Here is a 113,873-nt window from a genome sequence, read left to right as displayed (position 1 = left end):
CGCGGCGTCGCTGATGAACGTCGTCACACACGGCCGCTGTAACGGCTATCTCGATCAGCGGAAAGACGAGACCGAACCCGACGAGGAAGCGGTCGACTGTACGGCGAAACTCTGGTTCGAACTCGGCTATATGTCCGATCCCGAGCCGGAGGCAACAGAGTCAGACGCCGAACAGTCCGCCGAGAGCGTCACGACAGGTGAGGGTGTCCCAGCCGAGGGGTCGCCAACGGGCACGGATGGCACGGTCGACACCGATCAGCAGTAATCCGGCTCGTCTCACTCCGCCTGCGTGTTAATCGACGCGTTCGGCCGGCACGCCGACGACCGTCGCGCCCGGTTCGACGTCTCGAGTAACGACCGAGCCAGCGCCGACGGCGGCGTCTTCCCCGATCGTAATATCGCCGAGCAGCGTCGCGTTCGTCCCGATCGTGACACCGGGTTCGACGGTTGGATGCCGTTTGACCGGCTTATTCGTGTCTCCCCCGAGCGTGACGCCGTGATACATGTGGACGTCGTCGCCCACCTCGGCCGTTTCGCCGATGACGACACCCATACCGTGATCGATCGTCACGCGACGGCCGATCGTTGCGCCGGGGTGGATCTCGACGCCCGTGAGCGTGCGGACGACGTGTGCGAGCAGCCGTGCGAGCAGCCGAAAGCCCCGGTTCCAGAGCCAGTGGATTCCCCTGTGGGCCCAGACCGCGTGTAAGCCGGGATAGGCAAGGATGACCTCGAGACACCCCGTTGCGGCGGGGTCGCGCTCGCACATCGTCCGGGCGTCTTCATAGATGCGTCCGAACATATCAGAAGCTCTCAGAAACGGTAGTGGCGCGATACTGGCCGGATCGTCCCGCCGAATGAGTCGACGCACGGCAGCACCGGGCCACAGCGTGACGCGGTCGTTTACTGTCGGTACACGCGGTGTGGCCGGTGGATACCATGTCCGCATCTAGCGGCGCAGGCCGTGTAAAAAGATTCGTTTCTCGCCCCAGCCGCCGCGCTCACGTCTTATTTCCCACGGGCCAGTCGTTGGCCGATCCGGTCCGGCAGCCCTGCATCCGCGACAGCCGCCTGGACCGCCTCGATATCGTACGCGACGCGGTGTGTGTCGACGGTCATCGCCTCGAGGTCGACCACCGCATAGCCCGCTCGTGGATCACCATCCCGCGGTTGGCCGACGCTGCCCGGATTGACGACGATTCCTTCGGCGTACTGTTCGACGCCCTGCACGTGGGTGTGGCCCAGCACCAGTACGTCTTCCTCCTCGAGCAGCCGTGGCGAAAATTCCGACGGTCGGGTGTATCGTGTGTACCGCTTCGGATCGTCCGGATGCCCGTGGACGACCTTGATCCGGCCGTCGCAGGCGCGCCGTTCGACAGACAGCGACTCGAGCCACGCGAGCTGGTCGTCATCGAGTTGTTCGCTGGCGTGTTCGACCCCCGCTCGAGCCATCCGGCTGAAGCCGCTTGCATCCCCCTCGACGACTGCAGCGTCGTGGTTACCCATCACCGTCGGCACCTCCCGCTCGCGGAGTTCGTCGACACACGCTGCCGGCCACGGGTTGTAGCCGACGACGTCGCCCGCACAGCAGAGTTCGCCGACGGCGGGCATCTCCTCGAGGACCGCCTCGAGGGCGACCCGGTTGCCGTGGATATCGGAGACGAGTCCGACTTTCATACACCACTGTATGTGCCGCGGGATGTTGTAGGTTATCCAGCGACATGCTCGAACGCTGTCGCAGGCGGGTGTGGATATTGTATCCGACGTGATGGCGCACGCTGTGCCACGGGGAGCAGTTAGCGAGCCGTGGCTCGAAGCCGTGCGAGGGATGAGTGAGTGAACAACGTGAACGAGCGAATCGGTTGGGGAGGACGTGGGTTTCCCTGTTGTAAGCGTGAGCAGACTGTTCGCTCTCTCCTCAACACCCCTGATCCGGCATAGCGATCCGCTGTGAATCCGCTTCTGGTCGATTCCGATGGCCCTCGTCTCGACTAGTTGCCGTTCTCGAGTGCCGTCTCGAAGCCGTCGTCGGTCCGGGCGATGCCGGCCGCACAGACGGCGTGTTCGAACTCGCAGTCGAACGCCTCACTCGCCGCGGCCTTGGCGCTGTCGGCCTCGAAGTCGAACGCCTCGGGGGCGTTCTTCTCGTAGGTCGCGACCAGCGTCGGCTCCTCGACGGTCTCGACGAGCAGCGCGTCCTTGCGAACCGTCCCGATCATAGCCTCACCGTCGTCGCCGATCGTTGCGGCGATCCGTGGCGTGTCGTAATCGTCCTTCTCGTAATCCAGCGCCAGCAGGCTCTCGGCCAGCGCGTCGCGGGCAGGGTAGCCGAGTTCGAGTTTCTCCGCGATCGGATCGACGTGCGAGCCGTTGCCGAAGGCAGCCGTCTCGCCCGTCGGGGTGTCGACGACGCGCAGGCAGTTGTAGGAGACGTAGGGGTTGTCCGTCTCCGGCGCGTCGTCGGTGGGACCGACGGTGAGCGCATCCTCTCGAGCGGTGAGCTCACGGTTCGGGAACGAGCGTGACGAGACGCGGTAGGCGCCGACCTCGGGGCCGACGACGACAAATCGTCCAACGTACATACGCGAATGTGCACAGCCGCGAGGAAAATGTGTGTCGATTTGTGCATCATCGTCGCTATCCTGACGTGACCCGGGACGAGAATTTATATACGATGGGGCGGCCAACGGGCGTGTGACGTCCGAACGGGAGTGTCTCGAGTCGTTGCGCGAAGCGGCAGCGCGACTCGGCGAGTCGCCGACGAAAGCACAGTACGAGGAGTTGGGGTTGACGCCTGCGTCTGCGACGATTATGAAGACACTGGGTGGCTGGAACGCGGCAAAAGAGCGTGCTGGATTAGAAACGTTCGATCGGGGCGCAACGGGTAATCATTCTATCCAACCGAAACCGGATTGGGTTGACATTCCTGATGACACCGATTGGGCGGATCTTACAGGTCAACAGCGTTGGTATTATAAAAATCGAGACGCCCGAATCGAGCGAAAGGACCGGCGCCGAAAAGAAATTCGCCAGTGGCTCTACACGTACAAAGAGCTCCATTGTGAGTGTTCCCAGTGTGGCGAGGGCAGGCCACCGTGTCTCGACTTTCATCATCCTGACGAGAAGGAAAACGGTATCGCGACAATGGTCGTTAACGGTCACTCGAAGACAAGCATACGAGAAGAAATCGACCGGTGCATCGTCCTTTGTGCAAACTGTCACCGTATCGAACACGCCGACCCGCCTGATTGCGATTCGACGCCATTCCAACCCGATAGTCATATATAGGGTCACCACCAACAATTCGATGCAGCCTCAGTCCCCTGGGGTAGCGGCCAATCCTGAAGCCTTCTGGGGGCTTCGACACAGGTTCGAATCCTGTGGGGACTATTCCTTCGACTTTTCGACTCGAGAACAGTCTACACTCAGTCTTCGCTTTTCCAGTGGAAACGAAGGGGGTTATTCGACTGAACGGATCGCAGAACGTTGATCAAAGACTCGAGTGAAACTCGCGCCGATCGAATTGTCAAAGAATGGTGACAAATAAGATACTGACAGCGAACTCGCACTCGAGGACGTTTCTCTCAGACAGTCACCGCCGTTCGTAGACACCCTCGCGCTCGAGGTCGCCCCGCTTTCGCAACACAGTGGGCGTTCGACACATCCCCGGTGCGCCGGTGACCTGTGGGACGGTGCAGTTGTTACAGCTTTCACAGAGCACGCGGGTTTCGTCGGGGGCGTCCTCGAGCAGCCGCGCACCGAGACGAGGTTCGGCGTAGAACGGACGGGCCATGCCGACCATATCGCAGGCCGGTTCCTTGGTGTCGGCCTCGCCCAGCAGTCGATCCATCTGACCGCGTTCGCGAATCCCGCCCTCGGCGAGCACTGGGATCGAAACCTGCTCGCGGACCCGTCGACAGAACGCTTCGTTCCACGCGGGATCAAAATCGTACTGTAGCGACTGGATTCGGTTTGCGGCGGCGACGAGTTTCCTGCGCGCTGTCCCACCGAACGCCGCGTCGTACGCGTCGTGTAACCCCTCGTTTTTCCAGGCCCGGTCGGGATACGCTCCGCGAACGATGCTCATATCCCAGACGACTGACGTCTGGACGGGGACAACCGCGTCGTAGCCGATTTTCTCGAGTCGGCGAGCGAGTTCGACGCCGTCCTCGAGCGAGAGTTTCCGCTGGACGATGGGTGAGGACGGTGCGGGCGTTTCTGCTGGCACTTTGGTGATCAGCGGCACGTCCCCAGCCCGCTCGCGGATCTCGTCGTGGACGACCGCGAGAAACTCGAGTCGGGCCTCGGGTGAGCCGCCGAACTCGTCGTTCCGGCGATTATAAAACGGCGAGCAGAACTGCTGGACGATGCCCATGTTCGCGCCCGCCAGATGGATGCCGTCGTAGCCCGCGTCAGCCGCGTACGCTGCCGATCGGCCGAAATCGGCCGCGAGCTCGTACACTTCGTCGGTCGAGAGGACGTGGGGATCGTACGACAGAAAGCCGAGACGATCCAGCGCTCGCAACTGCCACGGCGGTTCGGAGACGGCGAGTTGCTCGAGGTCCGGCTGCTCTCGTCGATACTCGGCGTGCCAGGTTTCCATGCTTCGGAGGCCGCCGTGCTCGAGTTGGACGACGATCCGGCTGCCGTGGTCGTGAATCCGGTCGGTCAGCCGCGACAGTCGTTCGACGAAATCGGGGTCGTGCACGCGGGTCATCCCCGGGGCGGCACAGCCGCCGTCACCGCGGACGATCGTCGCACCCTGACAGATGAGGCCGACGCCCGACTCGGCGGCGGGTTCGAGGTCGTCGAGCAGCGTGTCGACGGCGTCGGGACCGTTGCCGGCACACTCGAGCAGTGGCGCACGATAGAGCCGGTTCGGTATCGTCACGCCGCCGATATCGAGTGAGTCCTCGAGGGTGGCCATGCAGGCCGTATCACGGGATCGTACAAGAGCGTGCCGTCGACTGCCAGCCAGTGGCGCGTCAGTAGGCCTTTCCGTTTCCCCATTGTGCAAGCGTCTATGGCTCCGATACGACGGCTCGTACTTGACGTGTTGAAACCACACGATCCAAACGTTGTCACCTTCACGACGCAACTCGGCGAACTCGATGGGATCGACGCGGCCACCGCGACGGTCATCGAAGTCGACGAGAACGTCAAGACCTTGCGTGTCACCCTCGAGGGAAGCGAACTCGATCTCGAGGCGGTCCGCGCCGAAATCGAGGACCTGAGCGCGTCGGTTCACTCGATCGATCAGGTCGCCTGTGGCTCGCGAACGGTCGACGACCCGTTGTTGGGTAGCTGACGATGGGCAGCCGACGTGCCCGACTTCGTCGCGTCCTCGGCAAGGACGACGTTCGGTCGATCTCTCGGCGATATTTCATCGCCAACGGCTTCGACGGCACGCTCACGAGTATCGGCGTCGTCGTCGGCGCGTACCTCTCCGGGATCGGTGATGGGGTCACGACGATCATGATCGGTCTCGGTGCGGCCGTTGGCCTCGGAACCTCGGGCGTCTGGAGCGTCTGGGAGATCGAGCGCGCGGAGGCACTGGCCGAGCAGGAACGACTCGAGCGAGCGATGCTCACCGAACTCGAGGACACACGCGTCCAGCGCGAACACCGGGCTGCCCAGATCGTCCACGCTGTCGCCAGCGCAACCGGGCCGATCCTCGCTATCCTCGTGACCCTCTCGCCGCTGGCGCTCGAGGGCGTCGTCTTCACGATGTTACAGGCCGTTCTGGCGTCGATCTGTGTCGGCATCGCGATCCTGGCAACGTTCGGCGTCTACCTCGCCTCGATCTCGAAACAGCGATGGTACGTCGCCGCCGCTCGGATGGGACTGGCGGGAATCGTCGTCGCCGCGATCAACGTCATCCTGCCGGGATAGTGCGGGCTCGAGGGAGGTGCAACTTAGGGTGGGAGGACGACCGCACGACCCTCGATCTCGTTGTGCTCGAGACGTTCGGCAACCGTGTTGATCTCACCGAGGTCGTGGCGTTCGGTGTGAAGTTCGACGTCGCCGCGGTCGACGAGCGCGACGATTTCCTGGAGTTCGGCGTACTTGCCGACCAGCGTGCCACGGAAGGCGAACTCGCCGTTGACCAGTGCCTGGCTGGGTTCGTGGATGTGGCCGCCGTAGCCGACGATGTGGTGGTCGCCGCCGGCGGCGACGATCTCGGGTGCCAGCGCGGTCGTCTCGTCCCTGCCGACGAAGTCGACGACCTGCTGGGCGCCCTCGTCGTCGGTTAGATTCGCGATGACGTCGGTGACGTCCTCCTCGGCGGAATTGATCGTGTGCTGGGCGCCGAGGTCCGCGGCCAACTCGAGTGCCTCGTCTTTGATGTCGGCAGCGACGATGGTCGCGGCGCTCATCGCGTCGAGACACTGGAGGCCGATGTGGCCGAGACCGCCGACGCCGATGACGACGCAGGTATCGCCGGGATTCAGTTCGCGGACCGCCTTCTTCGTGGCGTGATAAGCCGTAATTCCCGCGTCAGCGTGGGGTGCGATCTCAGTTGGGTCGACGCCGTCGGGCAGCGGGATGACCGCGCGCTCGTTGGTCTGGAGGTACTCGGCGAAGCCGCCGTCGGTAGTAAGACCGTTGAACGCGCTGTTTTCGCAGTACATGTCCTCGCCAAGCCGGCAGGGCCGACAGATGCCACAGGTCTGGATCGGGTGACAGACGACCGGATCGCCTTCCTCGACCAGCGTTACCTCGTCGCCCGTTTCGGCGACAATACCGGCGTTCTCGTGACCCAGCGTCATCGGCAGGTCCTGTGGTGCGTACTCTTGCCACATTCCCTCGATGATGTGGTTGTCAGTCTGACACCACCCCGCACCTTTGACCTCGATCAATACGTCGTCGGATCGCTCGAGGGTGGGTCGATCGATCTCGTCGAGCGAGAGCGCGTCGCTCATGTCGTCCGTGTACTCGTGGAGACGGGCTGCTTGCATGGTACCAAGCCACAATTCGCTGTACTCCAAGAAAACGTTCCCCCCGTGTGTCGCTGTCCGCGAACGTTTGGAAGTTGATACAGAACTGTCCACATGCTAATTTTGCCGACGCAGACTCGTGTGATAGTATAATTCACCTCGATCTGAATAAGGCTAATGGTCTATGGTAACAATACTCATACTACCATGTATCAACATGATGGTGAGGAGATCTTCGTTATCGACGGTCACGTGCATCTGTGGGATGCCACGGAGGACAACATCAAACACGACGGTGGGGAAGAGTTCATCCAGTGTTTCTACGACTATCACACGACGTTTACACCTGAGGCACGCCAGTGGGACATAGACGAGTATCGCCGGTACGGTGCCGACCGCATGGTCGAGGACCTGTTCAGTAACGCCGCCACTGACATGGCGATCTTTCAGCCGACGTATCTCACGGACTTCTACACAGAGGGGTTCAACACGACCGAACAGAACGCCGAACTTGCGACCGAATATCCCGAGCGATTCGTCCTCAACGGGACGTTCGATCCACGTGACGGTGAGGACGGCCTCGAGTACCTCGAGGAACTCCACGAGAAGTACGAGATTCCCGGCGTTAAACTCTATACCGCCGAGTGGCGAGACGACTCGAAAGGGTGGCGACTCGACGACGAGGATGCCTTCGAGTTCTTAGAGAAGTGTCAAGAGCTCGGCATCGAAAATATTCACGCCCACAAGGGACCGACAATTCGACCCCTCAATCGTGATGCGTTCGACGTGAAAGACGTTGACGATGCAGCCTCGTCGTTCCCAGAACTCAATTTCATCGTCGAACACGTCGGTCTCCCGCGACTCGACGACTTCTGCTGGATCGCCGCCCAAGAGAACAACGTCTACGGTGGCCTCGCGGTCGCCGCGCCGTTCGCCCAGAACCGGCCGGGGAAGTTCTCCGAGATCATGTCTGAACTCCTCTGGTGGCTGGGCGAGGATCGCGTCCTTTTCGGCTCGGATTATGCGCTGTGGAATCCTGACTGGCTCGTCGAGGAAGTCCTCGAGGCCGAACTCACCCAGGAACACCGCGCGGAGTACGGCGTCGAGTGGGACATCGAGACGAAAAAGAAGGTGATGGGCGAGAATATCGCCGAGCTCTACGATATCGACATCGAGGCGAAACGTCGGGCGTTCCAGGACGACGAGATCAGCCAACAGTTCGGTCTCGAGGACCACTACGCGAGCGGAGAACCCGCAGCGGCGGACGATTAATGAGCGAACGGATGCCAGACGGCCCGACTCGAGCGGCCGTCCGCGACCGACTGGACCGCGTGACCGATCCGGAACTCGATCGGTCGATCGTCGACCTCGAGTATATCGATTCGATCGAGATCGACGGTGAACACGTCAGTGTCGCGTTCACGCTGCCGACGGCCTGGTGTTCGCCGGCGTTCGCCTGGATGATGGCGGTCGACGCCCGCGACGAGGTCGAGTCGCTGCCGGCGGTCGAGACCGCTCGGATCACGCTCGCAGAACACATGCACGAGACGGAGATCAACCGCGGTGTTAATGAACGGCTGTCCTTCGCCGAGGCGTTTCCAGACGCTGACGGCGATGTCGAGGCCGTCCGTGCGGAACTCGACGAGAAGGCACGGATCGCACGGCAGTACGACGCGGTCGAGACGCTGCTCGAGGCCGGCCTCGACGCCGAGACGATCGTCGATCTCCGACTTCGAGATTTCGAGGCGGCCGATATCGGGCCCAACACGGCTCAATCGGGCAGTGCCGGGGCAGCGATCGACGACGAGACGGTCGCCATCTATGCCGCTGACCGCTCGTTTGCCGTTTCAGTTCCCGCAGCGCCGCTCGAGCGCTATCTCGAGAAAGCCCGCGAGACGGCCGTCGTCTCGGAGTCCGACGAGAAACTGTTCCGAACACCTGAGGGAGAGCCGATCGACCCTGAGTCGTTCGACCTCGTCCACCAGCGCGGGCGACTCGCGCAGGTCAACATGTCGAGTCAGGGCGGGATCTGTGACGGGCTTCGAGAAGCGAGAGAGAGTCGACTCGAGAAGACTGCCGACGACTGAGGACGGGAGTGGACGGCGACCCCTACTTTTCGACCTCGAGCAAGGCGACTCGCTCGCGGACCAGCGCAGCCAGCGACGCGTCGGTCGCCTCGCGTTCGGCGTCGGTGATCTCGAAGAACGAACACAGCGTCGCCTCGTCTCGTGACTCGAGTGTCGGCTCGGTTCTGACGACGGCATCCAGTTCCACAAGTGTCTCGAGGGCGGCCGTCTCGTCGTCGCTGTCCTCGCCAGCGACCAGAATCACAGCACGGTGCCTGCCTTTGTCGACGCCCATCTCGAGGGCGCGGTCGATCTGACGGCGGCCGGCGGCGTACAGCAGGATCTCGACCGCGCGATCCCGGGCGACGTTCTCGCCGCGGGCAATGGCGCGGTCGGCCAGCGAAACGGCGCGCTCGAGGTGGTTCGGACCGGCGACGTAGCGCGAATCAAATGCCTGAACCGTCACGTCGTGGCGCTCACCGATCTCGCCCAGTTGGGCGACGAACACGTCGATGTCGTCGATCTCGAGTACGCATTCGAGGAGTTCCATTAGAAATCACCCAGACTTGACTGGCTGTTGTCGGTGTCGGTTCCACTCGATTCCGGTTCGGTGTCACGCCTCGAGTCGGCTCTCCCGCCACCGTCGGCCGACGTCGTTGGCTCGACGTCTTCCATCGAGGGGTCTTCTCGGCCGGCGTTCTCGAGGATGGTTTCGGCCGTCTTCACCCCCTTGAGCGCGTTCAGCACGACCCCCTTGTCCGCGCTCCGGAGGTCGGCTGGCTCCTCGATGCCGACCTCGTAGAGCCGGCGGGCGCGCTTGCGACCGACGCCGCCGACCGAGACGAGTTCGAGCAGTTCCTCGCCGACGCCGTGTTCGACGCGTGCGCGCGCCTCGCGGACGGCGACGGTCCACTCGCTGTCGATCTCGCGTGCCAGTGATTCGGCCGCCCCGAGCAGCCACTCGGCGGTGTCGACTTTCCCGCGGAGGTCGCCGGGGCCGATCTGGTACCGTTCGGTGAGTCGATCCTCGTCGTCTTCGCTGGCCCAGTCTGCGAGCAGTTTGCCCGTCTTGAGCGCAGCCAGCCAGTCCTCGAAACGGTTGTCTTCGTACTCGCTTGGCGTGTCACCGAGCAGTTCGACCTCGCGCTCGTAGAACAGTTCGCCGAACGTGTCGTCCTCGCCCGATCGCAAGTAGAGTTCGTACATATCGGGCGTCCGTGAGACGAGCTGGTACAGCCCCAGCGCGGTCGGGCGCTCGTCGGCGTCCTCGAGGCCATGGACGATTTCGGCGGCGCTCATCGGGTCGAGATACAGTCGGGAGACGGTGTGGCCGAGGGTAGTCGCCTCGAGCCGTTCGTCGGTCTGTGTGGACTGCTGTGCAGCGAGGTCGGCTGCGGAGGTGAACGCGCCCGCCGCATCGCCCTCGTCGTCGCTCTCGCCGCCGTCTCGTTCGATGAAGTCGTTGGACTCGAGGTACTGTAAGACCGTGTCAGTCACCGTCTCGAGTCGGCCTGCCTCGGTCGACTGACTTGCATAAAGCGTCGCCTCGAGGAACTCGAGGAGTTCCTCGCGCGTGCGGGCGAAGCCGGAAGCGATGGTCGCGAGCACGTGGGTTCGCAGGGCTGGCTCGGCGGCGAGTTTCGAGCGAACCGCCTCGGGCTCGGCCCAGATGTAGCGGTCGAACAATTCTTGGCTATCCTCGTGGCTTTTGGCGAGCAAGACGGCCTCGCCGTAGGGGTCGAGCCCCGGCCGGCCCGCCCGCCCCATCATCTGGTGGACCTCGAGGACGTCGAGCGGGGCCATCCCGCCCGCGCTAGGGTCGAACCGCCGCCAGTCGCGGACGATGACGCGGCGGGCGGGCGTGTTGACGCCGGCGGCAAGCGTCGGCGTCGCCGAAATGACCTTCAACAGCCGGTCGCGGAAGGCGTCCTCGACGAGGGTTCGCTGGGTGCTCGAGAGGCCGGCGTGGTGAAACGCCGCGCCGCGTTCGACGCAGTCGGCCAACTCCGTGCTGGTTTCGGTGTCGCTGTCCTCGCGGATCTCCTCGGCTAACTCGGCCAGTTCAGCGCGCTCGTCGTCGGTGAGTTGACGGGTCGAGACCTGGCCCAGCCGGCGCGCGGCGGCTTCGGCGTTGCGCCGGGAGTTGACGAAGACGAGCGAGGAGCCGCCTTCCTCGAGGATGTCCCGGACGAGCGCAGCCTCTTGCTTTTCGCTCCCTTCGACAGGCACCTCACGTGTCGAGCCGTCGTCGAAGTTGAGGGCGTTGCCGTAGTGGACGCCCATCTGCAGGTCGATCGGTCGCCAGTCGGTGTCGACCAGTGCGGCGTCGAGCCAGTTGGCGATCTCGTCGGCGTTGCCGACTGTCGCCGAGAGGGCGACGACCTGCATCCCGGGATTGAGTCGCCGGAGTTTGGCGAGCGTGACCTCGAGCGTCGGTCCCCGATTGCGGTCGTCGATGAGGTGGACCTCGTCGCTGACGACGCAGGTGAGATCCGAGAGCCAGTCAGCGCCGTTTCGCACGAGCGAGTCGACTTTCTCGCTGGTCGCGACGATGATATCCTTCGTGGCGAGCCACTCGCTGGTCGACTCGTAGTTGCCCGTCGTGACGCCGACGGTGACGCCGAACTCCTCGTAAGCCTCGAACTCGGCCTTTTTTTCGCTGGCGAGCGCTCGCAGGGGAACGATGTAAAGTGCTTTTCCACCGCGTTCGATCGCCGACAGCATCGAGAGGGCGGCGATCATCGTCTTCCCGCTGGCGGTGGGGACGGCGGCGACGAGGCTGTCGCCGTCGGTCGCGCCGGCCTCGACCGCCTCGGCCTGTGGCGGGTAGAGCTCCTCGATGCCCTCGCGCTGGAAGTGGTCGATGGCACCGGGTGGGAGCCCCGACAGCTCCTCGAGATTCATTATCCGTCTTTGGCGCGTCCCCCGGTTTAAAGTATCGTCTCGAGAAGCGCACACCCTGCATCCGCCCGCCGATAGACCGATAGGGGTCGCGACTGAACACGGCCGTATGGCCCCCGATCACGTCCTCGTCCCAACCCTTGGCCGGCCCCGAGAGGACGAGGCGCTTGCCTACGCGCTCGAGACGTTTCCCGACGCGGACGTAACGCTGCTGGCCGTCGTGACACCGCTTGACGCCCCGTTGAGCGAGGGCGGAGTGCTCGAGCGAGACGAGGACCGTCTCGAGCAGACACACCAGCGCGCGACCGCATTGCTCGAGTCGGTCGCCGACGATGCGGCGGGCGAGCGAGTTCGGGTCGACGTCCTCGAGGGACGTCCCGGAACCATCGTTCCGCAGTATGCAAGCGATGAAGCCGTCGACCACGTGGTTATGCACGGACACGGAACGACGACACCCGGATTCGTCCGGCGGTTTCTCGGCCGCGGCGTCGCTACGACCATCGTCGAACGCACCGACGAGCCGGTGACGGTTCTCGAGTGAGGAGCCGTATCAGCCGCCGATAACCGCATCGAACAGCTGGTAGAGTCCGTAGCCGACGGCGATCGAACTGCCGAGTGTCAACAGCCAGAACGTGATCGTAAACCCGATTTTACGCCGTGAGACGCCCGCCGAGCCGGCTGCCAGCCCGCCGCCGATCACTCCCGAGAGAATGATGTTGTTCAGCGAGATGGGAATCCCGAGTGCGATCGCCAGCTGGGCGATAATGAAGCCCGGAACGAGCGCCGCGATCGATCGTCGAGCGCCAAGTTGGGCGTACTCTCGAGAGGTCGCCTGCAACAGCCGTGGGGCACCCATCCACGCCCCAGCGAGGATGCCGGCCGCACCCAGCGCGAGCAGTGTGATGCCCGGCAGGCCGAGTTCGATTCGAAACAGGTTCTCGAGCGGGCCGGTTGCGAGCCCGACCTGTGAGCCGCCCGAAGAGAAGGCAACGATGCCGCCGAGGACGAGCAGGAACGACCGAATCCCGCCGTCGACGTCGACGAGCACGCGTTTTCGAACCCAGTAGAAAGCGAGCGCACCGACTGCGATCGTCACGAGCGCGGTGCCGAGGTTTGCGCCCGCGACGAGCGTTGGGCCACCGCCGAACTGACGGGCGACGAAGCTCGCGAGACTGCCCTGATCGGCCGTCGGATCGGGGATGACGCCGAGCCGGATGTTCGCGACGATCGCGCCGACGATGCCTGCAAGTAGCGGCACGCCGAGCGATTCGGGGATGTCATCGCGCCGTAGGGTGACCGCGGTTGCGTACGCCAGTCCGCCGGACATAAACGGCACGAGCAGCCAGAACGTTCCGAGTCGCTGGTAGGTCGCCATCGCCGGATCACCGCCCAGCGAGAGGCCGACGCCGACCATCGCGCCCGTCGTCGCGAACGCCGCAGGGATCGGATACCGCGTATAAATGCCGATGGCCATGAATGTCGCCGCCGTCAGCAGCCCCGCCGTGGCCGCAAGCGGCGTAATCGTCACGCCATCGATGAGGTCGGCACCGACCGTCTCGGAGATACTTCCGCCCTGCATGAGCGGCCCCTGCAGCCGCGAGCAGGCCGATGACGAACGCGGCCTGCATCGTTGAGATTGCGTTTGCGCCGATCGCGGGGGCAAACGGCGGCGAGTTACTGTTCGCTCCGAGCACCCACGCCATAAACAGGCACGTGATGACCGCAGCCCCGACGAGTACCACGAACGACAGTGCAACCATTCCGTCCTCCATCGTTCGGCGACTGTCGGGAAAAACGTTCACATCAAGGCACTCGATTGCTATCGTAGCCACTGAACGTCACTGTACACCGCATCGCACGACGGCTGTGCGATGCATGTGTACATCGGTTCAGTTGTTACTATACCCGACGGGCCCTCGAGTCCCGTCAGGGCTTTATCGACGACTGCCGAACGACCGAGCATGCAGATCGAATACGACGAGGACACCTGTATCGGGATGTTCCAGTGTGTCGCCGAGTGGAGCGAGTTTGAGAAGGACAAATCGGAAGGGAAGGCAGTCCTGAACGATTCGGAGGAGACCGAAGATGGCGTCTTCGTCCGCGAGATACCCGAAGACGCGGAACTCGACGCGAAGTTCGCCGCGCGAACGTGTCCCGTCGACGCGATCAAAATCTACGACGACGACGGCGAACAGTTGATTCCGTAAGGTTGGTCGTCGTCGGATCGCCGGTGGCCAAGTGCAACGGTTGGCTTTTCAGCGTCCGCCGAACAGAGCGCCGTCGGAGCGGTCGGTGCTTACGCGATTTTCTCGTACTGATCCGCGAGCTTCTCTGCGGCCTCGCCGAGTTGGTTGCGCTCGAGTTCGGTGAGATCCCACTCGACGACCTCTTCGACACCGTTCGACCCCAGCTTGACGGGGACGCCGAAGGCGGTGTCTTCGTGGCCGTACTCGCCCTCGAGGACGACACTGCCGGGGAGTACTTCGCCCGTATCGCGGAGGATGGCTTCGACCATGTGCCCGACGCCGGTCGCTGGCCCCCACTGGGTTGCACCTTTCTTCTCGATGACGTTCATCGCGGAGGTCTGTAGCTCGGAGAGCAGGTCATCTTTCTCCTCGTCGGTGAACTCGAGGTCCTGTCCGTTGACTCGGACTTTCGAGAAGACGGGGACCTGCGCGTCGCCGTGTTCGCCGAGGATGGTCGCCTCGACGTTCTGGACGGGGACGTCGTAGCGCTGGGAGATGACGTACCGGAAGCGTGCGGAGTCGAGTCGGCCACCGAAGCCAATTACGTTCTCGCGTGCGCGATCACCCGCTTCGTAGAGGTGGCGGTTGAGCAAGTCGACGGGGTTCGATGTCGTCACCGTCACGAAGTCGTCGTTGTACTCGGCCAGCGAGGAGCCGATGTCCTCCATGATCGGGGCGTTGTCCTCGGCCAGATCGATCCGTGTCTGGCCCGGCTGGCGTGGGATGCCGGCCGTGATGACGACGACGTCCGAGCCCTCGGTCGCCTCGTAGCCACCCTGTCGGACCGTCGTGTTCGAGTCGTAGGCTGCGCCGTGGTTCGTGTCCGCAGCCTGCCCGATCGTCGTGTCTTCCTGATCCGGAATGTCGACGAAGACGAGTTCGTCCGCGATGCCCCGAAGCGCGATGTTGTAGCCCGCAGCGGCACCGACCGTGCCAGCCGCGCCGACTACGCTAACTTTCGTCATATCACCTAAACCTCAGCCGTCCTACGCGTTAAATCCGTCGGAATGACACACACTCGCACGGCCTTGCCACCGGGTGCCAGTGGTCGACTCGAGACCGACTCGAGACCGAATCGGTGATACGCATCGGCCGCACGACCACACGTATGCGCGTCAGCGTTATTGGCGGCGGCGAGATTTCCGACGAACAGGCAGCCCGCGCCGAGGCCGTCGGCCGCGAACTCGCGTCTCGAGGCCATACGGTCGTCTGCGGCGGCCGCGGTGGGACGATGGAAGCCGTCTGTCGCGGTGCCAAAGCCGAAGGCGGCACGACGATTGGTATCCTCCCAAGCGAGCGCCACGAGCAGGCGAACGACTACGTCGACATCCCGATCGCGACCGGGCTGGGCCACGCCCGGAACGCACTCGTCCCGCTGAACGGCGATGCGGTCATCGCGCTCGCCGGCGGCGTCGGCACGCTCTCGGAACTGGGCTTTGCCGGCATCTACGACCGACCCGTCGTCGGCCTCGAGATCCACGACGTTCCGGCGCTTGAGGACGTACTCGAGACCGTCGCAACGCCCGAGGCAGCCGTCGACGCGGTCGAAACCGCACTCGAGGGTGAGCGCTGAGACGGATTTCGACCTTCGCAGCTTTTTCCATGGTCCACCGTCTCTAGACGGGTATGAGCGACTTCGATAAGGAAGCCGAGCGCGAGAAACTTCGGGAGAAGTACGAACGCGACAAACAGGAGCGGCAGGCGACCCAGCGGATGAGCGACTTGCTGCTCAAGGGCGCGACGATGACGAACTCCCACTGTGGCACCTGCGGTGATCCACTCTTCCAGCAGGACGGCACCACCTTCTGTCCGAGCTGTCACGGGAACCCCGACGCCGTTCGCGGGACCGACCTCGAGGCCCAGCCGGCCGAGGAGACGGACGACCAACCGGCGGCCACGGAAGCGCCTGCTCGAAGCGACGACCGCGAGCCAGCAGCCGAGTCCGATGTCGCCGAGGACGAAACAGCCGCCAGCGACCGTGATGGCGACGACCAGCCACAACGGCCCACCGAGCCGACGGCGAACGACCGCCGCGCTCGAGCGACCAACTCGCCCTCCAACGCCGACCCAACGAGTGGCGCGACGGGCCGGGACGAGGACGCATCGCCCGCCGAGGCCCAGCCACAGACTGAGCAGACCACCGCAGCGCCCGCAACGGAAGACATGCGATCCGCACGCCGCCCGCCAGCCGCCTCGCCGTCCGCCGGCGGCGACCTCGAGGCCGCCCACGCCTCGCTCGTGCAGGCCTTAGAGAAGTTCGCGGCCGAGGCGGCCGCCACAGACGACCCTCGATACGCCAAAGAGTGTCTCGAGGCTGCCCGCGAGGCGAGCGAGACGCTCGAGACGATTCGATGAACGCACTCGAGAACCCGTCGCCGGTCAGCCGGTGTAGTCGCTCCCGATAACCTCTCGCATCCGTTCGGCTGTTACCTTTCCGACGCCGTCGGCGGCCTGTAACTCGTCTTCGCTGGCGATCATCACCGCCTCGACGGTGCCGAACTCCTCGAGCAGCGACCGGGCCGTGACGGGGCCGATTTCGGCAATCGAGGAGACGACGTACTCCTGTTGTTCGCCGATCGTCTTGGACTGTTTCTCGCCGTGAACCGACACCTCGCGGTCAGCCGTCTCCTGCTCGCGGCCAGCGACCACGGCGAGCAGTTCTTTCGTCTCGTCTTCGCCCTCAGTCCGGAGCACGCTCGCACCGAAATCGACGGCGAGACTCGAGAGCGCGCCCCGAATCGCGTTCGGGTGGATGTCCCGCTGTTCGTAGAGACCGTCGCCTTCGACGACCACGATGGGCCGCGAGTAGTGTCTGGCCATCGCGCCGACCTGCTCGAAGACGGAGCGATCGCCGTCGACCAGCGAGTCGACGAAGTCGGCGACGGACTTGCGCTCGACGACGACCCGATCCGACAGGACGTAGTCGCCGACAGCGAGCGTCTCGAGGCGGATCTCGATCCGTTCTCGCTTCGAGAGCTCGCGTGCGATGGTGGCGTCCATCTCACGCTGGTCGGCGACGATCTCGATCAGGTCGCCCTCGGCGTGGGGCTCGTGGGTCTCGACTGCTACGTCATCATCGTCGTCGCCGTCGTTCTCATCAGACGGTTCCCCCGCGAAATCCGTCAGTCCGGGCTGTGTCTCAACCCCCTCGCTTCCACTGGAACAGTCGCCGACTGCGTCGGGGTTGCCCCCGTTCCCAGCTACTTTCACTTCGCTCTCGTCGTCGAAGTCCGTCAGCGCCTGCTGGGAGTCGTCGAGTTCTTTCTCGAGGTCGGATGCAACCCCTTTCAGGTCGCGCAGTTCGGACTCCATCTCCTTTTCGCGGCGCTGGGAGATCCAGAAGTAGGCCTCGTCGCGGGTATCCTCGGCCATGAGGACGACGACGCGGCCCTCGGACTGGCGACCCGTTCGTCCCTTGCGCTGGATCGACCGGATCGCCGTGGGGACGGGTTCATAAAAGAGGACGAGATCGACTTCGGGAACGTCGAGCCCTTCCTCGGCGACCGACGTCGAGACGAGTACCTCGAACTCGGCAGCCCGGAACTCGTCGAGCACTGCCTGTTGCTCTTTTTGCGTCATCCCATCGGACCCTTCGCGGTCGCCCTGTCCGACGAACCGTTTGGCGTCGAAGCTCTCGCTCAAAAACTCCGTCAGCGCCTCCGCGGTGTCACGAGACTCCGTGAAGATGATGACGCGCTCGCCACCCTCGAGGCCCAACGTCTCGGCCAGCAGCATTCGCGTCTTCCGGTATTTGGGATGCAGTTGGTCGAACGACTCCGCTTTCCGCATCGCCTCGCGGACGCGCGGGTCGGAGACCATCCGCTGGCTGGCCTTCGACGCGCCCGACGAGCGGGCCTGATTGCGCTGGCGGTCGAAGTACCGCCGCACCGCCTCGACGCTTTGGGTTTCGACGAGCGTGACGGCCTGTCGGAGCTTCATCACCTCCGCGTGGATTGACATCCCTTTGAACCCCTCTGACTGATCGTTGTTGATCAGCCCTTGTAGTTCGGCTCGCATCCGATTGAGGTCCTTCTGTGACTGGTCGGGTTGGGTCGAGCTTGCGACACCCAGCTCTTTCAATTTCTCGAGGCGGTCTGTGATCACTTCGTTGAGCGTATCCCGGATCTCGAGGACCTCCTCGGGGAGGTCGATGCGCTCCCACTCGACGTCGGTGTTGTGAGTAAACTTCGAGACGTCGGCGTCGTCTTCGGTCATCACTTCGACCTCCCGGAGGCCGAGGTTCTCACAGACCTCGAGGATGGCTTCCTCGTCGCCGCCGGGCGAGGCGCTCATTCCCGTCACGAGCGGGTCGTCGGCGTCGGCGTGGTAGCGCTCGGCGATGTAGTTGTAGGCGTAGTCGCCGGTCGCGCGGTGACACTCGTCGAAAGTGATGTGGCTGACGTCGGCCAGCGAGAGCCGACTGCCGACGAGGTCGTTTTCGATCACTTGCGGGGTCGCCATCACGACCGTTGCGTCGGTCCACAACTCGCCACGGTCATCCGGGCTGACGTCGCCGGTGAAGACGACGATCTCCTCGTCGGGAATCCGAAGGGCGTCGCGATAAAAGTCGGCGTGTTGCTGGACGAGGGGTTTGGTTGGCGCGAGCATCAGCGACTTCCCGCCGACCTCGTCGAGTCTGCGGGCGGTAACGAGCAGACTGACGGTCGTTTTGCCGAGCCCGGTTGGGAGACAAACGAGTGTGTGGTCGTTCGCCGCCGTGCCGGCGAGTTTCAACTGGTAGAGGCGTCGCTCGAGGAAGTTCGGCTCGAGCAGCGGATGCTCGATCGCGGGGATGTCCTCGTCCGTCGTAGCCATTGTCAGTGGTTCATCGCCGTCGTGAATAAGGGTTCTCGTACCGAGGTGAAAGTGATACTGTCGGACAGCAGTCAGTGAGATGTCGGTCGCGAATTCGCGACCGATCGCCGAATCGTGCTGTGCGACAGTATGGTCCGAGGCCACTGATCCGGCCGGCACCGCTGCGCGTACGGATTGCTGTCCCGATCGCCAGCACAGGTCGGCAAGCGGCGGGACGTGACTCCAGTACCCCGTATCACGCCGGCCACTCGAGGCCGTCGAACTCGGTGTCGCCACAGCCGTGATGAGAGAGTTCGACGTATGTGCGGTCCCGATTCGATGGGTCGTCGATCGTCTCGTGGGTAACCGCTTCGGTGACCAGATACATCGAAACTGACCGCAACTCCTCGTCGTGGTCGTCGGCCCACTGCGCACAGAGGTGGGCGGCCAGCAAGGCGGGAACGTCGTTGCTTGACCCACCGTTGCGGACGCTGTTCATATAAAATCGCTCGCGGTAGGTCCCGTGTTGCTGTTGTAACTCGTCGTAGGGTCGGTCGACCGTGAGCGCACGCTCGTTGTAGATGTCGAACTGCTCGCCACTTACCGTCTGGGCGGGGAAGACGTAGTACCGATCCGTCGTTCGTGGGTCCGGCCCGGCGAAGACGCTCCAGCCGATCGGCTGGTCGATCCCTACACTCGAGGCGACCGTTTCGACCTGTGTGACGCCGGTTGTCTCGTCCATCGTCTCGATGAGCGTCCCCTCGACTCGCTCTTCCATCGTTCGCTCGCTGTCGTCTGCGAGAGCGACCGGCACGAGAGTGAGCAACAACACGCCCGCGACGAACAGGATCGTGACGACGATGGTCGTCACCGCGGCGGTGTACGTGTGTGCGCGGGCGGCCTGCACGCGGTCACCCCCGATGCGAGCCGTCGGCACCCGTCTCGCACACTGCTCGAGTCGAGCCGACAGCCCACGCAGCCACGTGCCATCGAGACCGATTCGCCGCGTCACAGTCGCGAGATCAGTCCAGAACTGTCCCTGCAAGAACAGCAAGACGCCCGCGAGGGCGACGTAGGGGAACGCACCGATGCGAACCGTCAGCGCAAACGCCAGATGGCCGCCGACGAACAGCCCGGCCAGCAGCATCCGTGGTCGCCCACGCAGGGCGACCAGCAGCCACGACCCGACGAGCATGTAGAACCAGAGCAAGCCACCGTACTCGAGCAGCGTCGGAAAGCCGCGGACGACGTCGCCGAGCAGGAACGTCATCTCGTCGAGGCCAAACACCAGTGGGGCTGCGTCGCCGCTGGTCCAGACGTCGGACTGGGATTTGATCAGCCCGTTCGAGAAGTACATGAATATCATCTGGCTCAGAATCAGCACGCTGGCGGCGTTCGCGACGGACGGTCGAGGGGTGCGGTCAGCATGAACGGCGTCGACGGACCAGCGCTCGCCAAGCGGGAGGAAGATCGCCCAGAACAACAGGAGCCGAAACAGCGTGTCGGCGTAGCTCAACACGAACGGGTTGTGGTGGTCCAGCGAGACGACGAACAGAAACGAGAGCACGGTCGCCACTCGCGTCTTGTAGCCGACGATCAACTGGAGCGCGACCAGCGCCTGCAGGACGAATAGCGCCGCGATAACCGTCGAACTCGTCGTCAGATAATAGACCGAAATCGCATACTCCGGGGTGGCCTCCATCGCGAGCGAGCGGGGAACGACGCCGTCGTCGGTATAAAAGTACGAGAAGTTCCGAGATCGGAGGGCCAGATCGGCGACGATGAGTATGCCGACGAGGACCCGGAAGACGGCCAGCGTTCGGGTGTCGATTCGAACACGCCGCTCGAGAGCGCGTCGGAGCCGGTGGCCCGACTCGAGGAGGGCGGACTGTGCGGGGAGACGCATCTGCCACCGTGTCTGTACAGAACTGACATATGTGTTGCCATTAGCGTCTTGCCCCCGTCGTGGATGTCCCCTCGGCAGACGGACTCTTATCCAGCAGTAGCAACACGGGCCACACTCCCGTCGTCGCTGGCAGCAGCACTATCCGCACTCGAGCCGTACGACTCGTATGGTCGCCGACACGACTCGAGCCAGCCGTCGCCTGCCCGACCGTGGCGACCTCGTTCAGGTCGCCGCGTTCGTCGTCGCCATCAACGTCATCGGTGGACTCCCCGGCCTCCTCTCTTCGCCCGACAGCGCGTGGTTCCGAGGCCTCGAGAAACCGTGGTTTTACCCGCCCGAACTCGCGTTTCCAATCGTCTGGACGGCGCTCTTTACGCTGTTGGGGATCGCACTGTGGCTGGGCTGGCGCAGCGACGGCCCCGGTCGCCGACTCGCGCTCGGACTGTTCGCGGTTCAGATGGCGTTCAACGTCGCGTGGACGCCGGCGTTCTTCACGCTCGAGGCACTGGGCGTCGCGTTCGGCATCATCGTCGTCCTCTGGCTGTTGATCGTCGCCACGATCGCCGCTTTCGTTCGCGTCGATCGCCGTGGGGCGGCGCTGCTCGTGCCGTATCTGGCGTGGGTGACGTTCGCCGCGGTGCTCAATTACGAACTCTGGCGGCTGAACGGGTGAGGCCTCACAGGAACTCGAGGGCGAGCCAGGCCAGCACCCCGGCATAAATGGGGATCGTCAGGTTGTCGTCGACGATGTAGTCTCCGATGCGGAGTTTGATGCCGTCGGCGACGGTCGCACCGAGCGCCGCCGCGACGACGGCCAGCGGCGTCTCGTAGAGAAACGGCGTGGCGATGAGCGCCGAGACGACGAACATCGTGACCAGCACTTTCGGGCCTTTGATGAATTTGAGGCTGTCGTCGGAGACGGCCCCACTGATCGGGTCGCCGAGTGCGAGCATCAACATCGCCGGCAGCGCGATTTCGGGCGGAAAGACGAGGACGGCAATCGTCATGCTGAGCATGTAATAGCCGTAGCCCGCGAACTGGTCCTGTTCGTACTCTCGAGTGAGTTTGTCGTACAGCACCCACTCGAGGCCGACACGAAGGCGGAGGAACTCGAGGCCGATCACACCCAGCGAGAGGACGATCATCAGGACGCCGAATCGTGTCCACGTCAGCCCGAACTCGAGGGTGTTCGCGAGGAGATAGAGTGCAACCAGCCCCGAGCCGCTGGCGTGGACCAGCCGTCGCTTCAGTTCGTCGGCCATCACCGGATGTCTCGAAGGTGGTGACCTTCAGTCCGTCGGTTTCCCAATATGTCGTTGTCGGGGCAGGTGCGCTATCGGCGGTCAATCCTTCCAACAGTCCCTCTCACTCCTCGAGCGGTTCGACGACGATACCGCCGTAACTCGAGGCGGTCACGCGACAGCCCTCGTAGGCAAAGGTGACCTCGATAGCCGTCTCTCGAGTCGAGAGCAGCAGGTCGGCGAGCGCTTCGGGGTTGATCGTCTCGAACAGCGGTGGCATGGACAGCGGGTCACAGTTCGTGACGGTGCCCACGGCCTCGACGATCGTGACAACGAGGGTTTTCGGGTCGCCGTCGAACTGGGCGTGAAACGTCCCCGTCGTGGGATCGAAGCCGACGGAATCTTCGCCGAACGCGGGGGACGAGCTGGAGTCGGGGTGGGCCGTGTCGGTCATTGGCCTGACTACACGAGACGTTGTAGTAAGGGGGAACGCTGACCAGTCAGCGTGCATCCGCGCCGGACTTCTCGAAGAGGTGCCGGAAGACGGTTCGCTGGGCTTTGCGAAGGTGCTGGTTGAACGTCTGGCGCGTGACGCCGAACCGGTCTGCCAGCTCGTCGCCGGTACTGGTCCGTGGTGTGTCGAAGTAGCCGCCGAAGTAAGCCGAATCGAGCACCGCGAGCTGTCGCTCGGTGAGCGCGTCGGCGACGACATCGTACAGCAGGTGTGGCGAGTAGACGAGTTCCTCGGACACCAGTTCGACCTCGGGGTGGAACTCCCGAATCCCGTCTGCGGCCAGCCGCGGGTCGACGTCACCGGGTAGCTCGCCGAGGAACCGGACTTCCTCCGGCGTGACGATGACGGCTCGAGCGCGGCCGCCGAGGGCCGGAAACACGTGGGACACCGTCGTCGATTCCGCGTGGGCTTCGATGCGGCTGTAGCCGTCGATCGAACTGAGCAACCGCGCGTCGAGATAGTGTGGAACCTCTTCGACGGCGGTGACGAACTCGCTCGCGGGAAGATCATCCGTTCCCATGTACTGGACGGTCGTCCCATCCGGCAGCGAGACGACGGAGTCGACCTCGATCCGCGTTTCGTCGCCGTCGCCACGAAGGGTGGGCGGAACCGCCGACCGATTCGTACAGAACTCGAGCAGGCGCACATGGTCGCTGGTCAACCGCTCTTCGCGTCGTTTCAACGCTGTCACGTCCTCGAACGAGACGACGACGTACTCGACCGTGCCCTCGTCGTCTAGGGTGGGTGACGAACTGCTCGAGAGCCACCGTTCGGAGCCGTCGGACAGTTCGATCCAGTGTTCGAACCCATACACAGGCTCCCCCGTTTCGAAGACGCGTATGACAGGGTTTTCGTCCGCGGGGATCGGCGTTCCGTCGTCCCGGTAGAGATTCCAGTCGGCGATATCGCACGTCCCGCTGGTAAGCACGTCGCACGTGAGAGAGAGCGTCTCCGCTGCCCGCTCGTTCGCGAAGGTGATCACTCCAGTCGAATCGACGACGACGGTACTGATCGGGCTCACGTCGAACATGCGCCGCGTGAGGTCTTCGGGTGGCGTGTGTTGGTCGTCTCTACTGACCCCTTTCTGTGGCTCCGTTGGCTCCGTCATGCATGACCTACACGTTCACAGTCTCGACAGGCCCGCTCGAGCCAGTCGACGCGCTCGCAATTCATGTCGCCGGTAGGCAGCCACCGGATAAATGTGTTACACAGGTTTCAAATCGGAACGGTCGCGGCTGCTCGAGGACAGTCCGAGCCGACTCGAGCCGTCACGCCCTTCTCGTCGACCGGCGACGCGACTCCGGGAAGATGCGCTCCGGGAGATAGGCAGCGACGGTCCAGTTCGGGGCGTTGACGACCTGATTGAGTTTGAGGTCGACGGCCGCCGAGCACAGCATGTAGGCCTCGGTTCGGGAGAGGCCGCGCTCGTCGTGTAGGTGGTCGATCATCTGCCGGATGGCCTGCCGGCTCGCGTCCATGAGGTCGTCCGCAATGCCCGTCGTTCCGTACATCGGCTCGCCCCGCCCAGTCGAGGTGAACGGCCCAGTGGTTTCGAACTGCGGTCCGCCGATCGAGCGATCCGATCGCACCTCGAACCGGCAGGTGACAGTGATCGGCGCTTCGATGCCGGTGCCACAGACCTCGCCGTCACCCTGAGCGGCGTGGCCGTCGCCGATGCTGAACAGCCCGCCGTCGACTGCGACGGGGAGAGACAGCGTCGAGCCCGCCGTGAGCTGTTTGATGTCCAGATTCCCGCCGACCGACCGCGGTGGGAACGTGCTGTGTGCACCGCCTTCGGCGGGCGCAACGCCGACCACGCCGGGGAACGGATCGATCGGGATCTCGATTCCGTCGACGAAGTGAGCGATGCCGTCCTCGAGGTTCCAGACGTGTAGTGCCGGCTCTAGGAACTCGTCGGCCAGCAACCCGAGTTCCATCTCTCCCGGCAGCACCAGCGTGTACCCCTGCCCCTCGTGGTCGATCTCGAGCAACTCGATCCGAAGCAGGTCGCCCGGCTGTGCGCCCTCGATCGCGATTGGGCCGGTCAGCGGGTGGACGGGATCGATATCGAGCGTGGCGAGGTCCGCAACCGTCGCGTCGGGGCCGAGTTGTCCGTTCGTGGCGTCTCGGCACTCGAAGCGGACGACGTCGCCCGGTTCGACCGTACACACCGGCTCGAGTCCGTTATCCCACACGCTGTGAACCGCGCCGTCGTCGGCACGCACCCGGTGATCAACCGTGTCGTTGTCGCTCGACATTCGAACGCAGTAGACGTCACACCAGCATAAAACAGTCTCGCCGAAACCGATCCTCAGGTAGTGCTACAGCTCCTCGAACTCGAGGTCGCCTTCGCGGATCGCCGACAGCGTCTCCGCCAGCTCGTCGACCGGAATCCGCTTCTGGTCGGTTGTGTCTCGCTCGCGAACCGTGACGGTGGTCTCGTCGGCCTCGACGGTCTCGTAGTCGATCGTCACACAGAACGGCGTGCCGACCTCGTCCTGGCGACGGTAGCGCCGGCCGATGTTGCCCGAGTCGTCGTAGGTGACCGACAGCCCGGCCTCGCGCAGGTCGTCGACGATCTCGCCGGCCTGGGTCTCGAGGGCGTCGTCGCTTTGCAGCGGGAAGACGCCGACGAACGTCGGGGCGACTTCGGGCTCGAGCTCGAGGTAGGTTCGCTCTTCGCCGTCGACCTCGTCTTCCTGATAGGCGTGGTGGAGGACGGTGTAGACGAGTCGGTCCACACCGAAGGAGGGCTCGACGACGTGGGGGATGATGTGCTCGCCGGATTCGGTCTGTTCTTCGACCGCGAAGCCAGTCTTCTCGACGGGAATCTCGTGGGTCTCGCCCTCGAGTTCGAATTCGACTGTTTCACCCTCGAAGGCGGCCCGGTCGCGGGCCGCGAGGGCCTCGAGTTCTTCCACGACTGCCCCTGCGTCGCCGCCGAACTCGGGACCGAGATAGCTCATATCGGGGTCGACGGTGGCGCGCTCGACCGTTTTGGGCTCGTCGTACTGCTTGAACACGGTAAAGCGGTCGCCGGAGTGCTCGCTGTGTTTCGAGAGGTCGTAGTCGCCACGGTAGGCGAAGCCGGCCATCTCGATCCAGTTACCATCAATTTCGCTCTCGGCGTCCCAGCAGTCGCTCGCGTAGTGGGCGCGCTCGCCCGAGAGGTGCTGGCGGAAGCGGAACCGGTCCATATCGACGCCGACGGCCTCGTACCACGGCTTGGCGACGCCGAGGAAGTAGGCGACCCACGGGCTGGCGATCACGTCGTTGTCGACGGCCTCGCCGATCGTCGTCTCGATCTCGTCGCCGTCCTCGTCGTTCTGCTCGGTTGCCGGGTAGAGTGTCACCTCGACGTCTTCGACCGCCGAAAGGTCGGGTTCGTCCTCCTCCGGATCGATGAAGTACTCGAGTTCGGCCTGCGTGAACTCGCGGGTGCGGATGATCGACCGTCGTGGGCTGATCTCGTTGCGGTAGGCGCGGCCGATCTGGGTGACGCCGAATGGAAGCTGGTTGCGGGCGTACTCCTTGAGCCGGGGGAACTCGACGAAGATGCCCTGTGCTGTCTCCGGACGGAGATAGCCCGGCTGGGAGTCACCGGGGCCGATGTTCGTCGCGAACATGAGGTTGAAGTCCTCGACGGCGACGCCCGCGAGGCCGGCACCGCAGTCGGGACAGACGAGTTCGTACTCGGCGATGACCTCTTCGACTTCGGGAATCTCGAGGCTCTCTGCGTCCTCGTACATCGTGTTGTCTTCGACGAGGTGGTCCGCGCGGCTGCTCGTCCCACACTCGGGACACTCGATCAGCATGTCGTCGAAGCCCTCGAGGTGACCCGAGGCTTCGAAGACGGGTTCGGGCATGATCGTCGGCGCGTCGATCTCCATGTTGCCCTCGGCGAGTGCAAAGCGGTCGCGCCAGGCGTCTTCGACGTTGCCCTTCAGGGCCGCTCCCTGCGGGCCGAAGGTGTAGAAACCGCCGACGCTACCGTAAGAACCCGACGACTGGAAGAAGTAGCCGCGGCGTTTGGCCAGTTCGACGAGCTTCTCGCTCGTCTGGTCGACTGTCGATTCGTTCGTCTCCGTCTGTTGGTGTTCACTCATACAAAGCCTCCAGTAGATCGATGTCTCGGACGATACCGACGAGTTGTTCGCCGGTGACCATTGGGATCTGTTCGATGTCGTTGCTGATCATGCGCTGTGCGGCCTCCTGAACGGTCGTCCGTGCCGAGACCGTCACCACGTCGTCGGTCATGAACTCGCTGACGGGACCGGTCGGAAGCTCGATGTCCCGCGTCGGGAGATAGCGGCTGCCGATGGCTTTGATGCCCTCCCAAGACCACTCCGAGTCCTGATCCGGGAAGTTGTCGCCCGTCGACTCCTCGCCCTCGACGATGCGAGCGACGTCGATGATGTCGACCTCGGTGAGAACGCCGCTCATCCGCCCGTCGTCGGACAGCGCGATCGTGTACGGCACGTTCGCGTAGTAGAGTTCCCGCTCGGCAACCGGCAGCGGTGCGCCCTCGTAGGTCGTGTTCACGTTCTCGCTTGCGAGGGCTTCAACGCCCTCCTCGGTCTCCTGATCGCCCGTCGCGATGGCGTGGACCACGTCGGTCACCGTGACGATCCCTTCGAACTCGCCGTCGACGACCGGGACGCGCCGTGCGTCTGCTTCGACCATCGTCCGCGCGACGTCCTCGAGCGACGTCTCGGCCGTCGTCGTCGGCACGTCCTCCATCAGCATGACGAGCTGGTCCTCGTCGGGCTGTTCGATCAGAGCATCCCGAGAGACCAGCCCTCGGTACTCCAGGCCGTCGTCGGTCGGTTTAACGACCGGAACGGAGGAAAACGACTGCTCTTGGAGGTACTCGAGGACGTCCGATCGAGTGCCCGGCAGTTCGACGGTAACCACGTCCTCGCGCGGCGTCATCGCGTCGGCTACGTTCATATCCCCACGGTACGGCCAAAATGAGTATAAACCCAATGTTTCGTATGTCCACGGTCACCCGGGCTGAACGCATTGGCTCACTGAACAGTCTGATTCGACGAGTTTATATGTGGGTGGGTGTCACTCTCATACATGGTGACAAACTCCCACACCATGACGTCCGACACCATCGTCGGTTCGATCGACTCGAGCGACTCGAGTGACGAATACGTCATCGCCGACATCTCGGCCGACGGGGCGTGGCTGTCGATGCAGGCGGACGATGCGCCGACGCTTCCAGCGTGGCGATGAGTGTGGGGTGGAGGCAGGGAATAGCGATTGATTTTCAGCTCGTGTGTCGAGGCCAGCCGATCAGAAGAGCCCGATGCCGAGCGCATATGGCCACTCGAGTGCGCTGACTGCGAGCACCACGAGCGTGCCGGCGAACAGACCGACGTTTTTCATAAACGCCGTGAGTTCGCTCTGTTGCTGGTCGTCGGGAACGGCCCAGAAGTCGTGCATCAGCGGCGTCGTGACGAGCAGGAAGCCGGCGAGCGCGCCCGCCGCAATCGCCGGAAAGAGCCCGAGCACGATTCCGAGCCCGCCAAAGACGAGGACGACTCCAGAGAGCAGTACCGAGAGCGTCGGCGCTGGGACGCCTTTCATTTCAGCGTACCCGGCGGTGGTCTCGAGGTCGAGGAAGTGATTCAGACCCATGACGGCGATGATCCCGCCGAACAGCACGCGTGCGATGAGGAACAGTTCGTCCGCGAAGGGACCATCGAGCGTCTGGAGCGGAAGCGTTTCGATTACTGGTAACATTCTGTAACCAGATAAAAGAACGGCACTGCAATAACCGTTCTTGGACATCAGTTTCCCCTGATAACGGCCGTGTCACCGCCGATTCTGCACGATTTATCAGTGTTCAATTTCCCGGTTGACCGCACCGTTTAATAGATGGGTGTTGACTTGTCACACGATGGTCGGCCCGCAGCCATCCCACGACACCGATGTCGACGACGAGTTCGGCCTCGAGAGCGAGGACTCGCGATATACGGTCACGACGTTCCTCTCGGCGCTCGTCCCGACGGCGCTCGCTCGGCGTGCCATCGCGATCTCACTCGAGACTGAGCAAGCCGTCTACGAACCCGACGAGTCCGTCGAGTTCACTGTCGAGTTCACAAACCGGCTTCCTGTCCCCGTCGCGGTTCCGACACCCCGACAGCGCCGCTGGGGATGGACGGTCGACGGCGACCTCGAGGCCAGCGACGAACGCCGCTTTACCCGTGATCGCCCCTCGACGTTCCGGTTCGGCGGCGGCGAGCGCAAGCGAGTCACGGTCACGTGGAACGGCCGCCTCGAGCGCGTTGAGGAGGGGGTACACGAGTCGGTCGTTCCCGAACCCGGCGAGTACGAGATTCGGGCGTTCATTGCGACCCGTGAAACGCGCCACCAGCCGAGCGACGCCGCGACGATCCGGATCGGCCGCGACACCGACTGACGTGACTCGTTATCACCGCTCTCGTCGTGTGACTGCCAGCAGTAATCGTTTAGGACAGTGTGTCGTAGTATCACACATGTCGCTCGAGCACGTCTTCGACCAACTTCCCGACCCGAGCTCCCACGCGTTTCCCGACTATTCGCTGCCCCGCGGGGAGCCGGTGGTACCGATCGCCGTCACGCGCGACGAACTCTCGACCGTCCTCGAACTGTACGAGACGTTCCAGATCGTCGATCCGACCGGGCTGGACTCGAATCCGTTTCTCGAGGCGGCGACGACGTACATGCAACAGACGTTCGGGATGCCACGGTACCGCCCGGACGAACAGCTTCAGGACGATATCGCGGCGTTACTCAACGACTTCTCGGACGATCTCAGCGGGGACTCGATGGGCGTCGTCGACGCCACACCAGCCCACCACCGGACGCTGTATTTCTTCCTGATTAGCTGTCGCGGCTATCACGCCGCGCCACACATCCGATTCCAGCCCGACGAAGCGGCAGTCGAAACGCTGTACGAACTCTACCAGCGAGTGACCGAACAGGACGTCTATCTCAAACATCCAGCGTCGGTGCTCGAGGATATTTGAGACGGTCTGTTGTAACGAGTTCCCCGCCGATCACCAGCGTCGGGATCGGTAATCGGCGGTCAGTGACGACAGCAGTCCGTATAACAGGGGTATTCAAAAGTGAACAAGAGAGACGGGACACGAACGGTGGGCATGGAATCGACCCCTTACCCGGTGAGGAACCCACCCGGTGGAATGCGCGTCGTCGGACGGCCGTCCTCGTCCGTCGACTGGTCGTCGCCGAACTGTGGGGAGTGGGCGACCGTTCGTCGTGCCTTTGCGAGTCGGTGCGTGCCTGCCGCGACTGCTGCAAGGATCTTACTCATGCAAGAGTAAATAGAAACGTCGAGTACATAAGTATTTTCGAGATGAAAGATCGTGTTGTTCAGCCGGTGAGAGCCACAGGTTCGCTAAGAGATCAAACAACCGTCCCAAACCATATTACGTCGATATGTGGCCGATCGTTCGAAACGAATCCTACGGTCCTCGAGGACACACAACAAACATACAAAATCAGATAGTTCGGTGGCGGGCCGACATCGTATCGCTACCGATGGAGGTGACACGCTGCGAAGTGTGTCCCCGATCCGTCCGCTGACTCGAGGTCGTAGGCCGGCCGTTCGCGAGCACAGATGCTCTGTTCGGCGAACGACTCGAGCAGCAGATCAGTCGCCTCTTCCCAGCCGTCGTGTTCGTCGTCCGACCCGTCCTCGTGGTCGGTATCCGTCGCGATCACGTTGATCGCGTCTTCGACGATTTCGCCCGCGTCCCCACGTGGGAGGTCGCCGTCGAAGAACTCCTGGCGAATCTCGGCGGCTGCCATCGGCTCGAACGTCCGCCGTTTGACCGCCCGCATGAACGCTCGAGTGTGTGCCCACTCCTCGTCCGTGAGCTCGTACGCCTCGGGCGCGATCAGCCGCGGACATCGGGTCCGAAACCGACAGCCCGACGGCGGGTTCTGCGGGCTCGGAACCTCGCCCTCGAGCACCCCGCGAACGCCCGACTCCCGCGGATCTGGGACGGGGATCGACTCGAGCAACGCCTTCGTGTACGGATGCTGTGGGTTCTCGAATAGTTCCTCTTTCTCGGCGATTTCGACGATGTGGCCGAGATACATCACCGCGACGCGGTCGGAAATGTGGCGAATTACGGAGAGGTCGTGGGCGATGAAGAGATAGGTGAGGCCGAACTCGTCCTGCAGGTCCTCCATCGTGTTCATCACCTGCGCCTGAATCGAGACGTCGAGTGCGGAGACGGGTTCGTCACAGACGACGAAGTCTGGGTCGACCGACAGCGCCCGGGCGAGGTTGATCCGCTGGCGTTGCCCGCCGGAGAAGGCGTGGGGGTAGCGGTTGTAGTGGCGCGGATCGAGCCCGACTTTCTCGAGTAACTCCTTTGCCCGTGCCTCGCGGCCTTCGTCGTCGAACATGTCGTGGGCGAGCATCGGCTCCTCGATGATCTGTCCGACCTTCATGCGGGGATCGAGCGACGACTGGGGGTCCTGAAAGATCATCTGGATCTCCGAGCGCTTCTGCCGGAGTTCCTCGCCGCTTAGCTCGGCTAAGTCGTCGTTTTTGAACGTGATCGTCCCGTCGGTCGGATCGAGCAGTCGGAGCAGCGTCCGCCCGAGCGTGCTCTTCCCACAGCCGGACTCGCCAACGAGCCCCAGCGTCTCGCCCATTGTGATCTCGAGGGAGACGTCGTCGACTGCTTTCACCTGGTCGACGCCAAAGCTCACTGGCGGGAACTGATCGGTCTCGAGGCTGATGCCCGCGAACAGCCCCGACTCGGACGCGAAATATTTCGACAGCCCATCGACCTCGAGCAACGTCTCCCCGTGGGGGATCTCGGTCTCGCCGAAGCCGATGGGGTCGTCGGGGGTGCTCATCGTGACTCACCCCCGTCCGTCGAGGCGTGTCCACCCCCGGCGGCTGATCCCCGCTCAGCTTCCGTCTCTCCGCCGCTCGGCTTGGCGTCCGCGCCATCCTCGAGGGGTACGCTCTCGTCGTAGCCCACATCGAAGACATCGTGTTTCACGCAGGCTGCTCGATGTGGGTGGCCGTCGGCACGATCGACCTCTCGCGCCTCTGGGTGCACACGCGTACAGACCTCGCGTGCGTCGGGACAGCGAGGATGGAACCGACAGCCGGAGGGTGGGTTGATCGCTTCGGGCATCACGCCCTCGATGGGTGTGAGCTCCTCGACGGTCCGGTCGGGCCGGGGCATCGAGTTGAGGAGGGCCTTGGTGTACGGATGGTTCGTCTCGTAGAACAGCTCGTCGACGGGAGCCTGTTCGACGATCTCGCCGAGGTACATCACGTTCACGCGATCACAGATTTCAGCGACGACGCCCATGTCGTGGGTGACCCAAATGAAACTCGTGTCGTAGCGCTCCTGTAAGTCGTCGACGAGATCTAAGATCTGCCCTTCGACGGTGACGTCGAGTGCTGTCGTCGGCTCGTCGGCGATGATCAGGTTCGGCTCACAGGCCAGCGCCATCGCGATGAGCACGCGCTGGCGCATCCCGCCCGAGAACTGGTGTGGGTACTCCTCGTACCGTTGTTCAGGGTCGGGAATGCCGACCTCACGGAGCATTCGGATCGCCTCGGCTTTCGCTGTCGAACTCGAGAGATCCCGGTTGAGTTCGATGAACTCCCGAAGCTGACCGCCCACCGTGAACACGGGGTTCAGCGACTCCATCGGGTCCTGAAAGATCACGGCGATCTCTCGGCCCCGAATCCGTTCGCGCATCGCTGCCTCCGAGAGCATGTCGGGGTGTTTCCGGAGGTCGCCGTCGGGACCCTCCTCGAGGTCGAAGATCGTCGTCCCCTTGTACTCGATCGTGCCGCCGACGATCTCGCCGGGACTCTCGACGAGGCGCAACAGGCTCATCGAGGCGACCGATTTGCCCGCGCCCGACTCGCCGACGAGGCCGACGATTTCGCCCTCGTAGACCTCGAAGGAGATGCCGTCGACGGCGCGGACGGTGCCGGTCTCTGTGAAGAACTGTGTCTTGAGGTTCTCGACGCGAAGGAGTGGATCGGAGCTCATGGGTTACTCTTTGATTCGTGGGTCAAGCGCGTCCTGTAGCCCGTCGCCGAACAGGTTGAAGCCCATAATGGTCACGAGGATTGCCAGCCCGGGCCAGATCGACAGCCAGATGTTCGAGTGCATGTATCGCCCGTGGGCGATGCGCAGCATCTCGCCCCAGTCGGGCGTCGGCGGCTGGGCCCCGTAGCCCAGAAACGAGAGGCCGGCGACGATCAGGATCGTCACGCCGATCTGCAACGTTGCGTACACCATCACGGGTGCGAAGCTGTTCGGGATAACGTGTCTGCGGATGATGTTTCGATCTTTGACGCCGGCGGCGCGGGCCGCCTCGATGTAGTCCATCTCCCGAACCGACAGCACGCGACTGCGGATGATCCGGGCGAACACGGGAATGAAGGTCAGCCCCACCCCGACCACGGCAAAGCGGATGTCGGGGCTGCCACCGCTGATGAAGACGATGAAGACGATGATCAGGACGAGCGGCGGGATCGCGTACAGTGTCTCGACGGCCCGCATCAACACGTCGTCGATCCGGCCGCCGTAGTAGCCGGCGACGGAGCCGATGATCGTCCCGCCGATCAGCCCGATCGCGGTCGAAAAGATCCCGACGCTGACCGATACCTGCGAGCCGTAGATGACACGGGTGAAGTAATCACGGCCCTGTGGGTCGGTCCCGAGCGGACTCGAGAGCGTGCCTCCGTCGAGAAACGCCGGCGGCTGGTTCGGATTGCCCTCGCCCGGTGGCGGCATCCGCGTCGGATGGTCGAAGATCGGGAGCGCCTCGGCCGCGGCGTAATCCGACACGGCACCGAACGTCAGCCGCGAGAGGTTGCTGTCGACGGCGGCGAAGGCCGCGATGAAAAGGACGATCGCAACGATGTAGAACCCGATTCGGGCCGTCGCGTCGCGTCTGACTTTCGCGAGGGTGTATCGCCAGCCGACACGCGTTTCGACCGCCTCGTCAGCCGTGTCACCTTCTGCGTGTGCGCCCGGCTCTTGGTCCTCGAGTTGTGATTCAGTTGTCGCCATCGTGGTACTCACCTCCGGTCATACTCACTCACGATCACCGTAGGTCACTCGCGGATCGATGTACGCATAGGAGATGTCCGTGATGACGACGCCGATCACGAAGATCGCCCCGAGCACCATCGTAATCCCCATCACGAGCTGGTAGTCCAGTTGCTGAATGGCCTCGATGAACAGCCGGCCCATCCCGTTGATCGCGAAGACGGTCTCGATCAACACCGCACCACCCAGCGCCGTCGAGAGGTTGAGCCCGACGATCGTGATAATGGGGAGCTGTGCCGACCGGAACGCGTGCTTGCGGAGGATCGTCCGTTCGGGCACGCCGTAGGCACGGGCGAGTGTGACGTACTCCTGTTGTAACGACTCGATCATCTGCGTTCGCTCGACCCGCATCAGCGTCGCCATCTGGAGCGTGCCGAGTGCGATCATCGGCAGGATCAGGTGTCTGATCGACTCGATCCAGTGTTCGATGTAGCCGCTGTGACCCGCCGCCTCGGGCGGCTGCCACGGGTACACCAGCCCGGCCGAGGGCAGGACACCGAGTTGGACCGCGAAGACGATGATCAGCATGATGCCGATCCAGAACGACGGCGTGCTGACGCCGACGAGCGCGACGATCCGCGAAACGTGGTCGGCTGGCTTGTTCCGTCGCTTCGCGGCGAGCACGCCCAGCGGGATCGCCGTCGCGAGCGCGAAGACGTACGCCGACAGCACCAACAACAGCGTCGGGCCGGCCCGCTCGAGCATGAGGTCGGCGACCGGGCGGCGACGGTGGATACTGTAGCCCAGATCGCCCTGAACGAGCCCGGTCATGTAGTTCCAGTAGCGGACGTGGACCGGCTGGTCGAGCCCGTAGCGTGCCTCGATCGTCCTGATGAGTTCTTCGTCGACTTCCTGCCCTTGTAGCATGAGCCGGACGGGATCGCCCGGAGCCAGATTCGCCAGCGCGAACGTGATGATGGAGATCCCGATCAAGACGGGGATCGCCTGCAGCAGCCGGAAGATCGTGTATCTGAATAGTCCCATTCGTTTGCCGGGTGGGTTCAGTTCAGGTGTCGGAGGCGTTACCCGTCCTCGAGACTGACGGTGGTCTCGTCGGAGACGAGCCGCGGGTTGTACGACACCGATGGGTGGGGCTCGAGACCCTGCACGTAGTCTTGCGCCGCGATCGTGTTGTGTTCGGAGTAGGCGGCGATCACCGGCACCTCCTCGACGATTTCGTCGACGATGTCGATGTACAGCTCGCGACGTTCGTCCTGATCGACGCTCTCACGGGCTGCCATGATGTCGTCGTGGAAGTCGTCGCTGCCCTCGTAGAAGTGTCCCTGTGCGATTCCTTCGTTGTCCTCGTGGAACAGGTTGTAGAGGTAGACGTCCGGGTCCGGGCCGCCGGTCCAGCCGAGGATGTACATTTCGTAGTCGTCCGCATCGCCGGTGACGTAGGTCTCGCCAAGCGTCGCAAAGTCGAGGCTCTGGACCTCCGCGTCGTAGCCGAGTTCGTCCAGTCGGGACGCGATCTGTTCGCCGAGTGCGATCCGGACGTCGTCCGGGGGGACGATGATCGTCGGGTTCCAGTCGTCGGGTGCGGCCCCATCGAGCAACTCCTGTGCCAACTCGGGATCGTATCCGGGGGATGTCTCTGCCCACTCGTCGGTGGGAAACTCCCAGCCCAGTTCGTCCACGATCGGCGGAATCGGTGACTCGAGTGCGGTTGCACTCTCGCCCAGATTCTGTTCGACGAAGTCGTCCAGCGAGAACGCGTGTGCGATGCCACGGCGGACGTCCGGATCGGTCGTTCCGCCGTCGTTGCAGTTGAACGCGACGTACATGTACGACGGACTCTCTGCCCGGTAGACCTCGATGCCGTCTTCGCCCTCGAGTTGGTCCCAGTCTTCCGGCGGGACGGTTGCGATCGCGTCCGTATCGCCCGCGAGGATCTGCGACACCCGGCCGGCGTCGTCTTCGGCCGCCTCGAACCGGACCGACTCGAGTTCGGGCTGGGGATCGCCCCAGTAGTCGTCCCAACGCTCGATCTCGACGTACTCGTCGGAGGCCCAGTCCACGAACGTAAACGGTCCCGACCCCACCGGATCGGTGTTGTACGCGTCGGTGTCTTCCTGTCTGACCGACGCGTTGACGACCGCTACGGCGAGTTGAATCTCGGTAAACGCGCCGTAGGGATGCTCGAGGTCGATCTGGACCGTCCCCTCGTCGACGGGTTCGGTGTTCTCGACGTCGATCATCTGGTAAGTCGGCATGTTCTGTGTCTCCTCTTCGACCGGCGCGGTTAGCGAGTGGACGACGTCCTCGGCGGTGACGGGGTCGCCGTTGTGGAACTCAGCACCGTCGACGAGTTCGACGATGTAGCGTTCGCCGTCGCGTTCCTCCTCGGGTTCGCCGGCCGCGAGCTTGGGCTGGAGCTCCAGATCGAAGTCGTACTCGTACAACCCGTTGTAGACGAGGTTGTTGATCTGGGCGCTGTAGGCGTCGAAGGCGACGACCGGGTCGAAGTCACCGTCCGGGCTCACTTCCTGCGTATACAGCAGGCCGTCCCCGGTGCCGTTGTCCCCACCAATACAGCCAGCAACCACGGCTGCACTGACCGCTGCACCTGTTGTGAGAACCCGCCGTCGCGTGGCGGTGAACTGATCGTGTACCATCTTGCTGAGGGACACGTTCCATGCATATTGGTAGCAGGGAACTACACCACACAAGAAGCTGTTACTGTGCCCGTATCTGTACAGTTTCGTCCACCGTTGTACGCCGCCACGGCCAGTGATGCCGTCCGGAACGGGGGGGATCAAGCCGGCGGGCCGAAGACCGGAGCGATTTTTGTTCTGGCCCCAGTGATAATACGTATGAACTACAGGGCGGTCGAGACGGATGCCGAGTATATCGCCCGCCTCGAGACGGGTGCCGACTGGCGGGCCGAGATCGAGTCGCTTGCAAACGACATCGACGCCGACGCGGCCTGGTTTAGCGCCCTCGGTGCGGTCCAGGACGCCGAAGTCTGGTTTTACGACCAAAAAGACTGTGAGTACTATCCGATCGAGTTCGACGAGCCACTCGAGGTCGCCAGTTGTGTTGGCAACGTTTCCCTGCTCGATGGCGACCGATTCGCACACACCCACGCCGTCCTCTCGGACGCCGAGGGTACCGCCGTCGCGGGCCACCTGAACGAGGCGACAGTCTGGGCTGGTGAGGTCTACATGCGCGTCTTTGAGGAGGAGTTAGTGCGCGAACACGACGAGACCACCGACCTCGACCTCTGGCTCTGATATGCGCGAGGAAGATACCCGATACTTCCAGCGCCTTGAGGACCAGTTAGACGAGGCGTTCGACGTCGCCGAGCGGGCCAAACAACGCGGCGGCGACCCGGAACCGGAAGTCGAAATTCCGGTCGCCAAGGACATGGCCGACCGCGTCGAGAACATCCTCGGCATCGACGGCGTCGCCGAGCGAGTGCGTGAACTCGAGGGACAGATGTCCCGTGAGGAGGCTGCCCTCGAACTCGCAGAAGACTTCGCCGAAGGCAGAGTTGGTGATTACGAGACGAAAGCAGGGAAGATCGAAGGCGCGGTTCGAACGGCAGTCGCGCTCCTGACCGAGGGTGTCGTCGCCGCCCCCATCGAAGGGATCGACCGGGTCGAACTCCTCCAGAACGACGACGGCACCGAGTTCGTCAACGTCTACTATGCCGGGCCGATCCGTTCGGCGGGTGGGACAGCACAGGCACTCTCCGTCCTTGTGGCCGACTACACGCGCGCGCTCGTCGGTGTCGAACAGTACAACGCCAGACAGGACGAGATCGAACGTTACGCCGAAGAGATCGCTCTCTACGACAAGGAAACCGGGCTCCAGTATACGCCGAAAGCGAAGGAGGCCAAGTTCATCGCGAAGAACCTCCCGATCATGCTCGACGGGGAGGCCACCGGCGACGAAGAGGTCTCGGGTTTCCGTGATTTAGAGCGCGTCGACACCAACAGCGCCCGTGGTGGGATGTGTCTCGTCCTCGGGGAGGGGATCGCGCTCAAAGCCCCCAAGATCCAGCGTTACACCCGAAACCTCGATGAGGTCGACTGGCCGTGGCTTCAGGATTTAATCGACGGCAACTACACTGCCGACGGCGGCGCTGCAGACGAGGAAGACGCCGATGCGGGCGACGGCGACGACGAGTCGGACGAGAGCGACGACGACGCCGAGTCGGCGGACGACGACAGTGACACCGAGTCGGACGGCCCGCCACGAGCCGAGCCGTCGGCGAAGTTCCTTCGCGACCTGATCGCCGGCCGGCCCGTGTTCTCCCATCCAAGCGCCAAGGGCGGCTTTCGACTCCGGTACGGCCGGGCGCGTAACCACGGCTTTGCGACCGGCGGCATCCACCCCGCGACGATGCATCTGGTCGACGACTTCCTCGCGACGGGAACACAGATCAAGACCGAACGCCCCGGCAAAGCCCACGGGATCATCCCCGTCGACAGCATCGACGGCCCCACGGTCAAACTGGCAAACGGCGACGTCCGCCGGATCGACGATCCCGAAGAGGCCCTCGAGATCAGAAACGGCGTCGAGAAGATCTTAGACACCGGCGAGTATCTGGTCAACTACGGCGAGTTCGTCGAGAACAACCATCCGCTCGCTCCCGCCTCCTACGTCTCCGAGTGGTGGATTCAGGACATGGACGCCGCGGGTGCAGACATACAGGCACTCGAGGACGACCCCCGAATCGACCTCGAGTTCCCCGAGGCCGAGCAGGCCCTCGAGTGGGCGATGGCGTACGACGCTCCGCTCCATCCCCAGTACACCTATCTCTGGCACGATCTCTCGGTCGATCACTACTGCGACCTCGCCGACGCCGTTGCCGACGGCCGAGTCGAGGATGATGCCGACGACGACGGCACGCTCGTCCTCGAGTACACGGCGTCGACTCGAGACGCTCTCGAGGCGCTCATCATCGAACACCGCCAGCGCGAAGACGCGGGGCGGATCGAGATCGACGACTGGCGACCGTTCGCCCGCACACTGGGGTGTGAGCCCCGACAAGCGGTCACTGACGGGGCGACACTCGACCCCGAGGGGCACGAACAGGCGTCGACGATCGAACTCGAGCGCACCTGGAGCAGCGACGACCTCTCCGAGCGCGCTCGCACGTGGGGCCACGAGGCCGAGGGCGACAACGCCATCGAGGCGGTCAACGAGGTTGCCCCCTTCAAGGTCCGCGAACGCGCGCCGACACGGATCGGCAACCGAATGGGTCGGCCCGAGAAATCCGAACGGCGCGATCTGAGCCCGCCGGTCCACACGCTGTTTCCCATCGGCGAAGCCGGCGGCGCACAGCGCAACGTCGCCAACGCGGCCAAACACACCGAGACGATGTCGGACACGCCCGGCGTCGTCGAGGTTCAGATCGGTCGCCAACGCTGTCCGAACTGCGAGACAGAGACGTTCAAGAACCGCTGTCCTGACTGTAACACCCGGACGACTCCCGACTATCGCTGTCCCGACTGCGACCAGCGAATCGAACCCGACGAAGCCGGCCGCGTCGAGTGTGGCCGGTGTGACCGCGAGGCCACCTGTGTCGAATCTCGCGAGGTCGATATTCACGAGGAGTATCGCAACGCCTTAGAGTCGGTTGGCGAACGCGAGAACGCCTTCGAGATCCTCAAAGGCGTCAAGGGACTCTCCTCCGCGAATAAAATCCCCGAGCCCATCGAGAAAGGGGTCCTCCGCGCGAAACACGACGTGAGCTCGTTCAAAGACGGCACCATCCGCTACGACATGACCGACCTGCCCGTCACGTCGGTTCGGGCCAGCGAACTCGATATCGACGTCGGCCAGCTGCAGGCACTTGGCTACGAAGAAGACATCCACGGCGACCCACTGACCCACGAGGACCAGCTGGTCGAACTCAAAGTCCAGGATATCGTCCTCTCGGATGGTGCAGCCGAGTTCATGCTGCAGACTGCCGCCTTCATCGACGATCTGCTCGAGCAGTACTACGGCCTCGAGCGGTTCTACGAGTTCGAGGACCGACAGGACCTCGTCGGCGAGTTGGTGTTCGGAATGGCACCGCACACGAGCGCGGCAACTGTCGGACGAGTGATTGGTTTTACGACCGCAGCCGTCGGCTACGCACATCCGTACTTTCACGCCGCCAAGCGACGCAACTGCTTCCATCCCGAGACAAAAGTCTGGTATCAGGACGAAGCCGACGAGTGGCATCACGAACCGATCGAGACGCTCGTCGAAACCCGGTTAACTGATCCCGAACAGGACGACTTCGGAACGCTCGTTCAGGAACTCGATGGGAACGTCACCGTTCCGTCGATTGATGATGCCGGGAGCCTTTCACGAAAGCCGGTTGAAGCGGTCTCAAAACATCCAGCACCGGACCATCTCGTTCGCTACGAGACGCGAAGTGGCCGCGAAATCACGCTCACTCCTGATCACGACGTCCACGTCTACGAAGATGGGGAACTCCGGTCGAAACGGGCGTCTGAACTCACGACGGCGGATCACGCGGTCGTCCCCGAACACCTCGACATCGTCGATACAGACACCGAACCGCACACCTTTGACCTTCTCGAGGAATTCCTCGATATCGACACTGTCGACAGCTCTCGGCTGATGATCAAAGGACTCGAGAAGGACCGACTGTACGAACGCTTCGAGGAGACGATCAGCCCCGAGTGGGACGGGACGTTCTATCCGCTTACGAGCACGGCCGACTACTTCGGACTGAGCAAGAAAACGTTCAGTAACTATCTGTATCGGGAGAGTTTCCCTGCTGATCTGTTGCTCGACCTGTTCGACTCTCGCGAGGCCTTCCTCGAGTTCGTTCCGGACGACGTCAGTCTTGGGATGCGACACGACCGGACCGAAATCGATCGACACGTTACACTCAACGAACGCGTTGGAACGTTGCTTGGCTACTACGCTGCCGAAGGATTCGCCCGAGCACAAGCGACGCCGAAAGGCACGATTCATCAAACGACGATCTGTGGCACCGAAGCCGAGGCTCGCGAGTTCTACGTCGATGTGCTTCGGGACGAGTTCGGTGTCGAACCGTACCACGAAAACGACGCCAAAGTAACCGCTTCGGGGCGACTTCTCCGTGCGTTCTTCGATTCGGTGCTCGAGGCGGGAATCTTTGCCGAGACCAAACGTGTTCCACAGCCACTGTTCGATGCAGCCGACGAGGTTATCGCTGCCTATCTTCGAGGCTATTTCAGCGGCGACGGCGGTGTCGATGCAAACGCGCTGTTGGTCTCAGCAACCACAGTCAGTAGCGAACTCAAAGAAGACCTCCTCGCATTACTGAGCCGGCTCGGAATCTGTGGCCGGGTTACGATCACCGACCCGGTTCCCCTCTGTGAGAAGTTCCCGGAATTCTATGAAATCGACGATCCGTCGATGACTGCGACATCGTACGTCCTCGAGATATCGTCCGAGGACGCGATGCAGTTCGCTGAGACTGTGGGCTTTCACTTGTCTCGAAAAGACAGTCGATTGCAGTCACACGTCGAGAATATCGTGCCAACGGGTCGTCGCGTCTTTGATGGCGGCGACGACGCGTATCTCGTTGAATCGATTTCGTCGGTCGAATATGTCGAATCGACTGTCGACTCAGTGTACTGTCTCACCGTTTCCGAGACACACTCGCTTGTCGCGAACAACATGTCCCAAAAGCAATGTGACGGCGACGAAGACTGCGTCATGTTGCTGCTTGACGGATTGCTTAACTTTAGCAAATCGTTCTTGCCAGATCAGCGTGGGGGGAAGATGGACGCTCCCCTCGTCATGTCCTCGCGAATCGATCCCTCCGAGATCGACGACGAGGCCCACAACATGGACATCGTCTCGCAGTATCCCCGTGAGTTCTATCTGGCGACCCGCGAGCAGGCCGATCCCGAATCAGTCGAGATCCAGATCGGCGAGGACACCCTCGGCACCGACGGCGAGTACACCGGTTTCGAGCACACTCACGACACCACCGACATCGCGATGGGGCCCGACCTCTCCGCCTACAAGACACTGGGCTCGATGATGGACAAGATGGACGCCCAGCTCGAGCTCTCGCGCAAACTCGAGTCGGTCGACGAGACTGACGTTGCCGAACGGGTTATCGAAGGCCACTTCCTGCCGGATCTGATCGGCAACCTCCGTGCCTTTTCGCGACAGGAAACCCGCTGTCTCGACTGTGGCGAGAAGTTCCGGCGGATGCCGTTGACTGGCGATTGTCGCGAATGCGGTGGTCGGGTCAACCTCACCGTCCACGAGGGCTCGGTGAACAAGTACATGCAGACGGCGATTCAGGTCGCCGACGAGTACGACTGCCGCGATTACACGAAACAGCGCCTCGAGGTCTTAGAACGCTCGCTCGAGAGCATCTTCGAAAATGACAAGAACAAGCAGTCGGGCATCGAAGATTTCATGTAGCTTGTCTCGAGGGCACGCCTTCGAGAGACTGCAGCGCTCGTGATCGGGTGGGCCGTTCGACTCTGCGGCCCTCGTGTAGTTCGGCGGCGTGTCCCTCCGGAGGGCCGTAAGAACCACGTTGGTCGACGCTCACCCCGGCCAGACGCCGATCTCGTGACCGGATCAGTCGTCTGGACTCCGTTCGGTCAGTGCCGGAAACTCGAGACACCAGCCCCCTCAGTCACTGGCTCGAGTCAACCCCGGAATCTGTCCTTTTGGATACTGTATCTGCGGCGTGTGTCGATGATCCGGGAGCCATTCGCGGAGACTCTGGTTGAACCGTTTTGGGCGTTCCCGTGGGGTCCAGTGGCCACAGTTGCCCACCAGATCCAGTTCGGCGTCGGGCAGTCGCTTCGCGGCGCGGATCGACCATTCGACGGGGACGAGCGGGTCGTCTCTGCCGTGGACGAGCAGCGTTGGGACGGTCAGTGACTCGAGGTCGTCGACGAAGTTCGTCGCGACGCGGCCGTTGAACGAGAGCTCGTTGCGCTGGAACTGCTTGAACGCCTGAATCGATCCCGGTTCCATGAGCTTTGTCCTGACGTCTTCGACGAACGGCTCGGGCAGTTCGCTGGCGTCGGCGACGAGACTGTCGAGGACCATGCGAACGCTCTCACTCGAGACGCTACAGGCGATCTTTCCGAACTCTGTGATGCCGGGGATCTGGCCGAGCAGCTTCCAGGGGAGCGCACTCGGAAGGCGGCCGCCGAGGCCGTAGCTGTCCACGAGCGCCAACTGCTCGACGCGGTCGGGATGTCTGAGTGCGTAGCCGAGCGTTGCCCCGCCACCCATCGAGATGCCAGCCAGCGAGACGCGCTCGTAGGGGAGCGTCTCGAGAAAGCCCTCGAGAACGTCGACGTACGTCTCGAGGGTGTGAGAGACACTGCCCGTGCTGTTGCCGTACTCCGGCCAGTCGATTCCGTATACCTGGTAGTCCTCGGCGAGAGCATCGATGGTGTGTCGCCACGAGACCGTTGCGTCGTCGATTCCGGCACCGTGACAGAGGACGACCGGCGGGCCGCTCGTTCCTGCCCGTCGGTAGGCGATCCGGCAGTTGCCGACGGTAGCGACACCGGTTCCGGTCATCCGTGGGTCACGCCATCACCGTGATGGCCAACCGATACTGCGTCGGCGAGTTGCTGGCGACTGGTATGACTATCCGTAGAGGGGGTTGAAGGACGCAGATGTGCCGATCGTCCGACACTCTCGTCGGCCATGCCACCGTTGGTAACCGACTGGGACCCCGCTCGGACTGATTCGAGACAACGCGGTTCGACTGGGAGCGTCCCGGCAGACGCGCCAGTGGTACGACCAACTATCACGACCACTTCTCTGGACGGGGGATGTATATTGTTTTCTATTACCGTGGGATAGATTGTCATGTATTCGACGAGATCTCTCGTCCGTGGACCCTCCTCGAGTATTCTATATCGCGTTCAGTAGTTTATCACTATAGCAGTCGACCTTTCTGTCTCCTGTCCCGCCTTTATGATCTGTCGGGGTGTCGGTCTAGCTATGGCCACAGAACGACCACGCCTCGGATTCGGAACGGACGTCTACACCGAAAACGGGGACAAAATCGGCCAGATCCGTGGCTTCGACGAAGAGGGATTTTACATCACGCTTCGCGACGGCTTCGAGGGAATGAGCATCGAACACGTCCGCTCGGGACACGAGTTCGGTGAGGCCCACCTGATGTGGCGCTGTCTCGAATGTGGCGAGATGGAGCCGCTCGATCACGACTTGCCAGACACCTGCCCATCCTGTGGTGCCGGCCGGGAGGAACTGTACTACTGGACCGAAGACTAGGTCGAAACCCGTTTTTATCGCGCTCGAGTCGGTACAGCCACTAGCCATGGAGATCGTCGTGTTCGGAGCCGGCAGCCTCGGGAGTCTCATCGGCGGCGTACTCGCGTCCGCCCCGTCCAACGAAGTCACGCTCGTCGCGCGCGCCCCTCACGCCAGCGCCGTCGGCGAGACGGGACTCGAGGTGCGCGGGGAACTCGAGGCCACGATCAACCCGACCGCCACGACCGATGGGCGAGGGCTCGAGGCCGACCTCGCGATTGTGACGGTCAAAGCGTTCGACACCGCTGCGGCCGCCGAGACGCTTGCGACAGGGTCGTACGACATCGTCCTTTCCGTACAAAACGGGATGGGCAACGAGGAGACGCTCGCTGACGCGCTCGCGTGTCCAGTCCTCGCCGGAACCGCCTCCTACGGGGCGATCTTACAAGAACCCGGCGTCGTCGAGTGCACTGGCATCGGCGATGTCGTGCTCGGTGCCCGAGCGGGCGGTCGCTCGGAGCTTGCGGATCGAATCGGTGACCTGTTCGCTGCGGCCGGCCTCGAGACGACCGTCGCCACCGATATGCCCCGTCGACTTTGGGAAAAACTCGCGGTTAACGCCGGGATCAACGCCGTGACGGCGCTGACGAATACCGAAAACGGCGCCGTCCTCGAGCCGCCGGCAGACACCCTCGCACGGGCAGCGGCCCGCGAGACCGCACGAGTCGCACGGTCGTGTGACGTCTCACTTTCGACTCGAGCGGCCGTCGCCAGCATGGAGTCCGTCGCGACCGACACGGCCACGAACACGTCCTCGATGCGCCAAGACGTCCTCACGGAACGCCGCACCGAGATCGACGCGATCAACGGCTACGTGGTCGACCGGGCCGTCCAGCAGGGTCTCGAGGTCCCGACGAACCGGATTCTCACGACGCTGGTGCGAACGTGGGAACGCGGGGTCGGCGTGCGCTGACTCGCTTTCGAACACGCCGACCCAGCCGTGCGCGACGCTGCTGGTCGATGTGATAAACAACAGTATCGGGGCTCGAAAACGTTAGAACGGAGCTTCGGGGCCTTCGTCCGCTTCGCCGTCGTCGTCGACGGTCTCGCCGGGGAACGATGGGCTCATGCCACCCATATCGCTGCCGCCCTCAGCGCCGGTGTGTGCGTGGACTTTCTCGATCTCGGGGATTTCTTTGACCATGCGGCTCTTGATCGCCTGAATCGTCATCGGCGAGATCCCACAGCCACTGCAGGCGCCACCGAGTGCGATACTGACCTCACCGGTCTCGCGGTTGAGATCCTGAATCGCCGCGCTGCCGCCGTGCATCTGAATCTGCGGGAAGTTTCGACGCAGGAAGTTCGCGACGCGCTCCTCGAGGTCGTCCCCGTCGTTCTGGGTCTCGGTACTCATAGGCCACCCTTGGGTGTGCGCACCCCTAAACCTTCCGTCATCCGCAATCGCTCGTCAACGGCGATGTCGGCCTGTGGCACCTGTCGTTAGTTAAATCCGAAGATCCGCTCGAGTTCGGTTTCGATCTCCGAAACGTGGCGCTCGAGGACCTGTTCGAACCGGTCTTCCTCGACGAGGACGCCTGTAAGCCGCCCGTACGGTTCGTCGGGAAGCTCGATCCGGAACGTTCCATCCCCTTCGTAGAACGGCTCGCTCTCGTTCAACACCTGCTGGTCGATCGCGTGGACGAGCTCGGAGTCGTACTGTTCGTTCATGCGGTTGAACGCGTTCTTGTACGCCTGCTGGAGTTCGGGGAAGTAGTTCGCGTACTTGTCTTCGAACTGCTCGGGATCGAAATCGGCCATACTCGAGTAGAGGTGAAGCGACGACAAAAGTCGGACGATCGGTCCGTCTCGGCGGTGATGACAGTGCGCTGATTCGGTATGGGGTGCCTACATACCGACGATGCGTACGCAAGCGGAACCGACACTCCGTCACGGGCTTCACAGAGAGTTACATGTCCCCCGATCATCCCCCCATTCCACGCGACAAGCTCCCTCCCGGATGGGGGCCTGCTGACTGCTGTGACGACCAGTTCGTCTATCGTCATCGCCAGCCAGCCATCGAACTCGTCGCCGATCGGACGTCTGCCGACCGGTCCCATCCCGGACTCGGACTCGGTCGCTGTTGGGAACTTCGCTATCGCTACGCCCTCACTGACTGGACGATCACTGAAGCGATCGGTCGGGTCTCGACTCGACGGGCCGCCGTCACGGGCATCCTCGAGTGTATGCATCGCATTCATGACTCCATTGACGAGCCAGCCGATCACGGTGAGGTTCGTGACGTTCTCGAGCGAGTGCGATTCTCCGATGTTATCCCGGACGACCTCACCCCGAAGGGCTGATGCGGGCTACGTCCCGACCACGGGCAGCGTCGGTGACGGGCGGGCAGTACCCACAGCAGACCGTCTGCCCCGTCTCGAGCCACGTGACCGACCGGCCGGTCAAGACACTGTTGGGGCGGTAAACGGGAGATTACGCATTTGTGAGATCGACGACATCGAGTCTCGCGACCGTCTCGTCATTCCTCGAGTTGCGTTGGGGAAGCGACCACGTTCAGCAGAATCGCCACGAAACACTCACTTTGTAAACCATATAGTGCGATACTAAATCAGTGCTATGACGACTGGCGGAGTGCTTATACTCCATCAGCAGAATAGATACTCGGACGCGACAGCCTCGAAATGGTCCTATGACAGCTCAGATCCCCTTTGCTATCGACTTCCATGTGCATTCGGATGACTCGTATGACGGCCACGAACCGATCGAACTCATCTTAGAACACGCGGCAGACATCGGCCTCGACGGCGTCGTCATCACCGACCACGACGAGATCAGTGAGTCACTCCGTGCTGCTGAACTCGCCCCGGAGTACGGACTGGTCGGCATTCCGGGAGTCGAAGTCTCGACCCGCCACGGCCATCTGCTGGCAATTGGTGTCGAACAACGACCAGATCCAGGGCAGCCGTTCATGGACACCGTCGAAACCGTCCGCGAACTGGGCGGAATCGCTATCGTTCCCCATCCCTTCCAGCGCAGCCGCCACGGCGTCCGCAAACGTCATATCAAAGACGCCGACGCGATCGAGACGTACAACTCGATGGTCTTCACTGGCTACCGAAATCGTCGTGCCCGGACGTTCGCCCGGCGACGTGGCTATCCGGAAATCGGCGCGAGCGACGCTCACTATCTCCCGAACGTCGGCAAAGCCTACACCGAAATCCTCGTTAGTCCCGATACTTCGAATCCGACGAAAGCCGCTATCGACGGCGACGACCTCGTCGAAGCGATCCTCGAGGGACGCACCCTGATCCGGGGGAAACGCACGCCGATCCACAAGAGCACGATTCAGTACACCAAAGGGGCTGTCCGAAAGTCGGCGTATCTGCTCACCTCGCGTGCGCCGCTGGTGCCGACGGTGCCGGCGTCGATGGACCGCTCAGGATAGCTGCTCGCCGACGATCGCGTTTGCCCGTTCGAGAAACGCGTCTTCGTCTCCTTTCGGAACCGTTGCCCCGGCAGCCACGTCGTGGCCGCCGCCATCGCCGCCGACAGCTCTCGAGGCCTCGCCGACGACGACGGAGAGGTCGAGGCCGTTTCGGACGAGACTGTGGGTGCCACGGGCCGAGACCTTGACGTGCTCGTCGTCTTTGTCGGCGAAGGCGATGATCGGCTTCGAGCGACTGATCCCCTGATTCCCCATCGCCATCCCCGCGACGATGCCGACGATCGTCTCGCGGATGCGATCGCCCGCGTGGAACCACTGAAGGTGATCTTCGTGGGTGACGCCCTCTTGCGTGACCAGATCGATTCCTTCGGAGAGGTTACGCCGGTGATCGCGCAGGAGCTTTCGGGCCCGCTCGAGCGCCTCTCCTCGATCACCGAGACAGACGCCGAGACCGACATCGGCGCGTTCGTAACGCGCGGTCGCGTTGAGCAGCGTCGAGAACTCGCTTGCATCCCGGAGTTCGGTGCCGACGGGTTCGTCGGGCAGGACGTACGCTGTGCTGACGAGCCCGTCGATCTTCGTCGCCGGAACGCCACTCGAGACGGCTCGTCTAACAAGCGCGCTGGCGACGGTCTGTTTCTCGTCGTTCGTGAGACTCGCCCAGCGTCGCCACTCGCCGTCGCGTTTCAACTCGAGGTCGAGGCCGTCGAGAAAGCGCAACGCGCCGTTTTGGTCGTTCGAGATGCCGGGAATGTGGACATCGGTGGCGTACTCGAGCAGTTTCGGCAGGGGCCGGGTCTGTTTGCCGTACAGTGCGAGGTCCTTGCCGGTCTCGAGGACGCCGGCGTCGACGCCCTCGGCGACGATCTTCGCGTTCGCACCGTGGAGTTCGCCGCCGGAGGCCTGCATGTCACCGACGGCACCGACGACGGCCAGCGCGGCGAGATCGCGGTTGTCCGCGCGGGCAGCAGTAGTTGTTCCGCCGTCGGTCGCGATCGACTCGTCCGGCGGCAGGTCTGCGACTGCGGCGAGTGCGCGCGCGAGGACGTAGCTCGCGCCGGCGCCGGAAAGTTCGGACGCGCCGTTGATGCCGAACAGCAGCGGGTTGAGGTGGTAGTCGGTGTCGACGCGGACCGACTCGCCGTCGTCGTCGATCGTCGCCGGCTGGTGGTGGTCCGCGATCACCGGGGTGAACGCGTTGTCGGCTTCGTACTCGCTGATGATATCGAGTTGGCCGCTCCCGAAGTCGGTAAAGAGGACGGTGTCGTACTCGGTCGCCGCGATCGCCGCGATCGCGTCTGCGTCGAGTTGTTTCTCGAAGACCGTCTCGAAGGGAATCCGTGCCCGCTCGAGCGCCTGTGTGGCGATCGCGGCGCTGGTCAGTCCGTCGGCATCGATGTGTGAGGCTAACAGGACGCGGTCGGCTTCAGCGAGCCGCCTTGCACAGCGCGTTGCACACTCCTCGAGTTCGGGAATCGGCCCAGCCATCGAGCTACCGTTGGGCCGGCTTGGCTCATAAAGTTGCGGTCTAGATCGTCGTGGCGTCTGTGGTTCGGTCGGACTCGAACGCCAGTCAGGCGGCGACGAGGATGAGGAGTTCCAGCGGCGCTTCGCGAGCGAGCAACAGGACGACGTTGTTCGTCACGAGCACGACGTAGAGGAGGACGACGACGACCACGAACCGGACGTCGAGCGGGTCCGAAAGCACGTGACCGATGCCGATTACGAGCCCGGCATAGCAGACGGCCGCGAGAACGACACCGGGGAGGCCGAACAGGCCGTAGAAGAAGACGGTGACGGGATTGAGTTCGGTTGCGTACGGGACCAGAAAGAACAGCGTTGCAGCAACCGTGTCGATACTCCAGAGGACGAAAAACGCCCGTCGGAGTCCGACCGACGCCGGCGGATCGAGTTTCCGTGAGAGCGACGTTGCGACTGCCATCTTATAGTCGCTATACAGGCTCGAGCGAGCGTGAGGACTAAGCTTGCGAGTGCTGGTTTGTGTGTAAATAACAGTCGCGCTGTTACGGACTCGAGCACGAACCGCCGGTTGCGTTTGCTCTATTCGCGAGTCGCCTCGAGCGTCTCGCGTGCGAGTGCCTCGAAGGTGGCATCCGCGGGGACGACGTCGATGTCGATCCCCAGCGCGGCGGCGGTGTCGGCCGTCGGCTTGCCGATGACGCCGACCATCACGTCCTCGAGTCCGGCGAGCGCCTCCTCGCGCACACCACGGGCGGCGGCGGCCTCGAGGAAGTGCTCGACGGTCAGCGACGACGTAAAGCAGGCGGCGTCGAGTTCGCCGGCGGCGGCCAACTCGGCCGACTCACCGCTGCCTTCGGGCCGGACCAGTCGATAGAGGATCGTCTCGTGGATGTACGCACCCGCATCCTCGAGGCCCTCGAGCAAGACCGCGCTGCCGTGGTCGCTGCGGGCGACCTCGATGCGTGCGCCGTCGACGTCGTCCTCGAGGGTCGCGACGAGGCCGCTCGAGGTGTACTTCTCGGGGACGATATCGACGGTGTAGCCCTCCTCGCGGAGCGCGTCGGCGGTCGCGGGACCGATCGCACAGACGGTGGCATCGCCGGGTTCCCAGCCGGCCGCGGAGACGAGTTCCGCGCCGGTTTTGCTCGTGAGGATCACGTAGTCGGCGTCGGTCCGCGGCGTCGCGTCGGTTTCCTCGACGGCCAACATCGGGTCGGCGACGGGCGACGCGCCCACGCCCTCGAGCAGGGCGACGGCGTCGGTGAGGCGGTCGTCATCCGGGCGAAAGACGGCGACGGTGGGTGTGTCACTCATGACGTTCGTACTAGCTCTCCTCGCGTGTGTCGCCGTAGTCGTTCCGAAGGAACTCGACGACCGACTCGCGGGTGCCGGCGACGTCGCCGATCACGGTCACGGCCGGCGGCGAGATGTCTTCGGCGTCACGGACGTCGACGATGGTCTCGAGGGTGCCCGTCGCAACCTGTTGGCCCGGCCACGTGCCGCGTTCGATCAGTGCGACCGGCGTCTCGGGGGCCATCCCGGCCTCGAGTAGCGCCGTCGTGTAGTCTGGCAACCGACCGACGCCCATCAGGACGACGATGGTGCCGCCGGTGGCGGCCAGCGCATCCCAGTCGACGCTCGACTCGTCTTTGGTCGGGTCCTCGTGGCCGGTGACGAACGAGACTGAAGAGGCGTGATCGCGGTGGGTGACCGGAATGCCAGCGACCGCGGGCGCGGCGATGGCCGACGTGACGGCGGGGACGACCTCGAACGGGATGTCGTGGGCAGCCAGATACTCGGCTTCCTCGCCGCCGCGGCCGAAGACGAACGAGTCGCCGCCTTTGAGCCGGACGACCGACTTCCCCTCGCGGGCGAGTTCGACGAGTCGCTCGTTGATCTCCGACTGGGGCGTGCGTTCGCCGCCGGCGCGCTTGCCGACGTCCTCGCGCCGGGCTTCGGGCAGGCGCTCGATGATCTTCGGGCCGGGGAGTTTGTCGTGGAGGACGACGTCGGCTGCCTCGAGCAGCCGCGTTGCCTTTACGGTCAGCAGGTCGGGGTCGCCGGGACCGCTTCCGACGAGGTAGACGGTTCCGGGTTCGGGAGCGATGCCGTTAGTGGCGTCCGTCGCTGGCATCTACGTCCCCTCCGGTGCGTCCTCGTCGTCGCTCTCATCACGAGCTTGGTCGATCAGTTCCGCCGCGCCGCGATCCGCCAGATCCCGGGCGAACTCGCGGGCCGCTTCGGCGTGGTTCTCGACGGGCAGGTCCCGGCTGCCGGTCACGGACTCTTTGCCGTCTTGATCGAAGACGTTCACGGTCGCGCGGACATACTCGCCTTGCAGGATCGCGTAGATGCCGACCGGCGCGATACAGCCGCCACCCAGTTCTGCGAGGATGGTTCGTTCGACCGTCGTCTCGACGCGACTGCGCGGGTGGTCGATCACGGATTGGATCTCGCGGGCCGTCTCGCCGTCGGTCGCCGTCACTGCGAGCGCACCCTGTCCCGGCGCGGGGACGAACGTCGATGTCGGGAGTTCATAGGCGTCGACGTAGTGGTCGAAGCCGCTGCGCTCGAGGCCGGCCTGTGCGAGCACGATGGCGTCGTACTCGACGTCGACCTCGCGGCCGAGCGCCTGCTTTTCGAGTTCCGAAAGGCCGTCGAACCAGTCGTCGACGGTCTGGTCGAACTCGGGTTCGAAGTCATCGTCACCAGTGTTGCCCTTGCGCTCTTTGTCTGCCTCCGATCGCTTCTGGTGTTCGGCCTGCAGTGTGGGCGCGAGCAACTTTTCGAGGCGCGTGTCGACGTTCCCCCGCAGTGGCTCGACCTCGAGGTCGGGACGCGCCGAGAGGAGTTGTGCGCGTCGGCGGAGACTCGAGGTGCCGACGGTCGCGCCCTCGGGCAGGTCCTCGAGCGTCGCGCCGTCGGGTGTGATGAGTAGGTCACCCGGCGGTCCTCGCTCGGGAACCCCTGCGGTCACCAGCTCTTCGGGCTGTTCGGTCGGCATGTCCTTCATCGAGTGGATCGCCCCGTCGAGGTCGCCCTCGAGGACGCGTTCGTCGAGTTCGCGGACGAACGCCCCCGTCTTGCCCAGTCGGTGGATTAGCTCGTCTCTGATCTGATCGCCCGTGGTGTCGACGGTCACGAGTTCGACCTCGTAGCGCCGATCCTCGAGGGCCGCCTGCACCAGCGAGGCCTGTCGCCGGGCGAGTGTGGACCCCCGTGTCGCCAATCGCAACGATCCGCGTGTTCTCATAGCCACCAGTCGGCGCTTGGGGTATGAAAAGCGCACGCTTGTCGGACGCCAGCCGCTCCCCACTCTCAAGAACATATTCGACCGTGAGTTTATGTGGGTCACCTCGGTACGTTTGGGCGGATGAGCGAGACTCTCTACGAGCGACTCGGCGGACAGGACGCGATCGAAGCGGTCGTCGACGAATTCTACGACCGTGTCGTCGCGGACGACCAGGTCGCCCACTACTTCGACGACGTCGATATGCAGCGCCAGCGGGCCCACCAGACCCAGTTCATCAGCGCCGTCGCGGGCGGGCCGGTCGAGTATACGGGTGCTGACATGGAAGCCGCACACGACGACCTCGGAATCACGAAATCTGATTTCGACGCGATTGCAACCCACCTCGAGGCGGCGCTCGAGCAGTTCGATGTCGATGTCGACGACCGCGAGGCAGTCCTCACAGCCATCAGCGAGTACGAGGACGCGATCGTCACGGCGACGGCCTGATCGACGGCAACACGGTGAGCGAGTCGCTGAGCCGGTGGCACAGCGCCGGCTGTCTCGGGCGTACTCGCGCCGACGCGCCGGACCCGAGGTCTTTTGATCCCGTCCCCGGTATCACAACCCAATGACTGCAGTTACGCTCGGCCCCGAAGGAACGTACTCACACCGGGCCGCCACCGCCATCGCAAACGGCGACGAGATCGCCTTCCGGCAGTCGGTGACGGCCATCGTCGACGCGGTCGCCGGCGGCGAGTACGACCGTGGCGTGATCCCGATCGAAAACAGCATCGAAGGCAGTGTCACGGAGAGCCTCGATGCGCTCTCGGAGTACGACGTTGCCGTCGTCCGCGAGATCGTGACGCCGATTCGACACGCCTTGCTCGCCCAGGGGTCGGAGTTCGACACGATCGCCAGCCACTCCCAGGCGCTGGCACAGTGTCGCTCCTATCTCGACCGTGAGTATCCCGACGCCACCCTCGAGGCCGTCGCGAGCACGGCACAGGGCGTCGAGTTCGCCCGCGACGACCCCTCGATCGCCGGTATCGGCCATCCCGACAACGGCGGCGACGGCCTCGAGGTGCTGGCCGAGGACATTCAGGATCAGGATTCGAATGCGACCCGGTTTTTCGCGCTTGCCCCCGCCGAGGAGCGCTCGAAAGGCGGCGGCAAGTCCACGCTCGTCGTCTACCCGAACGCGAACTATCCCGGCCTGTTGCTCGAACTACTCGAGCCCTTTGCCGACCGCGACATCAATCTGACGCGGGTCGAATCCCGCCCCAGCGGCCAGCGACTGGGTGATTACATCTTCCACATCGACATTGAGGCCGGCCTCTACGAGGCGCGGACGAAAGAAGCGATCGAGGACGTAGCGGCGTTGGCCGAGAAGGGCTGGGTTCGGCGACTGGGATCGTACGACACCGAACACGTCGTCGGGTAGGACTCGAGGACCAAGCCAGCGAGGAGACCACAAACTGTTTTTCTCCGTCTCGCTGGAGTACGACCATGCCACTCACCGCAGGCGACGACGCCCCGACCGTGACCGCACCAACCCAAGACGGCGAGGCAGTAACGCTCGAGTTCGACGAGCCCACAGTCGTCTACTTCTACCCGAAAGACGACACCCCCGGCTGTACGATCGAGGCGAACCAGTTCCAGCGCGAGCGCGAGACCTACCGAGAGGCCGGCGTCGACGTCTACGGCGTCTCGACCGACGATGTCGACTCCCACCAGTCGTTCTGCGAGCAGGAGGGCCTCGAGTTCGACCTGCTGGCCGACCCCGACGCCGAGATCGCTGGCGCGTTCGACGTCGACCTGCGGGACAGCGGCGTGACCACGCGGACGACGTTTGTCCTCGCCGACGGCGAGGTGCAGGCCGTCTACGAGAACGTCGACCCGGACGGCCACGCACGGGACGTGCTGCTCGACGCGCTCGACGATGGGGTGGTGACACTGCCGGAATAGCGCACTCGAGTTCGAGCCGTCTTCTGACCTCGAGTGCCGGGCAGAATTTATCCCGCTCGAGGGCGTAGATTCGGATATGCGAGGAAACCCGTTCGATGAGATCGAGGAGATGCTCGACCGAGTGAGCAAGCAGGTCGAGTCGGGGATGACCAGCGGCGGGCTACAGGTCCCTGGCTCCGTCCCGGTCAACGTCGTCGATACCGACGAGGAGTACGTCGTCACGGCCGATCTGCCGGGCTACGAGACCGCCGACATCGAGCTGACGCTCTCGGAGGGGACCCTTCACCTCGACGCCGACCGCGGAGCGGACTTCACACACGAAGACGACCACTACCTCCGACGCGAGCGGACTCGAACGTCGGTGAGTCGTCGGATTCGACTGCCGGAGCCGGTCGATGAGGAGTCGGTCACGGCAGGCCACGAAAACGGCGTGTTGACGGTCCGACTCCCGAAAGTCACGAGCGGCGAGTCCTCTCGAGAGATCGATATCGAGTGAAAAGGGAACGACGGCGACTGTGCGGCGACCGTTCGCAGTGAACGACTATCGGCTGTCGAAACCACCTACTGGCGCAGATGTCGTTCGATCGCGGTCGCTGCATCCCTGAACGCCGCGATATCCATACTGCCGGTCGTCAGGAGCACGCCGACGTCACCGACGAGTTTTCTGACGACGAACCCGTCGTCGTGGACCCGGATGGTAAACGAGTACGGGCCGAGTTCGATGCTGCCGTCGGACCCCGAGAGCGCGCTGCGGACGGGCGCTTCCACGAACCCGACGGACTCGAGGTCGACCAGCGGTGATTTGGCGCGGCGAGCGTCTTCGTGCGACTCGTAGATGTCTTGTCTGACGTAGAGGACGTCGAACGTCGTCGGCGTGAAGTAGATGACGCTGCGAAGCTCGTCGCCGAGTCCGGTTCGAGCGATACTGACGAGTTCGTCGGCCAGTGCGGTCGAGATGTCGGTGGTGAATCGTTCCTGACTCATCGCACCGTATAGGTCGCCATAGTGGTCAAGTATTTCGGCTACACAGGACCTGAAACGCCGATATGTCCGGATTTGTGTGCTGTTCGAAGTACACTCGAGTCGTGTGCATCGACGGATAACTATAGTAGCCACTGAAAGTCAATGCACACCGCATCGCACGACGGCTGTGCGATGCGTGTGTCAATCGTTTCAGTTGTTACTATAGCAGGTGTGCGAACGGCGGTGGTTCGCCGCCGTCCCGACCTGTATTACGGCCTCGAGGCGAGGTACGCGCCTCGCAGTCATTATAAGGAGCGAGTTCGGACATCTATACAGCAATGAGTGACGCGGGATACGACCATGCAGCGGTCGAACGACGCTGGCAGGAGGCGTGGGACGACGAAGACGCCTATCGGACGTCCGATGACGTCGACGATCCGACGTACGTCCTCGGAATGTACCCGTACCCGTCGGGTAAACTCCACATGGGCCACGTCCGAAACTACACGATCACGGACGCCTACGCCCGTTACCGACGGATGACCGGTGACGAGGTTCTCCACCCGATGGGATGGGACGCGTTCGGCCTCCCCGCCGAAAACGCGGCCAAAGAGCGCGACACCAACCCGCGCGACTGGACGTTCGACTGCATCGACACGATGCGCGACCAGATGGAGGCCATGGGCTTTGGCTACGACTGGGAGCGCGAGATTGCGACCTGTACGCCGGAGTACTACCAGTGGAACCAGTGGCTCTTCTCTCGGTTCCACGACGAAGGGCTCGTCGAGCGCCGGGACGCCGAAGTCAACTGGTGTCCCGAGTGTGAGACCGTGCTGGCCGATGAACAGGTCGAAGGCGAAGCCGAACTCTGCTGGCGCTGTGACACTCCCGTCGAACAGCGCGAACTCGAGCAGTGGTTCTTGAAGATCACCGAGTACGCGGACGAGTTGCTCGAGTCGATCGACGACTTAGCGGGGTGGCCGAACTCGGTGCGCCAGATGCAACGCAACTGGATCGGTCGCCAGTACGGGGCGGAACTGGATTTCGAAGTCGAAGGATATGGTCCCGTCGAGGCCTTCACGACCCGCGTCGACACGATCTTCGGGGCGACGTTCTTCGCGCTCGCGCCCGACCACCCGATCAGCGAGGAACTCGCCGAAGAGGACGACGCCGTTCACGAGTTCATCGAACACGAGGCCGATCCCGAGGGAGACGAACCCAACGGCGTCGAGACGGGCCTGACCGCGACGAACCCGGTCACGGGCGAGGAGATCCCGGTCTACGTCGCCGACTTCGTCCTCTCTGACGTCGGGACGGGCGCGCTGATGGCTGTTCCCGGTCACGACGAACGCGACCACGCCTTCGCCGAGAAGATGGGCGTCGACATCGAACCCGTTATCGCCCCCAGCGAAGACGAGGTGCCGGACGTCAGCGAGGAGGCGTTCACCGACGACGGCGTGCTCGTCAACTCCGGCGAGTACAGCGGCCTCGACAGCGAAACAGCCCGCGAGCGCCTGACGGCGGATATCGACAGTGCCGAGGAAGCAACCCAGTATCAGCTTCGTGACTGGGGGATCTCCCGCCAGCGCTACTGGGGGACGCCGATCCCGGTCATCCACTGCGACGACTGTGGCCCCGTGATGGTGCCCGACGAGGACCTGCCGGTCGAGTTACCCGAGTTCATCAACACGACTGGGAACCCACTCGACGCCGCCGACGAGTGGAAGGCAACGACGTGTCCGGACTGTGGCGGCGAGGCGACCCGCGAGACCGACACGATGGACACGTTCGTCGACTCCTCGTGGTACTTCCTGCGGTACGTCTCGCCGGACCTCGAGGACGCTCCCTTCGACTTGGAGCGGGCCAACGACTGGATGCCGGTCGACCAGTACGTCGGCGGCATCGAACACGCCGTGATGCACCTGCTGTACTCGCGCTTTTTCACGAAGGTCATCGCCGACAACGAAGGACTCGAGCACCGCGAGCCGTTTACGAATCTGTTGGCTCAGGGGATGGTCCAACTCGAGGGTGAGAAGATGTCCAAATCGAAAGGCAACGTCGTCTCGCCCCAGCGGATCGTCGAAGAGTACGGCGCGGACACCGCGCGGCTGTTCATGATGCAGGCCGCCCAGCCCGAGCGTGACTTCGACTGGAGCGAGGAGGGCGTTCGCTCGACGTACGCCTTCCTCACGCGGCTGCAGGGGATGGTCGAGGACTACACTACGAACGAACCCGACGGCGACGCCGACGCGATCGCCAGCTACGTCGACGCGGAGATCGACGCGACGATCGCGATCGCCACCGACGAGTACGACGACCTGACGTTCAACCGGGCGCTGCGGGAAACGCAGGATCTGGTGCGGACGCTGCGCCAGTATGCGGACTACACCGAGCCCCACGCCGAGACGTACGAGCGCGGGCTGGCGGCCGTCGTTCGACTGCTCGCCCCCGTCGCCCCGCATCTGGCCGAGGAGCTTCACGATGCGCTCGGTAACGATGGCTTCGTCGTCGACGCCGAGTGGCCGACCGCGAACGTCGATTACGACTACGTCTCGAAACGCCGTCAGCTGGTCGAGAACACGCGCGAGGACGTCCGCCAGATCATCGACGTCGCCGGCATCGACGATCCGCAGGCGATCGACGTCGTCATCGCCCCCGACTGGAAGTACGATGCCTTGGAGATCGCCATCGAGAGCGACGCACCCAACCTGATCGGCGAACTCATGGGCGAGTCACACATCCGCGAACAGGGCGATGCCGCCGCCAGCTACGGGCAGGACCTGCAGGCCGAACGCGAAGCGCTGTCGATGACGCTCGAGCCCGACGACGAACACGACGCCCTCGAAGCTGCCGCATGGCTGATCGAACGCGAGTTCGACGCGCCGGTGTCGGTCGTTCGCGCTGACGCTGTCGACGACAGCGTCCTCAAAAACGCCGAACCCGGTCGGCCAGCGATCGAGATCGACGACTGAGAGACGCTGCGGGCACGAGTGACAGCGGTCCGATTCGCTGGCCGACCGCTGTGCTTTCGACTGTTCGGGAGTATGCCGACGAAACCATCTCCGATTCTGACAGACGGCTGTCCGATTTATGTCGCTGTCCGTCGTGTCGTCCGATACGGCCACGTGGCTCTCGCTCGAGGATGACTGATCAGCATACCCGACAGACGCGGCAACGGTCGCGAACGCGCGCGCGTACGGACCCGTTTCACTGGACGTTCGGCGACGGATCGTCGCCGACGGCACCCCACATCGCGTCGATGACGTGGCGTGACGGCCTGTTCGTCAACTGGCCGGTCGACCCCGACGCGCTTCGACCGCACGTGCCTGACGAGTTGACACTCGAGACGCGAAACGGCGACGCCTGGATGAGCGTGCTCTCGTTCGTGCTCACGGACGTCGGAATCCGTGGAACGCCGCCGGCCCTCCGGACGGCGGTCGCCGAACTCAACGTCCGGACGTACGTCCGCTATCGCGGCGATCCCGGTCTGTTCTTTTTCAGTATCGATGTCGGAAGTCCGTTGATCGCCGCCGCAGTGGGTCGAACGATCCGATTGCCGGTCTATCACGCCCATATGCGGGTCAGCACCGACGGCGAGACTGTCTCGTTCTCGAGTACGCGCGGCCAGACCGGGACTGGCGTCCGCCCACGCTTTCACGTCGAGCGAACGCCCGCACGGTTTTCAGCGACGTATCGCCCCGACGGTGCCGTGTTTAGGCCGGAGTCAGGGACGCTCGCCCACTGGCTCACCGAGCGACGGCGCTTTTACGCCGCCGAACGCAGGGGTGTCCTGTCCGGCGAAATCGCACACGAGCGCTGGCCGCTACAGCCCGCCGATGTGACGGTCGAGGAAAACACGATGCTCGAGGCAATCGACCTCCCGGAGCCGACCGGTGAACCCGTCGCGTACTACTGTGGTGAGCTTCCGATGACGGGTTCGATTCCGCGTTGGATTCGAGACGCGTAATGATGGCGCTATTGCGGACGTCTGCAGACTACCGCTCGGTGTCGATCAGACCGAAGTCGTAGCCGGCGCCGTCAGCGTGGGCGTTCTCGTAGACGACATGGGCTGCGGCGACGTCCTGAATCGCCAGCCCGGTCGAGTCGAAGACGGTGACGCCCGTCTCGTCGGTTCGGCCGTCTTTCGCGCCGACGACGAGTTCGCCGATCTCGCCGTGGATGTCGTCGTCAGTCAACACGCCTTCGTGGTAGGGGACGTTGATCTCGCCGGAGTGAGTACACTGCTCGTGGTCGTCGATGACGATCCGCGCCGCCTGCAACAGTTCGTCGGCGAGTTCGTGTTTGCCTTCCGCGTCGGCACCGATGGCGTTGACGTGGGTGTGCTCGCCGACGTCCTCGAGGCCGACAATCGGGTCTTCGACCGGCGTCACCGTCGAAAGCACGTCGCAGTGGCCAGCCTCCGAAATCGAGCCGGCGCGGACGTCGAATGCGTCGCCGAACGCCTCGACGAATCGCTCGACGCGGTCCTCGTCGAGGTCGGAGACGACGACCTCCTCGATCGGGCGGACTTCGCTGATGGCCTCGAGTTGCGTGTACGACTGGACGCCTGCGCCGACGATGCCGAGCGTCGTGGCGTCCTCAACGGCCAGATAGTCGGTGGCGACGGCTGCCGCTGCGCCGGTGCGTTTCATCGTGAGCATCGTCCCGTCCATGATGGCCAGCGGGAACGCGGTCTCCGGATCGGAGTAGATCATCGTCCCCAGTACGGTCGGCAGGTCATACTCGGCGGGGTTGTCCGGGTGGACGTTGACCCATTTCAGCCCGGCGGCGTCCCACTCGTCGGTCGCTAAATACGCTGGCATCGACCGGAAATCGCCGTTGTACTGGGGCAGATCAATATAGGATTTCGCGGGCATCTGTGTGTCACCGCGTTCGAACGCCCCGAAGGCCTGTTCGACCGCGTCGATGACGTCTGCAAGCGCGGCGTGTTCGTCAACATCACTGCTGTCCAAGAGAAGCGTCTGCATGGTGGCGAATATTGCGAGTGACTACTTAGATGGATCGAATATCATCACTTTCGACAGCGATGCCTCCACGTGTGTAGAACGATGACACTCGAAGCGCGTCGAATCACGAACAAAACAATCGGTCGCCGCGGTCGGTGACTCGAGTGCAGGAGCGGACTCAAGTCGGAAGCGACGACGAACCGCGACGTGGGCCGACTCGATTGGCGCTCGAGCGGTAGTACGGGGCTCCCACCGCAAGGGCCGGGTGCCGGTCCCGCAGGGGAGCTGAGAGGCTTTCTGGGTTCGGCGAGCGAGTTACGTCGTTCCCCGCTCGAATAGTCGAGATCTTTCGAATCCCGCTTACATCATGCCGCCCATGCCGCCGCCCATACCGCCCATGCCGCCGCCCATGCCACCGCCCGGTGGCATCTCTTCGTCATCGTCGTCGTCAGCAACCGCGAGGTCGCCGGCGGCGATGACGTCGTCGATACGGAGCAGCATGACTGCGGCTTCCGTGGCGGATTCGATGGCTTGGGTCTTCACGCGAAGCGGCTCGTAGACGCCTTCCTCGGCCATGTCGATCGTGTCGCCGGTGTAGGCATCGAGACCGGACGTGGTCTCGCCACCGTCGTGGTCGGCGCGCAGTTCGACCAGCGAGTCGATGGGGTCGAGTCCCGCGTTCTCTGCGAGGGTGCGTGGGATGACCTCGAGGGCGTCTGCGAAGGCCTCGACGGCGAGCTGTTCGCGGCCACCGACGGAGTCGGCGTAGTCACGCAGGGCGAGCGAGAGCTCGACTTCGGGTGCGCCGCCGCCGGCGACGACCTTGCCGTCCTCGAGGGTCGTGCGGACGACGCCGAGGGAGTCTTCGATCGCACGGTCGACTTCGTCGATGACGTGTTCGGTGCCACCGCGGAGGATGAGGGTGACGGCCTTTGCGTCTTCGACGTCCTCGACGAAGATGCGCTGGTCGCCGGCGATCTCCTTCTGGGCGACACTGCCGGCGAAGCCGAGGTCGTCCTCGGTGAGGTCGTCGACGCTCGAGACGGGCGTTGCGCCGGTTGCACGGGCGAGCTGACCCTGATCGCTGGATTTGACGCGGCGGACGGCGATGATGCCCTCCTGTGCGAGGTAGTGCTGGGCCATGTCGTCGATGCCGCCGTCGACGAAGACGACGTCAGCGCCGACGTCGGCGACCTGCTCGGCCATCTCGCGCAGCTGAGCCTCTTCCTGCTCTAAGAACTGCTCGAGCTGGTCCGGGTCGGTGACGTTGACCTCGGCGTCGATCTCGGTTTCTTTGATCTCGAGGGCGCCGTCGATGATCGCGACGTTTGCGTCCTCGGCGAAGTACGGCATGCTGTCGGAGACGCGCTCTTTGTCGACGATAACGCCTTCGACGAGCTCGGAGTTCTCGATCGAGCCGCCGACGACCTTCTCGACTTTGATGTTGTCCGTGTCGATGCCGTCGTCGTCGGCGACGGACTGGACGGCGTCGACGACGAGTTCGGACAGCAGGTCACGGGCGCTCTCTGCGCCTTTGCCGGTCATCGCGGTGGCGGCGATCTGTTCTAAGATCTCGTTGTCGTCAGCATCGACATCGATCGCGACGTCCTCGAGGGCTTCCGTGGCTTCCTCGGCGGCCTGTCGATACCCCTGTGCGAGCGTGGTCGCGTGGATGTCCTGCTCTAAGAGGTCCTCGGCCTGGCTGAGGAGTTCGCCGGAGATGACGACGGCGCTGGTGGTGCCGTCACCGACTTCGTCCTCTTGGGTCTCGGCGACTTCGACGATCATGTCGGCTGCGGGGTGATCGATCTCCATCTCCGAGAGCAGGGTGACACCGTCGTTCGTGACGATGACGTTGCCCGTCGAGTCGACGAGCATCTTGTCCATCCCCTTCGGACCGAGTGTGGTCCGTACGGACTCGGCAACGGCCTTCCCGGCCTGTACGTTCATCGACTGTGCGTCTTTGCCGGACGTCCGCTGGCTGTCCTCCGAGAGAACGATAAGGGGCTGGTTGCCCATCTGCTGTTGTGCCATAGTCAGCCGAAGGATTGATTGTGATTCTATATAAGCCTTTCGAGAATTGTCGGGTCAAATCACTGTACGAGGGCCCACTCCCGTCGTTCCACCCGGGCGCTTCGCCTAGTATTTATATTATTCTTCGTCCCTCCGACGATGCAAATCGGCGGCGAGCGACTCGCTCGAGGCGACGTTCCGGCCGCTGTCGGCGGTGGATCGAGTTATGTCCCCTCGAGTCGCTTGGCGGCGATGATCGCTGCGGCACCGACGATGGCGGCTAGCCCGGCGCTGGCGAACGCGGGGGTGTATGTTCCGAGCACGTCGTATCCGACACCGGCGAGAAACGGCGCGGTGAGTCCGGAGAGGGCAAAGGCCCCCGAGATCAGTCCGAACACCGCGTTCAGGTTCTCCCGACCGAACAGATCGCTGGTCAGTGGCGCGAGCAACGCGCCGTTCCCGCCGTAGGCGAGACCGAACACGAGCGCGAACGCGATGAGCGCGGTCGTCGTCTCGATCGCTGGTAAGGTAAGCGTCGACATGCCCATCAGTACCGAACAGCCGGCGAAGACGCGAACGCGACCGACGTAATCCGACACGTAGCCGATCCCCACTCGGCCGACCGCGTTTGCGCCACCGATAACTGCGAGTGCGGTTGCGCCGGCACCTCGAGAGAGTCCGATGTCGGAGGCGTAGACGACGAGGTGGACGAAGACGATGTACATCGTCGTATAGACCAGTATCCAGCCGACGAAGACCAGCCCGAACGACGGCGATCGTGCCACGGCGTAGATGTCGCCGAACTGCTCTCGAAGCGATGGCGGCTCACTGCCGTCCTCTCGATCGCTGTTCGTCCGCGTTTCGGCCTCGCCAGCCCCGGGAAACTCCCCGGCTGGAACCGGCTCCGTCGTGGGTTCGTCTCGGATCAGCAACGTTGCGACGAGCAAGAGGACGGCGACGGCGCCGGCTAACACGAGAAACGACGAGCGCCAGCCGACACGCTCGATGAGCGCGGTCGCCGCCGGCGCGACGACGAGCATCCCCGCACCGAGTCCGGCAGAGGCGACGCCGCCGGCAAACCCTGCCCGCCGGTCGAACCAGCGCGGCACCGTCGCGTACGCCACGACGTAGACGATGCTCATCCCGATCCCCGTGACGACGCCGTAGGCGAGGACGACCGTGAGCCACGTCGTCGCCACGCTGGTCCAGAGTAAGCCGAGACAGAGCACGACCGTCCCGATGGCGAGCATGCGACGGGTCCCCAGCCGATCGACGAACACGCCGACGAGAACCGCGCCGACGTAGAGCAACAGAGTCTGGACGCCGAAGGCGATCGTCGTCACGCCACGAGAGCGCTCGAAGTCAGTCGCCATTCGCTCGAGGAAGACGCCAAAGGAGTAGGAGAGGCCGAAGACGACGAACGTCCCGAGAAAACACGCGCAGACGACGATCCAGCCGTAGTAGGGACGATTCATTGGGTGGAGTCGATCAATATCGTGAGTCGAGTGATGTGAATACCGTGAAAGCGGCGAAAGCGTGGTGGTTCGGTCGCCGAGCGCGATCGTCTCGGTTTAGTACGGCACGACGTAGAGCATGATCGCGAGGAACGGGAACAGCAACACCAGCATGGCGATGGCGTAGCCGAACATCTCGCGGGCTTTGATCTTGGTAATCGCGAGCAGCGGGAGCGCCCAGAACGGGTTCAACAGGTTGGTGTGGGCGTCACCGACGGCGTAGGCCATCGTCGCGTGGGCGGCCGGGATGTCGTACGACTGGGCCGCCTCGAGCACCGATGGGCCGAGAATGATCCACTCACCGCCGCCGGAGGGAATGAACATGTTGGTCACTGCGGCGGCGAGCCAGGCAAAAATCGGGAACGTGGCCGGCGAGGAGACCGCGAGCAGCCCTTCTGCGATCATCTCGGCGAGACCGGAGGACGCCATGATGCCCTGAATGCCGGCGAAAAACGGGAAAAGCAAGATCACGCCAGCGGCGGCGTTCGAGGCGTCCCCGAAGCGCTCCCGGTAGAGCTGTGGGCGCGTGTAGATCGCAACGCCGGCCATCAGGAACGCGAAGTTGACGATGTTGAGATCGAGGGCATCGAGTCCGAGCGTCGCGAACGTGTAGATGACCATCACGATCCCGGCCAGCGCGATCAGCCCGCCCATCAGCCGACTGTTGTTGATCCGCTCTGCGGGCACCTGTGGTTTGGACTCGGTTTCTGTCGACTCCTCGGCCGCAGCTTTCAGGTCTCCGCCGTCGGTGCTCGTCTCGAGCAGTTCGGACTCGGGGATGTACTCCGTGATCCCCCGCGATCGTTCGGGAGCCGGGCTCAGCAGGTAGAGCACGACTGCGGCGAACGCGATCGAGAGGACGGTAAGCGTCAGCGCGTAGGGATGCAGGATCGTCTGGGAAGTGGGGATCGTCCCCTCGAGCAGCCCCATCTCGATGAACTCGTTGCCCTCGGTCGCGAGCAACAGCGGGGCGGAGCCGGAGAGTCCCCAGTGCCAGGTCAGTCCAAGCCCCATGTAGCCTGCCACACACAACAACGGGTAGTGGACGTCGATCCCGTTTTGATGGGCGGTTTTCCCCATCTCACGCGCGAAGATCGCGCCGATGATCAGCCCGAGTCCCCAGTGGACCCAGGCGAGCGCCATCGAGACGATGCCGACGAGCACGACGGCCTGTTTCCCGCTCGAGGGCAACTGACTCAGTCGTCGGATTCCGGCGTTGACCCGTGGATGGTACGCGACGACGAACCCGGTCATCAGAACGAGCACCATCTGCATCGCGAACGTCAGAAACGCCCAGAAGCCATCGTACCAGAACTCGACGGCTTCGAAGACGCCTGCATCCGTCCCGATGACGGCAGCGATGTAGACGACGTACGTGAGGATAATCGCAAACAGGAACGGACTGGGCATCCACCGCTCGACCCAGGTGGCCATGGCGTCACCCATCCGCTCGAGCGCTGACCTATCCGTGGCACTTGATGTCATATCCGTCGATCACAGTACTAGTATATAAATATTGATTATATAATGGCAGGAGTTAACGAGACATATCAACACATACTCGATACCTCATTGAGAGGTGGCGTCTGGTGTTCGACCGATAGAGGAGCCACTGACCGCCACTGTACACTGCATTGCACGACGGTGTGCGATGCATGTGTACCTCGCTTCAGTTGTTACTAGAGGTGTCGCTACTCGAGGCGATTCGTCCTTCAGCCGCGACGACGTGTCACTCCACCCATCTCACCGATCCGAGAATAGGGCGTGACGGACCTGGTGAGATGTCCGATCTCGAGTCGAATTCGGTCGGTGTCCGATCAGGACTGACTGCCAGGGAACCGGTGGTACTCCATACCCTTGTGTTTCATTTCGTTGTGTTTGTCCTCGAGGAACGAGTAGACGGTGCCGTGTGGTGCGCCATCGAGGAGCATCTCGGCTGCGGTGCGGACGATGTCGACTTGCTGTGGCGTGCCGATGGTGCCGAGCGTCGAGCCGTAGATGACGACCTCAGCACCCGTCAGCTCTTCCATGAGCTCTCGTGTGCGCCCACCTTCGCCGATGAGTCGACCTTTCTTGCGTTTCAGATCGTTTTTGTTGCGGGCAGCGGCGTTGATGTCGACGAGGTCGAACATCATCATCTCGTCTTCGAGCAGTTGGAGCGCTGCTTCGGGTGGGAAGCCACGACCGATCGCCCGGACGATGTCCGGCGCTTTGAGCCCGAGCACGGGGTCGCCGACGGTGTCGACGGCGACGGAGCCGTTCTCCGAATCGATGTCGAGTCGAACCTCGGCTTTCGCTTCGATTTCGCGCATCGTCTCGCCCCCTTCGCCGATAAGAACGCCAATACGGTCCTGCGGAATCTTCACGTGTTGCATATATCCCCGATACTGGCTGGGCGAGGTTAAGACCTTGGTCCGAACCCAAACCCCTGTGCATGACGGGCACACACCGTCACGGCGTCTCTCGAGGGACCGTCTATGGGTCGACCGATCGGAACCGCACCGTCTCCGAACGCGTCTCCACAATCGCGACCGTTCGATCGGCCGCAGAACCCGGCAGGACGTGTGCGCCGGGGTTGAGAACCGTCGTCCGGCCCTGTTCGGACAGTTCTCGTTCGTGGTGGTGGCCGTAACAGACGAAATCGAACGTCCCACCGGCTGTGATCGCCTCGACCTCCGCTTTGGACTCGCCGTGAAGGACCGCAAACGAGAGCCCGTCGAACTCGAGGGCCGCGAATCGTCCGTGAAGTTCGCTCTCGCCACCCAGTGCGTCGAATGCCGACTGCAGCGTGGCGGCGTCACCGTCGTTGTTCCCGAGCACGCCATGAAGTTCGAACTCGCTGAAGTAGTCGATCATCAACGGCGCGATGAAGTCGCCACAGTGGATAACGACCTCGACGCCTTCCGCGTCGAAAATCTCGACTGCGCGCTCGATCGCCGCGACGTTGTCGTGGGTGTCGGAAATGAGTCCGATCTGCATACCGTGGTTCGCGGTGGCAAGCCACTAAGCCGTTCGGGCGTGGTGGCTTCCGACGGGCAGCCCTCAGCTACGAGACGGGTCCGGCTCCGGGTCCGTAACGAACTCGAGGAGGTCGTCCTCGCTGACCTCGAGTCCCTGTCGCGAGAAGAAACTCGCCACGTTTCGGCAGTCGCGTTCCAAGAACTCGCGGCTGTTTGGGTGATGGACCGTCACGGCTTGGCCGAGGTCGATGACCACGAGTTGGCCCTCGCGTGCATCGAAGACGACGTTGTACTCACTGAGGTCGCCGTGGATCAGCCCGGCCGAGTAGAGCCGGCGCATATACTCACGCATGACCTCGTAGGCCGTCTGCGGGTTCTCGATGTGGACTTCGCCGAGGCGTTTCGCCCGACCGTCCTCGGTGCCGATGTACTCCATGACCAGCACGTTTCGTTCGGTGGCGATCGGTTCCGGCACACGGACACCGGCCGCTTTCGCCCGCGCCAAGTTCGCCAGTTCCTTTTTCGTCCAAGCGAGCACGACGTCTTTTTTCTTGCCACCGAGCCCCTCGAAGCGAGGGTCACCCTCGAGATAGTCGCGCATCTGCCGGAAGTTCGAGGCGTTGATTCGGTAGATCTTGACGGCGACCTCGCGGCCGTCGCCCTGTGCGAGATAGACGTTGGCCTCTTTGCCCGTCGAGAGCGGGCCGCCGAAGGCCTCGACGTAGCCGTCTTGGACGAGTTTGTACAGCGCTGCCAGCGTCGCATCGTCGAACACCGACTGCTCGACTTTGAACTGGTCGGCGTCTTTGATCCGCTCTTCGAACTGCTCGAACTTCCGGTCGCGCTTGCGGGCGATCCGGTCGGCCTCGGTCTCTGAAACGTCGATTTCCTCCCATTCGTCGCCCGGCGTCTCGACCTCCTCGAGGTCGACCAGCCCGAACTCCGTTCCCTGTCCCATCTACCCGTTCGTACTCGCTCTGACGGGTAAAGTGCTGGGTATCGTTCACCGACGACTGGACCGTTCATCCGGGAGACTGGTTCGGACCGGTCCACGGTGTGCTGATCGATGACTCGCTCGCTCGAGTCGGCGGCGCGCACAGCCTTTTCTCGCTGTCCGTCCTCATTCGGGTATGACGCCTCTGTACGAACGACCGCGAACGAGGGCCCGGCGATGACGGGCCACGACGTGACACTGGAGTGGCCGGACGGCCGACGTGATACCGTTGCGGTCGAGCCTCGGGAGACGGTGCTCGAGGCGGCCCTGCGGGATGGCGTTCGGTTGCCCTACGACTGCCGAAAAGGGACCTGTACGACCTGTGTGGGCCGACTCCGCTCGGTCGACGAGGATGACTCCGACGCTGAACCGTCGGAAGAGAGCGGGTCGATCGACGCCGCCGCGGCGTTTGACTACCGACGCCAGCCCGAGGCCCTGACAGAGCACGAGCGAGCGGACGGCTACGTCCTGTTGTGTATCGCCATGGCGCAAGCTGACTGTCGCGTTGCGGTCGGGCCGATGGTTCGCGCCGAACTCGGCGACAGCCCGTGGGGATAAGGCACTCATGACGCCATCCGCGGGTCGAAGTTCCGAGTCGATTTCGCGGCCCCGATCGCCAGGTCGCTTCGACGCTCGAGACAACCGTCCCGAACGGGTCGGGTGACTGCAGTACTGTTAACGGGCCCGGGACGAAACCCTCGAGCACGAATGCCCGCTGGCGACGCGACCGTAGACGAAGACAACCCGTATCTCCGGACTCCGCCGACCGAGTTCGAGCCGCTCGAGGACCTCTCCGAGGAAGACGCCCGCGAACAGGTCGAACGCCTCCGCGAGGCCATCCGCGAACACGACCGTCGATACTACGTCGAGAACGACCCGATCATCGCCGATCGAACCTACGACGCGCTCTTTACGCGGCTGCAGGATCTCGAGGATGCCTTCGACCTTGCCCATCCCGACAGCCCCACGCGAAGCGTCGGCGGCGAACCGCTCGAGGCGTTCGAGACGGTCGAACACGTCGCGCCGATGCTGTCGATCGATGCCAGCGGCGAGCCCGAAGACGTCCGGGAGTTCGACGACCGCGTTCGCCGCGAGGTCGGGGCGGTCGACTACGTTTGCGAGCCCAAGTTCGACGGCGTCTCGATGGCGTTCGTCTACGAAGACGGCTCGCTCGAGCGTGCCGTTACCCGCGGCGACGGCCGCGAGGGCGACGACGTCACCCGAAACGCCCGAACCATCGGCTCGGTCCCGCAACGACTCCACGGCGACCATCCCGACTTCCTCGCCGTCCGAGGCGAGGTCTACATGCCGAAAGACGCCTTTCAGGCCCACAACCGCGAGCGCATCGAACGCGGCGAGGAGCCGTTTGCGAACCCCCGAAACGCGACTGCTGGGACGATCCGCCAACTCGATCCGAGTATCGTCGCCGACCGCCCGCTCGAGGTCTTCTTCTTCGACGTGCTCGAGGCGAGCGAGTTGGAAGACAGCCATCGCAAGGAACTCGAGCGTTTTCCCGAGTTCGGGCTGCGAGTCAACGACCGCGTCGAGGTCGTCGACTCGATCGACGACGCCATCGACTACCGCGACCGCATGCTCGAGGTCCGGGACGAGCTGAACTACGAGATCGACGGCACCGTGATCAAGGTCGACGACCGCGAGGCCCGCGAGGAGCTGGGTCGGACGGCACGCCACGACCGCTACGCGTACGCCTACAAGTTCCCCGCCCGCGCGGAGATCACGCCGATCGCCGATGTGGCGGTCCAGATCGGGCGGACGGGGCGAGTGACACCTGTGGCTTTGCTCGAGCCGGTCGACGTCGGCGGCGTGACGGTCTCGCGGGCCAGCCTCCACAACCCCGAAGAGATCGCCGAAAAGAACGTCAACGTCGGCGACACCGTCCGCGTCCAGCGGGCCGGCGACGTCATCCCCTACGTCGAGGCGATCGTCGAGAAAGACAGCGAGGGCCATTACGACCTCCCGGAGCACTGTCCCGTCTGTGACAGCGCTATCGAACGCGACGGGCCGATGGCGTTCTGTACCGGCGGGCTGGCGTGTGACGCCCAGCGTCGGCGCTCGATCGAGTACTACGCGGGCGACGACGGCCTCGACCTCGAGGGCCTCGGCGAGAAGAGCGTCCGCCAGCTCGTGGCTGCGGGCTTGCTCGAGTCCGTCGCGGCCCTCTACGAACTCGAGCGCGACGAGCTCACTGCACTCGAAGGCTGGGGCGAAACCAGCGCCGAGAACCTCCTGTCAGAGATCGAGGCCAGCCGCGAGCCACCGCTCGCGGACTTTCTCTCCGCGCTGGGGATCCCTCACGTCGGCCCGACGACGGCTCGCGAACTCGCCCGCGAGTTCGACAAATTCGAGGCCGTCCGCGAGGCCGCCGAAACCGACCCCGAACGACTCGAGGGCGTCGACGACGTCGGCGAGACCGTCGCGGGGCAGATCCACGACTTCTTCGCGAGCGAGGCCAACGCCGCGGCCGTCGACGAGTTGCTCGAACACGTCTCGCCACAGGAATCTGCCCTCGAGCGCGGCGGCGACGCCCTCGAGGGACTGACGTTCGTCTTTACGGGCTCGCTCGAGGGCATCACTCGAGGCGAGGCCCAGGACATCGTCGAAGCCCACGGCGCGAACGCAACGGGTAGCGTCTCGGGAAACACCGATTATCTCGTCGTCGGCGAGAACCCCGGCCAGACGAAACGCGACGACGCGGCGGCGAACGACGTACCGATTATCGACGAGGACGAGTTTCGCGAGTTGCTCGAGGACCAGGGCATCGACCTCGAGTAAGTTCGGCTGAGTCAGCCGGCCCGGTCCTCGAGGTCAGTAGCCGAGTTTGAACGCCGAGTTGATCGCGAGCGCGAGCACGATGACAGCCAGTGACGCGCCGAGAAAGCCGAAGGCGATCGTCCAGCCGAACAGGTCCGCGAGCAGCCCGACGACGACGGAGCCAAGCGAGGCGACGATCATGTAGACGGTCCGAATGAGGCCGAAGCCGGCGTTTTGCTCCTCGGCGGAGAGTTCACGGAGGAAACGAGGCATGAGCGCCGAGCCGAAGCTCATGGCGATCCCGACGAGCGTGACGCCGACGGCGATCGACGGGAGGCCAGCCGCCGTGATGAGGAGCCCGAATCCGACGACACCGGCGAGCATACAGCCGGCGAGCGCGCGGTCTCGGCCAATCCGATCGGAGACGGCTCCGACACCGATTTGGGCAACGCCCTGCACGACGAAATACACCGAAAAGAACGTCCCCGCAAGCGTCGTCGACAGGTCGCGGTGTTCGATGAGAAACGTCGGCAGGAACGAGGCGGTCCCCTGCCAGGCGAACTCGCCGACGATGGCGATCCCGAGTGCGAACGCGATCGGTGGCCGGCTAAGCAACTCACTGATCGGCCCGAGCTGGAAGCGGTCTCGAAGCGGCGTCTTCGGGCGGCGAGGCTCGGTCGGGCGAACCTTCCAGGCGAACAGTACTGCCGACGGAATCCCCACCAGCGCGACGACGGCGATGGCCGCTCGCCACCCGAAGCGGACCGCGACCCAGGCGACGACGACAGGGGTAAGCAACCCGGCGACCGTCGCCCCGGAGTTGTGGATGCCGATCGCAGTGCCGACGTTGTCGTAGGTGCGGGCCAGCAGCGTCGTCGCAACGCTGTAATGGAGCCCTGCAACCGCGCCGAGCAGGATCGTCGCGAGAAAGAACACCGCGAACATGGGCGCGACCGCCACGGCCAGTGCGGCAAGCGCCGAGCCACCGACGGCGACGAGGATGACCAGCCGCTCGCCGTACCGATCCGCGAGGACGCCGCTTGGGTACTGGGAGAGCCCGTAGGCGAGCCACATTCCAGTCAGTGAGAGTCCGACGACCGCGTTCGAGACGCCGAACGTGTCGACGATTTCGGGAAGGACCGGACTGATCGCTAATCTCCCCACCATCGTGACGAAGAAGGCGAGCGTACACAGCGCGAGGACGGTGTCTCGATAGCGCCAGCGCATCAACGACGTTCCCAACACTTCCGGTGAAAGCGGATACGGATACTTAGCCTGACCGATTCGTGGAAAGAAAGCGTGAGATGCACACGCGAACCTCGAGGCAGAGCGCGGGAATCGCTACGCTATGCCACCGGAAACTCGTCGGCGACCGACTGTACTGCCTCGAGGCCCTGTACCTCTCCCTCCCGTTCGGGCAGGGTGACGACCTCGAGGCCGGGGAACGTCTCTCGGATCTCTGCGAGCCGTTTCTCGTGGCGCTCGTGGCGGGACTGACAGCGCGAACAGTCGTCGTCGGGGTCCTCGAGCACCTGATTGACGACGAGCTGGTCGACGCGAACGCCGTTCTGACGGAGGGTCTCGGCGAGGCGTTCGGATTCGGCGATGGCCATCTTCTCGGGGATGAGCACGACGCGAAACTCGGTCCGTTCGGGATCGACGAGCAGCTCCCGAGCGCGCTCGAGGCGAGCCTGAAACGCCTCGAGGCTCTCCTCTTCGTCGTCGCTGCGGCCGGTCATCATCGACATCGGCCCGAACACCGCCGACTTGGCCGCGGTGCCGATCCGCTGGGCCTGCCCGCGAAGTGACTGGAGCGTCTCGAGTGCCGGGCCGATCGCGTCGGGCATGTCGAACAGCCGGAGGGTGTGGCCCGTCGGTGCGGTGTCGAAGACGACGGTGTCCCACTCGTCCGAGTCGACGTACTCGACGAGTAAATCCAGCGCCGCGAGTTCGTCGCTGCCCGCGGGCGCGCCCGAGGCGAAGATCCGCTCGACCTCCTCGTCGCCGAGTCTGATACCGGCGCTACGGAGATCCTTGGCTAACGCCCGTGCCAACCTCTCGTATCGTTCTTGCTGTGTCTCGGGATCGATTTCGACGGCCCACAGCCCGTCCGCCTCGCCCTCCCCGCCGACCTCGAGTCGCTGTGGCTCGCTTCCGAGGTCGACCTCGAGCGAGTCCGACAGCGAGTGGGCGGGATCGGTCGAGACGACCAGCGTCTTTCGGCCCGATTCGGCGAGTCGAACGCCGGTCGCCGCCGCACAGGTCGTCTTCCCGACGCCGCCTTTGCCGCCATAAAAGATGCAGTCGGTCATTGCCTCGAGTACGACCGGCCGATACCTAAACGAACGGCCTATTCTCAGGGAGTGTCCTCGCTGCTGATGGGGTGACTCGAGACCGAGAACTGAACCGTCGTCTAGAGGTCGACGCGGTCGAACCGGTAGAGCGCGATGGCCATCGGGACGACGATCCAGAGCAGGAGGATAATAAAGGAGAACCAGTTCTCGAGGTAGAACGGCACGCCGTTGGCGAACCACACCTCGGGGAACGACGTTCCGAGTTCGCTGCTGCCGCTCGAACTGAGGACTGTGATCGCGTTCTGGAAGGCGTTGCCCGGATCGATCGTATTGATGAACAACACCCAGTCAGGCAATCGTTCCATCGTCATCTGCTGTGTCGTGCCGTCTGCAGCGGGGACTTCTTGCGTGTAGCTGACCCCGTCGATCGTCCCACGGTTCATCAGGAGTTGGAAGACGGTCTGGATCGCGTTCCAGACGATGTAAAACAGGATGAAGACGCCGAACATCGCCGCGCCGGCGATCGTCGTCGACCGCGTGATCGACGATAGCGCGACGGCGATGCTCGTGTAGGCGAGGCCGTAGATGATCGCCATCACGAGCAGGGCCACGTAGTCAACGATATCGAAACTCCCGAGCAGTGCCGCGACGACGACGGCGGCGAGGGCGAATCCGACGATCAACGAGACCGAGAGGACGGCCGAGCGGCCGAGCAGTTTCCCGAGCAGGACGTCCTTCCGGGAGTGGGGCAGCGAGAGCAGGATCTTGATGCTCCCTGTCTCGCGCTCGCCGGCGATCGCTTTCCAGCCCAGTATCAATGCGATCAGCGGGATCACGAGCCGTGTGATCTGGCTGACGAACAGCACCAGCGCCTCCGTCGTCGCACCCTGCTGGGCAATCTCTTCGCCGAAGTACGAAATCGTCCCCGTGACCGCGACCAACAGGACGAAAAAGAAGACGCTCAGCCCCCAGAACATCCACGAGCGAACCGCGTCCTGAAAGTCTTTTTTCGCCACTGCACGGACGCTCTCGAGGTTAATCGAACTCGAGGGCGCGGTCGTCTCCCCGCTCCCGGTCGCCGTGTCGGTGCTCATCGCGCTTCCACCCCCGTCCCGGTGTCCGTCGTGTATGACTGGAAGACGTCCTCGAGCGAGGCCTCACGCGTTGCAAAGTCTTGCACCTCGATACCGTGGTCCTCGAGCGTGCTCAGGACTGCGGTCTTCGAGCCATCGACCTGAACGATCAGCGTCGGCGGGGTCTGACCCTCGACGGTGGCGCTGCCGACGTCGGGAAGCGAGCGCACTGCCTGGAGCGCGTCGTCGTCGATCCGGTCGACTGTGACTCGGAGACTCGTGCCGCCGCCGACGGAGTCGCGCAGTCCGGCGACGGTGTCGATGGCGACCATCTCGCCGTCGCGCAGAATGCCGACCCGATCACAGACCGCCTCGACCTGTTCCATAATGTGACTCGAGAAGAACACCGTTGCGCCGCGGGCGCTCTCCTCGCGGACGATCTCGCGCATCTCGCGAGCGCCGTTGGGGTCGAGGCCGGTGGAGGGTTCGTCCAGAATCAGCAGTTCGGGTTCGCCGACCAGCGCCATCGCGAGCATGAGCCGCTGGGACATCCCTTTCGAGTAGCCGCCGGCTTTTTTGTCGATTGCATCGTGAAGCCCGACGCGCTCGAGCAGTTTTTCGGGGTCGTCGTCGGCCCCTTTCGAGTCGATGGCGAACTCGAGGTGTTGGCGGGCCGTCAGCCGGTCGTACGTCTCGACGCCCTCGGGGAGGACACCGGTCCGCGAGCGGATCTCACGGCTGTGGGTTTGGGCGTCGAGTTCGAGTACGTCCACGTGCCCGGCAGTCGGCCGGATGAAATCAAGGAGCACGTTGATCGTCGTCGACTTGCCGGCGCCGTTGGGACCAAGAAAGCCGAACACTTCGCCCTCCTCGACCTCGAAAGAGAGGTCTGAGAGCGCGAGCGTCTGCCCATAGGATTTGGTCAGCGTATCGACGCTGATAGCTGGCATAGCTGTGTGGTCATGGCGTTCGCCGATAAGAGTTGTTACTTCGAACCGATAATATTCGATTATATTCTGAGGAATAAACGTCTCTCGGCTAGATCGGATCGTCCGGATCGTACCGCTCGGCGGTTCGCTCGACCTCGTTGGCGTATCGAGTTCGTCGCTCCTCGTCGGTTACTGGCTCGAGGTCGGCTTCGGGAATCTCCGTGGCTGCGGTGACCGCCGTCCCGGTTCGCAGCGCCGTCGACGAGCGCTGTCGTTGTTGGTAGCGTGAGCCGTCGGGCGTCGCATACACGATCGTCACGAAGTCACGGTCGCCGAACTCGCGTTCGACGAGCCAGCACTGCACCGTCGAGTCACTCATAGCCGGCCCTTGTGGATCGACGACCGAGAATGTACCGTGTCACGTTCGCAGTCCGTGACGGTCGCCGCGAGCTACTTGCGGTGTGACGACGAATCTCGCTCCCGATGAGCGGTTCTTGGAGCGAACACGTCGACGAGTTGTTGTTCGAAGGCGAGCGCGAACGGCAACGCGTCGCCCTCGAGGCCGCGACAGTCGTCGTCACGAACCAGCGACTACTCGTCTTTCGGAACGAGAGCGGCGGGTCGAACTACCGCCACGCCGACCGGCCGACCGTCACTCGAGTCTCCGTCGACGTCGAGAGCGAACCGAGACATCTGTTCTGGATGACGGGCTTGCTGTTTCTCGGTACTGGCCTGCTCGTGGTGACGACGACAACCAGTTTGGCCGCCGTCGTCGGCGGCGTTTCCCTCGAGGACGGCGGCCTCTCGGGGATCGCTGCGAGCGTCCTCGAGGTCGTCGAAACGCTGCTGACCGTCTTCGACCTCTCCCTGCTTGCGGCTGCCGTCGGCTTGGTGCTCGTCGCCACCGTCTCGTTCGCCCGCTACGTTCGATCGCGCTCACGCCAGCTCGTGATCCGAATCAGCGGCGACGACGACATCGCGATTCCGGTCACTGACGCCGATCTCGAGGCTGGCCGACCGGAAACGCTTGAGGAGGCGATCGGGCCGTCGCCGATGGCCCCAGCCGCTGACGCCGCACCCGACGGTGAGCCGACGGCCGACGCCGAGGAGTCAGGCTGAAACTTCTCGCGACCCTAGGGTCGCCGATGAACGCCGACGGGGTTCGCGAGCGAGCCGGGTCGCTGCCGCGTGAGCCGGGGGTCTACCAGTTTCAGGCCGACGGGACGACGCTCTACGTCGGGAAAGCCGTCGACCTGCGCAGTCGGGTGCGCTCCTACGCCGACCCGCGGAGCGCCCGGATCGGGCGCATGGTCGACCGCGCCGACGAGATTGAGATCGCCGTTACCGACACCGAGACGCAGGCGCTGTTGCTCGAGGCCAACCTGATCAAGCGCCACCAGCCTCGGTACAACGTCCGGCTCAAAGACGACAAGTCGTATCCGATGGTCCAGTTGACGGCCCACGAAGCGCCACGGATCGAGATCACTCGCGATCCCGCAGAATCCGCGACCGTCTTCGGCCCGTACACGAACAAAGGGCAGGTCGAGACCGTCGTGAAAGCACTGCGGGAAACCTACGGCATCCGCGGCTGTTCGGATCACAAGTACGCGGGTCGCGATCGCCCCTGTCTGGACTACGAGATGGGGCTCTGTACGGCCCCCTGCACGCGAGAGATCGACCTCGAGAGCTACGCCGAGGACGTGACTGCCGTCAAGCGCTTCCTCGAGGGTGAGACCGGAATCCTCGCCGACCCACTCCGTCGGGAGATGGAGGCCGCCGCACAGGACCAGCGCTTCGAGCGGGCGGCGAATCGCCGGGACCGACTCGAGACCGTCGAAGCCTTCCACGGCGCGGGTGGCGAGGCGGTTCAGTCCGTTGGCGACGAGCGCAGCGTCGACGTGCTTGGGGTCGCCATCGAAGGCGAGGACGCGACCGTCGCACGACTGCGTTCCGAACGGGGCAAACTGGTCGACCGGGATCGACACACACTCGAGGCACCGGGGGCGGACACGGATCGAGCAACCCTCGACGCAGACAGCGGCGTTTCAGCCGTTCTCGCCGCCTTTATCGTCCAGTACTACGCCGAGCGCGACCTGCCCGACGCTCTGCTCTTGCCCGAACGCCACGGGGACGACGAGGTCACGGCATGGCTCGAGGCCGAAGGCGTCTCGGTTCGGGTGCCCGGCGCGGGACGGGAGGCCACGCTCGTCGATCTCGCGCTCAAAAACGCCCGCCGGAACGTCGGCGGGCGCGACGAGTGTGCCCTGTTGGCCGAGGCCCTCGAGATCGACGCAGCCCGCCGGATCGAGGGGTTCGATGTGAGCCACGCCCAGGGCACCGCGGCGGTCGGCAGCGACGTCACCTTCGTCGAGGGCAGCGCCGAGACGACCGACTACCGGCGGAAGAAACTTACTGACCAGAACGACGACTACGACAACATGCGAGCCTTGCTCGAGTGGCGTGCTCGCCGCGCCGTCGAGGAACGAGACGACCGGCCCGACCCCGATCTGTTGCTGATCGACGGCGGCGAGGGGCAACTCGAGGCCGCCCGTGAGGCGCTGGCCGAGGTGGGCTGGGACGTGCCCGCAATCGCGCTGGCGAAAGCCGAAGAGCGAGTCATCACGCCCAACCGCCAGTTTTCATGGCCGAGTGATGCACCCCACTTGCATCTGCTCCAGCGGGTGCGTGACGAGGCCCACCGCTTTGCGGTGCAGTACCACCAGACGATCCGCGACGAGGTGTCGACGGTGTTAGACGACGTCCCCGGTGTCGGCCCCGAGACGCGAAAGCGGTTGCTGGGCCGGTTCGGCAGCGTCGAGAACGTCCGTGAGGCGAGCCTCGAGGACCTCCAGAGCGTTACGGGCGTTGGTGAGCGGACGGCCGAGACGATCAAATCGCGGCTGTAGTCGTCACACCGCAGGGACAGTACTATCCTCACTGACGGCGTACGTTAAACCATGCCAAACGACGACGAACTCGAGGATCTCCTCGAGGAACTCGACAGTCAGGGCGACCTCGAGACAGCCGAACAGCGCCTGTCGATCCGGATGGAGCGGCGTCGGTACGACAAGCCGGTGACGATCGTCGAGGGGTTCGACCTCTCTCAGTCGGAGCTCAAATCGACGGCCTCGGCACTGAAGCAGGCGCTCGGAACGGGCGGGACGATCGACGACAACCGGATCGAACTGCAAGGTGACCACCGTGATCGCGTCCCCGACTTGCTTCGCGACCGTGGCTTCGACGTCCAGACGTAATCTCCGCGCGAAACGCACTGTTGGCAGTCGATGCCACGGCCGAAGTCACTTTATGTCCGCTATCCCAAATCATTAATATGAACATTCGATCGGCGGACGCCGAGGATTTCGAGGCGATCAAAGCCGTCGCCCGCAGCACGTGGCACGATACGTACGACGTACTCGAGGCAGACATGATCGACCGCACGGTCGACAACTGGTACACCGGCGACTCGATGCCGCTCGAGGCACCCGGGACGGTCGTCCTCGTCGTCGAAATCGACGACGAAATCGTCGGCTTTACACACGCAGTCGCACAGGGTGAGACGGCCGATATCCTCCGGATGTACGTCGATCCGGACCATCAGGGCGAGGGGGTCGGCAGCGACCTCCACGAGCGCTTGATCGAGCAACTCGAGGCCTACGACGCCGACCGGATTCGGTCGTTCGACTTCGCGTTCAATGACGCCAGCCGCAGCTTCTACGAGGGACTGGGCTTCGAACAGACCGATACCGGGGAGGTCGAAATCGACGGCGAGTACTACGATGAGGCGGTTTACACGCTCGAGTTGTGAGAACCGCGGCGGGTCGCTGGCAGCGCTCAGCCGCGGTTGACGACGCCGACGTTGAGCGCGTCGTTCGAACACGACAGCCGCGAGAGTCGCCCGGTGAACCACAGGGTTTCCCTGCCGCCCGCTGGCACGGACAACGTCCCACTCGAGGGCAGCGTGGCCGTCGACGAGACGTATCGCTGTTCGGAAACGCTGCCGGTGACGCTGACGTCGACCTGCCCGCCGGTGCCCGAACAGTCCTGGACGGTGACTGCGCCGGTCGACCAGTCGTCCGGGGTCAGTTCGGCGTCGCTACACCCCCGTGTCTGGACCGTTCCATCGCCCTGTGCCGTGCCCGTCCCCGTTAGTGCCGTCAGTCCCGTTGCCGCCCCGACTGCGCCGAGTAACGCCCGTCGCGCTGGTGTCGTCTCGCTTTCCTCGTCTGCGGCCTCTTGTGTGTCCATTGACATCACACAACAAGAAGTAGTGGCTCGAGTCGCAAAATACCGTGTCCGGATTCGACGTACCAGTTTCGTACTCGAGAAAACGAAATTCAGTGACAGCGTCACTATTGATTCTGCGAGCGGGTCGGTGCTCTTGAGCAGCTTGCCGGGTTCACCGGCCGGAACCGCCATCTCGACGACGAACCAGAAGAAGTAGCCCTGATACCAGCCGTGCCGGAAGTCGTCGTAGTACTGGTCACCGGGATCGTGGAGGTTGTTGAACTGCTGTTGGTCTTCGACCGCCGCGGGCAACGCCTCGATAATCTCGTCGAAGTTCTCGACGGCCTCGGGAATCGCCTTCGCCGCTTCGACGATCACGTGCGGATCGTCGTAGATCGGCAGAATTCCACCGAGTGTCTCCCCCGCACCGGTCGTCATTCCCTCGAGGAAGCCGAGCGCTTCCTCGACCTCGGAACTGGTGTACCCGGCAGCGCGAAGCTCCTATGAGACCTGATGGAAGATTCCGCCGACCTCGATCGCTTCCGCTTCGGTCGTCCCCACCTCCTCGATGATCTCGTGGCGGTCGTCAACTTGGACGGTCACCGAAGTCCCCTCGAAGAGGTCTGCAAACGTCGAGAGCGTCCCCGTCTCGAGCTCGAGGGTGCCGCCGTCGTGCGTCCCCGAGAGGGCAGTCGTATTCTTCACTGAGCCGTCCTGGACGATCCGCGCCTCACCGAGTCCGGCCGGATCCTCCGCGAGGAACTGCGCCTCGTACGTGCCGGTCGTGTCGAGTTCGGCGTCGACGTCGACGCCGTCCCACCCGATCGAGACGGACGCATCGGCGGACGGATCGTCGAAGTGTGCGTAGGTGACGGTCACGTCCGGCGAACTGATGTCGAACAGCGTCGGATCATCCGCGTCGGCGTCCGGAACGCCATCGCCGGTCGTATCGATCGATTCCGGATCCGTTCCCAGCTCCTCGACTTCCTCGCGGTCCGACAGCCCGTCACCGCTGGTGTCGTTGAGAAGCGGGTTCGCGTAGGTACGTTTCGTCTTGAAGAGGTCGTCCACGTCACCGAGATCGTCGAGATCCTCGAGGCCCTCGAGTTCGCCGAGCACCTCGAGCGAATCCTCGCGTGAGTCCGTGTAGGCGGTCTCCCAGCCGTCCTCGAGTTGCTCGGCGTCGGTCAGTCCGTCACCGGTCGTATCCACCATCGCGGGATGGTGTGCGGCGTGGGTGACCTGTGCGGTGAGTTTCGTCTCGTTGTCCTCCTCGTGGACGCGATAGTTGATGTCGACCGTTTCGTTGTCCTGAATGCCGTCGCCGCTCGTATCCAGCGCGACCGGATCGAGGTCCAGCAGCTCGCCCGCAACACCCGGCGGCCCGGTCGGCATCGCCAGGTCCATCTCGGCGACGAGATCCGGAATGCCGTCGCCGTTAGTATCTTCCAGGTTGACGCCGGTCTGATTCTCCGCGACACGCTCGAAGGTATCGGGGAGATCCTCGGAGTTTTCGACGTGATAGAATTCACCGTTCGCTTCGCCGGCGATCGCGCGGAGCTCGTTCTCGTCGATACCGCTACCAAGCCCGATCGTACTGATGTCGATATCCTTCTCGGCAGCCTCGTTCGCGATACCGACCGGATCGGGACCGCGGTTGGTCCCCCCATCGGCCAGCAGGATAATCGTCTGCGAGCGGTTCTCCCAGCCGTTGGCCTCGAGTTCGTCGATCCCGTCCTGTAGCCCAGCACCGGTGTTGGTCGCACCGCCAACGGAGAGCGACTCGATGCTGCTGTTCAGTTCATCGTGATCGGTGGTCAGTCCCTCGATCAGCCTGGACGAGGACTCGAACTCCACGAGTGCGCCGCGTTCGTCGTCCTCGAACGCGCCGACGAACCGCTGGGCGGCCTCCCGGGCGTAGTGGATTCGGTCGCCCCTCATCGAGCCGCTGACGTCGATCACGAACGTGAAGTCGGCCTTCTCGAGCGAGCCACCGTCGCCGACGTCACCGTCGGTTTCGTTGCCGTCGAGCGTGATCGTATCGCTCGTCTCGTCCTCCCAGTCGTCGATCCAGAACACCGAGAAGAACGAGAAATGATCGACCTCGGCGGTCGCGACGCCCTCGTCGGCGTCGACCTCGGTCTCGACCGGGGTCCACGGCTCGTCGCTGTGGGGATCCCACGTCACGACCGAGAGGTTCCCCTCGCGCTCGAGGGCATTCTCCTCGAGCGGGATTGCGACGGTCGCTTCGTCGAACTCCTGCTGGCTCTCGATGCGGACCATCGGACCTGCACGATAGGGATCGTCCGCCGCAGGCGTCTCGTCGCGCACCGAAATATCGCTCTCGTGGAGTCCGTCGCCGCCGACGCCGACGCTGACACCGGAGGATTCGTTCGTGACGTCGACCTCCTGATACTCGTCGGGATCCGGCCGATCCAGAATGACCTCGTTGAGGTCGACGCGAAGTTCCTGGGTCGCCTCGGCCGTCCGCTCGTCGTCGTGTTCAGCCGTCGCCGTCACCGTGACGGTCACGTTCTCGGGTTCGGGTCCGAGGTCGACGAACGTGGTTCCGCTCGCGGTCGCGGTCGCCGACTCGCCGGCGATCAGCGAGATATCGTCGGCGGTGCCGTTCCCGTCGACCGTCACGTCGGCCTCGTCGTAGGCATACGGGCGGACGTCGTCGAGGATCGCCTGAACCGGGACGACGACCGAATCGTTTCGCTCGAAGGCTCGATTCTGCGAGAGCGACAGCGCTGGCTCGGTGTTCTTCTCGACTTTATCGAGCGCTCGCTCGCCGTGTTTCCACGCGTTCTCGAGGTGGGTCAACGCGTCTGCGCGATCAGTCGGATCGGCGTCCGTTCACGCAGTGTCATCGGCTCGCTCGAGCGCGTCGATCGCGTTGCCGAGCGCGCGCTCGGCCGCCTGTCGCTGGCCGCGATTGCGGAACTCGTCGTCGTTCGCGGCGACGACGGTCTGTGCGTCGACGACGGTGAGTCGCGCGCTCCGATCGCCGGCCGCGTACAGGCCGTGACTGATCTCGTCGACGATCACTTTGTCGTCCTCGTCGACGGCCTCGGCCAGCTTCGCGAGCGCTCGCTGCGCGTCGGCGTACCGCTCGAACGACTCGCGAGAATCGGCGTACTCGAGGTGTCGATACGCCTGCAGCGAGTCATTGACCGCCGCGACGGTCTCGTTCGCGGCCGTCATCGCGAGTTCGTCAGCTTCGTCGGTTTCGTTCTCGCCGGGCTCGAGATCGAGCTTTCCGAGTCGTTCGGTCGCGTTCACCGCCGTCTCGATCGACGTGTTCGCCTCGAGTTCCGGGACGGTTACGTTCGCGTCGCCGCGGTCGTGGCCGGGCGGTCCGCCGCCGTTCTGTCCTGGTGGGCCGTCGCCGTGGCCAGGTGGTCCATCTCCCTGGATCGTGACGCCGGTCGATCGCTCGTTCACCGTGCCAGCACTCGGCCCGGCTGCGAGTGCGGGCATGGCGATCATCGAGGTCGCCATGAGCACGGCGAAGAATATTGCAACAAACGTTCTCCTGCTGTCATCCATATCACATAAGCTGAAATAGTATTTTCAATTGTTTTGATATAAATGTAGAATAGCAATACATGCGGAAATGAATACGACCTCGTTCGGAGTCGGATTCGCGACCTCATGGCTGCTTATTGTCAGCGCAGGTTCGTCCCACACGAAGCGGGCATCTGGCCACGAAATCGCCAAAATACGCCGATAGTAGACTGCAGCGAACGAACGTGAGCCGAAGAGAATATCGGGTCTAGAACTCCTCGGCCGGCGGCGCGATCCCCTCGTCGTCGCCCTCGAGGTCGAACTCCTCGCGCACTTCCCGGATGCGATCCCGGATGTCCGCCGCCAACTCGAACTCGAGATTGCTCGCCGCCTCTTGCATCTGCGTCTCGAGGTCGGCGATGTAGCGGGCGGCCTCGTCGTCGTCCGCGATGTCCTTGCTGGAGACGCTCGAGGTGTCGGTCTTGCTCCCCGGGAGGGTGGTTTCGCCCACTGCCTTCTCGATCGTCGTCGGCTCGAGGCCGTGTTTCTCGTTGTATTGCTGTTGAATCTCGCGACGGCGCTGGGTTTCTTCGATCGCCGACTCCATCGCGTTCGAGGGCTCGTCGGCGTAGAGCACGACCTCGCCGTTGACGTTTCGGGCCGCCCGGCCCATCGTCTGGACGAGCGTGGTCTCCGAACGCAGGAACCCCTCCTGGTCGGCGTCGAGGATCGCCACGAGCGAGACTTCGGGAATGTCCAGCCCCTCCCGCAGCAGGTTGATGCCGACGAGGACGTCGATCTCGCCCAGTCGGAGCGAGCGGATGATCTCGTGGCGCTCTAAGGTGTCCGTCTCGTCGTGCATGTACGCGACGTCGACGCCGGCTTCCTCGAGATACTCGGTCAGATCCTCAGCCATCCGCTTGGTCAGCGTCGTCACCAGCGTGCGCTCGTCGCGGTCGATGCGCTTGTCGATGCGATCCATGAGGTCGTCGACCTGTCCGGTGGCGTCTGTGACCTCGATCTGTGGGTCGACGAGGTGGGTCGGACGAACGATCTGTTCGACGATCTGTCCCGACTGCTCCTGCTCGTAGTCGCTGGGGGTCGCACTGACGTACAGCGTTTGGTCGGTCTTCTCCTCGAACTCCTCGAACGTGAGCGGGCGATTATCGTAGGCGGTGGGGAGTCGAAAGCCGTTCTCGACCAGCGAATCTTTGCGGGACTTGTCGCCGGCGTACTGGCCCCGAATCTGGGGCAGGGTCACGTGGGATTCGTCGACGACGGTGAGGAAATCGTCCGGGAAGTAATCCAGCAGCGTGTAGGGGGCCTCGCCCGACTCCCGATCCGAGAGATACAGCGAGTAGTTTTCGATGCCCGAACAGTAGCCCGTCTCGGCCATCATCTCGAGGTCGAACGTGGTGCGCTCGTCGATGCGCTGGGCAGCGATCATGTCGCCCTGCCGTTCGAAGTACGAAATTCGAGAGTCGAGGTCGTCGCGAATCTCGTCCATCGCGCGCTCGAGTTTCGTTTCGGGAATCGAGTAGTGCTCTGCGGGGTGGATCAGGACGGCCTGTTGCTCGCCCTGTGTTTTGCCCTCGAGCGGATCGACTTTCACCATGCGATCGATCTCGTCGCCCCAGAGTTCGACGCGGACGGCGTAGCGGCCGTACATCGGATAGATTTCGATGGTGTCGCCACGCACTCGGAACGTCCCCTGTGTGAAGTCGACGTCGTTGCGCTCGTAATTGAGGTCGACCAGTCGCGCGAGTAGGTCGTCGCGGCCGACCGCCTCGCCGACCTCGAGTCGCAGCGACATGTCGATGTAGTTTCGCGGGTCGCCGAGGCCGTAGATCGCCGAGACGGAGGCGACGACGATGACGTCCTCACGAGTCAGCAGTGATCGAGTTGCAGAGTGGCGCAGCCGGTCGATTTCGTCGTTGATCGAGGCGTCCTTGTCGATGTAGGTGTCGGTTTGTTCGACGTAGGCCTCGGGCTGGTAGTAGTCGTAGTAGGAGACGAAGTACTCGACGGCGTTCTCGGGGAAGAGATTCCGAAACTCCTCGTACAACTGGGCCGCCAGCGTCTTGTTGTGGGCGATGACGAGCGTTGGCTTCTGGATCTCCTCGATCGTCCACGAGACGGTGTTGGTCTTCCCCGAGCCGGTCACGCCGAGCAGGGTCTGTTTGTCCATTCCCGACCGGAAGCCGTCGGCCAACTGCTCGATCGCCTCGGGCTGGTCTCCTGCGGGATCGAACGGCGCGTCGACCTCGAACGGATGGTCGACATCGGGACGGTCCGGCTGGAGGGGGCCTCGCGTGTCGCTCATTATTGGGTTCAGGTGGTCGAGCCACTTCACCCACTCGCATGCGGCACGCGAGACTGTCACAGTGGGCGCACGCGGCAGACTGCCGACTGGATCGGCGGGTACTGGTTATTCTTCGTCGTCGCCGAGTACGCCGTCGACCGTGATCTGTGCGGTGAACTCGCGGCCTTCCGTCTCCGTCGGCGGCTCGAGGTAGCCGATGGCGTTTGCGGTGTAAGCAGTGTCTAACTCGAGGTCGACGTCGAACGCGGCGACGGTCGTTTCCGGATCGCCCGCCGGCCGAACCGACAGGGTGTAGCTGCCGGCGGGAACCGCGACGTAGTTGCTCGAGTCGCCGAACGCGACGTTTTCGAACAGCGGCGCGTCGTCGGCGTAGACGTCGACGGCGGGGGCGTCCGGTGACGCGTGGAAGAGCCGAACGAGCGCCGAACCGGCGTCGACGAGCACTTCGGGCCGGAACGTGCCGGCCCCGAGTTCGCCGATCGCGGCGACGGTGTAGAACGCGGAGCCGACCGTCACGTCATCGTCGAACGCGACTGTCTCCGGATCGCCGGCCGCCGTGATCGTGACAGTGTACGTTCCCGGCTCGATCTCGAGATACGGTGAGACGTCGCCGTAGCCGACGTCAGTCAGTACCTGTGCCCCGTCGACGTAGACGTCCACGTTCGGTGCATCCGGCGAGAAGTGCGCGACGCGAACCGCCGCGTTCGGCACGGTTGGTTCGTCGGCAGGGTACTCCTTGTCTTCTTTCTTTGTCGGTCGCTCGTCGTCGGCGTACTCTCCAGCCGCGAAAACGGTCCCACTTGCCGCAGCGAGTCCACCGGCAGCGCCCATCGATTTCAGGGCTGTGCGTCGTGATACTGGCATAGTGCAGCCAAAGCGGGGGACGCAACCTCCAAAAACGCGGTAGTTAGTCTCGATGGTTGTCGCGCCGTTTCTTCCGGTCGCCATTTGTGTAGGCTGTCTGTGCCCACTGAAGGGAGGTGCTACACCGACGACACCCGTCCGCTCGAGCGTCCAGCAACGGCGGTTTCGTCGCCGCGCTCAGCTGTGGCCGTGTAGCTCCGTCCTATAGCAGCCGTTGGCTCGCCGTTCGCGTCGCCCACATCGTCAGGTGGCTCCTGCCCGCCCAACTGTTATGGGCCCGGTCGGTGTGGCTCAGGCTATGTCAGCTCAACTCGAGCAAGCCCGTGATGACCTCGAAGAGGCGGCGACGGCGGCCACCGACGACGACGTTCGCGACGACCTCCGCGAGACGGCCGACGCGTTCGACGAGTACGTTACCAGCGAGCAAACCCCTGACTACGCGGTCCTCGACGCCCACCTCAACACGCTCAGACAGGCCCGCGAACGGGCCCGTGGCGACACCAAAGCCCACCTCGAGGACGCACTCGAGACGACCGAGTCGTATCGCACTGACCTCGAGCAGGCGTAACCGGGTTCGGACCTGCCGTAGACGTGATGCGGTCGTCGACAGGTGGTCCCCACGTTGTTCCACACCGAATATTCAACAACACAGTGACACACTCAGGAGGGACTGCTGCGTTTGTGGGTGAGATAACGGCCTGTGGCTCCCGTTTATCGGCTATCCCGATCGAAATAAAACGTATGAGTAACATTACAATCTATATAAAGCCGCTGTTGTAACGGAATTGCTGTATGTCAGAAACGCTTTCACGACGGCGGATTCTCAAAGCGACTGCGGCCTCCGGTGTTGCAGCCAGTATGGCTGGCTGTACGGGCAGCCTCCTCGGCGATTCTGCCTGTGACACCGGCGAAGAGTTCATCGTCGCACTGTACGATGAGGAGTTCGACGACGCTGCATCCTACTACCCACACGAGTATTTCGACGACATCGACGCGGACGAGATCGCTTCCCAGTACGAAATGCTGTTTTCGATGGGCGACGTTGGCGACCTCGAGGAGATCTCCTGTGCGTGTTCGGAGTCAGTCGACGACGAGGAGATCGACGAAGCGAACGCGGAGGAAGAGTTCAACGGCGAGGTCGATGACATCAAAGAACTCCGATACGACCTCACGACCACGAACGACGGCGAGGAAACCACTGACTCGGGGTACGTGATGGGCATCGAGATCGATGGCGATTGGTACGCGGTCTTCGCGAGCGAAGCCGACTTCGAACACTGTACTGCAGACGAGTAGCTGTCTCCACAGCGACTCACTCGAGTCGATCCAACACGGCGTCTTTCTCGTACGAGAGCGACAGCGACCGCGAGCGACCGCGCCCGTCGACCTCGGTGTAGTCGGCGTCGATCAGCCCCAACTGGTCGAGTTTGTTGACGATTTCGGAGTAACGGGTGTAGCCGAGGTCGGTCCGGTCGTGAAACGCCTCGTAGACGTCGCCGGCCTGCTCGCCGTCGTTGTGGGCGATCACCTCGAGCAACGCTTCTTCGGTATCGGTCAGGCCCGAGAGACTGTTGGTGAGGTTGATGTACTTCGACGTCTCGTAGGCGTCTTCGACGTCCTCGAACTCGATCGTGCGGCTGGCGCGCATCTCGGCGTTGAGTCCGGCCCGGCGCAGGAGGTCGATCCCGACCCGGAGATCACCGCTCTCGGCGGTGCGTTCGGCGACGTCCTCGAGGAGATCACGGGAGATGACGCCGTCATGGAACCCGCGTGTCACTCGTTCCGTGAGGATGTCGACGATCTCGGGCTGGTCGTAGATCGGGAAGTAGACGTCTTCGGGTCGGAAAACGCTCTGGACACGGGAGTCGAGTTCGTCGATGACGCCCAGTGCGGGATCGGAGGAGACGACGATGACGCCGATCTTGGCACCCGGATACTCCTCGTGGGCGCGCAACAGCGAGTAGAGCGTGTCCGAGGCCTCGTTCTCATAGAAGAGATAGTTGACGTCGTCGAGGGCAACGACGAGGACGCGGTCTTCTTCGACGAGTTTCTCGGCGATCTGGCCGAACAGTTTCTTGAACGAGATCCCCGACGACGGCGGTTCGTAGTCGAACGTCCCCTCGAACAGCCGCGAGAACACCGAGTAACGGGTGGCGTTGACCTGACAGTTGACGCGGATCGTCCGAACGTCACTCGTCTGTGCGCCCACCTCGTCGAACAGTTTCTGGATCGCCGTCGTCTTGCCGGTTCCGGGGGGGCCACGAACCACGACATTGAGTGGGCGTGACCCACGCACCGCCGGGCGCAACGCGTACGTCAGGCTCTGGGTCTGACCTTCGCGGTGCTTGAACGTCTCTGGGACGTAGTCGATCTCGAAAACGTGTTCGTTTTTGAACACGGATTCGTCCCACGACAACATCCCCTCTTCGGGGTCGTCCACCATCACTTTCACCCTGCTTCCCCAGCGTCTTAACCCTTCGGTGGAACCGCCGCACGGACGCCACGGGAAAACAGTGTGGAGACGGACGACGAGCTCGCAACCGGAGACAGTCAGGCCGGTTCGATCCGTTCCATGCCGCGTTCGATGTCCACTCGGTCGATCCGACCGCCGTGTGTCATCCGCATGTGTGCGCGGACCAGTCGCCTCACCTCGTCGGCGCTACTCGAGCGTATCATGAACTGACAGCTCCCACCGGTACACGAGAATTGGTATGGCATACCGCAGCATTGGCCGAGTACGGGAGTAGCTATTGTACTTGCAGCTGCCGGTGTCGGCCGTTCAGTCAGTCGAATTTCTCGAGCAGTCGATCGTAGAACAGCGGGCCTGTCAGATCACTCGACGTGCCGCCGTTCGTCGCCGGCTCCCGGGCCTCGTCGGCCAGTTTCTCGACGATTAGCTCCGGTGTCGACCGCGCCAGATGGTCTTTGACCGGCGAGCGATTCACCTCGAGTTCTCCATCGACGAGTCCGACCGCCTCGATCCCGTCGATTGTGACGTCGTAGTCGGCCATCTCCCGAATCTCGCCCGCCAGATGGGAGACGAACACGCCCGTCGCGCCGTTGTCCGAAAGCGCCTCCAAGATGCCGGCGATGATCTTCGCCGACGCGCCGGGTTCGGTGATGCTCTCGAGTTCGTCGACGAGGACGAGCGATCCTTCGCCGCCCTGCGCGAGGTCGGCGAACTCCCGGACGGTGGACTCGAACGCGCCCGCGTCGAGCGTCCCCTGCGTTTTGGCGTGGTAGTGCAGGTCGTCGAATCGCCGCAGACGCACTCGGTCGGCGGGGACGGGCAGCCCCATGTGCGCCAACACGACCACGCTGGCGACCAGATCGAGCGTCGACGTCTTTCCGCCGCTGTTGACGCCCGAGAGGAGGGCGACGCCCGAAACCTCGTAATCGACGGGGTCGATGGCCTCGAGCGGTTCGTCGAGCAGCGGCGAGCGCCCACCCTCGATGGCGAAGCCGACTGGGTCATCGTCCGTGTCGGCAGCAAATTCGGGCATCGTACACTCGAACTCGTGGGCGAAGCGAGCGATCGCGAGTTCGACGTCGAGTTCGAGGGCGTCTCGAACCAGCTGGCGGGCCCCCTCGCGCTGGTCGGCGAGGTCGGCCGCGAGCTCGCGTTTGAGCCGACCGGCGCGGCGCTCTTTGGCCGCCGTCAGCTCCTCGCGCAGCCGTGAAATGACGCCGTCGTCGCGCTCGACCGGAAACGTCGGCTCGTCGCTGAACGCCCGGCGGGAAGTCTCTGACTCGCCCTGATCGAGATCGAGCGCGTCGAGCAGGTGCTCGCGCGCCGCCTCGACGGCTGCTGCGTACTCGTCGGCCAACTCCCGCGAGAGCAGCGAGTCGACGCCGGCTCCGCGTTCGACCAGCGAGAGCAGATCCGAGCCCTCGATCGTGACGTCTTCCTCGCGGATCGCCGCCCGAAGTTGATCGTTGGCGACGCTTTCGGCGGCGCTCGCCGCTGCCTCGAGGTCGTCGACGGCTGTCGTGAGCCGATCGAGTTCGTCGTCGCCCGCGACCGTGCCGTCCGCTTCGAGGCGCGAGAGGCCCTCCTCGAGCGCCTCGAGATCGCAGGCGGCCTCGAGGTCGGCGGTTCGGTGGGTCTCGATGGCGGCCTGCAGTCGGCCCCGATTGCGCGCGAAGAAGGCGAGTGGCCGTTCCGGGACGACCGTCGCGGGCGTCTCGAGTGCATCCGGGCGCACCTGCACGTCGCCGTCGATCGTGACACCGGCGAACGACTCGTCGAGGGCGATCACCGTCGAGTAGCCGCGGGCGAGTTCGGCCAGTCCCTGTGCGTCCTCGACGATCTCGACGGAGAGTTCGGGGACCGCCTCCCGGGCTTCGCTGTAGCGTTCGGCGTCGGCCGTCGCCAGACAGCGCTCACGAACCCGGACGTCACTCGGTTGCTCGAGCGGCTCGACGCCGTCGAGTGCCGCAAGCACGGTCTCGTCGTACTCGCGCTCGAGGGCAGTGCGGGCGAACGCCTGTACGTCCTCGATCCGCGAGCGGCGCGGGCTCGGATAGATCGTCTCGAGTCGCTGGGCGGCGTAGTCGGTGACCGTCCGTGATTTGAGCAACGAGAGGACGTCTCGGTAGACCTCTCGAGCGCGGTCGGTCGCGAGAAAGCCGCCGGGATCGTCGTGTTCCAGCCGGATCGCACCGCGCGCGATGCGAGCGGCACGACCCTGACTGATCCCTGGGGCGGTCGCGATCGTTGCGACGTCGCCCCGCCGCAGCGCGCGTTCGGGCTCGTCGAGCGCTCGCAGCGCTCGCGCGGTCTTCTCGCCGACACCCGGAATCGACTCGAGGTCCATGCTTCGTGAGCAGCGTATCAAACCGGAGTGAGAAAAAGATCCCGCCCGATTTCGGAGTGTCATGATGGCTGCTAACACTGCACGCTACCCGGTGGGACTCTCGGGTACGCCCGTCGTGACTTGCGCGAGACGGGACGCTCGTTATCCGGATGGATCGCGAAGACGGGTTATGGGACTCACGAAACTCCTCGGCTCGAAAGCGACGCGATCGTTGACCGTTCTCTCGGTGTTGTCGGAGGCGAAACGGGCGTTCAGTCGAGGGAAGCGGATTCGCGCCGTCTTCCTGCTGGGTCTTGCCGTCGTCGCCTGGAAGTGGACGATGCTCGGCGTGGCTGCACAGGGCGTCCTCAAACTGGTTCGCGGTCGGTAAGACTCGAGTTCGACGTCACCGTCTCTGAGACGGACTCGAGCGTCTCTGCGGCGTCGAGAACGGTCGCATCGTCGAACCGCGAGCCGACGAGCATGAGACCGACCGGCAGTCCGTCGACCTCACCGACAGGGACGCTGATCGCAGGGTGGCCGGTCCGGTTGAACGGGGTCGTGTTTGCCACGACGAGGTCTTCTTGCAGCCGGTCGTACTGATCTCGCTCGGGATCGTGTTCGGGTGCCGTCTCGAGCGTCGTCGGCATCGCCAGCAGGTCGTGTTCCTCGAGTAACGCGTCGTAACGCTCGGTGAGTTCGACGACGAGGTTCATCCCGTCGGCGTAGTACCGCGAGTGGTAGGCCTCGTTGGCGTAGGCACCGACGAGCAGCGACAGCTTCAGTGGAGCCGGAAAATCATCCGCCTGCACGCGACGTGCCGCACCGAAGAACTCGATCCAAGACGTGTTGTACCAGGCCTTCCAGCCGTGGCCTAACCCCTCGCCGATCATCGCGTCGAGCAAGCCTTCAGCCGTACAGACCGTGTGGATATCCTCCGCATCGCGGTGCATCGGCTCTGACACGTCCTCGAGTGTCGCCCCGTTGTCTTCGAGCCGTGCGAGCCCATTGCGGACGCACTCGAGGACGCCCTCGTCGGCCTCGGGCTGGTCGAACCCCTCTTGCAAGACGCCGATCGAGAGGTCGGCAGCGTCGCCATCGAGCCGGTCGTGGTACGGTTCGACTGGAACTGGTGTCGGCGATCGCAGGTCACGCTCGTTGCTGCCGGCGATCGCCGAGAGCACTCGCGCGACAGTCTCGACGTCCGGTCCCATCGGTCCCGGATGGTCGATCGCGTGGTCGAGGCCGATACAGCCTGTGTACGGAACCAGTCCGTACGTCGGCTTGAGCCCGACGACACCACAGAGTGCGGCTGGAATCCGGACGCTGCCGCCCTGATCGGTGCCGATCGCGGCATCGACCTCGCCAGTGGCGATGACGACGGCACTGCCACCGCTCGAGCCCCCCGCCAGATAGTCGTCGTCGCGTGGGTGGGTGATCGGGCCGAAAGCACTGTAGCCCGTCCTCGTCATGGCGAAATCGTCCATGTTCGTCTTGCCGACGACGTCCGCACCGGCCTCGAGGAGCCGGGTCACGAGCGTTGCGTCGACGTCTGGAACGTAGCCCTCGACGACGTGAGAGCCACAGGTCAGTTCGACGCCGGCGACGCAGACGTTGTCCTTGATCGCGACCTCCATGCCAGTCAGGACGCCGTCATCGGCTCCCGCCACGTGGCACAGACTCACCCAGGCGTTGTGCGGGTTCTCTGCAGCCGGCGGCCGAACACCGGACGTTCGCTCGCGGCGCTCGCTGCCGCCGAGTCGTGGCTCCGGATTGTACGACCGGACCGTCTCGTAGGCGTCCGCTCGTCGGTTGGCTGCCACAACGAAACAGTCGAGTTCGTCATCGGTGAGCTCGAGAAACAGTGATTCTCCGAGGTCGCGAAGGTCGTCTTTCGTCGGCGGGCGAAGCGGCATACCATCCCAGTCACGAGGGACGGCAAAATGCGCTGTTGGCCATCACAGTGAGTGTTGCCGTTCGCTGACTGTGTTCGTCGGTGACCGGAGCTGACAGCGGATCGGTAGGCGAAGTCGACCGCACGGAAAAATCACACGCTGGTCTCTTGAAGACGCCACTATCACGCGCTCGAGCGGCAACAAGCGGGGCGTCGCATTCGACAGCAGCTTACTCCTCTAAGTGTTCGATTCCTTTTTTCGAGACGTTGGCTTCTGTAATCTCGTTTGGCATCCAGTCGGGCTTGTCGTCGGGGGCCGTCTCCTCCCACGCCCAGCCGTCGTAGATGTGGACCTTATCGGTCCCTTTCTCTCGCAGCCTGAGCTCGACGCGCTCTGCTGCGTCCTCGCTCGAGCCCGGCTCGAGTCGTCGAGCTGCTTTCAGCGCAGCCTGTCGAGGGGTGTTCCCCGAGAAGACGCTCGACTCGTCGCCGCCCGACTCGCGCAGTGCAAAGTTTCGTTTACCATCTTCGCGTACCATGGTTTTGGCCTCCGTGTCAATTCAGCACACGGCTCGACATAAAGATATCCCCGAAAACCGACCGACAGCGTCGGTATCTTTAAGTGAGTTGACTACGCCAGTCTTTCGCACCAACCCTTTTGGCAACGGGTACCACCGTCGACCCGTCGTCATCCATGTGTACTAGGGGCATGGGTTTGGTCGTCGAAAACACTTAAGTATATCCTACGGCGAAGTTCGTCATAGAATCCCGCGATGGTACGGAAAAAGAAGCTGAGTCCAAGCGGTGCGAAAGACGAAGACGGCAACTATCACAACGTCCACCTCAATCTCCACGAGGACGAGCTCGCAGTCGCGGGTATGGATATCGGCGATGAAGTCTTCGTCAGGGTCCGGGACGGCAAGATCATCATCCAGAAAGCTGACGAGGATGATGTAGAACACGAGTTCTAGAGAACGACGTTTTGCACTGCGGGTGCGCCACAGGCGTACCCTCGACAAAACCGATCACCTGCACTCTTCTTTCTGTTTCGTGACGTTCGTACCATGCAGCTGAGGCTTCGGCGTTCGCCTATTCGTGGCGCTCTGTGCCACACACCACATCGTCGTCGGCCCGCTCGCGGTCCAACCGATTGAACCGCAACCGCAGACTGCCTCCCAAACTCGAGAAAACGCCCGACAGCCGACTACTGCAGCGACTCGAGGTCGAACTCGAAGGCCGCCACGGGCACCTCGAGATCGTACTCGATCAGCACCGTCGGATGAACCTCGCCGATCACGCCGACGGCTTCGCCGTCGATGACGACCGCCGCGGTTCGACCCGAAATGAAGGCCGGGTGGTCGGTCGGTGGCGTCTCGAGGTCGACGTCGAACTTACGTGCGAGCGCCTGCAGGCGCGCTTTGGCGTCCTCGTAGCCCGCGTCATGGCTCGCGAGCACGGCTCCGACGTGGCGACTCTCGCCGACGCCCGTGTTTTCGCTGTCGTCGAGTGCCGCGCGGAACCCGATCTCGGAGAGATGCTGGGGATACGAGCGGTGGGTGTTTCGCTCGAGGACCGTCATGAGCGACGGCATGACCCACGTCCGGAGCATAGTGTAGTCCTCGCTGTAGGGTTCTTTGATCGTCGCGGGCTCGCCAGCGCCGTAGGCGTCCGTGTCAGGCGACAGCTCGAGGCGAGCGTAGTTCTCCTCCTCGTTGATCATGTGGAAGTTCAGCAGGTCCTCGAAGCCGAGGCCGACGAGTTGGGTGCGGACGGCGCGCTCGAGACGAGAGCGCTCGTGACGGCCGCCGACGGTCCCCACGTCGGGGTAGGTCGGCTCGAGTTCGTTGAAGCCGTAGGCGCGCCCGAGATCGTCGATGATGTCGAGTGGATGGAGGACGTCGACGCGGTACGGTGGGACCGTCACCTCGTAGACGAGATTGCCATCGTCGCTTTCCGTTTTTTCCGCCTCGAGTCCGGATCGCTCGGCCAGATCGAGCACTTCCTCGGGATCGAGGTCGATACCGAGAATCGTCTCGATGCGGTCGTGGGCGACCGTTTTCGTCTTCGTCGAGAGATCCGGGCGGACGAGTTCGCGTCCGCCGGACTGCGTCCGGCTTCCGTTCGAGGCCGCGTTCGCGGCCTCGCTATCTGCGTATTCGACCGTCACGTCCTCGATCGTCGCGCCGCGTGCTGACAGCGCATAGCAGACGATGTTCAGCATCTTGTCGATCGTCCACTGGTCGGTGCCGGTCATCTCGACGAACAGGTCTCTCGAGTCAGTCGACACCTCGGTTCGGCGGCCGTTGATCACCGGCGGGAACGAGAACAGCCCGATGTCGTCGTAGATCGCGGGGTAGCGATCGTAGCCGCTGACGAGGTCGGCGTAGGTCTGGCCTGTCTGGTGGTCCTCGAGCACCTGCGCGGGTGTCATCTCGGCGTCGGAATCGAGCGGGACGAAGCGGTCGCCGTCGGGGTCGACGCCGACGTACTTGATCGACGGCGTGCCATCGTCCACGGCGTCCCGTCCTTTGAGCATCGTCAGGTCGTGAATCCCGATCGCGCCCTTCGCGCGCTTTCGCCCCATCGTCGCGTGGAGCTTTTCTTGTAGCTGAATGAGAGAATCGAGGGCATCCTCGTCGAGATTTACGTCGCGGATCACCGCGCCCGTGACGTACGGCCGCTCGTCGGGAGCCGACTCGTCGACCTCGATGGTCCACTCTGCCGCGTTCGGCGACGGGACGTGGACGCCGCGGGCGTCGCCGTACTGGTAGCGAAGCGAGCGCGCGACGCCTTCGACCGAGAGCCGGTCGAGGCGGTCGGGGGCGAACTCGAGTTCGAACTCGCCGTCTTCGGTGCGGCCTTCGAACTCGAGGCCGAGACCGAACAGGTCGTCGATGAGATCGTCGTCGCTGGTTTCCTCGTTGCCGGTCAACTCGCGCAGTTCGTCGGGGTCGATATCGACAGTGGGCATCAGTAGGTCACCTCCGCGTTCCGCAGGAACTCGAGGTCGGCGAGCGTGCCGTGGAGGTCACGGATATCCTCCGCACCGGTGGTCAGCATGGCTAACCGTTCCAGCGCGAGCCCCCAGGCCATCACGTCGCACTCTACCCCGAGTGGCTCGAGCATCTCCTCGCGGAAGATGCCCGAGTTGCCGATCTCGATCAGTTCGCCCGTGGTGGGGTGGGTGCCGAACAGTTCGAACGACGGCTCCGTGTAGGGGTTGTAGTGGGGTTTGAACTGGATGTCGGTGATGCCGAACTGGGCGTAGAACTCCTCGAACGTACCCATCAGATCGCGCACCGAGAGGTCTTCGGCCATCACCCAGCCCTCGATCTGGTAGAACTCGAGCAGGTGCGTCGCGTCCAAGGTGTCGTTGCGGTAGGCTTTTTCGACGCTGAAAAAGCGCGCTGGCGGCTCGATCTCACCGATTTCGGTGCCGGAGAGATAGCGTGTCGACAGCGAGGTCGTGTGGCCCCGGAGCGCGAGCGCGCGGGCGAAGTCCTCGTCCCACGGCGAGTGGTAGCCTTCGCTGTCCTCGCCGACGCCCTCGCGGTGGGCGCGTTCGACGCGCTCGACGAGGTCCTCGGGCAGTTCGTCGATGTGAGTCGGCTGTTCCAGAGCGAACCGATCCCAGTGGGTTCGGGCGGGATGGTCCTGCGGCATGAACAGACAGTCGTTGATCCAGAAGTCCGCGTCGGCGTGGGGACCGTCCATCTCCTGAAAGCCCATCCCGACGAGCACGTCCTTGACGCGCTCGGACATCTGGCGCAGGATGTGGACGTTGCCGCCCTCGACGGTCTCGGCGTCGGCCTCGACGTTGTACTCGGCGAATTCGACGTCCTCCCACTCCCCATCTTCTCGCGGCCCTTGGCCGCTCGAATGGTCGGCGAAGCCTTGCTTCGCCCAACTCGTCAGGAGTTCGGGCGTCACCTGCCCGACCGTCTCGGCGGTTTCGAGCCCTGCCATCAGCTCCGTGACGGCGGCATCCGTCAGCGTCACCTCGCGGACGGTCGACTCCGAGCGCTCGAGTAAGCCCCGTCGCTCGAGTTCCTCGAGCGTCTCCGTGTCGACGTCGATGCTCTCGACCGGCGCGTCGTCCGCGTCGGCGAGTTCGGCGAGTGCGTTCGCCTCCGCATCGGCGTCCGGCTCGGCGTCAGGGTCGGCCGTGATTTCGCCGCTGTCGATGCTGCCGTAGCCCTTGCGCGCGTAGTTCGAGAGCGCGATGTCGACCTGTGGCCCCTCGAGCCCCGAGGCCCCGATCACGCGGCCCATCTGGACCGGCTCGTCGCCGGCCCCCGCCTCGAGTGCGGCCTCGTAGAGCCGGACTTCGGGGAGTCCGTCGGTGGCGTACTCTCGACCTTCGTCGGTGAGTGAGACGGTTTCGTCGACGCGTTCGGTGACGGCGACCAGTTCCTCGTCCTCGAGTTCGAACACTGCCCCGGTGACGGTCTCCGGTGGCAGGTCGGTCGCCGCGGCGAGGGCGTCGACGGACGTTGCATCGTCCGCGCTTGCGGCCTCCAAGACCGCGACCTGTTGTGCTGGAAGTTGCATTCGCTTGTTCGTATGGCTGCGTGGGGGTCAGTTAGCGGTTCCGACTCGGCTCGAGTCTGGACTCGAGCGCGATCGACGGCGCGGTCGGTTTCGCCACACTCGCCCGGCGTGGGCGAACGTGGCTCCACCGGCCCGGATCACCGGGCGAAAAAGAAACCGAATCCCGACTGCGGACGGTCTGACTGGTCGTCGATACCGGCACTGGCGTGGGATTCGGGTGCCATAGTTCGTGGAACTGGCGGTCGGTGGAAAAACGTTGCGGTCCGTGTGGACATGTCACTCGAACCTGTTAAGTTCATGTCGGGTGAGAGAAATACGCATGGATTGGGACGAGTTCTACCGAAACGCCGACTACGACCGCTGTATCTACCTCCGCGGCGAGGCGATGGTCGACTACCTCGAGCGCTTTCTCGAGCGCTTCGGGCCGTTCGAACGCGTCGCGTCGGTCGGCTGTGGCCCCGGCGGTGTGCTCTTTGCCCTCGCGAGTCGCTATCCCGACACCGAGTTCCACGGGATCGATCTCTCTGAACAGGTCGTCGCCGACAACCGCGAGCGCGCGGCCGAACGTGGCCTCGAGAACCTCACCTTCGCCGTCGACGCACTGCCCAATCTCGAGACCGACGAGCGCTTCGACCTGGTCTACTCCGCGGCGACGCTGTTTTTCGTCCCTGACACCGCCGCAGCCGTCGCCGATCTCTACGACCACGTCGCCGACGGCGGCTATCTCGTGGTTAACTACCCCGACCCCGAATGTCCGGCCCGATTCGATCAGTGGCTCGAGGGGCGGCGACGCGAGGCGTTCGACCTCGTTCTTGCCGGTGAGAACGTCCTCTCGAGTGCGGATATCCGAGAGTGCTGTGACACTGAGCCGCGGGATTACTGGGAGGCCGTCGACGCGAGCGACGACGAGTCGTTTCTCGTCGCGGAGACGCCGATGGTGTACCTCGAAAAATAACGCAGCGGGGATCGCGGCTCACTCGGCCCGACGCTCGAGCACGAGCACGTACCGCGTCAGCGACCGGTGGACCCGGCGTTCGAACGCGGCCTCGAGTTCCCACCCTGATGCGCGGGCCTCGCTCGCCCACGAGCGGTCCGCGACGACGACGGCCCGCGGGGCGACTCGGTGTGCTTCGGCGAGCGCGCCCGAGACGAGGTCCTCGAGGCGGTGGGATTCGATCTTCGACTGGCGGCCGTAGGGCGCGTCGAAGACGACGCCGTCGATGGCGTCGTCGACCAGCGGGAGTCGGGTGCCGTCGCCGCGGCCGACGTGCCACGAGCCGCGAGCAACACCAGTTGGCGCAGGCTCGTCGGACTCGAGAAAGTGTTGCAAGTTCTCCCGTGCGCCCGCAACCATCTTGTCTTGGGCGTCGGTCCCGACGACATCTGCGCCGACGAGGCCGGCTTCGACGAGCACGCCACCGGTGCCACACATCGGATCGAGGATCGTCGCGCCGGGACGAGCGCCGGCGATGTTCGCGACGGCGCGGGCGAGCAGCGGGTCCATGCTCCCGGGCTGGAAGAAGGGTTTGTCCGTCGGCGCGCGTGTTCCGAAATCTCGGACGCTCTCGGCTTCGAGCCAGCCGAGCGTACAGACGGAGACCTCGTCCCCGAGAGACACATTGCCGGCGAGTTCCGCCGTGGATGCAGACAGCGTACCGGTAGCGCTCGCCGCCTCGAGCCGCCCGCCGCGTTCGAGGACGCCCGCAGAGAACGTCGCCCGCAGCACGTGGTCCGGATCGTCGAGGTCGACGGCGAAGCCTCGATCCACCAGCATCCCACCGAGTTTACGCTCTGCCTGCTCGGTATCGACGCCGCTCGAGCCGTGCACGTCGGTTGCACGAACTGCAACGGTTCCCGTCCGGTCGATCGGCGTGGCCTCGAGGAGTGTGCAAGCGCTTGCGAGGTCGGCGTCGGTACGGCCGAGCAGGGTGCTCGCACGATGGGTGTACGCGAGGCCACGGATCTGTTCGGTCGAAATCGCGTCCGCGACGGCGAGCCCGGGGGCGATTCGCCGAACGCCGGCTGCCCCACTGGCCGCTTCGCGGGCTGCAAACGCATCGTCCTCGCCGCCAAGCTCGAGTACGTACACGCCTACTCGTCACCGCGGGCTGGCTATGAGCCTACCGTTTTCCGTGAAACACACGTGTACCGGTCTATCAACCGCTGCACATCCCGAACTCGAGGCGGACCTGCTCGGCGCGGCCGACATATATACCGGATATATCAGGTGGCGGTACTAACCTTTATAAAGGTTAAATACATCTTTTTAAGCGATTATGACCGACCCGAAGGACACCATCAACATCGAAAACGTGGTGGCGTCGACCGGCATCGGACAGGAACTCGACCTCCAGAGCGTCGCGATGGACCTCGAGGGGGCCGACTACGATCCCGAGCAGTTCCCCGGTCTCGTCTACCGCACGCAGAACCCCAAATCCGCCGCTCTGATCTTCCGATCGGGGAAGATCGTCTGTACCGGCGCGAAAAGCACCGACGACGTCCACGAGAGCCTCCGCATCGTCTTCGACAAGCTCCGTGAACTCCAGATTCAGGTCAACGAAGACCCCGAAATCGTCGTCCAGAACATCGTCACCAGCGCCGACCTCGGTCGGAACCTCAACCTGAACGCGATCGCGATCGGACTCGGCCTCGAGAACATCGAGTACGAACCCGAGCAGTTCCCCGGACTGGTCTATCGACTCGACGACCCCGAAGTCGTCGCTCTGCTGTTTGGTTCCGGGAAACTCGTTATTACTGGCGGCAAGAAGCCGAAAGACGCCGAACACGCCGTCGACAAGATCGTCTCCCGACTCGAAGACCTCGGCTTACTCGAGTAAGTCGGTCCGTTTTCGCGTGCCGGCGGTGAGTGACTACCCAGCGTCAGCCGTGACCGTTCATCCCCTGTCACGGCAATCTCGGCTGCGTACGTTCCGTTCTCGAATCGGTTTCACACCCCTCTCCAATGGGTCCGGGGTCGTCATCGTTCATCAAACGACGTGCGGTCCGTCGTCCGGTTTCGTTCCGTTTGGCCGAGTTATCGACCGTTTAAAGACGGATTAACGGTTCGCACTGGACTGAATCCGGCGCGAGCGTTCGGAACGACCGGCCGCGTTTATTCGCTCCCGATCAGAGAGTCAGGTATCGATGACGATCCACACAGACCGACTGACGACCGCGCTGGATCGCTACGCGCCCGGCAGTAGCGACGACCTCGAGGCTATACTCTCGACTGACGAGTCGATTCCGCGCACAGCAGTCCGGCGTGTGTTGGACAGCGATCGCCGGTGTGAGGTCCTTCGCTGTCTGCTCGCCGAAGACGGGCCGCTCGAGGTACGCACGCTGGTCGCGCGGATCGCCGACGTCGAACACGATGCGACGGCAGTGACGCCGCTGCTCGACCTCCGTCAGCGCGTGCACGTCTCGCTCTGTCAGACCCACCTTCCGCTGCTCGAAAAATATCGAATTCTATCGTACGATCAGACAGCCGGACACGTCACCCCCGGGGCGACGCTGTCGGCGTTCGAAGCGGTGCTCGAGTAGGTCGTTACTCGACCAACCGCTCGATTTCGGTCACCAGAATATCGCTCGCACCCGCTCTTTTGACGTCGGTGATCGTCTCGAAGACATCGCTTTCGTTGACGACGGCGTGGACGGCCACCTTCTCCTCGCCCGCGGCTCCGTTCTCGCCAGCGATATTCATCACAGTCGGGCCGCCGAGGCCGGGGATGACATCACGGACGTCGTCCAGCATTTCCGTGGGGACGTTCATCATCAGATACCGTTTCCCGTCCGCCTGTTTGACGGAGGTAAGCGCAGTCCGGACCTCCCTGACTTTCGGCTCGTCGAGGACATCGTCGCGGCCGAACAGGCGAACGGAGCTTGCAAGTACCTCATCGATAACGGCGAGTCGGTTCATTTTGAGCGTCGTCCCCGTGCTCGTGATGTCGACGATGGCATCGGCCATCTCGACGTGGGGTGTCAGCTCCGTCGCACCGGTCACCTCGACGATGTCGGGGTCGACACCGGTGTCCGCGAAGAAATCCGCCGTGATGTTTGGGAACTCCGTGGCGACGGTTTTGCCGGCCAGATCGTCGACCGTCTCGATGTCGCCGTCTTCGGGGGCTGCGAGGACGAGTCGACAGCGCCCGAACTCGAGGTCAAGGACCTCCTCGACGTTGTCGACGCGGGCCTCACAGACCTGGTCGTAGCCGGTGACGCCGAGATCGGCCGCGCCGTCGGCGACGTACTCCGGGATGTCCGCCGCGCGGGCAAAGAGGACGGAGATGTCCGGGTCGACGGTGTCGGCGTAGAGCTTTCGGTCGGCACCGTTCTCGAGATGGAGCCCTGCCCGCTCGAGAAGGTCAATCGTCGGCTCGTGCAGGCGGCCCTTGTTGGGAACGGCAATTCGCATCGAGTAGGTATTGGGTGCGGGATGGCAACTGTCTTTTCATTCGACAGCCCCGACGGTTTGGCCGTGACGGCCGTACACGACTGGCACAATCGTCCGCTCACGAGTGACTGCCGGAGTGCCGTTCGAACGCGATGCAGATCTGGAGTATCGACCGTCACAGGCGCTGAGCAGTGACAGCAGCATCGATTCGCAACGAAAACGAATCGTCCGATCGGCTTATATTCGTGACGAATGTAACGAACCCACATGGGTAACACGCAGTCGGCAGAGACGGAGGCGACCGAAGAGGAAGCGCCCGAAAACGAGACGACCGAAGAGGAAACACCTGAAGAGACGGCCGAAACAGAACCCGACTCGGAGACGGCTGACGACTCGAGCAGGCTCGCCACCCTCTTGAAAGGGGTCGCCGTGTTCCTCGTGCTGTTTGCGCTCCTCTGGTGGCTGCTTTCGGACGACGAGGAGTAATCGGAGTCGGTCGTGTCTGGCTTTCGTTACGAAAGTCGAACCCCTGCATAAGGATTCTTTCAAAAGCTACACTCTGATCAATTCGTTGTTTAGCAGGCGCAATCCGCTTGAACGTGTATCACATAGAGACTCGTATGACGAGACGAGCGCATCTCGAGATTACAGGTATGTCGTGTTCGACGTGCTCGGGGACTGTCGAGGACGCCGTTCGCGATCTCGAGGGTGTCGAGTCGGCGAGTGCGAACTACGCGACTGACGAGGGAACGGTCGCGTACGACCCCGACGAGATCTCGCTGGCCGAGATCTACGAGGCGATCGACGACGCTGGCTACGAGGCCGCCGCGGAGACTGAATCGATCACCGTCATGGGGATGTCGTGTTCGACGTGTTCGGAGGCGGTCGCCGACGCGGTAATCGACCTGCCGGGGATTATCCGGGCAGACGTGAACTTCGCCGCCGACGAAGCCCGCGTCGAGTACAATCCGAGCGACGTCTCCCTCTCCGAGATCCATCGTGCGATCGAGGACGCTGGCTACGAGCCCGCACGCGACGAGGGTGGGGAGACACAGGAGACGAGCCAGCGTGAACGCGCTGTCGAGAAAGAACTGCGCCGCCAGCGCCGGCTGGTGATCGGCGGCGGGCTCCTCACGTTGCCGTTCGTCCCGATCATGCTCGCGATGCTCGGGCTTACCCCGCCGCTGCACGAGCTGCTTGGCGTCGAGATGGGGGTGATCGAATCGCTCGAGTTCATCCTCGCGACGGTTCTGATGGCGACGCTCGGCCGAGAGTTCCTCGTCGGGGCCTACCGCGCGTTCTCGCACAACCGACGGGCCAACATGGACACGCTGGTCGCGATGGGCACCTCGGCTGGCTACATCTACAGTACGGCCGTCCTGTTCGGGGCCATCGCCGGTGCCGGCCTCTACTTCGAAGCCGTCGCCTTCATCCTCTGGTTCATTACGCTCGGTAACTGGCTCGAGGTTCGCTCGAAAGCCCGTGCGGGCAGCGCGCTGCGGGAACTGCTCGAGATGGAGGCCGACGAAGCCACCGTCGTCGAAGACGGGAAAGAGCGGCAGGTGCCACTCGAGGACGTCGCGGTCGGCGACGTGTTGAAGATTCGGCCGGGTGAGAAGATTCCGACCGACGGCGTGGTCGTCGACGGCCAGAGCGCAGTCGACGAGTCGATGTTGACGGGTGAGTCGGTCCCTATCGAGAAAGGCGAGGGCGACGAGGTCGTCGGCTCGACGATCAACGAGAACGGCGTACTCCTTGTAGAGGCGACGAAAGTCGGCTCCGAGACGGCGATCCAGCAGATCGTCGACCGGGTCAAAGAAGCCCAGTCGCGCCAGCCCGAGATTCAGCGGCTGGTCGACACGGTGAGCGCCTACTTCGTCCCGGCGGTCATCGCGAACGCCGTCTTCTGGGCGACGCTCTGGTTTCTCTTTCCCGAACCGTTGGCCGCGCTCGTCGACTGGCTGCCGCTGTGGGGGCCCGTCGGTGGCGGTCCCGAGGTCGCTGCCGTCGGCGGCGTTGGCGTCCCCGTCCTCGAGTTCTCGGTGATCGTCCTCGCCTCCGCGCTGCTCATCGCCTGTCCCTGCGCGCTGGGGCTTGCGACACCGGCCGCGACGATGGTCGGCTCGACGCTCTCAGCGACCAACGGCGTGTTGTTCAAGGGTGGTGACGTGCTCGAGCAAGTCCGTGGGATCGACACGATCGTCTTCGATAAGACGGGGACGCTGACCCACGGCGAGATGACGCTGACGGACGTCGAACTCGTCGGTGAGGGTGTGGCTCCCGACGGTGGCGTCCTCGCCGGCCGTGAGGAATCCCTCGAGTCGTACGTCTTGGGCGCGGCCGCGACGGCCGAATCCGGCTCCGAACACCCGATTGCGCGGGCGATCGTCGATGGGGCCGACGAGCGCAGCGTCGAGGTCGGCGAAGTCAGCGAGTTCGAGAACGTTCCCGGCCACGGCATTCACGCCGAGACCGACCGCGGCTCCGTCCTGATCGGCCGCCGGAAGCTCCTCGAGGATGCGGGGATCGACACCGATCCCGCCGAGGAGACGCTGACGCGCCTCGAGCGTGAGGGAAAGACGGCGATGCCCGTTGCCGTCGACGGCCAGCTGTTGGGTGTGCTTGCGGTGGCCGATGAGGTCCGTGAGAGCGCCACGGAGACCGTCCGGGCCCTGCACGAACGGGGAACGACGGTCGTGATGCTCACCGGCGACAACGAGCGAACGGCCCATGCAGTGGCCGAGCAGGTCGGGATCGATCCCGACAACGTCCGTGCCGGGGTGCTTCCAGACGATAAGGCCGACCACATCGAGGCGCTTCAGGAAGACGGCTCGAAAGTGATGATGGTCGGTGACGGCGTCAACGACGCCCCTGCGCTGACGACGGCACAAGTCGGTGTCGCCATCGGCTCGGGCACCGACGTCGCCATCGAATCGGCTGACGTGACCTTGATGCGTGACGACCCGGCGGACGTCCTCAAAGCTGTCCGCATCTCCGAGGCGACCATCTCGAAGGTGCGCCAGAACCTCTTTTGGGCGTTCGTCTACAACGCCACGCTGATCCCGATCGCGTCGCTCGGCCTGTTGAACCCCGCACTCGCGGGACTGGCGATGGCCGGCTCGAGCGTGAGCGTGATGGCCAACAGCCTCTCGTTTGCGACGTACGACCCGCACGAAGAGTATCAGCTCGCGATCTTGAAACCGCTCGAGTGGCTGCGACGATAACGCGCTGACGTGGCCCTAGACCGCAAACAGCGCGTCCGCGATGAGGAACGTGATGTAGGCTTCGACGAACGCCGCGAGGACGAGGATCAGCCACGCGAAGCCGACCAATGCGGTCGTTCGAACGAGATACCGTTTCGTGAACAGTGTGTCGCGCGAGCCGGCGATTCGCTGGCCGACACGGTGAACGAACCGGAATCCGACACCAGCAGCGATAAACAGCGCCGGAAGCTCGAAAATGCCGTGTGGGACGAGCAGAGCGATGATGACACCGAGCCCGGTTTCCGTGCCCGTGACTGCGACGATGTTGCCGACGAGGACGCCGTTGAACACCATGATGAGCAGCGTCACGAAGCCGAGGGTCAACGCACCGGCGATCGCCGCCAGAAACGGCGGCGTGTTGTTGACGATGAAAAACGTCGCTGAGAGCTCGAGTGTCCCTTCACCGGACAACTCGTCCTCGCCGAACTCCTCCATGATCATCTCCATGAACAGTTCGGTCAGATCGATGCCGGCGGCGTAGAGGAGTGCGCCGATGACGGCCCCAAGCGCGAACAGTCCGGTCGAAAACCAGGCGTACAGCCGATGCTCGGCCCACGCGTCGTCGAGCAGTTCGAACACGACCGGCTTGCTCCGGCCGACGACGGCGATCGCACTCAGGGAAGCGCCGAGGATGGCCGCCCCGGCAGCCGCTGTCAGTGCGCCATCGGCGACAGCGATCGTGGCGGCAGTGGCGAACGCGACGAGCGAGAGCGCAACCGTGAGCCCGGTCCAGTTGCGGATCGGCCCCGAATCCGGCGGCTCCGGTGGACCCGAGCCACGTCCCGTGGCCGGCTCCGGACTCGAGGATGGGCGCTCGGTGTCGTCTCCGGGATCGACTGGCGGCTGACCGACGCTCGGCTCGTCGTGGTTGTCTCTGCTGTCGTTCATAGCCGGACATGTGCCGAATGGAAACATAAAGCCGCCGAAGGATACCGTCGTCGTCGACCAATCACCGGGATCGACAGTATAAGGCCGCCCGAGGAGAAACGTCGGCCAATGACGACACTGGCGATCACCGGCGGGCAGGTGCTGTTGCCCGACAATACGGTGACGTGGGCGGACGTACTGGTCGATCAGGACAGCGGCGAGATCCTCGAGGTCGGCGACGATCTCGCGGGCGGCGCCGACGACACCCTCGACGCATCGGACTCGCTTGTCACGCCCGGCTTCGTCAACGGCCACTGCCACGTCGCCATGACGTTACTCCGTGGCCACGCCGACGACAAACCACTCGACGCGTGGCTCCAAGAGGACATCTGGCCCGTCGAGGCCGAACTGACGGCCGACTCGATCCGCGCCGGTACCGAACTCGGCGTTCTCGAGATGATCAAATCGGGGACGACGTCGTTCGCGGACATGTACTTCTTCGTGCCGACGATCGCGGACGTCGTCGACAAAGCGGGGCTGCGTGCCCGACTCGGCCACGGCGTGATCTCTGTTGGGAAAGACGAGGACGCGGTCCACGAGGACGCTCAGGAAGGCCTCGAGGTCGCTGCAGAGATCGACGGGATGGCCGACGGCCGGATCACGTCGGCGTTTATGCCCCACTCACTGACGACCGTCGACGGCCAGTACCTCTCGGAGTACGTCCCGGAGGCCCGCGACCTCGGCGTCCCGGTCCACTACCACGCGAACGAGACCGAAGACGAGGTGACGCCGATCGTCGAGAACCACGGCGTTCGGCCGCTGGCCTACGCCGCCGAGAAGGGGATGCTCGAGGCCGAGGACTTCTTCGCTCATGGCGTCCACGTCGACGAGAGCGAGATCGGCCTGCTGGCGGAGGCCGGCACGAGCGTGATCCACTGCCCGGCTTCGAACATGAAACTGGCCAGCGGGATGGCACCGATCCAACGAATGCTCGACGCCGGCGTCACGGTCGGACTCGGCACCGACGGCGCGGCCTCGAACAACGACCTCTCGATGCTCGATGAGGCCCGCGACGCCGCCATGCTCGGCAAACTCGCCGCCGACGACGCGAGCGCGGTACCCGCCGAGGCCGTCGTGACGATGGCGACACAGGGCAGTGCCGACGCTATCGGCCTCGACACGGGTCGTATCGCGGCGGGCAAACCCGCCGATCTCGCCGTGATCGACCTCGAGCAGCCACATCTGACCCCACGACACGACCCAGTCAGTCACCTCGCCTACGCCGCCGCGGCGTCGGACGTCCGCCACACGGTCTGTGATGGGCAGGTGCTCATGCGCGACCGAGAGGTCCTGACGCTCGACGAGGATGCCGTGCTCTCGCGTGCCACCGAGGAGGCCGACGCACTGCTCGCTCGCGCCGACGACTGAGGGGTTTCCCTCGAGTCGCGTGAACGAAAACCGAACGTTCAGCGGTCGTTATAAACACTCAAAACTGTTCTCGGACGGTTTCAACGACCCCAAACCGTCCCAAACTGCCGGGTGGGTTTATTCACGAACTGCTGAATGTCTCGAGTGAGATGAATCGAAACCGACTGGTCGTAGTTGCATTGGTTGCGACTATGATCCTGTCTGCGTTCGCCCCACTGGGAACAGTGTCGGCGACGGCAGCGAGTAACGATGCACCGTCCGATGACATCGACGAGCTAATCGTAAGCGTCGACGACAACGTCGTGACGGTCGAATCGAACGAGACTGCAGTCGAGAACGCGACTGTCAATGTGACCCCCACCGATGAGAACACGTCGTACGCGGTTGATGACACAACTGACGCCGATGGTACGGTCGACCTTCCTGAACCCGAGGAGACGGTCAACGTGACCGTCAAGGCGTCGTACGAGAACGCGTCGGGTGAGGTACTCACCGACGAGACGGAGACAACACTTGAGCCGGAACCAGAAGGGCTTGCGCTCTCCGTCGAGCAAAACGGCGATGTCACCGTGACGGTGACGGACAACGGCACTGCCGTCTCGAACGCCACCGTCGACGTCTCGACGGTCGACGAGAACGTGTCCTACACCGACGCGGGAACGCACACGACGGACGAGAACGGGACGGTGACTTTGGACGCACCGTTCGGTAACGAGAGCGTCGAGGTCGCCATCACCGCGACGGTCGACGACGAATCCGTCGAGACGACGACGACGCTCGAGCCCGCCGAGTACGACACCTTCGGCTCGCTCGTCTCCGCGTTCGTCGGGAACGCACAGGACGACTCCGACGGGCCGCTCGGACTGACGGTTGCGAACTTCGTCCTCGAGCACAACCCGGGTAACGCACCCGAACACGCGGGGCCGCCGAGCCACGCCGGACCACCGGGCGACGGTGACGAGACAAAAGACAACCAGGGCCCGCCGGCGCACGCTGGTGGCCCATCGGGTGAGGCAGACGACGCCGAAGAAGTCGACGAGGATGCTGAAGGCGACGAAGACGCCGACTCCAGCCCGGGTAACGGCGGCGGACCGCCATCCCACGCTGGCCCTAACTAACGAACTGGGCGCTGAACGTCGGTCGACGGCAGCGGGCTTGTCGTGTCAGGGGCACGATCCCGTCGCCGGTGTTCGGCTCGATCGGGCGCGTGACACTGGCGCGACTGATCGACACAACCGGGCGTGACGTTCGGACCACTGTTTTTGTCGCGACAGTCGGCGTCGGCCAGCAGCGTGGCGGCCTGTCGTCACTGCTTCGGTAGCGTTTTGCCTCCGCTGTCCTTCTGTCGAGGTATGACCGACTCTGCGTATCCGCCGATCAGCGATCAGTTGGCGGATCTCGACGCTGTACAGGAGGAGGGCCGTCGGAAGATGGACTGGGCCGCCCAGCATATGCCGATCCTCGAGCACATCCGCGAGGAGTTCGTCGCCGACAAACCGTTCGACGGCGAGCGCATCGCGATGGCGATGCACGTCGAAGCGAAGACGGCGATCCTCGTCGAGACGCTCGCCGACGGCGGTGCCGAAGTCGCGGTGACTGGCTGTAACCCGCTGTCGACTCACGACGACGTGAGCGCGGCGCTCGACACCCACGAGAACATCACCAGCTACGCCAAACGCGGCGTCGACGACGAAGAGTACTACGACGCCATCGAGGCCGTCATCGCCCACGAGCCGACGATCACCGTCGACGACGGGATGGACCTCGTCGCGGCGATCCACGAGGACTACCCCGAACTCATCGACGGCATCATCGGTGGTGCCGAGGAGACGACCACGGGTGTCCACCGCCTGCGCGCGATGGACGCCGACGGCGCGCTTGATTACCCCGTCTTCGCGGTCAACGACACGCCGATGAAGCGGCTGTTCGACAACGTCCACGGCACCGGCGAGTCCTCGCTGGCGTCGATTGCGATGACCACGAACCTCTCGTGGGCCAGCAAGAACGTCGTCGTCTCCGGCTTTGGCTACTGTGGCAAAGGCGTCGCGAAGAAGGCGTCGGGCCAGAACGCCAACGTCATCGTCACCGAAGTCGAGCCACGACGTGCCCTCGAGGCCCATATGGAAGGCTACGACGTGATGCCGATGGCCGAAGCCGCCGAAGTCGGCGACGTCTTCCTGACGACGACGGGCAACCGCGACGTCATCGTTCGCGAGCATTTCGAGAAGATGCAAGACGGTGTGTTGCTCGCGAACGCGGGCCACTTCGACATCGAGATCGACCTCGAGGCGCTCGACGACCTCGCAGTCGACCGCTACGAAGCCCGCGACGGCGTCGACGCCTACGAACTCGAGGACGGCCGCCGACTCAACGTCGTTGCCGAAGGCCGTCTCGTCAACCTCGCCGCGCCCGTCTCGCTTGGCCACCCCGTCGAAGTGATGGATCAGAGCTTCGGCGTGCAGGCGGCCTGTGTGCGTGAACTGGTCGACAACGGTGAGTCCTACGACGCGGGCGTCCACGACGTCCCCGACGAACTGGACAAAGAGATCGCCGAAATCAAACTCGAGGCCGAAGGCGTTGCGTTCGACTCGCTGACGGAGACCCAGCGCGACTACATGGACTCCTGGGACCACGGAACATAAGCGTCGGACGAATCGTCGCAGTTCTTTTCTGCCGTCGCTGTCAGGCAGTGTCGACGACGAACACTAAACTCCCGTCCTCGAGGCTGCCAAGTCGGATTCTCACAGGAACCGTTTCGCCAGTCGGCCGGCGGCCGGTACAGTTCCCGGTCCAGCGCCAGCCGTCGGTGACGGTCGGGATCGCAGCCGTCTCGAGGCGCTCGACGCTTTCGTCGGTAAACAGCGCCTGCCACGGTGTGCCGGGCAGTTCGTCCTGATCGACACAGAACTGTACTGCGAACGAGCGGTTCGTCACCTCGATGTCGCCGTCCGGGCCGATGATCGCGATCGCGTCCTTGGCGAGTTCGATGCTCGCCAGCGAGCGCTGGGACAGCGCCTCGAATCGCTGGCGTTCGAGAAGGGTCTGGATTCGGTGCTCGAGGTGTGTGACCGGCGTGGCCGGCTCGTGGTGGTGTATGTAGTCGACCCACTGGTGTGCTCGAATCGTCTCGAGTGCGGCCGTCGGCGACGCCGCCGCGTCGACGAGCAACACCACCGGGAGATCGGGGCGTCGCTGTCTGACTCGCTCGAGGAAGTCGTCGGTTGCCGTCGGGTACTCACTGACGAGACAGTCGACGTCCTCGAGGTCCGTGGGAAGGGGCGTACCCGACGCCGCTGTTCGGACCGCAAAGCGACGATCGGTGAGGCTGCTTTCGAGTCGGTCTCGACGCTGGCGATCGCTCACGATGGCCAGTACAGTGGTGTGGTCGGCGACCGACGCTGGCAGCGAACGGCTGGGTGTCATCGATGGCGTTGTCATCTGATCACCGTCACGTTCGGCGGGTGGTTCGCTCCGTGGTGGCACGCTACACGGGCGGCGGCCACCGCCAACAGTGCTGTGTGTCCGTCGGTTATGACCGACCATGGACCGTCCCATCGACGATGATGGTCCCGTCGCCTCGAACTTCGACCGTGTGCCCGCCGTATGGGAACGTAACCGCCGCATCGGTGGCTGTTCCCTGCTGGAAGAGCTGGTCGAGTGCTTCAGGGTCGATGACGTGGTACAGCGGCTCGAGTTCGATCGGATCAGTGTCGGTCTCCGCGGCGAGCGCCTCGATCACAGAAAGGCTGATCGAATCGTTGTGGTAGTCGAGCGTCGTTCCGGACATTTCGTTCGTTCCGATGCGAACGATGGGCATTTGACTATCTATTATACATGTAATCTCGCTCCAGCTAGGACACTACATGTATAGAAGGGGCCGTCGAAACCGGCCACAGACGCATGGAACACCGTGATTCTTGTCGGACAACACGAGCACACACAAACAGGCGATGGCTGTCGCGACGACTCGAGAGACACGTTCAGATGTGTTCGAACGACTGTCTCTCAGCTCGGATCATCATAGATTCATAGGAAAAAGACAATATATTATTGCTGTGAGAGGGGTATAAACCAGTCATGTCATCTGTGATGGGTGCGTACTCCGCCCATGGCTTTCCCGTCGTCTCGTGGGACCCCACTCGAACACTGTGGTGAACGGCAGACACTGCTGTTCGTCTGTGGTCTCGGTGCTCTCTCACTACTTGTGGGTATCGCGCAGCCGTGGCTGGAACTGCCAGTCGCGCCACTGCTTCTCGTCGGTCTCGCTGCACACGGGGGTGGTGACCGCGAGACTGCCGTCGAACAACTCACAGCCGACCTCGAGGCGTTGGCAGCGACGATCGACCGTGAGCGGCCGCCGACGTCCGAGACCGAGCGAGTCGACCGACTTCGGAACGGGGGCGTTTCCGTCGACTGCGAGCGAGACGACGACCTCGGACAGCTAGTCCAAGCCGTCGACGAGCTGGCGGCGGCGGTCGAGAAGCGAGAGCAGCGGGTTACCGAACGCACACGAGAACTGCAGGCGACGAGTACGCGACTCGAGGCGCTGTTCGAACGCTCACCCGATATGATCGACGTCCTCGACCCCGACGGGACGATCGTCGACGCGAACCAGCGCTTCTGTGATGAAGTGGGGTACACTGAGGACGAGCTGCTCGGGACGGGGATCTGGAACTACGATGAGTTGTTCGACGAGGCCGACGTCAACGCGTTGCTCGAGGACGTATCAGTCGACAGCCGGCGGAAGTTCGAGGGACGGTACCGACGCCACGACGGCTCGACGTTCCCGGTCGAAATTCATCTCATTCGGGTCGACCTCGCCGACGAGGATCGGTTTCTCGTGATCAGTCGGGATATCACGGATCGAAAAGACCGCGAGCAGGCCCTCCGCGAGCGTGAACGCCAGCTGACGACGCTGATGAGCAACGTCCCGGGGATGGTCTATCGCTGTCAAAACAAGCGCGAATGGCCGTTCGAGTTCGTCAGCGACGGCTGTCTCGAGCTCACCGGCTACGATCCCGACGACCTCGTGAACGGTGTTGTCAACTGGTCAGCAGACATTATCCTCGACCGACACGAGGAGCTTTGGGAGACGGTCCAGCAGTCGATCGACGACCGGGAACCGTACCAGGTGACGTTTCCGATCGAAACGGCCGACGGCGAGCGGCGCTGGGTGACCGAACGTGGCCGTGGCGTCTTCGACGACGACGGCTCGCTCGAGGCACTGGAAGGCGTCATCACCGACGTGACCGAGCGTGTCGAGAACGAACAGGAACTCGAGCGCACCACCCGACTGCTCGAACAGTCCCAGCGACTGGCAAACATCGGCGCTTGGGAACTCGACGCTCGCGACGCGCCGTCCGATCTCCTGTGGACCGACGAAGTCGCCCGAATTTACGGCCTCGACCCCGACCCCGACATCGGCGTGGCCGGCTCACTCGAGTTCTATCATCCGGACGATCGAGACGAGATCACCTCGGCGGTCGAACGGGCGATCGAAACGGGTGAGCCTTACGATCTCGAACTCCGGCTCGAGCCTGCCGGCGACGAGGACAACCAGCGCTGGGTTCGGACGATTGGTGAGCCGATCCAAGCGAACGGCGAGGTCGTCAAACTACAGGGTTCGATACAGGACATCACCGATCGCAAGCGCCGCGAACGGGACTTACGCGAGACGAAACGCCGCCTCGAGCTCGCACTCGAAGGGACGAACACGGGAATATGGGAGTTGAACGTCGAAACGAACGACCTCGACTGGAACGAGACGTTACAGCGAATCGTCGGCCTCGAGCCCGGCGAGTTCGAGGGAACGTACGAGGAGTTCATCGAACGCGTGCATCCGGAGGACGTCCCTCGGATCGAGGCCGCACTCGAGCGGGCGATCGAGAACGACGAACTGTACCGGGATGGGTTCCGAATCAGACACGAGAACGGCGAGTGGATCTGGGTCGGTGGCCGGGGTCGGCTGGTGGTCGACGACGACGGCACGCGGCGGATGGTCGGGATCAACAACGACATCACCGAACGCAAACGCCTCGAGAACGAACTCGAGCGAACGCTCGACCGGATCAGTGATGCGTTCCATGCAGTGGATACGGAGTGGAACTTCACGTACATCAACACGCAGGCAAAGGAGTTGCTCGACGCCGAAGACCGGGACCTGATCGGGAACTCCCTCTGGGAGGCGTTCCCCAGCGCGGTCGACTCGCGGTTCGAGGAGGAGTATCGCCGCGCGATGCGGACACAGGAGGCGGTCACGTTCGAGGAGTACTCGCCGGTCGTCGACGCCTGGGTCGAGGTGAACGCCTACCCCTCCGAGAGCGGGTTGTCCGTGTATTTCCGTGACATCACCGAGCGAAAGGCACGCGAGCGCGAACTCGAGCGTTACGAGACGATTATTCAGGCGATTGGCGACCCCGTCTACACGCTCGATTCGTCGGGGACGTTTCGGTTCGTCAACGACGCGATGGAATCGCTGCTGGGGTACGAACCGGCAGAGCTGACCGGCACGCACGTCTCCGAGGTCTTGCCACCGGACGAGCTCGAACTGGCCAGAGCGTTGGTTCGTGACCTCCTCCGAGCGGGCGCGCCGTACGAGGCGTTCGAGGGAGAGATCATTACTGCCGACGGGGACACGATCGAGACGGAAACGCACGTCGCGCTGTTGCCGATGGACGACGGCGAGTTCGCCGGAACTGCGGGTGTCATCCGAGACATTACCGAACGCAAAGCACGCGAGCGTGATCTCGAGCGGACACGTGACCTGCTCGAGCGCGTCCAGCGGATGGCGAAAGTCGGCGGCTGGGAGTTGGCCGTCGACGAACCGTCGCCGACGGCGATCTGGACCGACGAGATGTATCGGCTCCACGACCTTCCCCACGGCGTCACGCCCGACCTCGAGCGGACGATCGAGTGTTACCATCCCGACGACCGTCAGTTCGTCCGCGAACAGCTCGAGACGGCGATCGAGACTGAGACGGGCTACGATCTCGAAGCCCGGCTTCAGGCCGACGACGGCGACATCAGGTGGGTGCGTGCGATCAGCGAACCCATCCACGACGATGACGGCACGCTCGTCAACTATCGTGGCACAGTCAAGGATATCTCCGATCGGAAACGACGGGAGCTGGCACTCGAGTCGCTTCACGAAACGGCCCGTGCGCTGCTCCTGTCTCTTATACACATCTCTGAT

Annotated in this window: 106 protein-coding genes and 1 pseudogene (1 of these 107 running past the window's edge); 45 read left to right on the top strand and 62 right to left on the bottom strand. The window is 63.7% G+C overall.

Translation table 11 applies throughout. From position 1 onward, the window contains the following. Positions 1 to 265, top strand: the 3' portion of a protein-coding gene (locus tag C495_RS07255; protein WP_008161435.1) for a hypothetical protein. It extends 107 nt beyond the left edge of the window; the window shows 265 of its 372 coding nt (coding positions 108-372); its start codon lies beyond the left edge, outside the window; the stop codon is at positions 263 to 265. A gap of 27 nt (positions 266 to 292) precedes the next feature. Here C495_RS07255 and cysE read toward each other — a convergent pair whose 3' ends face one another. The 3 genes from cysE to C495_RS07240 form a co-directional block, all read right to left on the bottom strand. Next, positions 293 to 802 carry a serine O-acetyltransferase gene (cysE, locus tag C495_RS07250; protein WP_008161432.1) on the bottom strand — a complete coding sequence of 170 codons (510 nt, stop codon included), beginning with the start codon at positions 800 to 802 and terminating at the stop codon, positions 293 to 295. A 206-nt stretch (positions 803 to 1,008) separates the two neighbouring features. Next, positions 1,009 to 1,677 carry a metallophosphoesterase family protein gene (locus tag C495_RS07245; protein WP_008161431.1) on the bottom strand — a complete coding sequence of 223 codons (669 nt, stop codon included), beginning with the start codon at positions 1,675 to 1,677 and terminating at the stop codon, positions 1,009 to 1,011. A gap of 314 nt (positions 1,678 to 1,991) precedes the next feature. Beyond that, positions 1,992 to 2,582 carry an IMP cyclohydrolase gene (locus C495_RS07240; RefSeq protein ID WP_008161429.1) on the bottom strand — a complete coding sequence of 197 codons (591 nt, stop codon included), beginning with the start codon at positions 2,580 to 2,582 and terminating at the stop codon, positions 1,992 to 1,994. A 112-nt stretch (positions 2,583 to 2,694) separates the two neighbouring features. On the opposite strand from C495_RS07240, the gene C495_RS18340 reads away from it, so the two are divergent. Beyond that, positions 2,695 to 3,288: a homing endonuclease associated repeat-containing protein gene (locus tag C495_RS18340; RefSeq protein WP_083902460.1), complete on the top strand. Its 594-nt coding sequence runs from the start codon at positions 2,695 to 2,697 to the stop codon at positions 3,286 to 3,288. A 304-nt stretch (positions 3,289 to 3,592) separates the two neighbouring features. Here the strand turns inward: C495_RS18340 and C495_RS07225 are convergent, their stop codons facing one another. Continuing rightward, positions 3,593 to 4,927, bottom strand: coding sequence for an oxidoreductase (locus tag C495_RS07225; RefSeq protein WP_008161425.1), 1,335 nt, complete (start codon positions 4,925 to 4,927; stop codon positions 3,593 to 3,595). Between the two features lie 96 nt (positions 4,928 to 5,023). On the opposite strand from C495_RS07225, the gene C495_RS07220 reads away from it, so the two are divergent. Together C495_RS07220 and C495_RS07215 are read left to right on the top strand one after the other, a co-directional pair. Further along, the gene (locus C495_RS07220; RefSeq protein ID WP_008161423.1) at positions 5,024 to 5,308 is read left to right on the top strand and encodes a DUF211 domain-containing protein; all 285 of its coding nucleotides are present in this window, start codon (positions 5,024 to 5,026) and stop codon (positions 5,306 to 5,308) included. Between the two features lie 2 nt (positions 5,309 to 5,310). After that, complete coding sequence (locus C495_RS07215) at positions 5,311 to 5,892, top strand: VIT1/CCC1 transporter family protein (protein WP_008161421.1); 582 nt, start codon at positions 5,311 to 5,313, stop codon at positions 5,890 to 5,892. A 23-nt stretch (positions 5,893 to 5,915) separates the two neighbouring features. Here C495_RS07215 and C495_RS07210 read toward each other — a convergent pair whose 3' ends face one another. Beyond that, positions 5,916 to 6,959: an NAD(P)-dependent alcohol dehydrogenase gene (locus tag C495_RS07210; protein ID WP_008161419.1), complete on the bottom strand. Its 1,044-nt coding sequence runs from the start codon at positions 6,957 to 6,959 to the stop codon at positions 5,916 to 5,918. Between the two features lie 186 nt (positions 6,960 to 7,145). Between C495_RS07210 and C495_RS07205 the strand changes: the two genes are divergently transcribed. Next, on the top strand, positions 7,146 to 8,210 hold the full coding sequence (locus C495_RS07205) for an amidohydrolase family protein (protein ID WP_008161417.1): 1,065 nt from the start codon (positions 7,146 to 7,148) through the stop codon (positions 8,208 to 8,210). Continuing rightward, a complete protein-coding gene (locus tag C495_RS07200; RefSeq protein WP_008161415.1) occupies positions 8,210 to 9,025 on the top strand; it encodes an iron-sulfur cluster assembly protein in 816 nt (271 codons plus the stop codon). The genes C495_RS07205 and C495_RS07200 overlap by 1 nt, the downstream gene beginning before the upstream one ends. Before the next feature lie 22 nt (positions 9,026 to 9,047). Here C495_RS07200 and cgi121 read toward each other — a convergent pair whose 3' ends face one another. Both cgi121 and C495_RS07190 read right to left on the bottom strand, forming a co-directional pair. Next, positions 9,048 to 9,554, bottom strand: a complete 507-nt coding sequence (gene cgi121, locus C495_RS07195; RefSeq protein WP_008161413.1) for a KEOPS complex subunit Cgi121 — start codon at positions 9,552 to 9,554, stop codon at positions 9,048 to 9,050. Continuing rightward, the gene (locus C495_RS07190) at positions 9,554 to 11,908 is read right to left on the bottom strand and encodes an ATP-dependent DNA helicase (protein ID WP_008161411.1); all 2,355 of its coding nucleotides are present in this window, start codon (positions 11,906 to 11,908) and stop codon (positions 9,554 to 9,556) included. The genes cgi121 and C495_RS07190 overlap by 1 nt, the downstream gene beginning before the upstream one ends. Positions 11,909 to 12,014: 106 nt before the next feature. Here C495_RS07190 and C495_RS07185 point away from each other — a divergent pair, with 106 nt between their 5' ends. Further along, complete coding sequence (locus tag C495_RS07185; protein WP_008161409.1) at positions 12,015 to 12,446, top strand: universal stress protein; 432 nt, start codon at positions 12,015 to 12,017, stop codon at positions 12,444 to 12,446. 9 nt (positions 12,447 to 12,455) lie between these two features. Here the strand turns inward: C495_RS07185 and C495_RS07180 are convergent. Next, positions 12,456 to 13,665 (bottom strand): annotated as a pseudogene (locus C495_RS07180) (anion permease). Between the two features lie 201 nt (positions 13,666 to 13,866). On the opposite strand from C495_RS07180, the gene C495_RS07175 reads away from it, so the two are divergent. Continuing rightward, positions 13,867 to 14,112: a ferredoxin gene (locus C495_RS07175; RefSeq protein WP_008161404.1), complete on the top strand. Its 246-nt coding sequence runs from the start codon at positions 13,867 to 13,869 to the stop codon at positions 14,110 to 14,112. An 89-nt stretch (positions 14,113 to 14,201) separates the two neighbouring features. Here C495_RS07175 and mdh read toward each other — a convergent pair whose 3' ends face one another. Next, a complete protein-coding gene (gene mdh, locus C495_RS07170; protein ID WP_008161402.1) occupies positions 14,202 to 15,116 on the bottom strand; it encodes a malate dehydrogenase in 915 nt (304 codons plus the stop codon). Positions 15,117 to 15,259: 143 nt separating this feature from the next. Between mdh and C495_RS07165 the strand changes: the two genes are divergently transcribed. Continuing rightward, a complete protein-coding gene (locus C495_RS07165) occupies positions 15,260 to 15,724 on the top strand; it encodes a TIGR00725 family protein (RefSeq protein WP_008161401.1) in 465 nt (154 codons plus the stop codon). Between the two features lie 53 nt (positions 15,725 to 15,777). After that, on the top strand, positions 15,778 to 16,506 hold the full coding sequence (locus tag C495_RS07160) for an Sjogren's syndrome/scleroderma autoantigen 1 family protein (RefSeq protein ID WP_008161400.1): 729 nt from the start codon (positions 15,778 to 15,780) through the stop codon (positions 16,504 to 16,506). Between the two features lie 24 nt (positions 16,507 to 16,530). On the opposite strand, the gene C495_RS07155 is transcribed toward C495_RS07160, so the two are convergent. Together C495_RS07155 and C495_RS07150 are read right to left on the bottom strand one after the other, a co-directional pair. Then, positions 16,531 to 18,966 carry a DEAD/DEAH box helicase gene (locus C495_RS07155; RefSeq protein WP_008161399.1) on the bottom strand — a complete coding sequence of 812 codons (2,436 nt, stop codon included), beginning with the start codon at positions 18,964 to 18,966 and terminating at the stop codon, positions 16,531 to 16,533. A 235-nt stretch (positions 18,967 to 19,201) separates the two neighbouring features. Then, complete coding sequence (locus C495_RS07150; protein ID WP_008161398.1) at positions 19,202 to 20,851, bottom strand: HTTM domain-containing protein; 1,650 nt, start codon at positions 20,849 to 20,851, stop codon at positions 19,202 to 19,204. A 166-nt stretch (positions 20,852 to 21,017) separates the two neighbouring features. Here C495_RS07150 and C495_RS07145 point away from each other — a divergent pair, with 166 nt between their 5' ends. Then, entirely contained in the window at positions 21,018 to 21,524 is a 507-nt protein-coding gene (locus tag C495_RS07145) for a TspO/MBR family protein (RefSeq protein WP_008161397.1), read from the top strand. 4 nt (positions 21,525 to 21,528) lie between these two features. Here the strand turns inward: C495_RS07145 and C495_RS07140 are convergent, their stop codons facing one another. The 6 genes from C495_RS07140 to C495_RS07115 all read right to left on the bottom strand — a co-directional run bounded on the left by C495_RS07140 (position 21,529) and on the right by C495_RS07115 (position 27,556). After that, on the bottom strand, positions 21,529 to 22,113 hold the full coding sequence (locus C495_RS07140; RefSeq protein WP_008161396.1) for a diacylglycerol/polyprenol kinase family protein: 585 nt from the start codon (positions 22,111 to 22,113) through the stop codon (positions 21,529 to 21,531). A 103-nt stretch (positions 22,114 to 22,216) separates the two neighbouring features. Continuing rightward, entirely contained in the window at positions 22,217 to 22,546 is a 330-nt protein-coding gene (locus C495_RS07135) for a HalOD1 output domain-containing protein (RefSeq protein WP_008161395.1), read from the bottom strand. Positions 22,547 to 22,592: 46 nt separating this feature from the next. Beyond that, positions 22,593 to 23,714 carry a bacterio-opsin activator domain-containing protein gene (locus C495_RS07130; protein ID WP_008161394.1) on the bottom strand — a complete coding sequence of 374 codons (1,122 nt, stop codon included), beginning with the start codon at positions 23,712 to 23,714 and terminating at the stop codon, positions 22,593 to 22,595. A gap of 160 nt (positions 23,715 to 23,874) precedes the next feature. Then, entirely contained in the window at positions 23,875 to 24,864 is a 990-nt protein-coding gene (locus C495_RS07125) for an acetamidase/formamidase family protein (RefSeq protein ID WP_008161393.1), read from the bottom strand. Positions 24,865 to 24,927: 63 nt separating this feature from the next. Beyond that, complete coding sequence (glyS, locus tag C495_RS07120; protein WP_008161392.1) at positions 24,928 to 26,712, bottom strand: glycine--tRNA ligase; 1,785 nt, start codon at positions 26,710 to 26,712, stop codon at positions 24,928 to 24,930. After that, positions 26,705 to 27,556 carry a CBS domain-containing protein gene (locus C495_RS07115; RefSeq protein WP_008161391.1) on the bottom strand — a complete coding sequence of 284 codons (852 nt, stop codon included), beginning with the start codon at positions 27,554 to 27,556 and terminating at the stop codon, positions 26,705 to 26,707. Before C495_RS07115 ends, glyS begins: the two co-directional genes overlap by 8 nt. 132 nt (positions 27,557 to 27,688) lie before the next feature. On the opposite strand from C495_RS07115, the gene C495_RS17945 reads away from it, so the two are divergent. Then, complete coding sequence (locus C495_RS17945; RefSeq protein WP_449406470.1) at positions 27,689 to 27,847, top strand: DUF7556 family protein; 159 nt, start codon at positions 27,689 to 27,691, stop codon at positions 27,845 to 27,847. Positions 27,848 to 27,907: 60 nt separating this feature from the next. Here the strand turns inward: C495_RS17945 and C495_RS07110 are convergent, their stop codons facing one another. Further along, entirely contained in the window at positions 27,908 to 28,357 is a 450-nt protein-coding gene (locus C495_RS07110; RefSeq protein ID WP_008161388.1) for a DoxX family protein, read from the bottom strand. Positions 28,358 to 28,514: 157 nt separating this feature from the next. Here C495_RS07110 and C495_RS07105 point away from each other — a divergent pair, with 157 nt between their 5' ends. Then, positions 28,515 to 29,036, top strand: a complete 522-nt coding sequence (locus tag C495_RS07105; RefSeq protein ID WP_008161385.1) for a hypothetical protein — start codon at positions 28,515 to 28,517, stop codon at positions 29,034 to 29,036. 76 nt (positions 29,037 to 29,112) lie between these two features. Then, positions 29,113 to 29,625, top strand: coding sequence for a hypothetical protein (locus C495_RS07100; protein ID WP_008161382.1), 513 nt, complete (start codon positions 29,113 to 29,115; stop codon positions 29,623 to 29,625). A 146-nt stretch (positions 29,626 to 29,771) separates the two neighbouring features. On the opposite strand, the gene C495_RS18075 is transcribed toward C495_RS07100, so the two are convergent. The 6 genes from C495_RS18075 to C495_RS07075 all read right to left on the bottom strand — a co-directional run bounded on the left by C495_RS18075 (position 29,772) and on the right by C495_RS07075 (position 36,341). Beyond that, complete coding sequence (locus C495_RS18075; RefSeq protein ID WP_008161381.1) at positions 29,772 to 29,930, bottom strand: hypothetical protein; 159 nt, start codon at positions 29,928 to 29,930, stop codon at positions 29,772 to 29,774. A gap of 221 nt (positions 29,931 to 30,151) precedes the next feature. Beyond that, positions 30,152 to 31,492: an ABC transporter ATP-binding protein gene (locus tag C495_RS07095; protein ID WP_008161379.1), complete on the bottom strand. Its 1,341-nt coding sequence runs from the start codon at positions 31,490 to 31,492 to the stop codon at positions 30,152 to 30,154. Beyond that, positions 31,489 to 32,655, bottom strand: a complete 1,167-nt coding sequence (locus C495_RS07090) for an ABC transporter ATP-binding protein (RefSeq protein WP_008161377.1) — start codon at positions 32,653 to 32,655, stop codon at positions 31,489 to 31,491. The genes C495_RS07095 and C495_RS07090 overlap by 4 nt, the downstream gene beginning before the upstream one ends. 3 nt (positions 32,656 to 32,658) lie before the next feature. After that, positions 32,659 to 33,684, bottom strand: coding sequence for an ABC transporter permease (locus tag C495_RS07085; RefSeq protein WP_008161374.1), 1,026 nt, complete (start codon positions 33,682 to 33,684; stop codon positions 32,659 to 32,661). A 24-nt stretch (positions 33,685 to 33,708) separates the two neighbouring features. After that, complete coding sequence (locus C495_RS07080; protein WP_008161372.1) at positions 33,709 to 34,707, bottom strand: ABC transporter permease; 999 nt, start codon at positions 34,705 to 34,707, stop codon at positions 33,709 to 33,711. Between the two features lie 38 nt (positions 34,708 to 34,745). Then, on the bottom strand, positions 34,746 to 36,341 hold the full coding sequence (locus tag C495_RS07075) for an ABC transporter substrate-binding protein (RefSeq protein ID WP_008161371.1): 1,596 nt from the start codon (positions 36,339 to 36,341) through the stop codon (positions 34,746 to 34,748). Positions 36,342 to 36,539: 198 nt separating this feature from the next. Between C495_RS07075 and C495_RS07070 the strand changes: the two genes are divergently transcribed. After that, positions 36,540 to 36,959, top strand: a complete 420-nt coding sequence (locus C495_RS07070; RefSeq protein WP_008161369.1) for a PPC domain-containing DNA-binding protein — start codon at positions 36,540 to 36,542, stop codon at positions 36,957 to 36,959. 1 nt (position 36,960) lies between these two features. Further along, complete coding sequence (locus tag C495_RS07065; RefSeq protein ID WP_008161367.1) at positions 36,961 to 42,120, top strand: DNA polymerase II large subunit; 5,160 nt, start codon at positions 36,961 to 36,963, stop codon at positions 42,118 to 42,120. A 216-nt stretch (positions 42,121 to 42,336) separates the two neighbouring features. Here C495_RS07065 and C495_RS07060 read toward each other — a convergent pair whose 3' ends face one another. After that, the gene (locus C495_RS07060; protein ID WP_008161365.1) at positions 42,337 to 43,245 is read right to left on the bottom strand and encodes an alpha/beta fold hydrolase; all 909 of its coding nucleotides are present in this window, start codon (positions 43,243 to 43,245) and stop codon (positions 42,337 to 42,339) included. A 429-nt stretch (positions 43,246 to 43,674) separates the two neighbouring features. On the opposite strand from C495_RS07060, the gene C495_RS07055 reads away from it, so the two are divergent. Together C495_RS07055 and C495_RS07050 are read left to right on the top strand one after the other, a co-directional pair. Further along, positions 43,675 to 43,968: a DUF7130 family rubredoxin-like protein gene (locus C495_RS07055; protein ID WP_008161363.1), complete on the top strand. Its 294-nt coding sequence runs from the start codon at positions 43,675 to 43,677 to the stop codon at positions 43,966 to 43,968. A 46-nt stretch (positions 43,969 to 44,014) separates the two neighbouring features. After that, entirely contained in the window at positions 44,015 to 44,920 is a 906-nt protein-coding gene (locus tag C495_RS07050) for a ketopantoate reductase family protein (protein ID WP_008161361.1), read from the top strand. An 81-nt stretch (positions 44,921 to 45,001) separates the two neighbouring features. Here the strand turns inward: C495_RS07050 and C495_RS07045 are convergent, their stop codons facing one another. Both C495_RS07045 and C495_RS07040 read right to left on the bottom strand, forming a co-directional pair. Continuing rightward, on the bottom strand, positions 45,002 to 45,361 hold the full coding sequence (locus C495_RS07045) for a NifU family protein (protein WP_008161360.1): 360 nt from the start codon (positions 45,359 to 45,361) through the stop codon (positions 45,002 to 45,004). Between the two features lie 86 nt (positions 45,362 to 45,447). Next, the gene (locus C495_RS07040; RefSeq protein WP_008161358.1) at positions 45,448 to 45,765 is read right to left on the bottom strand and encodes a DUF5783 family protein; all 318 of its coding nucleotides are present in this window, start codon (positions 45,763 to 45,765) and stop codon (positions 45,448 to 45,450) included. A 152-nt stretch (positions 45,766 to 45,917) separates the two neighbouring features. Between C495_RS07040 and C495_RS07035 the strand changes: the two genes are divergently transcribed. Next, a complete protein-coding gene (locus C495_RS07035) occupies positions 45,918 to 46,307 on the top strand; it encodes a hypothetical protein (RefSeq protein WP_008161355.1) in 390 nt (129 codons plus the stop codon). A 347-nt stretch (positions 46,308 to 46,654) separates the two neighbouring features. Next, complete coding sequence (locus C495_RS07030) at positions 46,655 to 47,410, top strand: PHP-associated domain-containing protein (protein ID WP_049890195.1); 756 nt, start codon at positions 46,655 to 46,657, stop codon at positions 47,408 to 47,410. Here C495_RS07030 and C495_RS07025 read toward each other — a convergent pair. The 5 genes from C495_RS07025 to hemC form a co-directional block, all read right to left on the bottom strand. Next, positions 47,402 to 48,898 (bottom strand): DHHA1 domain-containing protein, encoded by a 1,497-nt coding sequence (locus C495_RS07025; protein ID WP_008161351.1) that lies wholly within the window; start codon positions 48,896 to 48,898, stop codon positions 47,402 to 47,404. The genes C495_RS07030 and C495_RS07025 overlap by 9 nt on opposite strands. A gap of 85 nt (positions 48,899 to 48,983) precedes the next feature. Then, positions 48,984 to 49,352, bottom strand: a complete 369-nt coding sequence (locus C495_RS07020) for a hypothetical protein (protein WP_008161349.1) — start codon at positions 49,350 to 49,352, stop codon at positions 48,984 to 48,986. Between the two features lie 119 nt (positions 49,353 to 49,471). Beyond that, on the bottom strand, positions 49,472 to 50,206 hold the full coding sequence (locus C495_RS07015) for a uroporphyrinogen-III synthase (RefSeq protein WP_008161348.1): 735 nt from the start codon (positions 50,204 to 50,206) through the stop codon (positions 49,472 to 49,474). Between the two features lie 10 nt (positions 50,207 to 50,216). Beyond that, positions 50,217 to 51,026 carry a uroporphyrinogen-III C-methyltransferase gene (cobA, locus tag C495_RS07010; protein WP_008161345.1) on the bottom strand — a complete coding sequence of 270 codons (810 nt, stop codon included), beginning with the start codon at positions 51,024 to 51,026 and terminating at the stop codon, positions 50,217 to 50,219. Next, entirely contained in the window at positions 51,027 to 52,145 is a 1,119-nt protein-coding gene (hemC, locus tag C495_RS07005; RefSeq protein ID WP_049890194.1) for a hydroxymethylbilane synthase, read from the bottom strand. A gap of 120 nt (positions 52,146 to 52,265) precedes the next feature. On the opposite strand from hemC, the gene C495_RS07000 reads away from it, so the two are divergent. The 4 genes from C495_RS07000 (at position 52,266) to C495_RS06985 (ending at position 54,585) form a co-directional block, all read left to right on the top strand. Then, entirely contained in the window at positions 52,266 to 52,631 is a 366-nt protein-coding gene (locus C495_RS07000; RefSeq protein ID WP_049890193.1) for a group I truncated hemoglobin, read from the top strand. 121 nt (positions 52,632 to 52,752) lie between these two features. Further along, complete coding sequence (gene pheA / locus C495_RS06995; RefSeq protein ID WP_008161338.1) at positions 52,753 to 53,565, top strand: prephenate dehydratase; 813 nt, start codon at positions 52,753 to 52,755, stop codon at positions 53,563 to 53,565. 65 nt (positions 53,566 to 53,630) lie between these two features. Next, complete coding sequence (locus C495_RS06990; RefSeq protein WP_008161336.1) at positions 53,631 to 54,089, top strand: peroxiredoxin; 459 nt, start codon at positions 53,631 to 53,633, stop codon at positions 54,087 to 54,089. A gap of 76 nt (positions 54,090 to 54,165) precedes the next feature. Continuing rightward, positions 54,166 to 54,585: an Hsp20/alpha crystallin family protein gene (locus C495_RS06985; RefSeq protein ID WP_008161335.1), complete on the top strand. Its 420-nt coding sequence runs from the start codon at positions 54,166 to 54,168 to the stop codon at positions 54,583 to 54,585. 65 nt (positions 54,586 to 54,650) lie between these two features. Here C495_RS06985 and C495_RS06980 read toward each other — a convergent pair whose 3' ends face one another. Further along, on the bottom strand, positions 54,651 to 55,073 hold the full coding sequence (locus C495_RS06980) for a DUF7522 family protein (protein ID WP_008161333.1): 423 nt from the start codon (positions 55,071 to 55,073) through the stop codon (positions 54,651 to 54,653). 317 nt (positions 55,074 to 55,390) lie between these two features. Here C495_RS06980 and leuS point away from each other — a divergent pair, with 317 nt between their 5' ends. Further along, positions 55,391 to 58,024, top strand: a complete 2,634-nt coding sequence (gene leuS, locus C495_RS06975; protein WP_008161331.1) for a leucine--tRNA ligase — start codon at positions 55,391 to 55,393, stop codon at positions 58,022 to 58,024. Positions 58,025 to 58,194: 170 nt separating this feature from the next. Further along, complete coding sequence (locus tag C495_RS06970) at positions 58,195 to 59,019, top strand: YqjF family protein (protein ID WP_008161328.1); 825 nt, start codon at positions 58,195 to 58,197, stop codon at positions 59,017 to 59,019. Positions 59,020 to 59,047: 28 nt separating this feature from the next. Here C495_RS06970 and C495_RS06965 read toward each other — a convergent pair whose 3' ends face one another. From C495_RS06965 to rio1, 7 genes are all read right to left on the bottom strand, one after another. Then, the gene (locus tag C495_RS06965) at positions 59,048 to 60,040 is read right to left on the bottom strand and encodes an alanine dehydrogenase (protein ID WP_008161326.1); all 993 of its coding nucleotides are present in this window, start codon (positions 60,038 to 60,040) and stop codon (positions 59,048 to 59,050) included. Positions 60,041 to 60,379: 339 nt separating this feature from the next. After that, positions 60,380 to 62,038: a thermosome subunit alpha gene (gene thsA, locus C495_RS06960; RefSeq protein WP_049890201.1), complete on the bottom strand. Its 1,659-nt coding sequence runs from the start codon at positions 62,036 to 62,038 to the stop codon at positions 60,380 to 60,382. A 218-nt stretch (positions 62,039 to 62,256) separates the two neighbouring features. Continuing rightward, entirely contained in the window at positions 62,257 to 63,507 is a 1,251-nt protein-coding gene (locus C495_RS06955; RefSeq protein WP_008161321.1) for an MFS transporter, read from the bottom strand. A gap of 96 nt (positions 63,508 to 63,603) precedes the next feature. Further along, complete coding sequence (locus C495_RS06950) at positions 63,604 to 65,031, bottom strand: short-chain fatty acid transporter (protein ID WP_083902458.1); 1,428 nt, start codon at positions 65,029 to 65,031, stop codon at positions 63,604 to 63,606. Between the two features lie 332 nt (positions 65,032 to 65,363). Further along, on the bottom strand, positions 65,364 to 65,921 hold the full coding sequence (locus C495_RS06945) for a KH domain-containing protein (RefSeq protein ID WP_008161317.1): 558 nt from the start codon (positions 65,919 to 65,921) through the stop codon (positions 65,364 to 65,366). A gap of 100 nt (positions 65,922 to 66,021) precedes the next feature. Further along, entirely contained in the window at positions 66,022 to 66,525 is a 504-nt protein-coding gene (locus C495_RS06940; RefSeq protein WP_008161316.1) for a metallophosphoesterase, read from the bottom strand. Positions 66,526 to 66,588: 63 nt separating this feature from the next. Then, positions 66,589 to 67,464, bottom strand: coding sequence for a serine/threonine-protein kinase Rio1 (gene rio1 / locus C495_RS06935; protein WP_008161314.1), 876 nt, complete (start codon positions 67,462 to 67,464; stop codon positions 66,589 to 66,591). Between the two features lie 213 nt (positions 67,465 to 67,677). On the opposite strand from rio1, the gene C495_RS06930 reads away from it, so the two are divergent. Continuing rightward, positions 67,678 to 68,058 (top strand): 2Fe-2S iron-sulfur cluster-binding protein, encoded by a 381-nt coding sequence (locus tag C495_RS06930; RefSeq protein WP_008161312.1) that lies wholly within the window; start codon positions 67,678 to 67,680, stop codon positions 68,056 to 68,058. A 150-nt stretch (positions 68,059 to 68,208) separates the two neighbouring features. After that, positions 68,209 to 70,293 (top strand): NAD-dependent DNA ligase LigA, encoded by a 2,085-nt coding sequence (ligA, locus tag C495_RS06925; RefSeq protein WP_008161309.1) that lies wholly within the window; start codon positions 68,209 to 68,211, stop codon positions 70,291 to 70,293. Positions 70,294 to 70,326: 33 nt separating this feature from the next. On the opposite strand, the gene C495_RS06920 is transcribed toward ligA, so the two are convergent. The 5 genes from C495_RS06920 to C495_RS06900 form a co-directional block, all read right to left on the bottom strand. Further along, positions 70,327 to 71,499 (bottom strand): MFS transporter, encoded by a 1,173-nt coding sequence (locus tag C495_RS06920; protein ID WP_008161307.1) that lies wholly within the window; start codon positions 71,497 to 71,499, stop codon positions 70,327 to 70,329. A 119-nt stretch (positions 71,500 to 71,618) separates the two neighbouring features. Continuing rightward, entirely contained in the window at positions 71,619 to 72,584 is a 966-nt protein-coding gene (locus C495_RS06915; protein WP_008161306.1) for an ArsA family ATPase, read from the bottom strand. Between the two features lie 101 nt (positions 72,585 to 72,685). Beyond that, the gene (locus C495_RS06910; protein WP_008161303.1) at positions 72,686 to 73,660 is read right to left on the bottom strand and encodes an ABC transporter permease; all 975 of its coding nucleotides are present in this window, start codon (positions 73,658 to 73,660) and stop codon (positions 72,686 to 72,688) included. Continuing rightward, positions 73,657 to 74,589, bottom strand: a complete 933-nt coding sequence (locus C495_RS06905) for an ABC transporter ATP-binding protein (protein WP_008161301.1) — start codon at positions 74,587 to 74,589, stop codon at positions 73,657 to 73,659. Before C495_RS06905 ends, C495_RS06910 begins: the two co-directional genes overlap by 4 nt. Positions 74,590 to 74,677: 88 nt before the next feature. Continuing rightward, positions 74,678 to 74,947, bottom strand: coding sequence for a hypothetical protein (locus C495_RS06900; RefSeq protein WP_008161299.1), 270 nt, complete (start codon positions 74,945 to 74,947; stop codon positions 74,678 to 74,680). Positions 74,948 to 75,051: 104 nt separating this feature from the next. Here C495_RS06900 and C495_RS06895 point away from each other — a divergent pair, with 104 nt between their 5' ends. The 4 genes from C495_RS06895 to C495_RS06880 all read left to right on the top strand — a co-directional run bounded on the left by C495_RS06895 (position 75,052) and on the right by C495_RS06880 (position 78,376). Next, positions 75,052 to 75,687, top strand: a complete 636-nt coding sequence (locus C495_RS06895; protein ID WP_008161297.1) for a hypothetical protein — start codon at positions 75,052 to 75,054, stop codon at positions 75,685 to 75,687. A gap of 26 nt (positions 75,688 to 75,713) precedes the next feature. Then, entirely contained in the window at positions 75,714 to 77,474 is a 1,761-nt protein-coding gene (locus C495_RS06890; protein WP_008161296.1) for an excinuclease ABC subunit C, read from the top strand. 51 nt (positions 77,475 to 77,525) lie between these two features. Beyond that, the gene (locus C495_RS06885) at positions 77,526 to 77,822 is read left to right on the top strand and encodes an SUI1 family translation initiation factor (RefSeq protein WP_008161294.1); all 297 of its coding nucleotides are present in this window, start codon (positions 77,526 to 77,528) and stop codon (positions 77,820 to 77,822) included. Positions 77,823 to 77,899: 77 nt separating this feature from the next. Further along, positions 77,900 to 78,376: a GNAT family N-acetyltransferase gene (locus C495_RS06880; protein ID WP_008161292.1), complete on the top strand. Its 477-nt coding sequence runs from the start codon at positions 77,900 to 77,902 to the stop codon at positions 78,374 to 78,376. 26 nt (positions 78,377 to 78,402) lie between these two features. On the opposite strand, the gene C495_RS18335 is transcribed toward C495_RS06880, so the two are convergent. The 5 genes from C495_RS18335 to C495_RS06855 form a co-directional block, all read right to left on the bottom strand. Further along, positions 78,403 to 79,233 (bottom strand): hypothetical protein, encoded by an 831-nt coding sequence (locus C495_RS18335; RefSeq protein ID WP_008161290.1) that lies wholly within the window; start codon positions 79,231 to 79,233, stop codon positions 78,403 to 78,405. Positions 79,234 to 79,296: 63 nt separating this feature from the next. Then, positions 79,297 to 81,621, bottom strand: a complete 2,325-nt coding sequence (locus C495_RS06870) for a vWA domain-containing protein (protein WP_008161288.1) — start codon at positions 81,619 to 81,621, stop codon at positions 79,297 to 79,299. A gap of 33 nt (positions 81,622 to 81,654) precedes the next feature. Further along, positions 81,655 to 82,347 (bottom strand): hypothetical protein, encoded by a 693-nt coding sequence (locus tag C495_RS06865; protein ID WP_152418882.1) that lies wholly within the window; start codon positions 82,345 to 82,347, stop codon positions 81,655 to 81,657. A gap of 226 nt (positions 82,348 to 82,573) precedes the next feature. Beyond that, positions 82,574 to 84,628 (bottom strand): excinuclease ABC subunit UvrB, encoded by a 2,055-nt coding sequence (gene uvrB, locus C495_RS06860; RefSeq protein WP_008161285.1) that lies wholly within the window; start codon positions 84,626 to 84,628, stop codon positions 82,574 to 82,576. 105 nt (positions 84,629 to 84,733) lie between these two features. Next, positions 84,734 to 85,459: a DUF4397 domain-containing protein gene (locus C495_RS06855; protein WP_008161284.1), complete on the bottom strand. Its 726-nt coding sequence runs from the start codon at positions 85,457 to 85,459 to the stop codon at positions 84,734 to 84,736. A 331-nt stretch (positions 85,460 to 85,790) separates the two neighbouring features. Here C495_RS06855 and C495_RS06850 point away from each other — a divergent pair, with 331 nt between their 5' ends. Both C495_RS06850 and C495_RS06845 read left to right on the top strand, forming a co-directional pair. Beyond that, positions 85,791 to 86,060 carry a DUF7553 family protein gene (locus tag C495_RS06850; RefSeq protein ID WP_008161282.1) on the top strand — a complete coding sequence of 90 codons (270 nt, stop codon included), beginning with the start codon at positions 85,791 to 85,793 and terminating at the stop codon, positions 86,058 to 86,060. 224 nt (positions 86,061 to 86,284) lie between these two features. Continuing rightward, on the top strand, positions 86,285 to 86,788 hold the full coding sequence (locus C495_RS06845; RefSeq protein ID WP_008161280.1) for a twin-arginine translocation signal domain-containing protein: 504 nt from the start codon (positions 86,285 to 86,287) through the stop codon (positions 86,786 to 86,788). 16 nt (positions 86,789 to 86,804) lie between these two features. On the opposite strand, the gene C495_RS06840 is transcribed toward C495_RS06845, so the two are convergent. From C495_RS06840 to C495_RS06835, 3 genes are all read right to left on the bottom strand, one after another. After that, complete coding sequence (locus tag C495_RS06840; protein WP_008161278.1) at positions 86,805 to 87,935, bottom strand: ORC1-type DNA replication protein; 1,131 nt, start codon at positions 87,933 to 87,935, stop codon at positions 86,805 to 86,807. Between the two features lie 107 nt (positions 87,936 to 88,042). After that, on the bottom strand, positions 88,043 to 88,210 hold the full coding sequence (locus C495_RS17240; protein ID WP_083902457.1) for a DUF1059 domain-containing protein: 168 nt from the start codon (positions 88,208 to 88,210) through the stop codon (positions 88,043 to 88,045). A 65-nt stretch (positions 88,211 to 88,275) separates the two neighbouring features. Next, entirely contained in the window at positions 88,276 to 90,309 is a 2,034-nt protein-coding gene (locus C495_RS06835) for a MutS-related protein (protein WP_008161276.1), read from the bottom strand. 169 nt (positions 90,310 to 90,478) lie between these two features. Between C495_RS06835 and C495_RS06830 the strand changes: the two genes are divergently transcribed. After that, a complete protein-coding gene (locus tag C495_RS06830) occupies positions 90,479 to 90,679 on the top strand; it encodes a hypothetical protein (protein WP_008161275.1) in 201 nt (66 codons plus the stop codon). Here C495_RS06830 and C495_RS06825 read toward each other — a convergent pair. Then, the gene (locus tag C495_RS06825) at positions 90,657 to 92,204 is read right to left on the bottom strand and encodes an amidase (RefSeq protein WP_008161272.1); all 1,548 of its coding nucleotides are present in this window, start codon (positions 92,202 to 92,204) and stop codon (positions 90,657 to 90,659) included. The genes C495_RS06830 and C495_RS06825 overlap by 23 nt on opposite strands. Before the next feature lie 208 nt (positions 92,205 to 92,412). After that, entirely contained in the window at positions 92,413 to 92,721 is a 309-nt protein-coding gene (locus tag C495_RS06820) for a non-histone chromosomal MC1 family protein (protein ID WP_008161270.1), read from the bottom strand. 234 nt (positions 92,722 to 92,955) lie between these two features. On the opposite strand from C495_RS06820, the gene C495_RS06815 reads away from it, so the two are divergent. Then, complete coding sequence (locus tag C495_RS06815; protein WP_004215684.1) at positions 92,956 to 93,153, top strand: hypothetical protein; 198 nt, start codon at positions 92,956 to 92,958, stop codon at positions 93,151 to 93,153. 233 nt (positions 93,154 to 93,386) lie between these two features. On the opposite strand, the gene pheT is transcribed toward C495_RS06815, so the two are convergent. Together pheT and pheS are read right to left on the bottom strand one after the other, a co-directional pair. Continuing rightward, positions 93,387 to 95,153, bottom strand: coding sequence for a phenylalanine--tRNA ligase subunit beta (gene pheT / locus C495_RS06810; protein WP_008161261.1), 1,767 nt, complete (start codon positions 95,151 to 95,153; stop codon positions 93,387 to 93,389). Further along, on the bottom strand, positions 95,153 to 96,733 hold the full coding sequence (gene pheS / locus C495_RS06805; protein WP_008161259.1) for a phenylalanine--tRNA ligase subunit alpha: 1,581 nt from the start codon (positions 96,731 to 96,733) through the stop codon (positions 95,153 to 95,155). The genes pheT and pheS overlap by 1 nt, the downstream gene beginning before the upstream one ends. Positions 96,734 to 97,052: 319 nt before the next feature. Here pheS and C495_RS06800 point away from each other — a divergent pair, with 319 nt between their 5' ends. Next, positions 97,053 to 97,688, top strand: a complete 636-nt coding sequence (locus C495_RS06800) for a class I SAM-dependent methyltransferase (RefSeq protein ID WP_008161258.1) — start codon at positions 97,053 to 97,055, stop codon at positions 97,686 to 97,688. 18 nt (positions 97,689 to 97,706) lie between these two features. On the opposite strand, the gene C495_RS06795 is transcribed toward C495_RS06800, so the two are convergent. Next, positions 97,707 to 98,822, bottom strand: a complete 1,116-nt coding sequence (locus C495_RS06795; RefSeq protein ID WP_008161256.1) for an RNA methylase — start codon at positions 98,820 to 98,822, stop codon at positions 97,707 to 97,709. 187 nt (positions 98,823 to 99,009) lie between these two features. Between C495_RS06795 and C495_RS06790 the strand changes: the two genes are divergently transcribed. Together C495_RS06790 and C495_RS06785 are read left to right on the top strand one after the other, a co-directional pair. After that, positions 99,010 to 99,570 carry a TATA-box-binding protein gene (locus C495_RS06790; protein WP_008161254.1) on the top strand — a complete coding sequence of 187 codons (561 nt, stop codon included), beginning with the start codon at positions 99,010 to 99,012 and terminating at the stop codon, positions 99,568 to 99,570. A 307-nt stretch (positions 99,571 to 99,877) separates the two neighbouring features. After that, positions 99,878 to 100,273, top strand: coding sequence for a DUF7344 domain-containing protein (locus tag C495_RS06785; RefSeq protein WP_008161252.1), 396 nt, complete (start codon positions 99,878 to 99,880; stop codon positions 100,271 to 100,273). A gap of 4 nt (positions 100,274 to 100,277) precedes the next feature. Here C495_RS06785 and hisG read toward each other — a convergent pair whose 3' ends face one another. Beyond that, entirely contained in the window at positions 100,278 to 101,144 is an 867-nt protein-coding gene (gene hisG / locus C495_RS06780; RefSeq protein ID WP_008161250.1) for an ATP phosphoribosyltransferase, read from the bottom strand. A gap of 246 nt (positions 101,145 to 101,390) precedes the next feature. On the opposite strand from hisG, the gene C495_RS06775 reads away from it, so the two are divergent. Both C495_RS06775 and C495_RS06770 read left to right on the top strand, forming a co-directional pair. After that, the gene (locus C495_RS06775; protein WP_008161248.1) at positions 101,391 to 101,609 is read left to right on the top strand and encodes a hypothetical protein; all 219 of its coding nucleotides are present in this window, start codon (positions 101,391 to 101,393) and stop codon (positions 101,607 to 101,609) included. Positions 101,610 to 101,743: 134 nt separating this feature from the next. Continuing rightward, the gene (locus C495_RS06770) at positions 101,744 to 104,347 is read left to right on the top strand and encodes a heavy metal translocating P-type ATPase (RefSeq protein WP_083902456.1); all 2,604 of its coding nucleotides are present in this window, start codon (positions 101,744 to 101,746) and stop codon (positions 104,345 to 104,347) included. 15 nt (positions 104,348 to 104,362) lie between these two features. Here the strand turns inward: C495_RS06770 and C495_RS06765 are convergent, their stop codons facing one another. Continuing rightward, positions 104,363 to 105,274, bottom strand: coding sequence for a stage II sporulation protein M (locus tag C495_RS06765; protein WP_008161244.1), 912 nt, complete (start codon positions 105,272 to 105,274; stop codon positions 104,363 to 104,365). 108 nt (positions 105,275 to 105,382) lie between these two features. On the opposite strand from C495_RS06765, the gene C495_RS06760 reads away from it, so the two are divergent. From C495_RS06760 to C495_RS06750, 3 genes are all read left to right on the top strand, one after another. Beyond that, on the top strand, positions 105,383 to 106,681 hold the full coding sequence (locus tag C495_RS06760) for an amidohydrolase (RefSeq protein WP_008161242.1): 1,299 nt from the start codon (positions 105,383 to 105,385) through the stop codon (positions 106,679 to 106,681). A 191-nt stretch (positions 106,682 to 106,872) separates the two neighbouring features. Further along, a complete protein-coding gene (locus C495_RS06755) occupies positions 106,873 to 107,799 on the top strand; it encodes a hypothetical protein (RefSeq protein ID WP_008161240.1) in 927 nt (308 codons plus the stop codon). Between the two features lie 234 nt (positions 107,800 to 108,033). Next, on the top strand, positions 108,034 to 109,323 hold the full coding sequence (locus tag C495_RS06750; RefSeq protein WP_008161239.1) for an adenosylhomocysteinase: 1,290 nt from the start codon (positions 108,034 to 108,036) through the stop codon (positions 109,321 to 109,323). A 40-nt stretch (positions 109,324 to 109,363) separates the two neighbouring features. Here C495_RS06750 and C495_RS06745 read toward each other — a convergent pair whose 3' ends face one another. Then, on the bottom strand, positions 109,364 to 110,119 hold the full coding sequence (locus C495_RS06745) for a PAS domain-containing protein (protein ID WP_008161237.1): 756 nt from the start codon (positions 110,117 to 110,119) through the stop codon (positions 109,364 to 109,366). Between the two features lie 91 nt (positions 110,120 to 110,210). Further along, positions 110,211 to 110,468, bottom strand: coding sequence for a HalOD1 output domain-containing protein (locus C495_RS06740; RefSeq protein ID WP_049890196.1), 258 nt, complete (start codon positions 110,466 to 110,468; stop codon positions 110,211 to 110,213). Positions 110,469 to 110,789: 321 nt separating this feature from the next. On the opposite strand from C495_RS06740, the gene C495_RS06735 reads away from it, so the two are divergent. Beyond that, positions 110,790 to 113,873, top strand: a 3,084-nt coding sequence (locus C495_RS06735; protein WP_008161233.1) for a PAS domain S-box protein, incomplete at its 3' end; no start/stop codon positions are given.

This window comes from Natronorubrum sulfidifaciens JCM 14089 (assembly GCF_000337735.1).
In the GTDB taxonomy this organism is placed as follows: domain Archaea; phylum Halobacteriota; class Halobacteria; order Halobacteriales; family Natrialbaceae; genus Natronorubrum; species Natronorubrum sulfidifaciens.
The sequence above is the reverse complement of the archived record's forward strand: the minus strand, read 5'-3'. Positions and strand labels throughout refer to the sequence as shown.

Excerpts from the sequence above, each read along its gene's own strand:
- C495_RS07030 (WP_049890195.1), top strand. The coding sequence starts at position 46,655 with ATGACAGCTCAGATCCCCTTTGCTATCGACTTCCATGTGCATTCGGAT.
- C495_RS07225 (WP_008161425.1), bottom strand. The coding sequence starts at position 4,927 with ATGGCCACCCTCGAGGACTCACTCGATATCGGCGGCGTGACGATACCG.
- C495_RS07215 (WP_008161421.1), top strand. The coding sequence starts at position 5,311 with ATGGGCAGCCGACGTGCCCGACTTCGTCGCGTCCTCGGCAAGGACGAC.
- C495_RS07090 (WP_008161377.1), bottom strand. The coding sequence starts at position 32,655 with ATGAGCTCCGATCCACTCCTTCGCGTCGAGAACCTCAAGACACAGTTC.
- C495_RS07205 (WP_008161417.1), top strand. The coding sequence starts at position 7,146 with ATGTATCAACATGATGGTGAGGAGATCTTCGTTATCGACGGTCACGTG.
- C495_RS06770 (WP_083902456.1), top strand. The coding sequence starts at position 101,744 with ATGACGAGACGAGCGCATCTCGAGATTACAGGTATGTCGTGTTCGACG.
- C495_RS06845 (WP_008161280.1), top strand. The coding sequence starts at position 86,285 with ATGTCAGAAACGCTTTCACGACGGCGGATTCTCAAAGCGACTGCGGCC.
- C495_RS06785 (WP_008161252.1), top strand. The coding sequence starts at position 99,878 with ATGACGATCCACACAGACCGACTGACGACCGCGCTGGATCGCTACGCG.
- C495_RS06865 (WP_152418882.1), bottom strand. The coding sequence starts at position 82,347 with ATGGATGACAGCAGGAGAACGTTTGTTGCAATATTCTTCGCCGTGCTC.
- C495_RS17945 (WP_449406470.1), top strand. The coding sequence starts at position 27,689 with ATGGTGACAAACTCCCACACCATGACGTCCGACACCATCGTCGGTTCG.
- C495_RS07165 (WP_008161401.1), top strand. The coding sequence starts at position 15,260 with ATGCGCGTCAGCGTTATTGGCGGCGGCGAGATTTCCGACGAACAGGCA.
- C495_RS06855 (WP_008161284.1), bottom strand. The coding sequence starts at position 85,459 with ATGGGCGCTGCCGGTGGACTCGCTGCGGCAAGTGGGACCGTTTTCGCG.
- C495_RS06920 (WP_008161307.1), bottom strand. The coding sequence starts at position 71,499 with ATGCGCTGGCGCTATCGAGACACCGTCCTCGCGCTGTGTACGCTCGCC.
- pheT (WP_008161261.1), bottom strand. The coding sequence starts at position 95,153 with ATGCCCACTGTCGATATCGACCCCGACGAACTGCGCGAGTTGACCGGC.
- C495_RS06815 (WP_004215684.1), top strand. The coding sequence starts at position 92,956 with ATGGTACGGAAAAAGAAGCTGAGTCCAAGCGGTGCGAAAGACGAAGAC.
- C495_RS06980 (WP_008161333.1), bottom strand. The coding sequence starts at position 55,073 with ATGAGTCAGGAACGATTCACCACCGACATCTCGACCGCACTGGCCGAC.
- C495_RS06750 (WP_008161239.1), top strand. The coding sequence starts at position 108,034 with ATGACCGACTCTGCGTATCCGCCGATCAGCGATCAGTTGGCGGATCTC.
- C495_RS07080 (WP_008161372.1), bottom strand. The coding sequence starts at position 34,707 with ATGGGACTATTCAGATACACGATCTTCCGGCTGCTGCAGGCGATCCCC.
- C495_RS06910 (WP_008161303.1), bottom strand. The coding sequence starts at position 73,660 with ATGAGCACCGACACGGCGACCGGGAGCGGGGAGACGACCGCGCCCTCG.
- C495_RS06885 (WP_008161294.1), top strand. The coding sequence starts at position 77,526 with ATGCCAAACGACGACGAACTCGAGGATCTCCTCGAGGAACTCGACAGT.
- C495_RS07150 (WP_008161398.1), bottom strand. The coding sequence starts at position 20,851 with ATGCGTCTCCCCGCACAGTCCGCCCTCCTCGAGTCGGGCCACCGGCTC.
- C495_RS06850 (WP_008161282.1), top strand. The coding sequence starts at position 85,791 with ATGTCAGCTCAACTCGAGCAAGCCCGTGATGACCTCGAAGAGGCGGCG.
- C495_RS06740 (WP_049890196.1), bottom strand. The coding sequence starts at position 110,468 with ATGTCCGGAACGACGCTCGACTACCACAACGATTCGATCAGCCTTTCT.
- C495_RS06915 (WP_008161306.1), bottom strand. The coding sequence starts at position 72,584 with ATGACCGACTGCATCTTTTATGGCGGCAAAGGCGGCGTCGGGAAGACG.
- C495_RS06825 (WP_008161272.1), bottom strand. The coding sequence starts at position 92,204 with ATGCCGCTTCGCCCGCCGACGAAAGACGACCTTCGCGACCTCGGAGAA.
- C495_RS06990 (WP_008161336.1), top strand. The coding sequence starts at position 53,631 with ATGCCACTCACCGCAGGCGACGACGCCCCGACCGTGACCGCACCAACC.
- C495_RS06905 (WP_008161301.1), bottom strand. The coding sequence starts at position 74,589 with ATGCCAGCTATCAGCGTCGATACGCTGACCAAATCCTATGGGCAGACG.
- C495_RS18075 (WP_008161381.1), bottom strand. The coding sequence starts at position 29,930 with ATGAGTAAGATCCTTGCAGCAGTCGCGGCAGGCACGCACCGACTCGCA.
- hisG (WP_008161250.1), bottom strand. The coding sequence starts at position 101,144 with ATGCGAATTGCCGTTCCCAACAAGGGCCGCCTGCACGAGCCGACGATT.
- pheA (WP_008161338.1), top strand. The coding sequence starts at position 52,753 with ATGACTGCAGTTACGCTCGGCCCCGAAGGAACGTACTCACACCGGGCC.
- C495_RS06745 (WP_008161237.1), bottom strand. The coding sequence starts at position 110,119 with ATGACAACGCCATCGATGACACCCAGCCGTTCGCTGCCAGCGTCGGTC.
- C495_RS07240 (WP_008161429.1), bottom strand. The coding sequence starts at position 2,582 with ATGTACGTTGGACGATTTGTCGTCGTCGGCCCCGAGGTCGGCGCCTAC.
- C495_RS07115 (WP_008161391.1), bottom strand. The coding sequence starts at position 27,556 with ATGAACGTAGCCGACGCGATGACGCCGCGCGAGGACGTGGTTACCGTC.
- C495_RS07025 (WP_008161351.1), bottom strand. The coding sequence starts at position 48,898 with ATGGCTGGGCCGATTCCCGAACTCGAGGAGTGTGCAACGCGCTGTGCA.
- C495_RS06840 (WP_008161278.1), bottom strand. The coding sequence starts at position 87,935 with ATGGTGGACGACCCCGAAGAGGGGATGTTGTCGTGGGACGAATCCGTG.
- C495_RS07220 (WP_008161423.1), top strand. The coding sequence starts at position 5,024 with ATGGCTCCGATACGACGGCTCGTACTTGACGTGTTGAAACCACACGAT.
- C495_RS07035 (WP_008161355.1), top strand. The coding sequence starts at position 45,918 with ATGTCCCCCGATCATCCCCCCATTCCACGCGACAAGCTCCCTCCCGGA.
- C495_RS07105 (WP_008161385.1), top strand. The coding sequence starts at position 28,515 with ATGGTCGGCCCGCAGCCATCCCACGACACCGATGTCGACGACGAGTTC.
- C495_RS07200 (WP_008161415.1), top strand. The coding sequence starts at position 8,210 with ATGAGCGAACGGATGCCAGACGGCCCGACTCGAGCGGCCGTCCGCGAC.
- cgi121 (WP_008161413.1), bottom strand. The coding sequence starts at position 9,554 with ATGGAACTCCTCGAATGCGTACTCGAGATCGACGACATCGACGTGTTC.
- C495_RS06895 (WP_008161297.1), top strand. The coding sequence starts at position 75,052 with ATGAGCGGTTCTTGGAGCGAACACGTCGACGAGTTGTTGTTCGAAGGC.
- C495_RS07000 (WP_049890193.1), top strand. The coding sequence starts at position 52,266 with ATGAGCGAGACTCTCTACGAGCGACTCGGCGGACAGGACGCGATCGAA.
- C495_RS07100 (WP_008161382.1), top strand. The coding sequence starts at position 29,113 with ATGTCGCTCGAGCACGTCTTCGACCAACTTCCCGACCCGAGCTCCCAC.
- C495_RS07015 (WP_008161348.1), bottom strand. The coding sequence starts at position 50,206 with ATGAGTGACACACCCACCGTCGCCGTCTTTCGCCCGGATGACGACCGC.
- C495_RS07075 (WP_008161371.1), bottom strand. The coding sequence starts at position 36,341 with ATGGTACACGATCAGTTCACCGCCACGCGACGGCGGGTTCTCACAACA.
- thsA (WP_049890201.1), bottom strand. The coding sequence starts at position 62,038 with ATGGGCAACCAGCCCCTTATCGTTCTCTCGGAGGACAGCCAGCGGACG.
- C495_RS18335 (WP_008161290.1), bottom strand. The coding sequence starts at position 79,233 with ATGACGACCGGTGCGGGGGAGACACTCGGTGGAATTCTGCCGATCTAC.
- C495_RS07125 (WP_008161393.1), bottom strand. The coding sequence starts at position 24,864 with ATGTCGAGCGACAACGACACGGTTGATCACCGGGTGCGTGCCGACGAC.
- C495_RS07145 (WP_008161397.1), top strand. The coding sequence starts at position 21,018 with ATGGTCGCCGACACGACTCGAGCCAGCCGTCGCCTGCCCGACCGTGGC.
- C495_RS07050 (WP_008161361.1), top strand. The coding sequence starts at position 44,015 with ATGGAGATCGTCGTGTTCGGAGCCGGCAGCCTCGGGAGTCTCATCGGC.
- C495_RS07155 (WP_008161399.1), bottom strand. The coding sequence starts at position 18,966 with ATGGCTACGACGGACGAGGACATCCCCGCGATCGAGCATCCGCTGCTC.
- C495_RS07020 (WP_008161349.1), bottom strand. The coding sequence starts at position 49,352 with ATGGCAGTCGCAACGTCGCTCTCACGGAAACTCGATCCGCCGGCGTCG.
- C495_RS07190 (WP_008161411.1), bottom strand. The coding sequence starts at position 11,908 with ATGAATCTCGAGGAGCTGTCGGGGCTCCCACCCGGTGCCATCGACCAC.
- C495_RS06760 (WP_008161242.1), top strand. The coding sequence starts at position 105,383 with ATGACGACACTGGCGATCACCGGCGGGCAGGTGCTGTTGCCCGACAAT.
- C495_RS07210 (WP_008161419.1), bottom strand. The coding sequence starts at position 6,959 with ATGCAAGCAGCCCGTCTCCACGAGTACACGGACGACATGAGCGACGCG.
- C495_RS07245 (WP_008161431.1), bottom strand. The coding sequence starts at position 1,677 with ATGAAAGTCGGACTCGTCTCCGATATCCACGGCAACCGGGTCGCCCTC.
- C495_RS06830 (WP_008161275.1), top strand. The coding sequence starts at position 90,479 with ATGGGACTCACGAAACTCCTCGGCTCGAAAGCGACGCGATCGTTGACC.
- hemC (WP_049890194.1), bottom strand. The coding sequence starts at position 52,145 with ATGAGAACACGCGGATCGTTGCGATTGGCGACACGGGGGTCCACACTC.
- C495_RS06775 (WP_008161248.1), top strand. The coding sequence starts at position 101,391 with ATGGGTAACACGCAGTCGGCAGAGACGGAGGCGACCGAAGAGGAAGCG.
- C495_RS07160 (WP_008161400.1), top strand. The coding sequence starts at position 15,778 with ATGAGCGACTTCGATAAGGAAGCCGAGCGCGAGAAACTTCGGGAGAAG.
- C495_RS07130 (WP_008161394.1), bottom strand. The coding sequence starts at position 23,714 with ATGACGGAGCCAACGGAGCCACAGAAAGGGGTCAGTAGAGACGACCAA.
- C495_RS07135 (WP_008161395.1), bottom strand. The coding sequence starts at position 22,546 with ATGACCGACACGGCCCACCCCGACTCCAGCTCGTCCCCCGCGTTCGGC.
- C495_RS06950 (WP_083902458.1), bottom strand. The coding sequence starts at position 65,031 with ATGACATCAAGTGCCACGGATAGGTCAGCGCTCGAGCGGATGGGTGAC.
- C495_RS06985 (WP_008161335.1), top strand. The coding sequence starts at position 54,166 with ATGCGAGGAAACCCGTTCGATGAGATCGAGGAGATGCTCGACCGAGTG.
- C495_RS06790 (WP_008161254.1), top strand. The coding sequence starts at position 99,010 with ATGACCGACCCGAAGGACACCATCAACATCGAAAACGTGGTGGCGTCG.
- glyS (WP_008161392.1), bottom strand. The coding sequence starts at position 26,712 with ATGAGTGAACACCAACAGACGGAGACGAACGAATCGACAGTCGACCAG.
- ligA (WP_008161309.1), top strand. The coding sequence starts at position 68,209 with ATGCCCGCTGGCGACGCGACCGTAGACGAAGACAACCCGTATCTCCGG.
- C495_RS07110 (WP_008161388.1), bottom strand. The coding sequence starts at position 28,357 with ATGTTACCAGTAATCGAAACGCTTCCGCTCCAGACGCTCGATGGTCCC.
- C495_RS07185 (WP_008161409.1), top strand. The coding sequence starts at position 12,015 with ATGGCCCCCGATCACGTCCTCGTCCCAACCCTTGGCCGGCCCCGAGAG.
- C495_RS06890 (WP_008161296.1), top strand. The coding sequence starts at position 75,714 with ATGAACGCCGACGGGGTTCGCGAGCGAGCCGGGTCGCTGCCGCGTGAG.
- C495_RS07045 (WP_008161360.1), bottom strand. The coding sequence starts at position 45,361 with ATGAGTACCGAGACCCAGAACGACGGGGACGACCTCGAGGAGCGCGTC.
- C495_RS07095 (WP_008161379.1), bottom strand. The coding sequence starts at position 31,492 with ATGAGCACCCCCGACGACCCCATCGGCTTCGGCGAGACCGAGATCCCC.
- C495_RS06970 (WP_008161328.1), top strand. The coding sequence starts at position 58,195 with ATGACTGATCAGCATACCCGACAGACGCGGCAACGGTCGCGAACGCGC.
- C495_RS07060 (WP_008161365.1), bottom strand. The coding sequence starts at position 43,245 with ATGACCGGAACCGGTGTCGCTACCGTCGGCAACTGCCGGATCGCCTAC.
- uvrB (WP_008161285.1), bottom strand. The coding sequence starts at position 84,628 with ATGAGCGACACGCGAGGCCCCCTCCAGCCGGACCGTCCCGATGTCGAC.
- leuS (WP_008161331.1), top strand. The coding sequence starts at position 55,391 with ATGAGTGACGCGGGATACGACCATGCAGCGGTCGAACGACGCTGGCAG.
- C495_RS06835 (WP_008161276.1), bottom strand. The coding sequence starts at position 90,309 with ATGGACCTCGAGTCGATTCCGGGTGTCGGCGAGAAGACCGCGCGAGCG.
- mdh (WP_008161402.1), bottom strand. The coding sequence starts at position 15,116 with ATGACGAAAGTTAGCGTAGTCGGCGCGGCTGGCACGGTCGGTGCCGCT.
- cobA (WP_008161345.1), bottom strand. The coding sequence starts at position 51,026 with ATGCCAGCGACGGACGCCACTAACGGCATCGCTCCCGAACCCGGAACC.
- C495_RS06820 (WP_008161270.1), bottom strand. The coding sequence starts at position 92,721 with ATGGTACGCGAAGATGGTAAACGAAACTTTGCACTGCGCGAGTCGGGC.
- C495_RS06955 (WP_008161321.1), bottom strand. The coding sequence starts at position 63,507 with ATGAATCGTCCCTACTACGGCTGGATCGTCGTCTGCGCGTGTTTTCTC.
- C495_RS07085 (WP_008161374.1), bottom strand. The coding sequence starts at position 33,684 with ATGGCGACAACTGAATCACAACTCGAGGACCAAGAGCCGGGCGCACAC.
- C495_RS06940 (WP_008161316.1), bottom strand. The coding sequence starts at position 66,525 with ATGCAGATCGGACTCATTTCCGACACCCACGACAACGTCGCGGCGATC.
- C495_RS06945 (WP_008161317.1), bottom strand. The coding sequence starts at position 65,921 with ATGCAACACGTGAAGATTCCGCAGGACCGTATTGGCGTTCTTATCGGC.
- C495_RS07070 (WP_008161369.1), top strand. The coding sequence starts at position 36,540 with ATGAACTACAGGGCGGTCGAGACGGATGCCGAGTATATCGCCCGCCTC.
- C495_RS07140 (WP_008161396.1), bottom strand. The coding sequence starts at position 22,113 with ATGGCCGACGAACTGAAGCGACGGCTGGTCCACGCCAGCGGCTCGGGG.
- pheS (WP_008161259.1), bottom strand. The coding sequence starts at position 96,733 with ATGCAACTTCCAGCACAACAGGTCGCGGTCTTGGAGGCCGCAAGCGCG.
- C495_RS06965 (WP_008161326.1), bottom strand. The coding sequence starts at position 60,040 with ATGCAGACGCTTCTCTTGGACAGCAGTGATGTTGACGAACACGCCGCG.
- C495_RS07055 (WP_008161363.1), top strand. The coding sequence starts at position 43,675 with ATGGCCACAGAACGACCACGCCTCGGATTCGGAACGGACGTCTACACC.
- rio1 (WP_008161314.1), bottom strand. The coding sequence starts at position 67,464 with ATGGGACAGGGAACGGAGTTCGGGCTGGTCGACCTCGAGGAGGTCGAG.
- C495_RS06800 (WP_008161258.1), top strand. The coding sequence starts at position 97,053 with ATGGATTGGGACGAGTTCTACCGAAACGCCGACTACGACCGCTGTATC.
- C495_RS06765 (WP_008161244.1), bottom strand. The coding sequence starts at position 105,274 with ATGAACGACAGCAGAGACAACCACGACGAGCCGAGCGTCGGTCAGCCG.
- C495_RS07065 (WP_008161367.1), top strand. The coding sequence starts at position 36,961 with ATGCGCGAGGAAGATACCCGATACTTCCAGCGCCTTGAGGACCAGTTA.
- C495_RS07175 (WP_008161404.1), top strand. The coding sequence starts at position 13,867 with ATGCAGATCGAATACGACGAGGACACCTGTATCGGGATGTTCCAGTGT.
- cysE (WP_008161432.1), bottom strand. The coding sequence starts at position 802 with ATGTTCGGACGCATCTATGAAGACGCCCGGACGATGTGCGAGCGCGAC.
- C495_RS07040 (WP_008161358.1), bottom strand. The coding sequence starts at position 45,765 with ATGGCCGATTTCGATCCCGAGCAGTTCGAAGACAAGTACGCGAACTAC.
- C495_RS06930 (WP_008161312.1), top strand. The coding sequence starts at position 67,678 with ATGACGGGCCACGACGTGACACTGGAGTGGCCGGACGGCCGACGTGAT.
- C495_RS06880 (WP_008161292.1), top strand. The coding sequence starts at position 77,900 with ATGAACATTCGATCGGCGGACGCCGAGGATTTCGAGGCGATCAAAGCC.
- C495_RS06900 (WP_008161299.1), bottom strand. The coding sequence starts at position 74,947 with ATGAGTGACTCGACGGTGCAGTGCTGGCTCGTCGAACGCGAGTTCGGC.
- C495_RS17240 (WP_083902457.1), bottom strand. The coding sequence starts at position 88,210 with ATGCCATACCAATTCTCGTGTACCGGTGGGAGCTGTCAGTTCATGATA.
- C495_RS06755 (WP_008161240.1), top strand. The coding sequence starts at position 106,873 with ATGATCCTGTCTGCGTTCGCCCCACTGGGAACAGTGTCGGCGACGGCA.